105 protein-coding genes and 1 tRNA gene (1 of these 106 running past the window's edge) are annotated in these 115,343 nt (G+C 50.4%); 36 read left to right on the forward strand and 70 right to left on the reverse strand.

Features of this window, described 5'->3' with window-relative positions:
- The 16 genes from IOQ59_RS14220 to IOQ59_RS14295 all read right to left on the reverse strand — a co-directional run bounded on the left by IOQ59_RS14220 (window position 1) and on the right by IOQ59_RS14295 (window position 12,492).
- Window positions 1–76: transfer RNA gene (locus tag IOQ59_RS14220), tRNA-Lys, on the reverse strand.
- A gap of 92 nt (window positions 77–168) precedes the next feature.
- Complete coding sequence (queC, locus tag IOQ59_RS14225; RefSeq protein WP_193954053.1) at window positions 169–849, reverse strand: 7-cyano-7-deazaguanine synthase QueC; 681 nt, start codon at window positions 847–849, stop codon at window positions 169–171.
- A gap of 17 nt (window positions 850–866) precedes the next feature.
- A complete protein-coding gene (gene ybgF / locus IOQ59_RS14230) occupies window positions 867–1,730 on the reverse strand; it encodes a tol-pal system protein YbgF (RefSeq protein ID WP_193954054.1) in 864 nt (287 codons plus the stop codon).
- Window positions 1,730–2,272 (reverse strand): peptidoglycan-associated lipoprotein Pal, encoded by a 543-nt coding sequence (pal, locus tag IOQ59_RS14235; protein WP_193954055.1) that lies wholly within the window; start codon window positions 2,270–2,272, stop codon window positions 1,730–1,732. Before pal ends, ybgF begins: the two co-directional genes overlap by 1 nt.
- A 102-nt stretch (window positions 2,273–2,374) precedes the next feature.
- Window positions 2,375–3,676, reverse strand: coding sequence for a Tol-Pal system beta propeller repeat protein TolB (gene tolB, locus IOQ59_RS14240; protein WP_193954056.1), 1,302 nt, complete (start codon window positions 3,674–3,676; stop codon window positions 2,375–2,377).
- A 115-nt stretch (window positions 3,677–3,791) separates the two neighbouring features.
- Complete coding sequence (gene tolA / locus IOQ59_RS14245; RefSeq protein WP_193954057.1) at window positions 3,792–4,760, reverse strand: cell envelope integrity protein TolA; 969 nt, start codon at window positions 4,758–4,760, stop codon at window positions 3,792–3,794.
- Between the two features lie 10 nt (window positions 4,761–4,770).
- Window positions 4,771–5,187: a protein TolR gene (gene tolR, locus IOQ59_RS14250; protein ID WP_193954058.1), complete on the reverse strand. Its 417-nt coding sequence runs from the start codon at window positions 5,185–5,187 to the stop codon at window positions 4,771–4,773.
- 9 nt (window positions 5,188–5,196) lie between these two features.
- Entirely contained in the window at window positions 5,197–5,865 is a 669-nt protein-coding gene (tolQ, locus tag IOQ59_RS14255) for a protein TolQ (RefSeq protein WP_193954059.1), read from the reverse strand.
- 379 nt (window positions 5,866–6,244) lie between these two features.
- Window positions 6,245–6,628, reverse strand: coding sequence for a TraR/DksA family transcriptional regulator (locus IOQ59_RS14260; RefSeq protein WP_193954060.1), 384 nt, complete (start codon window positions 6,626–6,628; stop codon window positions 6,245–6,247).
- A gap of 111 nt (window positions 6,629–6,739) precedes the next feature.
- Window positions 6,740–7,753 (reverse strand): Holliday junction branch migration DNA helicase RuvB, encoded by a 1,014-nt coding sequence (ruvB, locus tag IOQ59_RS14265; protein ID WP_193954061.1) that lies wholly within the window; start codon window positions 7,751–7,753, stop codon window positions 6,740–6,742.
- Window positions 7,754–7,820: 67 nt separating this feature from the next.
- Window positions 7,821–8,456: a Holliday junction branch migration protein RuvA gene (gene ruvA, locus IOQ59_RS14270; RefSeq protein ID WP_193954062.1), complete on the reverse strand. Its 636-nt coding sequence runs from the start codon at window positions 8,454–8,456 to the stop codon at window positions 7,821–7,823.
- Between the two features lie 4 nt (window positions 8,457–8,460).
- Entirely contained in the window at window positions 8,461–9,126 is a 666-nt protein-coding gene (locus tag IOQ59_RS14275; protein ID WP_193954063.1) for a trimeric intracellular cation channel family protein, read from the reverse strand.
- Window positions 9,127–9,642, reverse strand: a complete 516-nt coding sequence (ruvC, locus tag IOQ59_RS14280; RefSeq protein ID WP_193954064.1) for a crossover junction endodeoxyribonuclease RuvC — start codon at window positions 9,640–9,642, stop codon at window positions 9,127–9,129.
- 178 nt (window positions 9,643–9,820) lie between these two features.
- Window positions 9,821–11,584, reverse strand: a complete 1,764-nt coding sequence (gene aspS / locus IOQ59_RS14285; protein WP_193954065.1) for an aspartate--tRNA ligase — start codon at window positions 11,582–11,584, stop codon at window positions 9,821–9,823.
- A gap of 84 nt (window positions 11,585–11,668) precedes the next feature.
- Complete coding sequence (locus IOQ59_RS14290) at window positions 11,669–11,893, reverse strand: FmdB family zinc ribbon protein (RefSeq protein WP_193954066.1); 225 nt, start codon at window positions 11,891–11,893, stop codon at window positions 11,669–11,671.
- 143 nt (window positions 11,894–12,036) lie between these two features.
- Window positions 12,037–12,492 (reverse strand): HIT domain-containing protein, encoded by a 456-nt coding sequence (locus tag IOQ59_RS14295; protein WP_193954067.1) that lies wholly within the window; start codon window positions 12,490–12,492, stop codon window positions 12,037–12,039.
- A gap of 72 nt (window positions 12,493–12,564) precedes the next feature.
- Here IOQ59_RS14295 and IOQ59_RS14300 point away from each other — a divergent pair, with 72 nt between their 5' ends.
- A complete protein-coding gene (locus IOQ59_RS14300) occupies window positions 12,565–13,695 on the forward strand; it encodes a GNAT family N-acetyltransferase (RefSeq protein ID WP_193954068.1) in 1,131 nt (376 codons plus the stop codon).
- Between the two features lie 129 nt (window positions 13,696–13,824).
- Here IOQ59_RS14300 and IOQ59_RS14305 read toward each other — a convergent pair whose 3' ends face one another.
- The 3 genes from IOQ59_RS14305 to IOQ59_RS14315 all read right to left on the reverse strand — a co-directional run bounded on the left by IOQ59_RS14305 (window position 13,825) and on the right by IOQ59_RS14315 (window position 16,499).
- Complete coding sequence (locus tag IOQ59_RS14305; RefSeq protein ID WP_193954069.1) at window positions 13,825–15,147, reverse strand: Na+/H+ antiporter family protein; 1,323 nt, start codon at window positions 15,145–15,147, stop codon at window positions 13,825–13,827.
- A 229-nt stretch (window positions 15,148–15,376) separates the two neighbouring features.
- Complete coding sequence (locus IOQ59_RS14310) at window positions 15,377–15,844, reverse strand: VOC family protein (protein ID WP_228050917.1); 468 nt, start codon at window positions 15,842–15,844, stop codon at window positions 15,377–15,379.
- A 40-nt stretch (window positions 15,845–15,884) separates the two neighbouring features.
- Window positions 15,885–16,499: a flavin reductase family protein gene (locus IOQ59_RS14315; RefSeq protein ID WP_193954070.1), complete on the reverse strand. Its 615-nt coding sequence runs from the start codon at window positions 16,497–16,499 to the stop codon at window positions 15,885–15,887.
- Window positions 16,500–16,759: 260 nt separating this feature from the next.
- Here IOQ59_RS14315 and IOQ59_RS14320 point away from each other — a divergent pair, with 260 nt between their 5' ends.
- The gene (locus tag IOQ59_RS14320) at window positions 16,760–17,041 is read left to right on the forward strand and encodes a hypothetical protein (protein ID WP_193954071.1); all 282 of its coding nucleotides are present in this window, start codon (window positions 16,760–16,762) and stop codon (window positions 17,039–17,041) included.
- A 104-nt stretch (window positions 17,042–17,145) separates the two neighbouring features.
- On the opposite strand, the gene IOQ59_RS14325 is transcribed toward IOQ59_RS14320, so the two are convergent.
- From IOQ59_RS14325 to IOQ59_RS14335, 3 genes are all read right to left on the reverse strand, one after another.
- A complete protein-coding gene (locus IOQ59_RS14325; RefSeq protein WP_193954072.1) occupies window positions 17,146–17,709 on the reverse strand; it encodes a hypothetical protein in 564 nt (187 codons plus the stop codon).
- Window positions 17,710–18,231: 522 nt separating this feature from the next.
- A complete protein-coding gene (locus tag IOQ59_RS14330) occupies window positions 18,232–19,161 on the reverse strand; it encodes an electron transfer flavoprotein subunit alpha/FixB family protein (protein ID WP_193954073.1) in 930 nt (309 codons plus the stop codon).
- Window positions 19,162–19,172: 11 nt separating this feature from the next.
- A complete protein-coding gene (locus IOQ59_RS14335; RefSeq protein ID WP_193954074.1) occupies window positions 19,173–19,922 on the reverse strand; it encodes an electron transfer flavoprotein subunit beta/FixA family protein in 750 nt (249 codons plus the stop codon).
- Between the two features lie 384 nt (window positions 19,923–20,306).
- Between IOQ59_RS14335 and IOQ59_RS14340 the strand changes: the two genes are divergently transcribed.
- A complete protein-coding gene (locus tag IOQ59_RS14340; protein WP_193954075.1) occupies window positions 20,307–21,956 on the forward strand; it encodes an electron transfer flavoprotein-ubiquinone oxidoreductase in 1,650 nt (549 codons plus the stop codon).
- Between the two features lie 52 nt (window positions 21,957–22,008).
- Here the strand turns inward: IOQ59_RS14340 and IOQ59_RS14345 are convergent, their stop codons facing one another.
- The 3 genes from IOQ59_RS14345 to IOQ59_RS14355 are packed head-to-tail and all read right to left on the reverse strand — an operon-like array spanning window position 22,009 to window position 27,121.
- Complete coding sequence (locus IOQ59_RS14345) at window positions 22,009–22,953, reverse strand: LysR family transcriptional regulator (protein ID WP_193954076.1); 945 nt, start codon at window positions 22,951–22,953, stop codon at window positions 22,009–22,011.
- Window positions 22,950–26,027 carry an efflux RND transporter permease subunit gene (locus tag IOQ59_RS14350; protein WP_193954077.1) on the reverse strand — a complete coding sequence of 1,026 codons (3,078 nt, stop codon included), beginning with the start codon at window positions 26,025–26,027 and terminating at the stop codon, window positions 22,950–22,952. Before IOQ59_RS14350 ends, IOQ59_RS14345 begins: the two co-directional genes overlap by 4 nt.
- Window positions 26,027–27,121: an efflux RND transporter periplasmic adaptor subunit gene (locus tag IOQ59_RS14355; RefSeq protein WP_193954078.1), complete on the reverse strand. Its 1,095-nt coding sequence runs from the start codon at window positions 27,119–27,121 to the stop codon at window positions 26,027–26,029. Before IOQ59_RS14355 ends, IOQ59_RS14350 begins: the two co-directional genes overlap by 1 nt.
- 451 nt (window positions 27,122–27,572) lie before the next feature.
- Between IOQ59_RS14355 and mnmL the strand changes: the two genes are divergently transcribed.
- The 3 genes from mnmL (at window position 27,573) to purU (ending at window position 30,095) form a co-directional block, all read left to right on the forward strand.
- Window positions 27,573–28,460, forward strand: a complete 888-nt coding sequence (gene mnmL / locus IOQ59_RS14360; RefSeq protein WP_193954079.1) for a tRNA modification radical SAM protein MnmL/YtqA — start codon at window positions 27,573–27,575, stop codon at window positions 28,458–28,460.
- Between the two features lie 45 nt (window positions 28,461–28,505).
- Complete coding sequence (locus IOQ59_RS14365) at window positions 28,506–29,150, forward strand: TatD family nuclease-associated radical SAM protein (protein ID WP_193954080.1); 645 nt, start codon at window positions 28,506–28,508, stop codon at window positions 29,148–29,150.
- An 81-nt stretch (window positions 29,151–29,231) separates the two neighbouring features.
- Window positions 29,232–30,095 carry a formyltetrahydrofolate deformylase gene (gene purU, locus IOQ59_RS14370; RefSeq protein ID WP_193954081.1) on the forward strand — a complete coding sequence of 288 codons (864 nt, stop codon included), beginning with the start codon at window positions 29,232–29,234 and terminating at the stop codon, window positions 30,093–30,095.
- Window positions 30,096–30,116: 21 nt separating this feature from the next.
- Here the strand turns inward: purU and IOQ59_RS14375 are convergent, their stop codons facing one another.
- Window positions 30,117–32,039 carry an alkaline phosphatase D family protein gene (locus tag IOQ59_RS14375; protein ID WP_228050918.1) on the reverse strand — a complete coding sequence of 641 codons (1,923 nt, stop codon included), beginning with the start codon at window positions 32,037–32,039 and terminating at the stop codon, window positions 30,117–30,119.
- Window positions 32,040–32,251: 212 nt separating this feature from the next.
- Between IOQ59_RS14375 and IOQ59_RS14380 the strand changes: the two genes are divergently transcribed.
- Window positions 32,252–32,902, forward strand: a complete 651-nt coding sequence (locus IOQ59_RS14380; protein ID WP_193954082.1) for a DUF5610 domain-containing protein — start codon at window positions 32,252–32,254, stop codon at window positions 32,900–32,902.
- 59 nt (window positions 32,903–32,961) lie between these two features.
- Here the strand turns inward: IOQ59_RS14380 and IOQ59_RS14385 are convergent, their stop codons facing one another.
- The 10 genes from IOQ59_RS14385 to IOQ59_RS14430 form a co-directional block, all read right to left on the reverse strand.
- A complete protein-coding gene (locus tag IOQ59_RS14385; RefSeq protein ID WP_193954083.1) occupies window positions 32,962–34,173 on the reverse strand; it encodes a GGDEF domain-containing protein in 1,212 nt (403 codons plus the stop codon).
- A 245-nt stretch (window positions 34,174–34,418) separates the two neighbouring features.
- Window positions 34,419–34,604, reverse strand: a complete 186-nt coding sequence (locus IOQ59_RS14390) for a hypothetical protein (protein ID WP_193954084.1) — start codon at window positions 34,602–34,604, stop codon at window positions 34,419–34,421.
- Window positions 34,605–34,702: 98 nt separating this feature from the next.
- Window positions 34,703–35,155: a MaoC family dehydratase gene (locus IOQ59_RS14395; RefSeq protein WP_193954085.1), complete on the reverse strand. Its 453-nt coding sequence runs from the start codon at window positions 35,153–35,155 to the stop codon at window positions 34,703–34,705.
- A gap of 366 nt (window positions 35,156–35,521) precedes the next feature.
- Window positions 35,522–36,283, reverse strand: a complete 762-nt coding sequence (locus tag IOQ59_RS14400) for an SDR family oxidoreductase (protein WP_193954086.1) — start codon at window positions 36,281–36,283, stop codon at window positions 35,522–35,524.
- Window positions 36,284–36,558: 275 nt separating this feature from the next.
- Complete coding sequence (locus tag IOQ59_RS14405; RefSeq protein WP_193954087.1) at window positions 36,559–38,451, reverse strand: AMP-binding protein; 1,893 nt, start codon at window positions 38,449–38,451, stop codon at window positions 36,559–36,561.
- 160 nt (window positions 38,452–38,611) lie between these two features.
- Window positions 38,612–39,502, reverse strand: coding sequence for a 3-hydroxyisobutyrate dehydrogenase (gene mmsB / locus IOQ59_RS14410; RefSeq protein ID WP_193954088.1), 891 nt, complete (start codon window positions 39,500–39,502; stop codon window positions 38,612–38,614).
- A gap of 93 nt (window positions 39,503–39,595) precedes the next feature.
- Entirely contained in the window at window positions 39,596–40,693 is a 1,098-nt protein-coding gene (locus tag IOQ59_RS14415; protein WP_193954089.1) for an enoyl-CoA hydratase/isomerase family protein, read from the reverse strand.
- Window positions 40,694–40,822: 129 nt separating this feature from the next.
- A complete protein-coding gene (locus IOQ59_RS14420) occupies window positions 40,823–41,599 on the reverse strand; it encodes an enoyl-CoA hydratase (protein WP_193954090.1) in 777 nt (258 codons plus the stop codon).
- 33 nt (window positions 41,600–41,632) lie between these two features.
- On the reverse strand, window positions 41,633–42,790 hold the full coding sequence (locus IOQ59_RS14425; RefSeq protein WP_193954091.1) for an acyl-CoA dehydrogenase family protein: 1,158 nt from the start codon (window positions 42,788–42,790) through the stop codon (window positions 41,633–41,635).
- A gap of 88 nt (window positions 42,791–42,878) precedes the next feature.
- On the reverse strand, window positions 42,879–44,372 hold the full coding sequence (locus IOQ59_RS14430) for a CoA-acylating methylmalonate-semialdehyde dehydrogenase (RefSeq protein WP_193954092.1): 1,494 nt from the start codon (window positions 44,370–44,372) through the stop codon (window positions 42,879–42,881).
- A gap of 184 nt (window positions 44,373–44,556) precedes the next feature.
- Here IOQ59_RS14430 and IOQ59_RS14435 point away from each other — a divergent pair, with 184 nt between their 5' ends.
- The gene (locus IOQ59_RS14435; protein WP_193954093.1) at window positions 44,557–45,471 is read left to right on the forward strand and encodes an AraC family transcriptional regulator; all 915 of its coding nucleotides are present in this window, start codon (window positions 44,557–44,559) and stop codon (window positions 45,469–45,471) included.
- A gap of 173 nt (window positions 45,472–45,644) precedes the next feature.
- On the opposite strand, the gene IOQ59_RS14440 is transcribed toward IOQ59_RS14435, so the two are convergent.
- The 6 genes from IOQ59_RS14440 to IOQ59_RS14465 all read right to left on the reverse strand — a co-directional run bounded on the left by IOQ59_RS14440 (window position 45,645) and on the right by IOQ59_RS14465 (window position 51,726).
- A complete protein-coding gene (locus IOQ59_RS14440) occupies window positions 45,645–46,826 on the reverse strand; it encodes a thiolase family protein (protein ID WP_193954094.1) in 1,182 nt (393 codons plus the stop codon).
- A 96-nt stretch (window positions 46,827–46,922) separates the two neighbouring features.
- On the reverse strand, window positions 46,923–47,849 hold the full coding sequence (locus tag IOQ59_RS14445; protein WP_193954095.1) for a branched-chain amino acid ABC transporter permease: 927 nt from the start codon (window positions 47,847–47,849) through the stop codon (window positions 46,923–46,925).
- 12 nt (window positions 47,850–47,861) lie between these two features.
- On the reverse strand, window positions 47,862–48,749 hold the full coding sequence (locus IOQ59_RS14450) for a branched-chain amino acid ABC transporter permease (protein WP_193954096.1): 888 nt from the start codon (window positions 48,747–48,749) through the stop codon (window positions 47,862–47,864).
- A gap of 132 nt (window positions 48,750–48,881) precedes the next feature.
- A complete protein-coding gene (locus IOQ59_RS14455; protein WP_193954097.1) occupies window positions 48,882–50,087 on the reverse strand; it encodes an ABC transporter substrate-binding protein in 1,206 nt (401 codons plus the stop codon).
- Between the two features lie 110 nt (window positions 50,088–50,197).
- Window positions 50,198–50,911, reverse strand: coding sequence for an ABC transporter ATP-binding protein (locus IOQ59_RS14460; RefSeq protein WP_193954098.1), 714 nt, complete (start codon window positions 50,909–50,911; stop codon window positions 50,198–50,200).
- The gene (locus tag IOQ59_RS14465) at window positions 50,908–51,726 is read right to left on the reverse strand and encodes an ABC transporter ATP-binding protein (protein ID WP_193954099.1); all 819 of its coding nucleotides are present in this window, start codon (window positions 51,724–51,726) and stop codon (window positions 50,908–50,910) included. Before IOQ59_RS14465 ends, IOQ59_RS14460 begins: the two co-directional genes overlap by 4 nt.
- Before the next feature lie 295 nt (window positions 51,727–52,021).
- Here IOQ59_RS14465 and IOQ59_RS14470 point away from each other — a divergent pair, with 295 nt between their 5' ends.
- From IOQ59_RS14470 to IOQ59_RS14530, 14 genes are all read left to right on the forward strand, one after another.
- Window positions 52,022–52,435 (forward strand): MerR family transcriptional regulator, encoded by a 414-nt coding sequence (locus IOQ59_RS14470; RefSeq protein ID WP_193954100.1) that lies wholly within the window; start codon window positions 52,022–52,024, stop codon window positions 52,433–52,435.
- Between the two features lie 63 nt (window positions 52,436–52,498).
- Window positions 52,499–53,665, forward strand: a complete 1,167-nt coding sequence (locus IOQ59_RS14475) for an isovaleryl-CoA dehydrogenase (RefSeq protein ID WP_193954101.1) — start codon at window positions 52,499–52,501, stop codon at window positions 53,663–53,665.
- 113 nt (window positions 53,666–53,778) lie between these two features.
- Window positions 53,779–55,386, forward strand: a complete 1,608-nt coding sequence (locus tag IOQ59_RS14480) for a carboxyl transferase domain-containing protein (RefSeq protein ID WP_193954102.1) — start codon at window positions 53,779–53,781, stop codon at window positions 55,384–55,386.
- 10 nt (window positions 55,387–55,396) lie between these two features.
- The gene (locus IOQ59_RS14485) at window positions 55,397–56,191 is read left to right on the forward strand and encodes an enoyl-CoA hydratase/isomerase family protein (protein ID WP_193954103.1); all 795 of its coding nucleotides are present in this window, start codon (window positions 55,397–55,399) and stop codon (window positions 56,189–56,191) included.
- A gap of 6 nt (window positions 56,192–56,197) precedes the next feature.
- Window positions 56,198–56,326 (forward strand): hypothetical protein, encoded by a 129-nt coding sequence (locus IOQ59_RS21390; RefSeq protein ID WP_255512553.1) that lies wholly within the window; start codon window positions 56,198–56,200, stop codon window positions 56,324–56,326.
- On the forward strand, window positions 56,319–58,313 hold the full coding sequence (locus tag IOQ59_RS14490; protein WP_193954104.1) for an acetyl-CoA carboxylase biotin carboxylase subunit: 1,995 nt from the start codon (window positions 56,319–56,321) through the stop codon (window positions 58,311–58,313). The genes IOQ59_RS21390 and IOQ59_RS14490 overlap by 8 nt, the downstream gene beginning before the upstream one ends.
- Entirely contained in the window at window positions 58,313–59,233 is a 921-nt protein-coding gene (locus tag IOQ59_RS14495) for a hydroxymethylglutaryl-CoA lyase (protein WP_193954105.1), read from the forward strand. The genes IOQ59_RS14490 and IOQ59_RS14495 overlap by 1 nt, the downstream gene beginning before the upstream one ends.
- A gap of 77 nt (window positions 59,234–59,310) precedes the next feature.
- Window positions 59,311–59,892, forward strand: coding sequence for a peroxidase-related enzyme (locus IOQ59_RS14500; RefSeq protein ID WP_193954106.1), 582 nt, complete (start codon window positions 59,311–59,313; stop codon window positions 59,890–59,892).
- Between the two features lie 92 nt (window positions 59,893–59,984).
- Window positions 59,985–61,670: an AMP-binding protein gene (locus IOQ59_RS14505; protein ID WP_193954107.1), complete on the forward strand. Its 1,686-nt coding sequence runs from the start codon at window positions 59,985–59,987 to the stop codon at window positions 61,668–61,670.
- Window positions 61,671–61,844: 174 nt separating this feature from the next.
- Window positions 61,845–62,474: a DUF502 domain-containing protein gene (locus IOQ59_RS14510; protein WP_193954108.1), complete on the forward strand. Its 630-nt coding sequence runs from the start codon at window positions 61,845–61,847 to the stop codon at window positions 62,472–62,474.
- Between the two features lie 86 nt (window positions 62,475–62,560).
- Window positions 62,561–62,893 carry a hypothetical protein gene (locus IOQ59_RS14515; protein ID WP_193954109.1) on the forward strand — a complete coding sequence of 111 codons (333 nt, stop codon included), beginning with the start codon at window positions 62,561–62,563 and terminating at the stop codon, window positions 62,891–62,893.
- Between the two features lie 90 nt (window positions 62,894–62,983).
- Window positions 62,984–63,178: a hypothetical protein gene (locus IOQ59_RS14520; protein WP_228050919.1), complete on the forward strand. Its 195-nt coding sequence runs from the start codon at window positions 62,984–62,986 to the stop codon at window positions 63,176–63,178.
- 85 nt (window positions 63,179–63,263) lie between these two features.
- Window positions 63,264–64,103, forward strand: coding sequence for a class I SAM-dependent methyltransferase (locus IOQ59_RS14525; RefSeq protein ID WP_193954111.1), 840 nt, complete (start codon window positions 63,264–63,266; stop codon window positions 64,101–64,103).
- A gap of 143 nt (window positions 64,104–64,246) precedes the next feature.
- Window positions 64,247–64,582 (forward strand): hypothetical protein, encoded by a 336-nt coding sequence (locus IOQ59_RS14530; protein ID WP_193954112.1) that lies wholly within the window; start codon window positions 64,247–64,249, stop codon window positions 64,580–64,582.
- Between the two features lie 159 nt (window positions 64,583–64,741).
- On the opposite strand, the gene IOQ59_RS21525 is transcribed toward IOQ59_RS14530, so the two are convergent.
- The 10 genes from IOQ59_RS21525 to IOQ59_RS14575 all read right to left on the reverse strand — a co-directional run bounded on the left by IOQ59_RS21525 (window position 64,742) and on the right by IOQ59_RS14575 (window position 75,586).
- Complete coding sequence (locus tag IOQ59_RS21525; protein WP_307727016.1) at window positions 64,742–65,059, reverse strand: DUF6678 family protein; 318 nt, start codon at window positions 65,057–65,059, stop codon at window positions 64,742–64,744.
- A 71-nt stretch (window positions 65,060–65,130) separates the two neighbouring features.
- Entirely contained in the window at window positions 65,131–65,673 is a 543-nt protein-coding gene (locus IOQ59_RS14535; protein ID WP_371871873.1) for a GNAT family N-acetyltransferase, read from the reverse strand.
- A gap of 108 nt (window positions 65,674–65,781) precedes the next feature.
- Window positions 65,782–66,339 carry a hypothetical protein gene (locus tag IOQ59_RS14540; protein WP_193954113.1) on the reverse strand — a complete coding sequence of 186 codons (558 nt, stop codon included), beginning with the start codon at window positions 66,337–66,339 and terminating at the stop codon, window positions 65,782–65,784.
- Window positions 66,340–66,486: 147 nt separating this feature from the next.
- Window positions 66,487–67,371: a hypothetical protein gene (locus IOQ59_RS14545; RefSeq protein ID WP_193954114.1), complete on the reverse strand. Its 885-nt coding sequence runs from the start codon at window positions 67,369–67,371 to the stop codon at window positions 66,487–66,489.
- 120 nt (window positions 67,372–67,491) lie between these two features.
- Window positions 67,492–68,307, reverse strand: coding sequence for a hypothetical protein (locus IOQ59_RS14550; protein ID WP_193954115.1), 816 nt, complete (start codon window positions 68,305–68,307; stop codon window positions 67,492–67,494).
- Between the two features lie 382 nt (window positions 68,308–68,689).
- The gene (locus IOQ59_RS14555) at window positions 68,690–69,058 is read right to left on the reverse strand and encodes a glutathione S-transferase N-terminal domain-containing protein (protein ID WP_193954116.1); all 369 of its coding nucleotides are present in this window, start codon (window positions 69,056–69,058) and stop codon (window positions 68,690–68,692) included.
- Between the two features lie 141 nt (window positions 69,059–69,199).
- On the reverse strand, window positions 69,200–71,539 hold the full coding sequence (locus tag IOQ59_RS14560; RefSeq protein ID WP_193954168.1) for a YgiQ family radical SAM protein: 2,340 nt from the start codon (window positions 71,537–71,539) through the stop codon (window positions 69,200–69,202).
- Between the two features lie 298 nt (window positions 71,540–71,837).
- The gene (locus IOQ59_RS14565) at window positions 71,838–72,359 is read right to left on the reverse strand and encodes an META domain-containing protein (protein ID WP_193954117.1); all 522 of its coding nucleotides are present in this window, start codon (window positions 72,357–72,359) and stop codon (window positions 71,838–71,840) included.
- Window positions 72,360–72,503: 144 nt separating this feature from the next.
- Window positions 72,504–73,694, reverse strand: a complete 1,191-nt coding sequence (gene fabV / locus IOQ59_RS14570) for an enoyl-ACP reductase FabV (protein WP_193954118.1) — start codon at window positions 73,692–73,694, stop codon at window positions 72,504–72,506.
- Between the two features lie 98 nt (window positions 73,695–73,792).
- A complete protein-coding gene (locus IOQ59_RS14575) occupies window positions 73,793–75,586 on the reverse strand; it encodes an acyl-CoA dehydrogenase C-terminal domain-containing protein (RefSeq protein ID WP_193954119.1) in 1,794 nt (597 codons plus the stop codon).
- Window positions 75,587–75,738: 152 nt separating this feature from the next.
- On the opposite strand from IOQ59_RS14575, the gene IOQ59_RS14580 reads away from it, so the two are divergent.
- On the forward strand, window positions 75,739–76,170 hold the full coding sequence (locus tag IOQ59_RS14580) for a MaoC family dehydratase (protein ID WP_193954120.1): 432 nt from the start codon (window positions 75,739–75,741) through the stop codon (window positions 76,168–76,170).
- A gap of 47 nt (window positions 76,171–76,217) precedes the next feature.
- On the opposite strand, the gene IOQ59_RS14585 is transcribed toward IOQ59_RS14580, so the two are convergent.
- A complete protein-coding gene (locus IOQ59_RS14585; RefSeq protein ID WP_193954121.1) occupies window positions 76,218–77,846 on the reverse strand; it encodes an acyl-CoA synthetase in 1,629 nt (542 codons plus the stop codon).
- 478 nt (window positions 77,847–78,324) lie between these two features.
- Between IOQ59_RS14585 and IOQ59_RS14590 the strand changes: the two genes are divergently transcribed.
- Complete coding sequence (locus tag IOQ59_RS14590) at window positions 78,325–79,848, forward strand: PAS domain-containing sensor histidine kinase (protein ID WP_193954122.1); 1,524 nt, start codon at window positions 78,325–78,327, stop codon at window positions 79,846–79,848.
- Window positions 79,848–80,465, forward strand: a complete 618-nt coding sequence (locus IOQ59_RS14595; RefSeq protein ID WP_193954123.1) for a response regulator transcription factor — start codon at window positions 79,848–79,850, stop codon at window positions 80,463–80,465. The genes IOQ59_RS14590 and IOQ59_RS14595 overlap by 1 nt, the downstream gene beginning before the upstream one ends.
- Window positions 80,466–80,493: 28 nt before the next feature.
- On the opposite strand, the gene IOQ59_RS14600 is transcribed toward IOQ59_RS14595, so the two are convergent.
- From IOQ59_RS14600 to IOQ59_RS14625, 6 genes are all read right to left on the reverse strand, one after another.
- Entirely contained in the window at window positions 80,494–81,291 is a 798-nt protein-coding gene (locus IOQ59_RS14600) for an alpha/beta fold hydrolase (RefSeq protein WP_193954124.1), read from the reverse strand.
- Window positions 81,291–81,707: a PaaI family thioesterase gene (locus IOQ59_RS14605; RefSeq protein ID WP_228050920.1), complete on the reverse strand. Its 417-nt coding sequence runs from the start codon at window positions 81,705–81,707 to the stop codon at window positions 81,291–81,293. Before IOQ59_RS14605 ends, IOQ59_RS14600 begins: the two co-directional genes overlap by 1 nt.
- A 10-nt stretch (window positions 81,708–81,717) precedes the next feature.
- Complete coding sequence (locus IOQ59_RS14610) at window positions 81,718–82,146, reverse strand: PaaI family thioesterase (protein ID WP_193954126.1); 429 nt, start codon at window positions 82,144–82,146, stop codon at window positions 81,718–81,720.
- Window positions 82,147–82,159: 13 nt separating this feature from the next.
- Window positions 82,160–83,815: an AMP-binding protein gene (locus tag IOQ59_RS14615; RefSeq protein ID WP_193954127.1), complete on the reverse strand. Its 1,656-nt coding sequence runs from the start codon at window positions 83,813–83,815 to the stop codon at window positions 82,160–82,162.
- Between the two features lie 73 nt (window positions 83,816–83,888).
- Complete coding sequence (locus tag IOQ59_RS14620) at window positions 83,889–85,034, reverse strand: CaiB/BaiF CoA transferase family protein (RefSeq protein ID WP_228050921.1); 1,146 nt, start codon at window positions 85,032–85,034, stop codon at window positions 83,889–83,891.
- A gap of 24 nt (window positions 85,035–85,058) precedes the next feature.
- The gene (locus tag IOQ59_RS14625) at window positions 85,059–86,216 is read right to left on the reverse strand and encodes an acyl-CoA dehydrogenase family protein (protein WP_193954129.1); all 1,158 of its coding nucleotides are present in this window, start codon (window positions 86,214–86,216) and stop codon (window positions 85,059–85,061) included.
- Between the two features lie 417 nt (window positions 86,217–86,633).
- Between IOQ59_RS14625 and IOQ59_RS14630 the strand changes: the two genes are divergently transcribed.
- From IOQ59_RS14630 to IOQ59_RS14675, 10 genes are all read left to right on the forward strand, one after another.
- A complete protein-coding gene (locus IOQ59_RS14630) occupies window positions 86,634–87,098 on the forward strand; it encodes a 2-thiouracil desulfurase family protein (protein WP_193954130.1) in 465 nt (154 codons plus the stop codon).
- Window positions 87,099–87,166: 68 nt separating this feature from the next.
- The gene (locus IOQ59_RS14635; protein ID WP_193954131.1) at window positions 87,167–87,991 is read left to right on the forward strand and encodes a mechanosensitive ion channel family protein; all 825 of its coding nucleotides are present in this window, start codon (window positions 87,167–87,169) and stop codon (window positions 87,989–87,991) included.
- A gap of 344 nt (window positions 87,992–88,335) precedes the next feature.
- Entirely contained in the window at window positions 88,336–90,057 is a 1,722-nt protein-coding gene (locus IOQ59_RS14640; RefSeq protein ID WP_193954132.1) for a proline--tRNA ligase, read from the forward strand.
- Window positions 90,058–90,528: 471 nt separating this feature from the next.
- Window positions 90,529–91,350 carry a response regulator gene (locus IOQ59_RS14645; RefSeq protein ID WP_193954133.1) on the forward strand — a complete coding sequence of 274 codons (822 nt, stop codon included), beginning with the start codon at window positions 90,529–90,531 and terminating at the stop codon, window positions 91,348–91,350.
- Between the two features lie 64 nt (window positions 91,351–91,414).
- Complete coding sequence (locus tag IOQ59_RS14650) at window positions 91,415–91,780, forward strand: response regulator (protein WP_193954134.1); 366 nt, start codon at window positions 91,415–91,417, stop codon at window positions 91,778–91,780.
- A 78-nt stretch (window positions 91,781–91,858) separates the two neighbouring features.
- Entirely contained in the window at window positions 91,859–92,335 is a 477-nt protein-coding gene (locus IOQ59_RS14655; protein WP_193954135.1) for a chemotaxis protein CheW, read from the forward strand.
- An 84-nt stretch (window positions 92,336–92,419) separates the two neighbouring features.
- A complete protein-coding gene (locus IOQ59_RS14660) occupies window positions 92,420–94,522 on the forward strand; it encodes a methyl-accepting chemotaxis protein (RefSeq protein WP_193954136.1) in 2,103 nt (700 codons plus the stop codon).
- A 32-nt stretch (window positions 94,523–94,554) separates the two neighbouring features.
- On the forward strand, window positions 94,555–98,487 hold the full coding sequence (locus IOQ59_RS14665; RefSeq protein WP_228050922.1) for a hybrid sensor histidine kinase/response regulator: 3,933 nt from the start codon (window positions 94,555–94,557) through the stop codon (window positions 98,485–98,487).
- A gap of 81 nt (window positions 98,488–98,568) precedes the next feature.
- Window positions 98,569–99,354, forward strand: coding sequence for a type IV pili methyl-accepting chemotaxis transducer N-terminal domain-containing protein (locus IOQ59_RS14670; protein WP_193954137.1), 786 nt, complete (start codon window positions 98,569–98,571; stop codon window positions 99,352–99,354).
- 538 nt (window positions 99,355–99,892) lie between these two features.
- Window positions 99,893–102,571: an EAL domain-containing protein gene (locus tag IOQ59_RS14675; RefSeq protein ID WP_193954138.1), complete on the forward strand. Its 2,679-nt coding sequence runs from the start codon at window positions 99,893–99,895 to the stop codon at window positions 102,569–102,571.
- Here IOQ59_RS14675 and IOQ59_RS14680 read toward each other — a convergent pair.
- The 5 genes from IOQ59_RS14680 to IOQ59_RS14700 all read right to left on the reverse strand — a co-directional run bounded on the left by IOQ59_RS14680 (window position 102,556) and on the right by IOQ59_RS14700 (window position 109,355).
- Complete coding sequence (locus tag IOQ59_RS14680; protein ID WP_193954139.1) at window positions 102,556–105,999, reverse strand: EAL domain-containing protein; 3,444 nt, start codon at window positions 105,997–105,999, stop codon at window positions 102,556–102,558. The genes IOQ59_RS14675 and IOQ59_RS14680 overlap by 16 nt on opposite strands.
- Before the next feature lie 205 nt (window positions 106,000–106,204).
- Window positions 106,205–107,362: a type III PLP-dependent enzyme gene (locus tag IOQ59_RS14685; RefSeq protein WP_193954140.1), complete on the reverse strand. Its 1,158-nt coding sequence runs from the start codon at window positions 107,360–107,362 to the stop codon at window positions 106,205–106,207.
- A 138-nt stretch (window positions 107,363–107,500) separates the two neighbouring features.
- The gene (locus IOQ59_RS14690; RefSeq protein ID WP_193954141.1) at window positions 107,501–108,103 is read right to left on the reverse strand and encodes a CBS domain-containing protein; all 603 of its coding nucleotides are present in this window, start codon (window positions 108,101–108,103) and stop codon (window positions 107,501–107,503) included.
- A gap of 185 nt (window positions 108,104–108,288) precedes the next feature.
- The gene (locus IOQ59_RS14695) at window positions 108,289–109,167 is read right to left on the reverse strand and encodes a PhzF family phenazine biosynthesis protein (protein ID WP_193954142.1); all 879 of its coding nucleotides are present in this window, start codon (window positions 109,165–109,167) and stop codon (window positions 108,289–108,291) included.
- 11 nt (window positions 109,168–109,178) lie between these two features.
- A complete protein-coding gene (locus IOQ59_RS14700; RefSeq protein ID WP_193954143.1) occupies window positions 109,179–109,355 on the reverse strand; it encodes a DUF1127 domain-containing protein in 177 nt (58 codons plus the stop codon).
- Window positions 109,356–109,530: 175 nt separating this feature from the next.
- On the opposite strand from IOQ59_RS14700, the gene IOQ59_RS14705 reads away from it, so the two are divergent.
- The gene (locus IOQ59_RS14705) at window positions 109,531–110,955 is read left to right on the forward strand and encodes an aminotransferase-like domain-containing protein (protein ID WP_193954144.1); all 1,425 of its coding nucleotides are present in this window, start codon (window positions 109,531–109,533) and stop codon (window positions 110,953–110,955) included.
- Window positions 110,956–110,997: 42 nt separating this feature from the next.
- Here IOQ59_RS14705 and IOQ59_RS14710 read toward each other — a convergent pair whose 3' ends face one another.
- The 6 genes from IOQ59_RS14710 to IOQ59_RS14735 form a co-directional block, all read right to left on the reverse strand.
- Window positions 110,998–111,603, reverse strand: coding sequence for a YceI family protein (locus IOQ59_RS14710; protein WP_193954145.1), 606 nt, complete (start codon window positions 111,601–111,603; stop codon window positions 110,998–111,000).
- 34 nt (window positions 111,604–111,637) lie between these two features.
- Window positions 111,638–112,003, reverse strand: coding sequence for a TraR/DksA family transcriptional regulator (locus IOQ59_RS14715; protein ID WP_193954146.1), 366 nt, complete (start codon window positions 112,001–112,003; stop codon window positions 111,638–111,640).
- Between the two features lie 60 nt (window positions 112,004–112,063).
- Window positions 112,064–112,360 carry a c-type cytochrome gene (locus IOQ59_RS14720; RefSeq protein WP_193954147.1) on the reverse strand — a complete coding sequence of 99 codons (297 nt, stop codon included), beginning with the start codon at window positions 112,358–112,360 and terminating at the stop codon, window positions 112,064–112,066.
- A 171-nt stretch (window positions 112,361–112,531) separates the two neighbouring features.
- Window positions 112,532–114,439 (reverse strand): molecular chaperone HtpG, encoded by a 1,908-nt coding sequence (gene htpG / locus IOQ59_RS14725; protein WP_193954148.1) that lies wholly within the window; start codon window positions 114,437–114,439, stop codon window positions 112,532–112,534.
- A gap of 135 nt (window positions 114,440–114,574) precedes the next feature.
- A complete protein-coding gene (locus IOQ59_RS14730; protein ID WP_193954149.1) occupies window positions 114,575–115,021 on the reverse strand; it encodes a PaaI family thioesterase in 447 nt (148 codons plus the stop codon).
- A protein-coding gene (locus IOQ59_RS14735; RefSeq protein WP_193954150.1) for a PaaI family thioesterase crosses the window boundary here: on the reverse strand, window positions 115,018–115,343 show its 3' portion. It continues 187 nt past the right edge of the window; only the last 326 of its 513 coding nucleotides appear in the window; its start codon lies off the right edge, out of view; it ends in the stop codon at window positions 115,018–115,020. The genes IOQ59_RS14730 and IOQ59_RS14735 overlap by 4 nt, the downstream gene beginning before the upstream one ends.

Consider the following 115,343-nt stretch of genomic DNA (forward strand, 5'->3'; position numbering starts at 1 on the left):
TGGTGGGTCGTATAGGATTCGAACCTATGACCAATTGGTTAAAAGCCAACTGCTCTACCAACTGAGCTAACGACCCGCCCGATGGAGTGCGTATATTACGCGCTAACCTAAAAAGTGCAAGCACTTATTATCGAAAATATTCAGTTAAACGATAATTTTTTCAATAAGTTAAGCGTAGCGGGTCGGATCCAACACACCAGCATCTTCAAATCCTTTTGCACGCAGTCGACAACTGTCACATTGACCACAAGCACGACCCTCATCATCCGCCTGATAACAGGACACTGTCAGCGAATAATCAACGCCCAACGCCATACCTTGCTGAATAATTTCGGCTTTAGTGAGATCAATCAGTGGGGTCTGCAATTTCAATGGCTGGCCACTGGTACCGGACTTCGTCGCCAAATTAGCCATCGCTTCAAACGCAGCAATATATTCGGGTCTGCAGTCAGGATAACCGGAGTAATCCACAGCATTCACACCGATAAAGATATTCTGTGCCTCCAACACCTCCGCCCATCCCAATGCAAGGGATAGAAACACCGTATTGCGGGCAGGAACATAAGTGACAGGAACACCATCAACCTCCTCTTCCGGCACATCAATACTATGATCGGTCAGCGCTGAGCCACCAAAATCTTCGAGATGAAGGCGAATAACACGATGCTCTTTAGCATCCATTTGTACAGCAATCTGGCGTGCAGCGTTTAGCTCAGTAAGAGAGCGCTGACCGTAATCAAAGCTAAGAACATAACATTCAAATCCCTGATCTTTAGCCATTGCCAGTGCAGTAGCAGAATCCAATCCACCAGACAGCAGAACAACTGCCTTCTTAACAGCGGTAGTCATTAACAATATTCCAGGAATTACTTACGCTTGAACTCTTCGACCAGAGGAGCAACATTGGATTTCGGATGGTTCTTAAGCACGTAATCGAGATATTCTTCCGAACGTACCTGATCACCCAATTCGCTATAGATCACACCCAGCTTAAAGGCGGCATGTGGTGCCTTGGGATGCTCTGGATACTGCCCCAAAACCAATGCAAAGGCTTCTCGCGCCTTTTCAAGCTTTTGCTCCGCATGATGGATTTCACCCATCCAGTAGTACGCGTTGGCAACACGTGCACTATTGGGATAGTCACGCACAAAAGCGCTAAACGCCACAACCGCGGCCGGGAAATCACGAGCACGAACCAAGCCAAAGGCTTCACGATAGGCTTTAGAGTCCGAAACACCATCTTTAACACTTACGGATGCTGGCTTAGCCTGAGGTTTTGAAGAATCCGATTGATCCGATGCCTGAGGGGCACTGGATGACTGTACCGTACGATCAGATTTCTGCGATTGAGCAGACTCTGTCGCACCAGACGACGCTGGATTAGATGCTTGCGCTTTATTCGTTGTAGCTGTCGGAGCTTCACGACTCATCAGCGAACTGATACGACGATCAAGATCGCGATAACGATCCAATTGCTGCCGTTCCATCTTTTTCAGACGAAACGCCTGCTGCTCCAGCTCACCACGTAACGAACGCACCTCATTCTGCAGCTGGTCAATAATCATCAACAACTCAGCATTATTGCGTGCGGCAGTTGACCGCCCAACACCTGAGGAGCTCTGATCAGCCTGGGATGTTTGAATCTCAATAACAGGAGGGGGTGCCGCCATTGCGCCAGCACTGAAAGTCAGCGCCAGCACAACAGAGGGTAGATAACGGGCTGTGTACATTAGTTGCTAACGTACTTCAGCTCTACGCGACGGTTCTGAGCCCAAGACTCTGAGCTATGACCCAGCACAGCAGGCTTCTCTTCACCGTAGCTAATAGTTTCGATCTGATCAGAGTTTACACCGTTAACCTGCAGGTAACGCGCTACTGACTGAGCACGACGCTCACCCAAAGCCATGTTGTACTCACGTGTACCACGCTCATCTGCATGACCTTCCAGACGCACAGATGCGCTTGGAGTGGCTACCAGATAAGCAGCATGCTTCTCTAGCGCATCCAGACCGTCCTGTTTTACGACAGACTTATCAAAGTCGAAGTAAAAAACAGTCTGCAGTGCAGCTACAGCGTCCGCTGCTTTCTGTGCAGCCATCTCAGCAGCAGAAACGCCACCGGATACAGCTGCACCCTTGCTATCGGCAAAAGAACCGGAAGTGTCTACCGCACCTGTAGTGCCGGTATCAGTACCACCAGTTGAACTACAACCCGCGACCCATGCCACGGAAAGAGCCAGTGCAACAGCTTTGGCTACATTGGAAGCTTTCATCGAATACTCCTGTAATATCCTTTAATGTCGGCCCTAACCAACACCCTGAATAGTAAAATTAGATTATTCCCAACTGACGCATACGTTAATGGCTGTGCGTACTTATTGCAAGTACGGTGACCACGCCGGTTCACGTACATGCCCCTGTGAATCCGGCAGCAGGAAGCGCACGTTCCCATCCAGTGTAACCCCGCCCAAAACACCACGGGTACCCTTCTGTGTCGCATACAAAATCATGCTGCCATTCGGTGCAATGGTTGGCGACTCATCAAGGAAGGTTTCAGTCAACACTTCAACACGAGAGGTTTTCAGATCCTGTACTGCAATACGGAACACACCATCGTCGCCTCGATGCACCATCGCCAGAAAACGACCATCCTGTGTCAAAGATGCACGTCCGTTGTAATTACCTTCATAAGTCAGCCGCTCAATGTTTCGACTTTTCAGATGCATCTGATAGATCTGAGGCTGACCTCCACGATCGGAGGTAAAAATCAGAGTGCGACCATCCGGTGACCAGTTTGGCTCGGTATCAATACCGTAGTGATGGGTCATACGCGTCAATTTACGCTGCAACAGATCCAGAATATAGATCTCCGGATTGCCATCTTTTGACAACACCAGCGCCATCTTACTACCATCAGGCGACCACGCCGGCGCACCATTCAAACCTTTAAAAGACTGTACTTTCTGGCGCTGACCGGTCCTGAGATCCTGAATATAAATAGCGGGACGACTGCTTTCGAACGAAACATAGGCCACACGACGCGCATCACGCGACCAGCTTGGAGACATGATCGGCTCTTTGGATTCAAGGATAGTTCTGGGACGCGCGCCGTCCGAATCAGCCATACGCAACTGATAGCGGAAGGTATCTGCATCCAGTTTATCCGCGGTCACATAAAGGATTCGGGTATAAAATGCGCCTTTTAAGCCGGTCAGGTACTCATAGATATTATCAGCAATGACATGAGCGACATCACGCAATCCATTGCGACTCCCTATACGCGCATCACGTAAGATCAACTCCTCTTTGATGACATCATAAACTTCATATTCCACCCGCACAGCGTTATCTTTGGCAGGACTCATTCGCCCAATCACCAGAAACTCCTGACCGGCGCTACGCCAGTCACGAAACGCCACTTCGTTCTGACGGGAAGGATTACTCAGCATATTGTCCTGATCCATCACAGCAAACAGACCACTGCGTGCGAAATCACTGCCAATGACGCCAGCAACATCTTCCGACAGACCATAGCCACCGCTCCACGAGAACGGGACAACCGCTACAGGGGTAGGCTTATCCACACCCTGGGTCACCTCAATTCTCAACTCCGCTTGCAGCGGCAGCGAAACCAACAAAACAGACAGCACAGCAACGATATATTTATATAGTCTCACTGTAAGATTCTCCGATCTCTGTACACCAATAACTTGGACTAGCCTTCCCGATTACGACACAGAGCCGAGAGCGGAGTTCCGCAAACAGCTCCAATACAACGAATACACCCAATATTTACCGACGTAAGTCTTCAGGCCGGAAGACCATGGTGAACTTTCTGTAGTAACGATCAAATACAACCGGATCCAGTTTCCGGAGCTCAGGAAAGCTGGAAGCTTTCATCACTGCCCGCACCGCATCCCGATCAAAACGATCATCGCCACTGGATTTACTCACGTACGCGTCATCAACCTCACCCGATGGCAAAAGATGGATAGACAATTCAACCACCATGCCATTGCGCGCACTCGGAGACCGCCTCCAGTAACGAGAGATTTGCTCACGCACATACGCTTCGTAGCTAATAGCCGTCTGACGCCCCTCTTCTGCCGCCAGCTCCGCCTCTTCCTCTTCGAGAGCTGATGCTAAGGCGCTTTGACGAGCCTTTTCTGCTTCAGCACGACGACGCTCTTCGGCTTCTGCTTTCTTTCGCTTTTCAGCCGCGAGCTTCTCTTGTGCTTTACGTTTGCGTTCCGCTTCAGCCTTCTGACGGGCTTTTTCTTCTGCCGCTTTTTTCTCTGCGAGTTTTTTCTCTGCAGCCTTCTTCGCCGCTAGCTCTTTCTTGCGCTTGGCATCCGCCTTGCGCTTTTCATCTTCCGCCTTTTTACGAGCAACTTCCTGCTTACGCTTCTTTTCAGCGGCCGCTTTTTTTGCGACCTCTTGCTTACGTTTCTTTTCAGCCGCCTTTTTACGCGCAACTTCCTTCTGGCGTTCTTTCTCTGCGGCTGCCTTCTTACGCTTTTGTTCTGCCTGGGCTTTCCGCTTTGCCTGATCGTCTGCCCGTTTTTTCGCAGCGGCAGCCTCGCGCTTTCGATCGGCGTTGGTTGTGATCGATTTCAGATCAACAACCTGGGCATTCACATGCCTGGGCACTCGCCTAGTTTCCTTATCTGACTCAAACCACACATCCGCCAAGATAAAAAACACCACGCCATGCAACAGCAAGGCTAACAGCGCAGGTAATAGATAACTATTGAGCTTCAACTGATCCGCCCTACTCGGTTACCAGACCAACAGTGCCTGCACCCGATTGCTGCAGCAACACCATTAGCTGAACGACAGCGTCGTAGTCTACGTTTTTGTCTCCGCGCACCAACAGCATCTTATCTTCGTTAGCCGCCAGAATTTTTCTCACACGCTCGGATACAGTTTCTGCATCCAACGGCTCTTCTGGATCACCACCAACATCGATAAAGTACTCTTGTTTAGCGTTCACCGTGATAATAACCGGCTCTTTGTCCTTATCATCCACGGGTTCCGCCGCCGCTTTTGGCAATTCTACCTGTACACCCTGCGTCAACATGGGCGCCGTAATCATAAAGATCACCAACAGCACCATCATGACATCGATATAAGGCACCACATTGATTTCCGCGTTTAGCTTACGCGTTTTACGATGGCGTCTGATCATAGCAACACCTTAAGATGCACCGTGAACGCGACGATGGAGTACAGCGGAGAACTCATCCGCAAACGTTTCATAGCTGCTCAATACGCTTTCAGATTTCGCAGAAAAGCGGTTATAGGCAATAACAGCAGGAATCGCGGCAAACAACCCAATGGCAGTTGCTACCAACGCCTCAGAGATACCTGGCGCTACCGATGCCAACGTTGCCTGGTGAACATTAGCCAAACCACGGAATGAGTTCATGATGCCCCATACAGTGCCAAACAACCCGACATAAGGACTGACTGAACCGACAGACGCGAGAAATGGCAGATGCTGTTCCAGCTTATCCTCTTCACGTGACATTGCCACACGCATGCCCCGCTGGACCCCTTCCATAACCGCATCAGGATCGGATGTCCGCTGCTGGGTCAGACGGGTATATTCTTTCAGACCCGCGCGAAAAATATTCTCTGCACCACAATCCGGATTAGGATGCTGATTAACCTCACGATACAAGGCGCTTAAGTCCACTCCAGACCAAAACCGTTCTTCAAACTGCAGCAGAGCTTTTTTCGTGCGGCGTAAAAAGAAGTGGCGCTGAAAAATCATGACCCAGGAAAGCAACGACGCCATGACCAACAGCACCATTACAAGTTGAACGACCACACTGGCGTTAACCACCAGACTCCAGATAGACATCTTTTCAACCACTTCGGCTGCCCTCAATTACTGTACAGATAGAACTCGACGCCAACGACGCCAGGAAAAAGAATTAGGTTATTGATTATACCGGCGGGATATATCAGAGATCACGTCCTGTGTCACAACGAACCTGGTTTTTTACATGCCCGTAACACCAAAACACATTCGCAGCGATTGAGAGCACAAACCACCCCAATCAGCCGTCTCGAATGGGACGCTTACAGCGCAAAAAAGTTCAGGCCTTCACAATAAACTGTAGCCCGACACGCTCAAATAAAACCCAAGCAAGCCTACAAAGAGACAATAACAGGAGAAGGTTACATAAATAAAGGAGGGAACCGAGAGCAAAGACGTAAGAGTGATGAAAAGGCGGCGCTTAGCTCACCGCCCTCAGCGTTTCTCCGGCAGACTGACAGCGCACACAACGGACAGCTATTGGGTTTGCATGCAGACGATTTAACTCAATATCATCGCCACACTCAAGACAGATACCGTACTCACCTTCTTCAATACGATGAAGAGCTTCAATACAGGCGCGAATTTCGTCCGTATGACGGGATAGATTCATCAAATTCAAAGCAACCGCAGCCGCCTGCTCAGCTTCTTCCGTACGATCATGAGCAGATCCAGAAAATGTACTTTCCCCCATCTGCTGAGTATCCCGCAGTTCCTCCCGCGCCTCTTCACGCAGGCAACGTAAATGTTCTTCGATCTCGGCCTTAAACGCCAGTACCTTGGATGCGGTGATAGTGGTAACCATTTGCAGCCCTTTTATCTGTGTTGATGTACTCACTCACATCTTAGTCAACGCACCGCCTCCAGAGCGTTGATCAATGTCAGACAGACAGGCATAGCCGCGTTTTGTTCTCTTCTATTGATCCATGTCCGGTTTATCGATTCCGAAGTGGCGATAGGCATGATCTGTTGCTACCCGCCCCCTTGGCGTGCGCATAATAAAGCCTTGCTGGATCAGGTATGGCTCCAATACATCTTCTATCGTATCGCGCTCTTCACTGATGGCCGCTGCAAGACTCTCAACGCCTACAGGACCACCGCCAAACTTCTCAATCATCGCCAACAACATTCGGCGATCCATATGATCGAAACCACTGTTATCAACATTCAGCATATTTAAGGCACGATCAGCCATCTCCGATGAGATATACCCATCGCCTTTAACCTCTGCATAATCACGCGCACGACGCAGCAAGCGATTGGCAATACGCGGCGTTCCGCGAGAGCGGCACGCAATTTCACGCGCACCGCGCTCATCGACACTCGTCCCTGACAACTCAGCCGAGCGACCGACAATACTGGACAGATCATCGACATTGTAAAATTCAAGGCGCTGCACGATACCAAAACGGTCTCTCAGCGGCGACGTAAGCAACCCTGCACGCGTGGTTGCCCCCACCAGTGTAAACGGCGGCAACTCCAGCTTAATGGAACGAGCAGCCGGACCTTCGCCGATCATAATATCCAGCTGATAGTCCTCCATCGCCGGATACAAAACCTCTTCCACATTAGGGCTGAGACGGTGAATTTCATCGATAAAAAGCACGTCACCCGGCTCAAGGTTTGTGAGCAATGCAGCCAGATCACCCGCCTTTTCCAGCACCGGGCCCGATGTGGTTTTAATCTCAGACCCCATCTCGTTGGCAATAATATTAGCCAACGTCGTCTTACCCAGACCCGGCGGCCCAAAGATTAACGTGTGATCCAATGCTTCACCACGCCCTTTCGCTGCATGGATAAAAATCTCCATCTGCTCACGCACAGTAGGCTGACCGACGTAATCCTCCAGCGTTTTAGGGCGTATTGCCCGATCCTGCGCTTCTTCAACAGGGTTGCTGGCAGGTGAGATAAAACGATCTGCTTCGATCATGGATGGAGCCTCAAATCACACGTAAATTGAATTGTTCTTACAAAAACCAATATAGCCAACTACACCGCTAACCCGTAACCATCGACTTTAGCGACTGCCGGATCAGGTCTTCGCTGCTACCCCCCGCGCCCAAGGCCTTTTCAGCCTGGGCAATCGCTTTAGTCGCCTGTACCGGCTTGTATCCCAGCGCCACTAATGCACTTTCTGCCTCGGCCCGGTGATCGGTTGCAGGCATCGAAACAGCCACGTCAGGATCACCACCACCGCTCAATTGGAACTCACCAAAATCGGCGACCTGCAGGTCCTTCAGCTTATCTTTCATTTCAACGATCAGTCGCTCGGCGGTCTTCTTTCCGACGCCAGGCAAACGCACCAACGCTGCGGTATCCTGATCGTGCACCGAACGTACAAAATCGTTGGCACTGATGCCCGACAAAATAGTTAACGCGAGTTTTGGCCCCACGCCATTCACTTTGATCAAGGTACGGAACAGCAACCGCTCCTCCCGATCAGCAAAGCCATAGAGCAGCTGCGCATCTTCACGCACTACAAAGTGCGTAAACAACGTGACCTGCCTGCCCAGCTCCGGCAAACGATAGAAGGTATTCATGGAGGCCTCAACCTCATAGCCAACGCCATTAACATCAATCAACAGTTGCGGCGGATGCTTTTCCAGCAGCTCACCTCTTAACCTTCCAATCACTGATTTACTTCTCCATATCCCGGGCAGTTTTGTCTGACTCCAGACGGTGTCCTGCAACAATAAATTCAGGCAAACGCAGATCTGCGAACACCGCTGCCATACGTGTGGCAAAGATCAAACCCATTGAGATCATCGCTAACAGGCGGTCCTCAATCAGACCTTCAAACGAGACAAAGAAAATCGCGCCAGCAATCGCACATGTTGCGTAGATCTCACCTCCACGGTGAAGAATCAACGGGATTTCTCGTGTCAGAATGTCGCGAATCATACCACCTGCGGTACCAGTGATCATGGCCATCATAACCACGACCACATCCGATTGGCCCATGGCCATCGCCTTCTGCGCACCCAGGATCGCAAATAACGCCAACCCCATCGCATCCAACACCAACAACGCACGACGTGGATACGCAACATATCGGCAGAGAATAAACGCCCCCACCGCCGATACGATTGCGGTCCAAAGGTAACTCGTATCAACGATCCAACCTATAGGGTGAGCATCCAGGGTAATATCGCGAATCGTACCACCACCCAACGACGTCACAATCGCCAGAACTACAACACCCAGGATATCCAGACGCTTGCCTTGCGCCGCCAATGCACCGGTCACCGCGAATACCGCAATACCCACAATCTCAGCAAAATAGATAAAAGTTTCGTAATCCATCTAACGCCAACGCCCCTTTCGGTTTGAACGTGCTCCAGCCATCTGCACCAAATTCGTACGGGTATGCGCATGACAAAGCGCAATAGCAAGCCCATCCGCAGCATCTACCTGAGGCAAGCCAGGCAGTTTCAGAATATGTGCGACCATATGCTGAACCTGCGCTTTATCCGCCGAACCATTACCAACAACAGATTGCTTTACCTTTCTCGCCGCGTACTCGTAAATCGGCAGTTCCTGATTGGTACCCGCCACAATGGCAACGCCACGTGCCTGACCCAATTTCAGTGCCGAGTCTGCATTGCGCGCCATAAACACCTGCTCAATTGCCATCTCCTGAGGGCAATAACGACTAATCACTTCAGTCACCCCTTCAAAGACCTGCTGCAGGCGCTCAGGCAACGCATCACCCTTGATGCGGATACAGCCACTGGCAACATATTCATTTTTTGAGCCCACGCTATTGATGACACCGTAACCGGTGATGCGTGACCCCGGATCAATTCCGAGTATTAACATAAAACCATCAGTTCAGATTATTGCCGACCATAATACGCGTTAGCACCACTGATGATGCAATAAATCGCACAACAAACCGTCTTTCTCCGTGAACAAAAAAGCCGAGACAACGGCCTCGGCTTTTCCAGAAGAGCTACACGGCGATCTTTCGCCCTAGCCCTGACTTAACCGCTCAGACTTAAGGCGTCTTACGCAGCTTGATGTTCAGTTCACGCAACTGAGCTGCACTCACTTCACCCGGCGCTTCAGTCATCATGCAAGATGCGCTCTGGGTTTTAGGGAACGCAATCACTTCACGGATAGACTCAGTACCCGTCATCAGCATGATCAGTCGATCAAGACCGAACGCCAGACCACCATGAGGAGGCGCACCGAACTGCAGAGCATTTAGCAGGAAGCCGAATTTCTCTTCCGCTTCTTCATCGCTAATGCCCAGCACGTCAAATACAGTCTTCTGCATCGCCTGATCATGAATACGAACAGAACCACCGCCCAGCTCGCAACCGTTCAATACCATGTCGTATGCACGGGACAGCGCAGTCAGAGGGTTCGCTTTCAGTTCTTCAGGAGAGCAGCTTGGCGCGGTGAATGGGTGGTGCAATGCAGTCACACCGCCCTTATCAGTCTCTTCGAACATTGGGAAGTCAACAACCCACAGCGGTGCCCACTCGCACTGCGCCATGTTCATGTCTTCACCTACTTTGATACGCAATGCACCCAGTGCTTCGCTTACAACCTTCTCTTTGTCTGCACCGAAGAAGACGATATCACCGTTCTGAACTTCCAGACGCTCCATGATCTTCATGGCAACATCTTCACCCAGGAACTTAACGATTGGAGACTGCAGGCCTTCAGCACCTTTCTCCAGCTCGTTCACCTTGATCCATGCCAGACCTTTCGCACCGTAGATACCCACGAACTTAGTGTATTCGTCGATAATCTTACGCGTCAGCTGAGCACCGCCTGGTACTTTCAACGCTGCAACGCGGCCTTTAGGATCTTTAGCTGGACCGGCAAAAACCTTGAACTCGATCTCAGCCATCAGATCAGCAACGTCGACCAGCTCCATTGGGAAACGCAGGTCCGGCTTATCAGAACCGTAACGCTGCATCGCTTCCGCGTATGGCATACGTGGGAAGTCACCCAGATCAATGTCCAGCATGTTCTGGAACAGTTCACGGATCATGTTTTCGGTCATACCCATGATCGCTTCCTCATCCATGAATGAGGTTTCGATATCAATCTGGGTAAATTCCGGCTGACGGTCAGCACGCAGGTCTTCGTCGCGGAAACATTTAGCAATCTGGTAGTAACGGTCAAAACCCGCCACCATCAACAGCTGTTTGAACAACTGTGGCGACTGCGGCAGTGCAAAGAAGCTACCTTCGTGAGTACGGCTCGGCACCAGATAGTCACGCGCGCCTTCAGGTGTTGCACGGTTCAGGATTGGCGTTTCGATATCCAGGAAACCGTTATCATCCAGGTAGTTGCGGATCGCATTAGTCACCTTAGAACGGAAACGCAGTTTATCCTGCATTTCTGGGCGACGCAGATCGATATAACGGTGACGCAGACGCACGTCTTCACCCACCTGCTGGTGTTCGTCCAGCTGGAAAGGAGGTGTTTCCGCTTTGTTCAGGATAACCAGCTCTTTGCCCAGTACTTCGATCTCACCCGTAGGCATATCCGGGTTCACAGTACCTTCCGGACGATCACGCACCAGACCACGCACTTCGATAACAAACTCGTTACGTACACTGTCTGCCAGTGCGAAGCTTTCTTCACGATCCGGATCAAATACAACCTGTGTCAGACCTTCGCGGTCACGCACATCCAGAAAGATGACACCACCGTGGTCACGACGACGGTGCACCCAACCGTTCAGGGTGATTTCTTCGCCAACGTGTTCTTTTCTCAGATCGCCGCAATAATGGCTGCGCATAGTTTCCTGTTCCTGTTAAGTTACCAACACATCCGAGTTCAACGGATGTAAGAGCTAAATTTAATTTGGCTTTCGGCCGCAGGCTTAACTGCTACTGCCGCTGTCACCCGCAAGATTTTTCTTCTTACCGGTTTTAAAATCTGTTTCGTACCAACCACTTCCTGACAATCGAAATCCCGGCGCAGAGACTTTTTTCTCTACCCGTTCACTGTCACAGGATTTGCAGTTTGGCGCTGGTGCATCGCTACGCATCACCAGCTTCTCAAACTCGTGGCCGCAGCTTTTGCATTCAAAATCGTAGATAGGCATCGTAAAACGCGTTCCAGATTCAGATCTATTCTATTGGAAAACGCGCGATTATAACCGATTTGGAAGGAGGTTACAGGCCCTAAGCGCGGTAAAGAAATCGACAGCGCCGACCCGGACAGATCGACGCAAAGGATTGCGTTGAGTTACGACTCTTCAGGAGAGATCGTCACCTCTCCGGTATTGGTTAATAACACTTCAACTTTATGCCGAATCTCATGAATTTGCTCATCCGTATAAGGCTTAGCAGGCACCTTGCCCCACACAGGCCCCGGCCATGCAGCATCATCTTCCTGCCGCACGATATGATGCAGATGCAGCTGCGGTACCATATTACCCAGCGACGCCACATTCATTTTTTTAGCGGCGAAAATATCAGCCAGATTCTCCGCCAGAAACGAAGACTCGTGAATCATCTGACACCGTTCTTCCTCTGGTAGGTGATAAATTTCGGTGGCTCCAGCACGACGGGGCACCAGAATAAACCACGGATAGTTTGCATCGTTTATCAGCAACAGGCGACACAGTGGGAAATCTCCCAGTACAATACAATCTGCGGCCAGCTGAGGATGCAGTTCAAATTCCAATTCCAGCTCGTCCATGGTTCCTCCGATGAAATTTACTTAAAATTCCAGACGTTAGTCATTCTCTAATAGGTAAGAGTATAGGCAAATATGCTTGATATCGTGCTCACTGACAACATTGAATCGATTGGCCCCGACATCTGGAATCACCTCTGCGGCACCGACTATCCTTTCCTACGATACGAATTCCTGCATGCACTGGAGCAATCTGGCAGCGTTGGAAAAGGCACTGGGTGGCTCCCCCTTCACTTGTCACTGAAGGACGGCGATGAAACTGTCGCCGTAATGCCGATCTATCTAAAGCAGCACTCATATGGCGAGTACGTATTTGATTGGGCATGGGCAGATGCCTACTCTCGCTATGATTTGGATTATTACCCCAAGCTGGTCACATCCATCCCTTTCACGCCTGCCCATGGCCCCCGGATTGGTACCCGCCAGCCGCTGGATACAATCATTCCAATAATACGTGACGCCATCCCACAAATTGCCGCCAAGCTAAACGCCTCATCCTGGCACGGCCTATTCGCCCCCCACGAGACGATCGAGCAATTTGCGACTCACGAAATCATGCCAAGACTGGGATGTCAGTACCATTGGTTCAACCATGACTACCGTGACTTCAGCCACTTTCTGGAACGTTTCAACTCTCGCAAACGCAAGAATTTACGCAAAGAACGTAAGAAAGTATCCGATCAAGGCGTCGAGTTACGCACCTATAGCGGCGGGGATATTAGCGATGCTCTGCTCCACCGGTTCTACCATTTTTATCAGGTCACCTATCTTAAACGCGGTCGTAAAGGCTATCTGACACCCGAATTCTTTACGCTACTGCGCGACACTATACCGGATCATCTGGTCCTCGTTGTCGCATACGTTAATGATCAAGCCGTCGCAGGCGCCCTTTCACTGCGCAGTGCAACCACCCTCTATGGACGCTACTGGGGATGCCTGGAAGAGTACGATAGCCTGCACTTCGAAACATGTTATTACCAAGGCATCGAATTTTGCATTCTGGAAGGCCTGGAACGCTTTGACCCCGGAGCTCAAGGTGAACACAAGATTCAGCGTGGCTTTGAACCGATTGAGACCTGGTCCGTACACTGGCTACAGGAACCCGGTTTCCGAGAGCCCATCGCACGTTTTCTGAATGAGGAAGAAGAGATGATGCGAGCGCAAATCGCAGAACTAACCACCTGGCTACCGTTTAAGAGCGACTAGATCATTTAAGCACTGGATTAAAAGCCACGCCCCAGACATAAAAAAGCCGCACAACACTGCCTGCTGTGCGGCTTCTCATCTCAGCAACCTACCCCTGTTATAGGTTAGATCACTGAACGCTCGCTTCGATTAAAGAATCGTCGCTGCAATCCAGCCCGCAATCAACAGCGGCAGATTAAAGTGAACAAAGGTTGGTACCACCGTATCCCAGATGTGACGGTGCTGACCATCTACGTTCAAACCCGCAGTCGGGCCCAATGTAGAATCAGACGCCGGAGATCCGGCATCACCCAGCGCACCGGCAGTACCCACCAGCGCAACGACGGCCAATGGCGAAAAGCCTAACTGCACCGCCAAAGGCACGTAGATAGCAGCAATAATCGGAATTGTAGAAAACGAAGAGCCGATACCCATGGTAATCAACAAACCCACCACCAGCATCAACAGGGCAGCCAGTGCTTTATTGCCATCAACAAAGCTCGCAGAGCTTTCAACCAGACTCGCAATTTCACCTGTTTCCCGCAGTACCTCGGCAAAACCAGCGGCGGCAATCATGATGAAACCGATGGTTGCCATCATCTTCATACCATCGACCAGCAGCCCATCCGATTCGTTCCAACGCACCACACCGGAAACCGAGAATACGATAAAGCCCAGCAGCGCCCCCAGAACCATGGAACCCGTATACAGCTGCACGCCAAATGCCACACCAATGGCAGCAATAGCGACCAAGGTACGCACACCCGACACTTCAGCCCCGCCATTCTCAACCGCTTCGATCTTGCTCAGATCATAACGACGCTTGCCTCGGTAACTGATAAATACTGCGATCAGCAGACCTGTCAGCATACCTAGCGCAGGAATACCCATCGCACTGACAACACTGATACCTTCTGTGGATAAACCGTTTGCAGCAATGTTTTTCAGCAGGATCTCATTCAGGAAGATGCCACCGAAACCTACCGGCAAAAACATGTAGGGCGTTACCAGACCAAAAGTCAGCACACAGGCAATCAAGCGACGGTCCAACTGCATCTTTGCCATCACCAACAACAGTGGCGGAATCAGCATTGGAATAAACGCGATATGGATCGGCATTATGTTCTGGGATGAGATCGCCACGAGCATAATCAGCATAATCAACCCGGTTCGCACCATACGAACCCGCTGGGCATCCTGATTGCTTCCCAGCATCACAACAACCCGATCAGCCAAAAGGTGCGGCAAACCGGACTTGGAGATCGCAACAGCAAAGCCACCCAGCAACGCATAGCTCAATGCCACACCCGCACCGCCGCCGATACCGCTGTTAAAGGCATCAACCGTACCTTGCAACCCTAAACCACCTGTCAGACCACCTGCCATTGCACCCAGCAAAAGAGCCATTACGACGTTTGTACGAAGCAAGCTCAGCACCAACATCGTTAGCACTGCAACAATTACCGCATTCATTAAAAATCCCAGAATAAGATTGGACGTAAAGCACCAGAACAGGCACTTCAGGAAAGGAGCGAACTCTGAACATTTATTCCAATAATGTCAATATTTCACAATAGGAAATAATCTACACCATCATACTCATTGACTGGTGTCGCCAATTCATCAGGAAGAATACAATCGAAAAGAGATTTGTATGCAGCACAACGGGCAACGACACCCGCGACACTGCGTCACAAATGGATTAGAAGTCGGACTTAAAACCAGGAGGAATTTTCGAAGGGTCGAAGTCAGCAACCTGTGTAGCAAAGGTCCAGCCATACCCATCCGGATCTCGTAAACATCCCGTACGATCACCCCAAAACTGAGTATCAACCTCACCTACCGCTTCGGCACCTGCCGCGACAGCACGTGCAACCAACGCATCGACATCTTCACAATACATATATAAGCCAATGGGAGAAGGCAACCCACTGCTTGCAGGTGATTGCTGTGTAGAACCAAACGCACCTTCCGTAGCAAACATGGCGATCAGCACACCATTACGACGCACTTCAGCATGCACAGCCTTCCCAGCAGGATCTCGCATCATGACGGCCCCTTCAAAGCCAAATGCACGCTGATAAAAATCCAGCGATGTATCCGCGTCTTTCACCATAATGTAAGGCGTGATCAAATGGGTTTGTTCTGGCATCCAACTTTGCTGTGACATATCAGTATCCTCGTCTTATATTCCACAGCTTAGCAGCGGACTAGGACTCGCGGGGAATATCCAAAATACTTCCAGCAGTCACATATTCATTACCACCCAGACGCGCCAATGGGCTGAGCTTATCCGCCATGACCTTCATACGGCCCTTATCATCTTCGGTAACCACTTCATCATCCAACCAGATGCGCAACAGCTTACCAAACACAAGATTTTGGTCGCTCTCTCCGATGGTATCCAACTTATACAGCTCACAGGCAAACGCGATACGCGCCTCCTTTAAACGCGGCAGCTCAAAACCTTCAAACGCCACCGTGTCCATATCAACCAGCTCAAGCTCAGATTCACCGTCTGGCAGTACTTTCGCAGATTTCGTCATTTGCGGCGCAAGCTCGGGGTGTGCGAGATGAATCACAAATTTTTTGCGTTCGACAATATTACGAAACGTATCTTTGTCACTGCCATCGGGTTTACGCCCGATCGACAACATGACAACCGGCGGATTACTGCACACCGCATTAAAGTATGAAAACGGTGCCAAATTAAACTTTCCGTTCTCGTGCTCAGACAACACCCACGCCACCGGTCTCGGAACAACCGTTTGTGTCATGGTGTGATAAACCTTGTTTGGTGACAGCTCAGACAAATTTATATTCATTTTTGCTTCCGCACGGTGAATTTAACGCCCTGAAATTATGACACTTTTCCATCATGAGTCCTATTCTCGGTGTGCGCACGCAACATGAAAAAGATTAATTTTGAACGAAATTCATATGAGAATTTGTCTAAAAAATTGGTTAGAGAATCACCAACCTCTCGCCTACACTGATATTCCCCAAGGCGAATTCCGCCGGGAAAAACGTCCAGAAAATAATAATAAATGCCCAGCTTACAAACCGAAGCTAAAGAGGAAAAACAATGCTTACATACGAAGAATGCCTGGATATGTGTGACCTGACCTCTGACGAAGTAGATGCCATTGCAGAGCACGAGCACGTAGACCCAATGATTGCACTCGCATTCGGACAATACATGATCACCCATCAAGGTGAGCAAAAGATTAAGCGCATTATTCTGGATGACATTGAAAAAGCACGCCGCGAAGGTAACCGCGGCCACGAAGCACTGTTGCAGAAAGTGCTGGAGCACTTCATCGCAACCCATCCCGAACACGACTCCCGTAAATCAGCAGCTGCCTGAGCTGCTGATCCCGAATACCCTTCCCCTTCTCACCGGTTGAGCGGTGGCGAAAGCCACCCTCACCGGCGATATTTTTTACATATCAACATTTCTAGCCCATCAATCTATTCCAGATCAACCACGAATAAACAATCAAACACAATAGGCGTTCCCTCACCATCAAAGTTAGTCAGGTCAACCATGCCAGATAAACGAGAGGTTCCTTGCAGCCCCTCAAACCTACCAGTCCCCCACAACACCGCATTTTCATCACTGGACGCACCGGTTATATGACTAATTGGCACGCCATCAGGAGTTACCGTTGGCCGATTGACCGGCTGCACCGAGGTCACACCTCGCGTAACCAAGCTCCCTTTCGGTAAATTAAAATACGTGGTGCCAACCAATTGAAGTCCACCTTCCGACCCAGACTCAATATTTGAAAGACAATCTGTCGCGGTGCCCACAACCTGACGGTTTTTTGCATTGATCAAATCAACATCAAAGCAAAACGCCTCATCTTCATAACCGTCTCCGTCGATATCAGGCACCATAGCCACATACATATCATCTGACCCAACCAGGTTAAGTACCCACCGATTACCGCCACCTTTATGATTATCTGCAAAAGACGATGAAGCGCCCAGGATAGTTGCCAGCGTAATCGCAACCACACTTCTCAGTTTCATAACGTATCTCCTTGAAAGAGTTTACGGGAAGCACGATGACCACCACATCAAGAGCCTTAGCCTAGGCGTCATCAAATACAGCTACGTAGAGACCTTTACGCAATTTTAGAGCCAAGATTCTAAGCTACTGATAACTAACCTATTAGTGCGATGTGTTTTCAATAGATGAGGGCGGCTGTGTATCAAGATGCTTACACTTTTTCCGGACAAGGCATGTACGGTTGAAAAAGCCACTGGCTGAAATCAGATAAGTCAGACCGACAATTTCAAAACAATCCATAATAAGCAGCGATCACCACAGCCTTATGACTGACAGTCATGAAGCGATAGGTTGATCTCGAGACCAGCATACGAGGTGAGAGAACTGATGACGGTAATAACAAAAAAACCCGATACGAAACCGTATCGGGTAAAGATAAAGGCATAGTACTAATCGGGATGCATCACGTATCCCTATGAAGCCCTGCCAAGGTAAAGGACGGACTGGCTACTTGCGAGAAACCAGCCCTGGTATTACATGTCTTACAGCTTCTGTTCCAATTCAGGAACAGCTTCGAACAGGTCCGCAACCAGACCGTAGTCAGCAACAGAGAAGATTGGAGCTTCTTCATCTTTGTTGATTGCAACGATGATCTTGGAGTCTTTCATACCTGCCAAGTGCTGAATCGCACCGGAGATACCCACAGCAATGTACAGTTCAGGTGCAACGATCTTACCCGTCTGACCCACCTGCATATCGTTCGGTACGAAGCCAGCATCAACTGCCGCACGGGATGCGCCAACTGCTGCACCCAGCTTGTCTGCGATAGCTTCCAGCATGGCGAAGTTTTCGCCGTTGCCCATACCGCGACCACCGGAGATAACGACTTTCGCAGCCGTCAGTTCAGGGCGGTCAGATACAGCAACTTCTTCACCAACAAAGCTGGAGATACCTGCATCGTGTACAGTACCCACCGCTTCAACAGCCGCAGATCCACCTTCTGCCGCAGCCGCATCAAATGCAGTACCACGTACAGTGATCACTTTGATCGGATCCAGAGACTCTACAGTCGCAATCGCGTTGCCCGCATAGATTGGACGCTGGAACGTGTTTTCAGATTCAACCGCAGTAATCTCAGAGATCTGCGCAACATCCAGCAGCGCAGATACGCGTGGCAGGAAGTTCTTACCGGTAGTGGTCGCTGGCGCTACGATGTGGCTGTAGTCTTTACCCAACTCAGCAACCAGCTTGGACATGTTTTCAGCCAGCTGATGTTCGTATGCAGCAGCATCTGCTACCAGCACCTTGCTTACGCCTGCAACTTTCGCCGCTTCTTCAGCAACTGCACCACAGCCTGCACCCGCAACCAGCACGTGCAGGTCGCCGCCCATCTGAGTCGCAGCAGTCACTGCGTTCAGTGTCGCACCTTTCAGGGTGCTATTGTCATGTTCTGCAATAACCAGAATAGCCATTAGATCACCCCTTAAATTACTTTGGCTTCGTTCTTCAGCTTTTCGACCAGCTCGTCGACGCTGCTTACTTTAATACCCGCCTGACGCTCAGCCGGTGGGGTTACCTTCAGCAATTTAGTGTGCGCTTTCAGCTCAACACCCAGATCTGCAGGGGTTTTAACATCCAGCGGCTTACGCTTCGCTTTCATGATGTTTGGCAGAGATGCGTAACGAGGCTCATTCAGACGCAGGTCAGTGGTCACGATTGCAGGCAGGTTCAGCGCTACAGTCTGCAGGCCACCGTCAACTTCACGAGTGACGTTCGCTTTACCGTCTTCAATTTTCACTTCAGAGGCAAAGGTACCTTGTGGCATATCCAACAACGCAGCCAGCATCTGGCCGGTCTGGTTGTTATCTGTATCGATAGCCTGTTTACCCATGATGATCAGCTCAGGCTTCTCTTCATCGATCACTTTCGCCAGCAATTTAGCAACGGACAGAGACTCAGGCGCCTCGTCAACGTCGATCTGAATACCGCGATCAGCACCCAGTGCCAGCGCAGTACGAATCTGCTCCTGACATGCTTTAGGGCCAATAGATACGACAATAACTTCAGAGGCCGTACCGGCTTCTTTCAGGCGTACCGCTTCTTCTACCGCAATTTCACAAAATGGGTTCAGGGCCATTTTTACGTTGGCCAGATCCACATCACTGTTGTCCGACTTCACACGTACTTTGACGTTGTAGTCGATCACTCGCTTAACTGTTACAAGCACCTTCATCAGCAAAGACCTTTTATCTGTAGTTCTTCTTAATATGCTTTTACTGTTGGATTAGATAACGCCTTGATTCGGCAGCTATACACTAAGAACCAACCGTTTTCTAAGTGGTTTCCCTAATCATACCCACCCATCCAAAATAAGCAATAACCCTAACTTAAAAATTAACCCTTACATGCCTTGATAATATCGACATTATTTAAAAACGTCGATATTATCAAGGCATGTAAGACATTTATCTACTATAAAACCGCCTCTATATAGTTAAAAATGTTCCAATATTAGGGAATTCACTTATAATTGTATCACGTGATAAAAGAGCGCCGGTTTGCTTGAAGCGCCTCTGCTAATAACAAAAGAAGAAACTGAGTTTGGGGAGATCTACCGATGACCCGTGAGTCGATGGAATTTGATGTTGTAATTGTAGGCGCTGGCCCTGCTGGATTGTCTACCGCCTGCCGCCTGATGCAGTTGGCGCAGGAAAAAGAACAGGAAGTTACTGTTTGTGTTGTGGAAAAAGGCTCTGAGGTCGGTGCACACATTTTATCTGGTGCTGTTATTGAAAGCCGTGCAATGGACGAGCTGTTCCCTGACTGGAAAGCGCAAGGTGCACCACTGACGGCAGCGGTCACCGAAGATGAAGTGTATCTGCTCAAGGATGCCGAAAACGGCACCAAGATCCCGAACGCTTTTGTACCTAAAACCATGCACAACGATGGCAACTACGTTGTCAGTCTGGGCAACGTCTGCCGCTGGTTGGCGGAACGCGCTGAAGAGCTGGGCGTAGAAATCTTCCCCGGCTTCGCCGCATCGGAAGTACTGTACAACGAAAATGGCAGCGTTAAAGGCATCGCCACCGGTGACATGGGCATCGGCATGGATGGCGAGCAGAAAGATAGCTACATGCCAGGCATGGAGTTGCACGCAAAATACACCATTTTCTCTGAAGGCTGCCGCGGTCATCTGGGCAAACAGCTGATCGAGAACTTCAACCTGGATACCAAAGCAGATGCCCAGCATTACGGCATCGGTATCAAAGAACTGTGGGACATTCCGGCTGACCAGCATAAACCAGGACTGGTTGTACACGGTTCTGGCTGGCCACTGGATAAAAACACCAGCGGTGGTTTCTTCCTGTATCACACGGATGATTGCCAGGTTGTTGTTGGCCTGATTATCGACCTGAACTACGCCAACCCTTACATCAGCCCGTTTGACGAGTTCCAGCGTCTGAAACATCATCCAGTACTGAAGCAACATTTGGACGGCGGCACCCGTGTCTCTTACGGTGCACGTGCTATCACCAAAGGCGGCTTCAACTCCTTGCCGAAAATGACGTTCCCAGGCGGCCTGATTGTCGGCTGTAATGCGGGTACGTTGAACTTCAGCAAAATCAAAGGCACCCACACCGCGATGAAATCCGGTATGGTCGCCGCTGAAGCGATGTTCGAAGCACTGGAAGGCGGCTGTGCCGGCGGTGAAGAACTGACCCGTTATGAAGAGATGTTTAAGGAATCCTGGTTACATGAAGAGCTGTTCAGCTCACGTAACTTTGGTCCTGCGATGCATAAGTTCGGCGCAATTCTGGGCGGTGCATTTAACTACGTCGATCAGAATATCTTTGGCGGTAAACTGCCGTTCACGCTGCACGATAATCATGAAGACTATGCTCAGTTGCAGCCAGCAAGCAACTTCCAGCCGATCGATTATCCGAAACCGGACGGCAAGCTGAGTTTTGACAAACTGTCGTCGGTATTCCTGTCGAATACTAACCACGAAGAAGACCAGCCATGTCATCTGAAGTTGAAGGATGTGGATATTCCTCTAACACAGAACCTGACCAAGTTTGCAGAACCTGCTCAGCGATACTGCCCTGCCGGTGTGTACGAGATAGTGGAGGACGACGACGGCAAGCGCTTCCAGATCAATTCGCAGAACTGCTTACACTGCAAAACATGTGATATCAAAGACCCTGCCCAAAACATCACGTGGGTAACGCCGGAAGGTATGGGTGGTCCGACCTACCCGAACATGTAACAGCATTTCGCAACGATAAATTCAAAGCGGCGGGCACACACCCGCCGCTTTTTTATTCTGATCGCTGACCCGCAGATTCATCTCCCAAGGGGCCAAACAAACTGGCCACCAAGTCCCGCATCCATTGATGCTCCACATTCGCATGATTACGCCGATGCCAGAGCAGTCGAATCGCCACAGGTTCCAGCTCGGCAAAAGGTAGCGGCAATGCCACCAGCTCATCCGCTCTTGGTAATACGCTGTAGATCCGTTTTCCGGCAATCATGGCCAGATCCGCGTCACAGAGCGCGTTCATCGCCGTCATTAGATTATTGGTTTCCAGCCACACATCCCGCGTAAGCGCCTTACCAAAGAGCAACTGGTCCAGCTGGCGGTGTTCGTTAAAACCCGGTATCCAGAAGTGTACGAAGGGCAGTGCAACAAACTGCTCTACTGTCAGAGGCATTACTGCCGCAGGGTGGTCCCGCCGCAAGAGGCATACGGGCTCCTCATAACAAAGCACCCGAGAGTGAATATTGGCTGGCGCTTCATCCCCCAGATTTAAGACAAAATCCAGTTGCCCGGACGCGAGCGACTCCATGCTATACGCCTCAAGATTGACCACTTTTAAGCGCACGTGGGGTGCGGCAGCCTGCAGCGTTTTGATCAGCGGAGCCACCACCATTTGGGAAAACAGATCCAATATGCCGATACGAAACGTACGCCGCAACTGGGAAGGATCAACGGTCACCGGTGCGACAAGCCGCAACATATCATCCAGTAACGGACGCAACATCTCATGCAACTGCTCCGCCCTGGGAGATGGTGAGAGTCCATGCGATTGTCGGATAAACAACTCATCACCGAATAGCTGACGTAAGCGCTGCAAACTCCGACTCATCGCAGGTTGCGACAAATCCAATCGCTCCGCCGCACGGGTCACACTGCGCTCTTCCATCAACGCATTAAATGCCACCAGCAAACGAAGATCGACTTGCCCCAGCCCATCCAGATTCATTCAGTCTCTATCTCCGCTAATTTCCGATAACCAATGCGATACATCATAACGTACAGCACCGGTACCACGATCAGTGTCAGCACGGTGGCCACACCCAGACCGAATGTTATCACCACGGCCATACTGGCAAAGAAGTCATCAAACAACAGCGGTATCATACCGAGAATGGTGGTTATTGCCGCCATGCATACCGGCCGCACACGGCTGACCGAGGACTCAAATACCGCCCGATACGGTTCCTGCCCAGACGCCAGCGCCAGATCGATCTGATCCAACAGCACAATGCCATTCTTAAGTAACATACCTGAGAGGCTGAGAAAGCCAAGCAGCGCCATAAAGCCAAACGGCAGATCCAGCACCAGCAAGCCGAGTGTCACGCCGGTGATCGCCAGCGGCACCGTCGCCCAGATGGCGAGTGATTTTCGCAGCGCATTGAACAGCAGCACGGTAATCACAAACATACTCAGGAAACCGATTGGCATAGCGGCCAGCAGTGGCGCCTGCGCATCCCGGGCACTTTCGTATTCGCCTCCCCACTCCAGACTGTAACCCGGCGGCAATTTTATCGCGTCAATGTGTGGCCTCACCCGACTCAGTAAGGCACTCGCAGGCTCCTGTGTCAGCGGATCAGGATCAGCCAGTACAGTAATCGTACGCTTACGATCCCGCCGCATGATCAACGAATCCTCCCATTGCACCTCAAAGCTGCCAACCACCTGCTCGACCGGGATATAGGACTGGTATACCGGGCTCCAGACTTTCAGGTCCGGTAGGTTATCAATATTCAGGCGCTCCGCATCCGGCGTGCGTGCGATAATCGGCATCAACTCAGCACCATCACGATAGAGGCCGATAGTCTTCCCGCTGAAGTTCATCTGCAGCATCGCATCCAGATCCTGCTTGCTCACCCCCACCCTACGGGCCTGAGCTTCCAGAAACTGCGGCCGAATGATTTTATTGCGCTCACGCCAGTCGTGGCGAATGTTCGCGGCCAGGGGATCATCCCGCAACACGGCCTGCACTTCAGAGGCCAGCACCCGTAACGTGTCAGGCTCCGGTCCGCTAACCCGGACTTCTATTTTGGCGTTCGTGGAAGGGCCGATCTCCAGCCGTTTCAATTTAAACTGTGCATGGCTGTATTGCTCGCGCAGATGTGCATCCAGATCTATCAGTAATGAGTCGATCGCCTCAGTGTCTTTCGTACGCACCAGCAACTGACCGTACGCGGCGTAGCTTTTCTCCGGGCCATAGGTCAGCATAAAACGCATCGCCCCTTTACCCGTCGTCGTTGCAGCGTACTCGACCCGTTCATCCGCCAGCAACCAGGCTTCGATCTCTCCGATATCGGCGGCCGTATTACGGATATCCGTCCCTTGTGCACGCCAGTAGTCCACCAGAAACATCGGCGTCGTGGAAGATGGGAAGAAGACCTGTTTCACCGAACCAAATCCAACCACGGCGACCACCAGCGCTATCAGAACAACACCCATGGTAGCCCAGCGAGCACGCATACACAGGTCCAATAACCATCGATAAGCCGTGAAGAGCCCGCCCTTGTAGGGATCTACCTCGCCATCATCTGGAGAGGTTTCAACTTCTTTGAAGAATACGCTGCAGAAAAAGGGGGTTAACGTAATCGCGGTAACCCAGGAGAGCAGCAGGGAGATCAACAACACATAAAACAGTGATCCGGCAAATTCACCGGTCGCATCCTGAGACAGACCAATCGGTGCAAATGCGATCACCGCAATCACTGTTGCGCCCAACAGGGGCAGCTGGGTATGCCGCACCGTCAGGCTCGCAGACTCCAGACGATCAAGTCCACGCTTCATATTGATGAGCACACCTTCAGTCACCACGATGGCATTGTCCACCAGCATCCCCAGCGCGATGATCAACGCCCCCAGTGAAATCCTCTGCAGATCAATGGCGAATAGCTTCATAAAGATAAAGGTACCCAGGATTGTTAACAGCAAGATCAGCCCGATCAGCAAACCACTGCGTAACCCCATAAAGACCAAGAGCACCAGAATAACGATGCCCACCGCTGCGGCGAGGTTATAAAGGAAGCTGTTGACTGACTTGGCGACTTCCTGCGGTTGATTATAGAGCTGCGAAACCTCCATACCGATCGGCCGCGCATACTCCAGCTCAATAAGCTTTTGCTCCACAGCCGCCCCGACATCAACAACATTAACACCCGATGCAAATGAGATACCCAGATGCAGCGCCGGCTGATTATCAAAGCTGACCAGATTACCTGGCACTTCAGCATAACCACGCTTGACCTTCGCCACATCTCCCAAGGAGATCAGTTCATTCCGCCCGGGCTCACTGATGATCAGATCTTCAAGTTCGCGAATATTGGTGAACTCCCCCGTGGGAGAGATCCGGATATACTCACTGCCAACACGCGCGTAACCCGCGTTTGACACAACATTCTGCGTCGCCAGCAAGCTATAGAGATTATCGAGTGAGATCCCAAGACTGTTCAGCTTGATTCGAGATATTTCGATCTGAACTTCTTCACGCTGTCGCCCGGCCTGCTCCACCTTACCCACACCAGGGACCAGCACTAATTCACGGCGCAGGAAATCGGCATAGTCGGCCAGCTCTTCATACTGGTACCCATCGCCGGTCACAGCCAGAAGAACACCGAACACATCACCAAAGTCATCTTTAATCATTGGCGAGGCCACACCCGGTGGCAGATTGGGCTGGTAATCGTTTACTTTGCGGCGCAATTCATCCCAGATCTGACGCAGAGCATCCCCACCATAGATACTCTTCATCTCTACGGTGATCTGAGATAACCCCGGCGAACTGATTGACCTGACGCTATCGACATAGGACAGCTGCTGCACGACATTTTCCAGCGGAAAGGTCACCTCCTCTTCCACCTGCATGGCTGAAGCGCCGGGATAGGCGGTAATGATCATCGCCTCCTTGATGGTAAACTCAGGGTCTTCCAGCTGCCCAAGCCCCAGAAAGGAGATACCGCCCCCTAACAGGAGCAGCAATGCCAGCATCCAGCTGGTCACTTTGTGGCGGATAAAGTACTCGGCGCTGTTCATCAGATGCCCCGCTCCCGTACCCAAGGACGCACTTTCATCCCCTCGGTCAGATGATGCACACCCGCAACGACAACAATATCACCGGCGCTCAGGCCGGATAGAATCTCAATACCGTTAGAGGTAATTTTGCCGACCTCCACATCCGCACGACTGACACGCATCGTATCGGGCGCTACTTTCCAGATCTGACGGAATTGACTGTCAGCTGGCCTATCTTCAGCCGAAAATACCGCCTCTACCGGCAGGACAAACCGTAGACTTTCCAGCTCAAATACACGTGTAAGATCAAACTGAACAGATGCCGTCATGCCCGGAAAGACCTCCAGCGCTTTTGGCTGCTTCATGCTAAGTGTCACAGAATAGGAACCGGTTTTGGGGTCCGCCTCAGCGGTCCGCTCGCGATACTCGGCTTTAAAGCTTTTGTCAGGCAAGGCATCAAAGAAAATATCAGCCCGCTGATCGCGGGCATCAGGTTTGGTCGGCAAGGCGACAATCCACTCAGGCACCTGAAACTCGATATCGATCTGGTCACCGGACTGGATGACGATGACCGGTTCTTTGGCCTGAATATTTTGGAAGTTTTCGACCAAACGGTGCGACACAGTTCCGTCGTAAGGCGCGCGCAGTTCAGTGTATTTCACATCCAGCTCAGCACGCTTGAGCGCAGCTCTAGCGACATCCAGCTCAGCCCGCTTTTCGTCGTACAGCGATGCCGACACCAACTTACGTTTTAACATTTTATCGAAACGATCATACTGGGCTTTGGCCAGGCGATACTGGGCACGACGCTGATCCAGCACTACCTTATAATCGGCCGGATCCAACCGCGCCAGCAATTGGCCTTTCTGTACGGGCTGTCCTTCCTGCGCAGCCAGTTCGGTCAACTCCCCAGAAATACGAAAAGCCAGCTCGGTTCGGGATGTCGCTTTTACTTCTGCGGGAAAGGTCCGGATCTGCTGCGCCAGAGGGTTTTCAATCGTCAGCAACTTTGCGGGCCGTACAATCTCGGTATCAGGACGCCCCTCGTCGGCCTGCGCCACCCCAAAGAACGTTACGCTGGATAACACCAGCAATAGTTTTTGCCAAAGCGCCACGGGTTCAACCTCACTAACAGAGTCTGTAATTCACCTTAGCTTACCGGTCGTTTTACCGTGTAAAAATATAGCCATCTCTATAGGTGATATGCACAAAACACATATCATAACTACGCACATTCAAATTAGTTGATAACATGCTATGGCTGGCGTGTTGGATTTTGCGGCTTACACTGGCATAAGGACCACAAAGCGGATCAGATCCCATTTAATGCCATTGATCCTAAGAATCGATATATACCGCTCAAGGTGCGTTGGTTCGTCGACTTTATTAAAGAGACGCTGGCTGAACAGCCGATGTTTAGGATCAAACGATAGGAACCAGCTTTCTTCTCCGGTTGGAGCCAAAACCAACTTAAGTCAGCGGGCTTGATAATCGTCAACGCTGCACCGAGCGGATAACGCTAGCCTGCCCTACTTCTGTTCATCACAACACTCACAAGGCATCGCTATGGATCTGACCCGTTACGTAAACACCTTCGGTAAGGCAATGCGTGCCAAGTACGGCCAGAAAGTACATAAGGTATCGATTAATGCCTCATTTACCTGCCCGAACCGGGATGCCAGTAAAGGTATCGGAGGCTGCACGTTCTGCAACAACGCATCGTTCAATATCAACGCACAACAAGCGCCGAGCATTGAACAACAACTATGCGAAGGCAAATCGGTTGTGGGTCAGAAAAAGAACGCGGCAAAATTCATCGCCTATTTTCAGGCATACACCAGCACCTATGCGGATGTGAATGTTCTCGAACAACGCTATCAAACCGCACTGAACACACCGGACGTGATTGGCTTATCGGTTGGTACCCGGCCCGACTGCGTACCGGATGCTGTATTGAGACTGCTCGCGGAGTATCAGCAACAAGGTCACGAAGTCTGGCTGGAGTTGGGTCTTCAGTCAGCAAACGATGATGTGCTGAGGCAGGTCAATCGAGGACATGATGTAGCATGTTATAAAGACGCTATCAGACGCGCCAAAGCCTACGACTTGCAAGTGTGTACGCACCTTATTGTCGGCCTGCCCGGCGAATCACTTGAAGCAAGTATCGATGCGGCATCAATGGTGACTGACCTGGGGACCGATGGGCTGAAGATACATCCACTGCATGTTGTAAAAGGCACGCAGATGGCACGGCAAATCAAGCAAGGCACAATCCCTAATCTGAGCCAAAGCCAGTACGTAGACATTGTTACACGGATCATAAGACAAGCTCCGAGCGAGCAGACCTTCCACCGTTTAACAGGCACCGCAAATAAAGACCTGCTGTTAGCGCCAGACTGGTGCGTACGTAAGTGGTCTGTGCTGAACGCGATCTATGATGAATTGGCCGCCTGATCTTTATATCGCTGTATTAACCTGACAGAGATCGACCCGGAAGTAATGAGCATTAAACGCCCCAACCCAAGCAGACGCCACGCGAATACAGAACCCGATACGCTGGTTTACCAGATTGATGATCGACTGTACGTCAACCTAACGGATCGCTGTACCCTAGCCTGCACATTCTGTCCCAAACACAACGGCTGCACAGAAGTAAAAGGTCATGAACTCTATCTGTCTGAGCGGCCTGATGTCGAAGAGATTATCCGTCTGATCGATGACCCTACCCGATATGCTGAGATTGTCTTTTGCGGTTACGGCGAACCCACCTTACGCCTGAAAGATCTCCTGAAGATTGCACACACGGTTAAAGCCAAAGGGGGACGCACCCGTATTAACACTGACGGACTCGCCAATCGGGTGCATAAACGCGATGTCACTGCCGAAATGGCGGAATGTATCGATGCATTGTCTATTTCACTCAATGCGCAGGACGAAGCCACGTACAATCTGCACTGCGAACCCAGCATGAAAGGCTCCCACGCCGAGGTGCTGGCATTTATTGCTGCCGCCGCTAAAGTCATCCCGGATGTATCGGCAACCGCCATCGACGGTCTTGAAGGGGTCGATGTGGAGCGTTGTGCACAACTGACAGAGGCACGCGGTGCGAAATTCCGCGCCCGTTATCTGGATCTGGTTGGTTAAAAACCCGCTTCAGCACCTACACTTATATGATCGCTTGAGTTCCATACTCTGTGAAAATAATCATAAACAGGAGTGCTGATGATGTCTGAGCAACATTGGATTTTAACGGCCCATTGCCCCAGTCAGTTGGGTACTGTCGACGCAGTAACGGGCTTACTCTATCAACAAGGTCAGTACATCACTGACCTGCAATCGTTCGATGACCGCTTGCATCAGCACTTTTTTATCCGCGCACAATTCCGACCGGAAAATGAATTTGATGAACAGGCGTTTCGTGATGCTTTTCAGGTACGGGCCGAGAAGTATGGTATGGAGTGGACGCTCAGCCCCAGTGATTTGAAATACAAAGTCGTAATCATGGTTTCAAAATTTGATCACTGCCTGAATGATCTGCTGTATCGCTATCGCACCGGCCAGCTCCCCATTGAGATCCCAGCCATTATCTCCAACCACCCTGATCTGAAAGCACTGGCAGACTGGCACAACATCCCCTATTACCACCTACCGATTACTGCAGAAACCAAGGCCCAGCAAGAAGCGGATGTATGGAAAATCATCTGTGACAGTCAGGCCGATCTGGTCGTACTCGCCCGCTACATGCAAGTTTTGTCTGAAGATATGTGTGCCAAGCTATCTGGACGCGCGATCAATATTCACCACTCCTTGCTCCCTGGATTCAAAGGCGCACGCCCTTACCATCAAGCCTATGAAAAAGGGGTTAAACTGGTCGGCGCGACAGCCCACTATGTGAATACTGATCTGGACGAAGGCCCGATTATCACCCAGGGCATAGAGCCCGTCGATCATACCTATTATCCGGAAGATCTGACCGCCAAAGGGCGTGATATCGAATGTGTCACCCTCGCCCGCGCCGTGCGTTATCACATAGAACGACGCCTGTTCCTGCATAGCAAACGCTGCATTGTATTTGCCGATTCACAGTGAAACACTGCGCCCAGAAAGCCTCTAGTCACTGACCAGAGGCTGCTCGCCTTTTGGATCGGGGAAGTGGGTGCGGCTGCCATTTGCACCCAACACACTGATGGAGATTGGTTGACCTTCCGGTCCTAAGCAAACCAACCCCAAACCGCTGCCGTTGTGCAGATGATTAGGTTCCTCTGTTGGACGCCGGGCTTTGATACGCATATGACGGCGCTTAGTAAACCAGTTCAGCGGTGAGCGGCTACCGTAGAGCATTCGGTTAATACGATCTAACCAGGGCAACAATTTAGGCGGAAACTCGTTCTTCATCCCACTACAGGTAATCTGCCAGATGCTCGGGCTGTTCTTCCGATGACGGACCACGACATCGTAGACAAACGAGTAATGTACATCCCCTGAGAGGATCACAAAGTTCTGCGGTGTTTTCGGATGACGGATAATATTCAGCAAAGTACTGGCTGAACCCGGATGCGCCATCCAGTTTTCCGCATCCACCGTCAACGCGTGACCAAAATAGGTAAATACACGCTGGATGGTTTCTATCAGTTTTACACCAAAAATCGGGGCAGGTGACACGATGACAACGGCCGACTCGTCAATCAACTCCTGCTGCAGTTCAGACATTGCCTCCCAATCCATCAATCCGGACGGTTTGGACAAGCTATTCTCCGACCACCAACGGTGGGTACGGGTGTCCAGCACCACCAACTTTGGCGATGTGGGCAACGTATAGTGCCAATGCCCGAAATCCAGCAAACAATCGATCAACGCATTGTGCTGTTTACTGTCCGGCGTATCGAAATAGTTACGCACAGACGGTAGCACCTCATCCGTGAAATGCTGCGGCGCATTACCCCAGCCCTGACATACCCAATAACCAATCAATGCATTACCGATGATCCGGCGAGAGAAGGGATGACCATAAGCTGCGTCCTCCCAACCACGTGTCAGATTCCAATCATCTGTCACATCATGATCATCAAAGATCATATATACCGGTAAGTGAGCCATCGCCCGCTGCACCCGCGGCAAACCTTCAGCAAAATGCGCGAGCTGCTTCTGCTCTTCCAGATAGCGGTCACGGTAATTTTCGTCGACATCACTCACATTCGTTTTTACATACGCCCACAATGAGGGTGACCATACCAGCAGGTACATCGCCAACACTTCACCTAGCGTAATCAAATGATTATGCGCCCCGTCTGCGGTGAATATCGGCTTTTTCGCGCCCCCAAAGAATTTATCCCGAAGCGTTTCGTTGGCTCGATTGTGAGGCAGCAGATTCTCGCGCTGATAGTAACAACAGGTATTACGATACAGCTCTTCACTGTCGTTAACCGTTGCACCGCTCAGGGTTTCACTCTGCAGCCCCAACAACTCAATAACCTGGTGAATGGCCGTCAACATGGGACCTGCCACATCGTCGGCGTAGATCTGATCGCCGCTCATCAATAGCAGCGCGGGACGTTCCTCGGCATTTTGCACCGACGACTGCAAAACCAGATCAGCCTGCAACAAGCCATCATCGCTGGGGTAGTGAGGCTTACGACAGGAACCGTGCAGGACCTTGTCCAATCGGGACTTAATCACCAGTGAAGGTCGAGCCTCTCCGGGATAAAGCAACGTCGGTTGTAACTGCGCTAATCCTTGGGTGCCCTCACCACCTGAAAACTTCAGATCATATTCAAAGCGCTCCCCTAACGGTAATCGGCTATTGGGTGTCACATTAACCAGATAGACATATGCTCGCTCACCAATGGGCAGTATCTCAGTGTTCGAACCGTTCAGCGGGTAACTTTCAACTGCATCATCGTCTCTATATAGCTCCAGCACCGCCTCGACCTGCCGGGAACATACAAACCAAAGCACCATCTGTTCCGGCTGCAACCGTCTTACCACGGGTCCTGCTATAAGTTCCGGTAACGCATCAACCATAATGACTTCCATACTGCCTGTTTTATCAGTGAGTTAGGGTAAGCATATCGAAGCTTACGACCAAACACATCGCCCTCAGTTCAATCTATGAATAGTAATCTAATTTCGTTAATCAAAACTGAATCAAGAGAGCTTTACTGATATTGAGTAATATTCAGTCAATGGTTTCGCACACCGGCCGATAACATGTGATACTGCCAAGAATCGCCAAAGAGAAGATAGGTATGAGCATCAATAATTTCGGCCAGTCCGTATCTGTACAAGCCAAACAATCCGACAAACCGCAGCCATTTGGACAACATGTGTCGCAACAGGCCCATGAAAAGAATGAAGCGAAGCGGGCTGAGCGAGCGGAAAGCACTGCATCAATGACACCTCAGCAGCAGGCTAAAACAGAACTTAACCGCTCAATCGTAGAAGCCGCATTGCAAGTAAAAATCAACGCTGGCAATGACTCTCTGGCACTTGTATTCAAAGCCGCAACAGAGAAAATCAACGAGATTCTGGAGCCTGATTTGGGACCCCGAGCGCTGGACAATGCGGTGGAGAGTGGACTCGATGTATCCCCTGAAGCCACTGCAGATCGCATTGTGTCACTCACTACGGGATTGTTTTCACGTTTTCAGGAAGCCAACCCGGAGCTACAAGGCAGTGAACTGGTAGATCACTTCACCGATGTCATCGGGGGCGGTATCTTGCAAGGCTTTGGCGAAGCACGTGAAATACTCGACGGCCTGGGTGCATTGACGGATGATGTTGCCGGAAATATTGACCAAACCTATGATCTGGTTGTCGAGAAACTGGAACAGTTCCGATTGGATAATGGTGGCTCTGAACGATCAGACACCAGTGCGGACTCAAACGTCACTGAATAATCTAACGATAAGGCCTGACAGAGGATAAGCCCTATTCTCTGTCAGCTGCATCTCACTATTTAGGAGACAACGACCTGATTTCTGCCTTGCGCCTTCGCCAGATACAACGCGCGATCTGCCCGATGCACGGTATCTTCAAACGTCTTGTCTTCATCATTGACGACTGATGTCCCTACGCTAATCGTAACTTGTGTCTCACAGACATCACATTTCAGAGAACGTTCGGCGATACCTTCGCAAATACGTTCAGCCACGGCATTCGCATCATCCGTCCCACCACCGGGAAGTACGACAATAAACTCCTCACCACCGTAACGTCCGACTAAACTGTAACTTCGCATCTCTTCGCTGAGATACTGTGCAACTAACCTTAATACCTGATCGCCAGCTACATGCCCATAGGTATCATTGATAGCTTTGAAGTTATCAATATCAATCATCATCACGCTGAACGGTGCATACTCCGCCCCAACAGACTGACGGCGATAACGATCAAACTCCTTGGCGCCCTGCAAAGCGATCTCACGTCGATTGAACAAGCCTGTCAGTGAATCCCTTATAGCTAGGTAGTGCAGGCGTTCCTGAGCTTGTAATAAGCGCCGCACGGCTGTCCGTAAAAAGCCATATGCGATTGAAAACACGACGGCCAATACCAATGCCAACACGCCAACAGACATGACGACGCCTTTTATCACTTCATCTCTAAAGGGCGTCGTATCCTGATAGATCTCAAAACAACCAACTATCTGCCCAGCGGGATTGATAATCGGCACATAGGTTTCCACCACATCCACATCAAATCGCGTTTCTGACGACATATCCTGAAATGATTCTTTAGTTTGCAGCTTAGAACTGGCATTGCCTGAAAGCGCCTGCATCAGGTCAGGGTTACCATGATTTGACTGGCCGATAATCGAGTGATCTGTACTGTACAAAACGATTCCGTTCAACGAAAACACCTTCACTTTCAACACCCCATGAGGCGAAAGGAATTGATTCATTCGTTGATCCAGTTCTGTCAGCGCGGCATCATCCAACAATAAAGTGGACTGCATCAGATTGTCAGCAGGCAACAGGAATCGATCTTCTACCGCAATGATTAGTTCACTAATGCGTATCGCATCCTCACGAGATACTTTTTCCACATAACCACGATACAACCAATGCGTACCAAGAATAGAAGCGCCCAGGATAAGGCAGGTAGAGATAATCGCTACGACTTGGAGTAGACGGATCAGTTTTTGGGGATTTTGATCGACAAGATCGTTCATACGGCACATCTGAAAACTCTTATGAATCCCAGGTAGCATGATTCAGGAGAGCGTTCCATGTCCCCCTGTTTTCAAAACAACTGCTGAAACGCCTATGCTATCGCCTGAACATCAAATGTATAGTCTTTCTTCGTGATACTTTGGCCTCAACCCAACCTTTAGCCAAAATTTGATTACTCACTGAACAACACCCACAAAAAAGCCGCTACATGAGCGGCTTTCAGTGTGAAAAGCGATTAGGGTATTCAGTGAAGCTCGTCGTATTTCTTACGAATAGCGACCAGCTGCGGCTGAATATCCAGCGGCGCGTAATTCATGGCCTGTTCAAACAGGTCCTTATTCTCCTCCGACAGGCGCTCTTCTTCTGACATTGCTGACAGCTTTTGCATCGCTTCAATAAATTTTGGATGCGCATTACCTAATTCTGACATAAACGAGCCCTCCTATCAGTGGCAACGTGATATGCACATTCTAGCCAAAAGCCGTACCAATGTAAGCCCCACCCCGCAAGAAAAAGGCAGGCTGTACGTCACTCAGAGGACTGCTCACGTCTACCCAGCATAATCACGATAAAGCTGATCACTTCGTCGCCATGCTGGTTAAAGCCTCGAAATTGAATCCGCAGAATCCCTCGATCGGGTTTGGAGCGAGAAGGTTTTACCGTGAGGATTTGTGCCGTTGTGCGGATCGTATCGCCCGGCCTGACAGGTGCCAGAAAGCGCAACTCGTCAATACCCGGGCCACCCATACTGACAGTCTGAAAGACGCCTGACTGCACAACCATACGAAAACACAGCGCAAGTGTCTGAAAACCGCTTGAGATCAAACCGCCGTATGGACTTTCCGATGCCGCCTGCGCATCGATATGGAATGGCTGAGGATCATAGGTTAACGCGAAATCCAATATTTGCCCTTCGCTTAAGGTAAAGCCGGGGGCTTTGAACAGGTCACCTTCGGAAAAGTCATCCAGATAACGATCCATATCCGTGCTCCTTTGTTATTTTTATAGGGGATGTTGTCGCGGGAAAGAGAGTTTTCAGTTGTCGTATTTTATACCGTCAACATAGGCAACGGTGAACAGAGAGTACTGGTTACCCATCTGGCTACAGACAATATCAATGCGCTGGAAACGAGTATAGAACGGTATCGTTACGTTCTAAACGTGGAAATAAAAAGGGGGAGCAAGCTCCCCAAGTGACGTACCAACAGAGTACTAGTGCAGTTAACGGCACTATAACAACGGTCGTCTTTCAGCTAACAAGCAAAGAACCTGTATAACCTGCAAAGTTCTTCAGGGTGAAACGGTGGAATCTACGCATCAGCCCAGATCGTAGATTCCAGAATATCTTCAGATACGCAGACCACCGTCCATCTCAACGATGCGGCCGGTGAAGAATTCATTTTCGATGATGTACTGCAACGTGTGAGACATCTCTTCCACTTCGCCTAAACGGCGCAGCGGTACCGCAGAAACCATGCGATCAATCGCATCCGGCTTCATCTGAGCCGTCATTTCAGTCGCAATAACACCCGGTGCAATACCGCCAACACGAATACCAAAGCGTGCCAGCTCACGGGACCAGCTCACCGCCATTGTTGCCACACCCGCTTTGGTTGCGGAATAGTTGGTTTGGCCCATATTGCCCGCACGAGAAACGGAAGAGATGTTGACGATCACCCCACCTTTACCCTGCTCAGCCATGATGCCAGCCGCCTCACGACCACACAGGAAGGTACCGGTCATGTTGACGGTCAGGACAGATTCCCACTTATCCAACGCCATTTTGCCAACCAGCTTGCCGTCTTTCATTTTGATCAGCATGCCATCGCGCATCAGACCCGCGTTATTCACCAGACCATTGATCTCACCGAACTCTTCTTTGATCTGAGCAAAAGTGCTTTCTACAGCAGGCTCATCAGTGATATTGCAGATGTAACCACGCGCTTCACCGCCCAGCTCCTGACACTGGCCGATAGCCTGATCCAACGCTTCCTGATCCAGATCGATCAGCGCCAGCTTGCCGCCCTGTTTTGCCAGATGCTCGGCCATCGCACGACCCAGACCACGACCACCACCGGTGATTACAAAAACACTGTCTTTAACCTGCATAGAAACTCTCCTGCTTATATGCCTGACAGATCTGCAACCTGCCGAGCAACTTATTCTTTACTCTTACGTTAACGTAAATTTATATCGTGTTTTAACGCGGATTGCGAGGAAAAATAAGTATTTTCCCTAATATTTTTGAATATCCAAATATTCAGCGTTAAAGCGATAGAGAAAGCGTCGGCACCGTCCTAGCAAACGAGCCAACGCAGGGGGACATCGGTACGGTTCAAGCCTCAGAGTTACCCCTCAGGCTTAAACCAAACGGGTATGATCAATTACTTGGTCATGCCCGCATCGGCCATCAGAGCGGTAATCTCTGGCAGGATAGTTTCGTCATCAATAGTCGATGGCATTTTGTACTCTTCCTGAGCCGCAATCTTACGCAGGATAGCGCGCAGAATCTTACCGGAACGGGTTTTCGGCAGACGCTGCACAACCAAAGCGCGTCGGAAGCAGGCCAAAGCACCTACTTGTTCACGCACCATCTGCACCAACTCAGCCTCGATCTGTGCATCTTCAATATCTTCACCGGCTTTCAGCACGATCAGACCCACCGGAAGCTGACCTTTCAGCTCGTCATTCATACCAATGACAGCACATTCGGCAACGGCTGGATGAGCAGATACCACCTCTTCCATTTCACCGGTAGAAAGACGGTGACCCGATACGTTGATCACATCATCGGTACGACCCGTAATGTAGATGTATCCATCATCGTCCTTATATCCGCCATCACCGGTGTGGTAGTAACCCGGGAACGCGTCCAGATAAGAGCTGACATAGCGATCATTGTTATTCCAGATACTCCAGGCAACACCCGGTGGCATTGGCAATTTCACACAGATATTACCTGCATCACCGTCCGCCATTTCAGTGCCTTCGCCATCCAACACACGAATGTCATAACCTGGGATTGGCTTATTGGTGGAGCCCAGACGTGCATCCGATGGATTATCCCAACCCATCATTGGCGCCGTCATTGGCCAGCCAGTTTCGGTCTGCCACCAGTGATCGATAACCGGTACTTTCAACAGATCGGACAACCAATGGAAGGTAGAGGAATCCAGCTTCTCTCCGGCCACAAAGACCCATTTCAGGCTGCTCAGATCATATTTCTTAGATAGCGCCCCTTCTGGGTCTTCTTTGCGGATAGCACGGAATGCCGTTGGCGCACAGAACATAGAGTTCACTTTGTACTCTTCCATCACCCGCCAGAACGTACCGGCATCCGGGTTACGGATCGGCTTACCTTCGAAGAAGATCGAGCTGCATCCGCCCATCAGCGGACCGTAGACGATAAAGGAGTGACCCACCACCCAACCGATATCGGATGCGCCCCACCACACATCACCGGCTTCCATACCGTATACATTGTTCAGCGCGTAACTCAGCGCAACAGCATGACCACCGTTGTCACGCACAATGCCTTTTGGCTGACCCGTGGTACCAGAGGTGTACAGGATATAAAGAGGATCAGAACCTTTCACGGCAACACATGCAGCAGGCTGAACACCTTCCTGAATCTGATACCAGTCCAGATCACGTGCGTTGTTCATCTCAGCTGTGATCATCTGACGCTGACAAACGACGGTGTTCTGTGGCTTGTGAGTGGCCAGTTCAATCGCCTGATCAACCAGTGGCTTGTAGGCAATTTTCTTTTCAAATTCGATACCGCAGGACGCGGTCAGGATCATCTTCGGGCTGGCATCATCAATACGAATCGCCATTTCTGCCGGCGCAAAACCGCCAAATACAACAGAGTGGATCGCACCCAGACGGGCACATGCTAGCATTGCTACAGCCGCTTCAGGGATCATCGGCATGTAAATGAGGATGGTGTCGCCTTTCTCCACACCTTGTGCTTTTAAAGCACCGGCGAAGTTAGCAACCTTATCCTGCAGCTGGCTATAAGTGATAGCGTCTTTGGTGCCTGACGCAGGTGAATCATAATAGAGTGCAACTTGCTCACCACGACCGTTTTCAACATGGTAGTCTACGGCCAAATAGCAGCTGTTCAACTCACCATCCGGGTACCAGCTGTAGGTTCCGAATTCCGTTTTTTCCAGTGTGGTTTCTGGTTTTTTGAACCAGGCGATGCGATCAGCCTGCCCAGCCCAATAGGCTTCCGTGTTATCTAACGCAGCCTGATATTCATCGTTGTATCCCATTGTTCAACCTCGTTTATTTTTTTTATAGAAGTTGGCACTACGGCGTGGATTCAGTCATTCATACATATCAATTGGACCGATTCCCACAGTGCCGCGAGGAACTGTCTGCCTGCCTCCGGTCTTCGAAAGCAGGCAAGTATTTATAATTATGTGAGCCGGATCACCGATCCTGATACAGGCGCAGTACGCTGGAGAAATCCAGTCCGCCGTTACCTTTCGCTTTGTGCATGCTGAACAGTGCACGCGCCTGAGAACCCATTGGGGTTGGCGAGCCACTCTGGTGGCTAACATCGCCCGCAAGACCCAAGTCTTTATACATCAGGTCAACCTGGAAGCCGCCCTGATAATCGTTAGAAGATGGTACACCTTCCATCACGCCCGGGAATGGGTTGTAAACCTGAAGCGCCCAGTTGCTACCGGAACTCTGCTTCATGATTTCAGACAGTACCGCTGGATCCAGACCGTTCTTAACACCCATGTTCAGCGCTTCTGCAGTACCCGTCATCAGGATAGCCAGCAGCATGTTGTTGCAGCATTTTGCTACCTGACCGGCACCGTTGTCACCGGCACGGAAGATATTCTTACCCATGCACTCAAGAATCGGCTTCGCTTTCTCAAACAGCGCTTCAGAACCACCCACCATAAATGCCAGGGTACCTGCAGTCGCAGCGCCAACACCGCCTGAAACCGGTGCATCGATGAAGCTGATACCACGCTCAGCGCCGGTTGCAGCAACACGTTTCGCTGTTTCTGCATCGATAGTCGAAGAATCGATGATCAGTGTGCCGTCAGCCACGACATCAAACAATGGCTGTTCGCCGGTCACAAAGATGCTTTCAACATGCTTGCCTGCTGGCAGCATGGATACTACAAACTCAACGTTCTGTGCTGCATCGACCGCAGACGTCGCTGCCTGACCACCTGCTGCAACCACTTTCTGGATCGCATCCTGGGACAGATCAAATGCTTTAACGCTGTGACCTGCTTTCGCCAGATTGATGGCCATTGGGCCACCCATGTTGCCCAGACCAATAAAACCGATAGTAGCCATAACTCTAGTCCTTCTTATCTTTATTAATTGAGAAGGCAGCCGTATCAATACGCGCTACCTTCCGGACTGAAACTGCGTCCTGAATATGCGCTCTTACAGACCTGCCAGCGGGTTGGTCTCCCAAGGAGCCACAAAGAATTCGCTGACTTTATCCTGATCCACATCCGCCAGTGTCTTGAATGTCCACTGCGGGCTGCCATCTTTATCAACCAGCAACGCGCGCACACCTTCCGGGAATTCACGATGGGTACAGCACTGAACAGACAGTGCCAACTCAGCACAGAAGACCTCTTTCAGAGACATCTGGCTGGTCACTTCCAGCTGACGCTGGATCAGATTAATCGCTAGCGGGCTGCCGTGACTGATCGCTTTCTGCGCTTTGCTCACCCACTTGTCTTCGGTTTCTTCCGCCAGCAAGCTTTCAACAATCTCTTCCAGACTGTCCTGATCTGTTACACGCTGAATCAGATCAAAGTTAGCCTGTACCGGAGAGTTGCTATCAAACTGCGGCTGAGATTCATCTTCCAGCTCACGCAACACACGGTTTACCGCAGCGGTCGCATCGCCGTCCCAGCTTTCAGCCTGTAGGCGCTCAATCATGCTGCTGCGCAGCTCACCCGCAACGAAGCGGTCTGCTAAGCCCAAAAACAGCGCATCCGCAGCATTCATGCGATTACCGGTCAAACCCAAAAACAAACCGGTGCGACCAGGCATATGATTCAGGAACCAGCTACCACCCACATCCGGGTATAGACCGATAGTGACTTCAGGCATGGCCATGTGAGTCGACTCAGTTACCACTCGGTGGCTACAACCATTCATCAGCCCCATACCACCGCCCATCACGATACCATTACCCCAGCAGATAATCGGCTTGTTGTAGGTGTGAATGGTGTAATCAAGTGTGTACTCACGGGTGAAGAACTCTTCCGGGAAGCCTTTATCCCCTTCACCGACCATTGATTTGTAGAGATTGACAACATCACCACCGGCACAAAATGCTTTTGTGCCCGCGCTATCGAGAATCACTGCGGTAACGCTATCGTCGTTTTTCCACGCATCCAGCTGAGGCTGGATCAGGTCAATCATTTCCAACGTCAGGGCGTTCAGGGAGCGCTCTGCATTCAGGCAGATCTCTACGATCTTTTTTCCGTCCTGAGTTGGGTGTTCGTTAAACAGTACTGCACTCATGATTGGATTTCCTGTTGAAGAAATTCCGACACCCGCTTCAGTGCCGGAGATTTCCTGATACGTCCGCCTTCGTTATATAAGTCTGTTGGATACGTCGAAGGGTGAACTGTGTTGAATACGAAAACCGAATTACTGGTTCTTCCAGCCTGGTGCACGCTTCTCAAGGAATGCGTTAACACCTTCTTTCTGATCTTCCGTGTGGAACAGGTCAACAAACAACTCACGCTCCAGAATGTAACCCGCATCCCAATGATGGGTACGGTTGTTCTGAATCAGCTGTTTGCAGGCCGCAACAGCGGTCGGGCTCTGCTGTTCAACGGCTTTTGCCATCTCCATTGCACGCTCAAAAGACTGCCCGGTTGGCACCAGCTCTTCGACCAGACCAATCTCTTTCGCCAGCGGCGCTTTAATGCGCTCACCACACAGGATCAGACGTTTAGTCCAACCTTCACCGACCAGCATGGTCAGGTTCTGTGTACCGCCTGCGCAAGGCAACAAGCCGACTTTAGCTTCTGGTAGCGCCATTTGAGCCTGCTCTTCCGCAACACGGATGTCGCACGCCAACGCCACTTCCAGACCGCCACCCATTGCAAAACCATTGATTGCTGCGATAGATACACCGCGGAAACGGGATAGCGTTTCAAATGCTTCACCAAAATAGCGCGCCATATCGCGCGCCACTGAACGATCACCATCAGCAAACAGGTTCAGATCTGCACCCGCAGAAAAGAACTTCTCGCTTGTAGAGCGAATCACCAGCGCATAAACATCTTTATCCTGATTCAGCTCTTCAACCACAACAGCCAACCCTTTCAGACTGTCTTCAGTCCAGGTGTTAGCCGGTGGATTGTTCATGGTGATAACAGCGGTATGACCCTGTTTCTCTACGATCAGCTTATCGGTCATCTTAAATCTCCAAATCTTGTCTGCAGGTGTGGATCAAATCAGATCCGCTGCGTCTTCCATCAACACACGACGTGCTACGATGACGCGCATAATTTCGTTGGTGCCTTCCAGGATACGGTGTACGCGGTTATCACGTACATAACGTTCCATTGGATACTCTTTGATGTAACCGTTACCACCAAAAATCTGTAACGCCTCATCAGCCACATTAAAGCCAACATCCGTCGCGAAACGTTTTGCCATCGCACAGTATGCGGCTTTGTCCGCGTGGCCCGCATCCAGTTTAGACGCTGCCAATCGAACCATCTGACGCGCTGCAACCAGTTCAGTCACCATGTCGGCCAGTTTGAACTGCAGGGCCTGGAAGTTCGCCAGCTCTTTACCAAACTGTTTGCGCTCATGCATATATTCGCGAGCACGATTCAGCGCAGCCTGTGCAGTACCAATGGAACAGGTTGCGATATTGATACGACCGCCATCGAGACCTTTCATGGCGATCTTGAAGCCGTCGCCTTCGTTACCCAGCAAAGCGGACGCAGGTACAACAACATCTTCAAACGTAATCATGCGGGTTGGCTGACTGTTCCAACCCATCTTTTCTTCTTTACGGCCGTAAACGATGCCTTCAGCCTTAGCGTCTACTGCAAATGCAGAGATACCTTTTGGTCCATCAACACCGGTACGAGCCATAACGACCAGTACATCGGTGCTACCAGCGCCGGAGATAAAGATCTTGCTGCCGTTCAGGATGTAGTTATCACCTTCACGACGCGCGGTGGTTTTCAGGGAGGCTGCATCGGAGCCTGCATTCGGCTCGGTCAGGCAGTAAGACGCCAGTTTTTGACCAGCGGTTAGCTCAGGGCACCACTGTTGACGGGTATCTTCGTTACCGAAGTCCGCAATCATCCAGGTTGCCATGTTGTGGATAGTGATGAACGCTGTGGTTGAGGTGCAACCCATCGCCAGCTGTTCAAAAATAATACTGGCATCCAGGCGACTCAGGCCTAACCCGCCTACGTCTTCCGGTGAATACAGGCCACAAAAGCCCATCTCACCTGCGGCACGCAGTACGTCTACCGGGAAAGTCTGTTCCTGATCCCATTCGGCGGCATGGGGTTCAAATTCGTTTTGTGCAAAGGCACGGGCCATGTCGGCGAATGCAATCTGGTCTTCATTCAGCTCGAAATCCATCGCTCTCTCCTACGTGGAAGGGAGTCGCGAAATGATTCGCGCTCCCTTCTCGGTTTTTCTTCTGTTGTTTTCTGGTACGTGCTGAAAATTACTTCAGCTGGATCGTGGTGTTTACACCGGTATCAATGTCGTCTTCGAACCAGCGAGCAGTCACAGTCTTAGTTTCTGTGTAGAAACGTACAGCCTGCTTACCGTAAGCGTGCTGGTCACCGTAGAAAGACTTTCTCCAGCCTGTGAAAGAGAACATTGGCAGAGGCACTGGTACAGGTACGTTGATACCAACCTGACCCACTTTGATCTCGTGCTGGTACTTACGTGCAGCTGCACCAGAAGAGGTGAACATGGACGTACCGTTACCGTATGGGTTGTTGTTGATCAGCTCGATCGCTTCGTCCAGCGTGTCAACTTCCAGAGCGATCAGCACAGGGCCAAAAATCTCTTCCTGGTAGATAGACATCTCAGTGGTCACACCACGGAACATGGTTGGACCCACCCAGTTACCGTCCGGATAGCCTTCAACCACAACATCAGAACCGTCGAGGATACACTCAGCGCCAGCATCTTTACCCTGCTGAATGAAGCCCAGAACTTTATCACGAGCCTGAGGGTTGATCTGAGGACCGTAACCTGCTTCTGGGTCATCCCATGCGCCCGGACGTACTTTCGCCAGCGCATCACGTACTTCTGGAATCCACTTACGGGATTCACCGACGAAGACAGCAACGGAGATCGCCATACAACGCTGACCCGCAGCACCCACAGATGCACCCGCGATGCTGTTAACAACCTGGTTCTTAGCCGCATCCGGCATGATAACCATGTGGTTTTTCGCACCGGCAAATGCCTGTACGCGTTTCATCTTATCGGTACCGGTACGGTAGATATGCTCACCAACAGCAACAGAACCTACGAAAGAGATCGCTGGTGTATCTTTGTGGGTCAGCAGCTGGTTAACAGCGTCTTTAGTACCGTGGACAACCTGCAGCAGACCTGCTGGTGCACCCGCTTCCTGGAACAACTCAGCCAGACGCATTGGCGTCAGCGGATCCTGCTCGGATGGCTTCAGTACAAATGTGTTACCGCAAGCAATCGCCATTGGGAACATCCACAGCGGAATCATTGCCGGGAAGTTGAAAGGAGTAATACCGACACATACACCCAGTGGCTGAGTGATGCTGTAGCAGTCGATCTTACGCGCTACGTTTTCGACTGTTTCGCCCATGCTCAGAGATGCAATGTTGCACGCGTGTTCTACAACTTCGATACCACGCCACACGTCGCCTTTTGCATCTTCAAACGTCTTGCCGGTTTCCTGCGCCAAGAGGGTTGCGATCTCGTCATGATTCTCTTTCAAAAGCGCCTGGTAGCGCAGCATCAGACGAGCGCGCTCACCAACTGGTGTCTCTTTCCAGGTTTCGAAAGCCGCTTTAGCCGCTTCAACTGCGCCTTCGACTTCCGCTTCAGTTGCACAAGGCACCTGCGCAATAACTTCCTGCGTCGCTGGATTAGTTACTGGGATAAAGTTCTGAGATTCGCTCTGAACGAATTCGCCGTTGATCAGGAGAGGTACTTGCTGAGTCATCGCTTTTACCTATGCCTCTGGTTAGTTGTTGTTATTCGTCTTTTGTTTGGAACGTTTCTTACGTTTGGAACGTGATGGTTAAGTTGTATCATGCGACCCTAAACTTCAGGATTGATAATCTTGTCTTATTGATGGACTATATTGCGATTCATTAGGTAATTTCCCTTATACATAGGTCGCATCTATGAGCACACCATCAAGCTGGCCGCTGCCTCCTGAAAGCATTCGCTTCGTTATTCCGCGCCGCGTCATTTCCGAGTTAGCTCAACATCCGCTCAGTAGCGGCCTGTACCCGCTAGGCATGGGATATTATCGACAAGCGACCGGACACCATATGGAACGGGACGTACACGACGATAACCTGCTGATCTATTGCCTTGATGGAGAAGGAGATTTAGAAGCCGGAGGCAAAAAACACCGTGTACGACCCGGTGATATATTGTTAATTCCTAAGGGCATCCCACATTCGTATAAAGCGCGCCGCAAGAATCCGTGGACGATTTACTGGGTCCATTTCCACGGCCACCATGCCAGTGATTTTGTACAACATCTTGCACTGCCGCGAAGCGACCTCCCCCATCTGGTGATGCCTATTGGTATCCACTCCCGACTGGTCAGTGATTTTGAAGCACTGCTGGAAGCCCGGGAATCCACCTACAACATCAATGCCTACATATGTGCTGCCAACCAGCTGCGCCAGATAATGGCGCATATCGCCCTGCTACAGCCTTTAGCACGTCATAAACAATCCGGGGAAGGCATTGATATCGAACGCGTTCACAGCCTGATGCAGGCACGCGCACACGAACAGCTGGATCTGGATACACTGGCTGAAACCGTTAACCTGTCGAAATACCACTTCGTAAAAAAATACAAAGAGATTACCGGCACAACACCTATCAACCACTTTATTCAGCTCAAAATCGAACGCGCCTGCCACCTGCTCGACACCACCAACAACAGCATCAACGAGATCGCTTTTGCGGTGGGATATGAAGATGCGTACTACTTTTCACGGATTTTCAAAAAACTGATGGGTGTATCACCGAGCCAATATCGAAAGATGCGTACGGGGGCGTTTCCATACAAAGGCGACTGAAGCACAGGCAGGTAGATCGGGATGAGTAACACAACGCCCAACCGAATTTAATACATCAAGAAACGAGAAAGCCGGGCAGTGTCAGACACGCCCGGCTGGAGAGAAAGCGGATTCGCCGCTGCCGCCCCTTCAAACAGCAACAGCCCGTTCCGTAGACGGGAACTTTGTAAGGCTTAGATCATCTCTACAGCAACGGCTGTGGCTTCACCACCACCGATACACAGGGACGCAACGCCTTTCTTAAGGCCTTTCTGCTTCAGAGCGTGCAGCAGGGTTACCATGATACGTGAGCCGCTGGAACCGATCGGATGACCCAGCGCACACGCACCACCGCGCACGTTGACTTTATCCGCGTCCAGGCCCATCTCGTTGATAGCCAGCATGGACACTACAGCAAAGGCTTCGTTGATCTCATACAGATCTACGTCGTCCTTGCCCCAGCCAGCTTTATCCAGCGCTTTCTGGATTGCACCAATCGGTGCAATGGTGAACTCTGCTGGCAGCTGGGCGTGGGTAGAGTGAGAAACGATACGTGCCAGCGGCTGCAGGCCACGCGCGTTTGCTTCAGACTCTTTCATCAGCAGAAGCGCGGAACCACCATCAGAGATGGAGCTGGAGTTCGCAGCAGTCACGGTGCCGTCTTTCTTGAACGCTGGACGCAGACCACGGATCTTATCAATACGCGCATTACCCGGCTGCTCATCGGTATCTACAACCACTTCACCCTTACGGGTTTTAATGGTTACAGGCGCGATCTCTTCTTTGAACTCACCGGCTTCAATTGCCGCCAGCGCTTTGTTCAGGGAACCGATGGCAAAATCGTCCATGCCTTCACGAGTGATGTTGTAATCATCCGCACTCTTCTGAGCGAAAGTACCCATCAGACCACCTTCGTAGGCATCTTCCAAACCATCCAGGAACATGTGGTCCATAACCTGACCGTGTCCCATACGCATACCCTGACGCGCTTTAGGCAGGATGTAAGGAGCCTGGCTCATGCTTTCCATACCACCGGCAACCATGATGCTGGCGGAGCCCGCCAGAATCTGATCGTGCGCCAGCATTACGGCTTTCATACCCGAACCACACATTTTGTTGACCGTGGTTGCACCGGCTGCATCAGGAATACCAGCAGCGCGAGAAGCCTGACGCGCCGGAGCCTGACCGAGACCCGCCGGCAATACGCAGCCCATCACAACCTCATCGACATCTTCAGCCTGCACACCAGCACGCTCAATGGCAGCTTTGATAGAAGTGGCACACAGATCCGGTGCACGCACATCGCTCAGTGAACCCGCCATGCCGCCCATCGGGGTGCGCGCTGCGCTCACAATCACTACTGCATCCTGACTCATATTTTTCACCTTAAAAACACATTAAATGTTTACGTTAACGTAAGCTTATAGACACAAAAAAAGGGTGCAAGGTTGCACCCTTTTTACATGTATCGCTTAGCTGAAGTTACGCTTAATCAGCTTCTGCACTTCACCAACAATACCATTACGGAATGCCAGTACACAGACAACAAAGATCAGACCCATGATGATGTGGATATAGTTACCCAATTCACCACCGGACAGGTAATTCTGGATCGCAACAACAGACGCAGCGCCTACGATTGGACCAAAGATCGTACCCATACCACCCAACAAGGTCATCAGAACGACTTCACCAGACATGTGCCAATGCGCATCAGTCAAGGATGCCAACTGGAAGACCAGAGTCTTCGTGGAGCCAGCAAGACCCGCCAGAGCTGCAGAAATTATAAACGCTGCCCACTTGTAGTCATTTACGTTATAGCCCAAGGACACCGCACGTGGTTCGTTTTCACGGATCGCCTTCAGAATCTGACCAAATGGAGAGTGGATCGTACGATTCACTACCCAGAAGCCGAACAAGAAGATCGCAAACACGAAGTAGTACATGTTCATGTTGTCGTTCAGGTCGATGAAGCCAAGCAAGTTACCACGTGGTACACCCTGCATGCCGTCCTCACCACCGGTAAACGGAGCCTGCAAATACAGGAAGAACACCAACTGAGCCAGTGCCAGAGTCACCATCGCAAAATAGATACCCTCTCGCTTAACGGCCAGCTTACCGTATACAGCCCCCAACAAACCCGCCGCAATTGTGCCGCAAACGACACCCAGTTCAGGCGTTAGACCCGCATTCGTCATCAGGTAACCTGTGACGTAACCACCCGTACCCAAAAACGCCGCGTGACCAAAAGACAACAGACCTACGAAACCCAGCAGCAGGTTAAATGCACACGCGAACAGCGCGAAACACAAAACCTTCATCAGAAATACTGGGTAAAGAACGAAAGGTGCAACCAGACCAAGACCTATCAGCGCAATTGCTGTTTTATTCATTTTCATCTCGGCATCCCCCTACGCTTCTTTACCGAACAGACCGGCTGGCTTAGTCAGCAGCACGATCACCATCACTGCAAAGATCACAGTGGTGGACGCTTCCGGATAGAAATACTTCGTCAGACCTTCTACAACACCCATCCCGAGACCGGTCAGTATGGCCCCACCAATTGAGCCCATGCCGCCAATTACGACGATGGCGAACACCACTATGAGCATGTTCGAGCCCATATCAGGTGATACGGAGTACACCGGAGCCGCCATAACACCTGCGAAACCAGCCAGACCTACACCAAAACCAAAGGTCAGCGTAACGATCAGTGGTACGTTGATACCAAACGCCTGCATCATCGACGGATTTTCTGTGCCTGCGCGCAAATATGCACCCAGTTTCGTTTTCTCAATCATGTACCAGGTACCGGCACAGACGATCAACGAAGCAACAATGATCCACGCACGATAGTTAGGCAGGTACATAAATGGCAGACGGTTACCGCCTTTCAACTCTTCTGGAATCGCATAAGACATACCAGATGAACCGAACATATGTGTAAATGCACCCTGCAGGATCAGAGCAATACCGAAAGTAAGGAGCAAGCTATAGAGGTGATCTTCATTGGCGATAGGACGCAAAAGATAGCGCTCCATCATGACACCGATAAAACCTACTGCCAGCGGCACAACAATCAGTGCAGCCCAGTAGTTAATTCCCATGTAGTGCAGAGCCATCCAAGCAAAGAATGCACCCAGCATATACATTGCGCCTTGCGCAAAGTTAATAATTTTTAGCAGACCAAAAATGATTGCGAGACCCAAACTGAGCAACGCATAAAATGAGCCATTGATCAGGCCCACAAGCAGCTGGCCGAAAAGGCCAAACAGGTTAATACCGAGAAATGTCGCCATAACTCTCCACCCCAAGCCGGATATAGAGCTGCACTGAATGCGCAGCCAGACCGGAAATTACCGTCCGTTAAAGATGAATAGGGCTGCCGCCAAACGGCAGCCCCGACCTCTTACCGGAACAACTTATTGTTGTTATTTAAAGTCACACTGAGCCATCATTGGCTGGAACGCTTCGTTACCCGGGATGACTTTCTCTACTTCGTAGATGTCATCCGCGCTCTTGCGCTCATCAGCTTTCTTGATACGTACCTGGTACATATCGTGAACCATACGACCGTCGTTACGCAGCTCTGCGTTACGTGCGAAGAAATCGTTTGGCTTGTTGGCCTTCATGACTTTCATAACTGCATCAGAATCATCAGTACCTGCTTCTTTGATAGAGTTCAGGTAATGCATGGTCATAGAGTATGCACCCGCCTGACCCATTGCAGGGATTGAACCGTGACGCTCTTTGAAGCGTGCGGACCACTGACGAGTCTGGTCATCCAGATCCCAGTAGAAACCAGTAGTCAGCTTCATGCCACCAGCGATGTTTGGATCCAGCGCCTGTGCGTTTGGCGTGAATACCAGCAGACCCGCAACATCCATCATTTCAGTCAGACCGAACTCAGCCGCTGTTTTCAGGGAGTTGATGAAGTCAGAACCCGCGTTTGCCAGAGCAACTACGTCAGCACCAGAAGACTGAGCCTGCAGGATGTAAGAAGAGAAATCAGTTGTGCCCAGTGGAGCACGAACCGCACCCACTACTTCACCGCCATTGCCATTGATAACGCCGGAAGCTACTTTTTCCAGTGCATGACCAAACGCGTAGTCAGCGGTGATGAAGAACCATTTTTTCTTACCAGCCTGTACCATTGGCTTAACAGTACCGTTAGCCAGAGATACTACGTTGTAAGTCCAGTGCGCGTTGTAAGGAGAGCATGCTTTAGTGGTGAACGCATGAGATGCAGACGTAGAGATCAGAGCGATCTTCTTGTTATCTGTCAGTACTTTAGTAACAGCACCAGTTACAGAAGATGCAACCAGACCGGTTACAGCATCAACTTCCTGGCTTTCTACCCACTCACGTACTTTCGCAGAACCAACGTCAGGCTTGTTCTGATCGTCCGCACTAACAACTTCGATCGGCTTACCCAATACAGTGCCGCCAAAGTCCTCAACCGCCATTTTCACAGCAGTAACACAACCTGGACCACATACGTCAGCGTAAACGCCGCCCATATCTGCCAGTACGCCAATTTTTACTTTGTCATCAGACACGCCTGCTGCGTGAGCACCAGATACGGCAAAAACGGACGCTACAGCTGCGGAAAGCAGTGATTTCTTCAGTGATTTCATCGTTATTCTCCTGGTAGAGCTTTTTATTGTTATTCAATATTTAGGTGCTATCGGTTCGACCCGTCCTTTAGGTACGCATCAGACCATATAGCTTCCTGGAATTTCCGGATTTAGACACCCAGATAGGTATTGAGCATTTCAGCTTTTGCTTCCAGCTCATGTGCATGCACTTCTTCTACAATGTGCCCATGCTCCATTACGTAGTGACGATCTGCGATTGGCGCAGCAAAACGGAAGTTCTGCTCAACCAGCAAGATGGTCAGACCACGCTCTTTCAACTTGAGCAACACTTCTCCAAGCGTCTTAACAATTACCGGGGCCAGACCTTCGGTAATTTCATCAAGCAGCAGGATATTTGCACCGGTGCGCAGAATGCGGGCTAAAGCCAACATCTGCTGTTCCCCACCCGACAAGCGCGTGCCCTGACTCATGCGACGCTCGTAAAGGTTAGGAAACATTTCGTAGATCTCTTCAACACTCATGCCGTCACTGCGAACCGCCGGTGGCAACATCAGGTTTTCTTCTACGTTAAGGCTGGAAAAAATTGCACGTTCTTCCGGGCAAAACCCCATTCCCAGATGCGCAATTTTGTGGGCAGGCATATCAATGGTTTCACGACCATTAATGTTGATGCTGCCAGTACGTTTGCCCACCATATTCATGATGGAACGCAGCGTGGTCGAACGACCAGCACCATTACGGCCCAGCAGGGTAACCAACTCGCCCTGCATAACCGTCATATCAATACCGTGCAGGATGTGCGACTCGCCATAAAATGCGTGCAGATCACTGATACGGAGTTTTTCATCACCGACCGTGCTCATGCTGTCACCTCCGATTTAGCCGCCTGCTGGGCTTTATCTGCTTCAGTACCGGGTACAACTTCATCTTCGGAAACACCCAGATACGCTTCACGTACTCGCGGATCAGCAGACACAGTCTCGTAGTTACCTTCTGTCAGAATCGCGCCACGCTGCAATACCGTAATTTGGTCTGCCAACTTCGATACAACATGCAGGTTATGCTCAACCATCAGAATGGTGCGGTCTTTAGATACACGTTTGATCAAGTCAGATACAACGTCTACATCTTCGTGACCCATGCCCTGTGTTGGCTCATCGAGCAACATCAGTTCAGGATCCAACGCCAATGTCGTTGCAATCTCGAGCGCTCGCTTACGACCGTAGGACAGGTCAACAGTGGTTGCATGGACAAAGTCCTGCAGACCAACTGCTTCCAGCAGCTCAATTGCACGATCATTCAGCTTATTGAGGACTTTATCTGACTTCCAGAAATGGAAACTATTACCCTCTTTTCGCTGAAGCGCGATGCGAACGTTTTCCAGAACAGTCAGGTGTGGAAAGACTGCGGAAATCTGGAATGAACGAATTACCCCTTTGCGTGCAATCGCGGCGGACTGCATCTGAGTAATGTCTTCTCCGTTGTAAAGGATCTGACCACGTGTAGGAATCAGAAACTTAGTTAGAAGGTTAAAAACGGTGGTTTTACCAGCACCATTGGGGCCGATAAGTGCGTGAATAGAGCCACGCTCAACGTTTAAATTTACATTATCTACTGCCGTGAAACCTTTGAATTCTTTAACCAAATCAGAGGTTTGCAGCACGTAATCGACACTCATGCGGAACCCAAGCCTCGCCGTTATTATTGTTATTGTTACCAGTTCAAATTCACTGGAAGATGCTTACTTTTGCGTAAGCCGTGACCCAAAATTAGCAATTTCCCCTACAGGAAGCCAAGTACTACTTTAGTCTAATCTGGGGTGTTTTACCCCCTAAAACCAGTAAAAACCCCTTACAAATCAAGCCGATAACCCAAATATACCCAATTGTGCTAAAATATGTGAATTCCCTTATTCATCTTTACGTTTACGTAAACTTCCTTTACGCTAACCTAAAACGTGGTAGTACGAAGTAATGAACTTTAAAAAGACCTATTCGATCAGTGAACTCTCGCAAGAGTTTGACGTAACAACGCGCAGCATTCGCTTCTATGAAGACCAGAGTTTGCTGACACCTGGCCGCCGGGGACAAACCCGCATCTACACCAGCCAGGATCGCGTGCGCTTGAAATTGATCCTACGGGGCAAGCGCTTAGGTTTCTCACTGGCCGAGATAAGAGAACTGTTTTCTCTATGGGACGAGACCACGAGTGGCAGCGAAAAACAGCTAAGTCTGCTGCTGATAAAGATTTCTGAAAAACGTGCGGAACTGGAACAGCAAATCAAAGACATTGCGATGGTACAGCTAGAGTTGGACAGCGCAGAGTCTCGCTGCAGAGACGCATTAAACGAACTGACAACTAAACAAAAACAACAACAGACCGAATAAAGCTGACTTCCAAGAGCCTGGTGCAATTAGGAAGCAGTTAATCGGCGAGCAATGGGTGAAATTATGATCTCACAATACTCTGGACTTAACTTTGGACTGGGCGAAACCATTGATATGCTGCGCGAGCAGATCAATAGCTTTGCAGCAAAGGAAATCGCACCACGTGCTGAAGAGATAGATCAGAAGAACGAATTCCCAAATGATCTGTGGCGCAAGTTTGGTGACATGGGCCTGCTCGGCATCACTGTTAAAGAAGAATACGGCGGTGTAGAGATGGGCTACTTGGCTCATGTCATTGCGATGGAAGAGATCAGTCGCGCATCCGCTTCTGTAGGTCTGTCCTACGGCGCACACTCCAACCTCTGTGTTAACCAGATTCACCGTAACGGTAACGAAGAGCAGAAACAGAAGTACCTGCCAAAACTGATCAGCGGTGAACATATCGGCGCGCTGGCGATGTCTGAGCCAAACGCCGGTTCCGACGTTGTTTCTATGAAGCTGCATGCACGCGACAACGGCGACCACTACCTGCTGAACGGCAACAAGATGTGGATCACCAACGGTCCTGATGCCAACACCTACGTTATCTACGCAAAAACGGATATTAAAGCAGGCCCTAAAGGCATCACTGCATTCATCGTAGAACGCGATTACCCTGGATTCTCCCGTCACCAGAAGCTGGATAAGCTGGGTATGCGCGGCTCCAACACCTGTGAGCTGGTGTTTGAAGACTGCCCGGTACCTAAAGAGAACATCCTGGGTGAACTGAACGGTGGTGTTAAGGTTCTGATGTCCGGTCTGGACTACGAGCGTCTGGTTCTGTCCGGTGGTCCTCTGGGTATCATGGAAGCAGCGATGGATATCGTCATTCCATACATCCGTGACCGTAAGCAGTTTGGCCAGTCTATCGGTGAATTCGAACTGGTCCAGGGCAAGGTCGCTGACATGTACTCCATCATGAACGCGTCTAAGTCTTACGTTTACATGGCAGCACAAGCAGCGGTACGCGGTGAAGCATCCCGTAAAGATGCGGCTGGCTGCATCCTCTACACTGCCGAAATGGCCACTAAGATCGCACTGGATGCTATCCAGCTGCTGGGTGGTAACGGTTACATCAACGAATTCCCTACAGGTCGTCTGCTGCGTGACGCGAAGCTGTACGAAATCGGTGCCGGCACGTCCGAAATCCGTCGTATGCTGATCGGCCGCGAGCTGTTCCTGAACAAGTAAGGCGCAACGCCCTACCCGGACCGCCTGCTGCTTCCTTATGACTACCTATATAAAAGGAAGCAGTAAGCCGTCCAGATCACTCTCTATTCAGGAATCAGTTTGAGGAGTCCGGTATGACCGTACTGCAAAGCAAAATCAATCCACGCGCAGAAGATTTTCTCAGCAACCATGAATCCATGGCAGAAGCTGTAAACGACCTGCGTGATAAAGTTGGCACCATTGAACAAGGCGGCGGCCCTAAGTACCAGGAACGCCACCTCTCCCGCGGCAAATTACTGCCACGCGAACGTATTAATGCTCTGGTTGACGAAGGTTCTCCATTCCTGGAGTTGTCCCAGATGGCTGCGTTCCAAGTGTATGATGATGTGATCCCGGCAGCGGGCATCATTGCAGGTATTGGCCGTGTTAGCGGCCAGGAATGCATGATCATCGCCAATGACGCTACCGTTAAAGGCGGCACCTACTTTCCGCTAACCGTTAAAAAGCACCTGCGTGCTCAGGAAATCGCTGAGCAAAACCACCTGCCATGTATCTATCTGGTCGATTCAGGCGGTGCGAACCTGCCACAGCAGGATGACGTGTTCCCGGATCGCGATCACTTCGGTCGTATCTTCTACAACCAAGCGCGCATGTCTTCTAAAGGCATCCCGCAGATCGCTGTCGTAATGGGCCTGTGTACTGCCGGTGGCGCCTATGTTCCTGCCATGGCGGATGAGTCTGTCATCGTGCGTAATCAGGGTACTATCTTCCTGGCGGGCCCTCCGCTGGTTAAAGCCGCAACCGGTGAAGTGGTCTCTGCAGAAGATCTGGGTGGTGCTGACGTTCACTGTAAAGTATCCGGTGTTGCCGATCACTACGCAGAAAACGATGCACACGCACTGCAGATCGCCCGTACAACCGTATCCAATCTGAACCGCAAGAAGAACCTGGATCTGGATATCCGCGAGCCAAAAGCACCGCTATACAGTGCTGATGAGATCTACGGCATCGTTGGCACCGATCTGAAGAAACCGTTCGACGTTCGTGAGATTATCGCGCGCATCGTGGACGGTTCTGAATTCGACGAATTCAAGAAAATGTACGGTACTACATTGGTGACCGGTTTCGCTCATATTCACGGTTATCCTGTGGGTATCGTGGCTAACAACGGCATTCTGTTCAGTGATTCCGCACAGAAAGGCGCACACTTCATAGAACTGTGCTGCCAGCGCAAAATTCCTCTGTTGTTCCTGCAGAACATCACCGGCTTCATGGTGGGTCAGAAATCTGAATCCGAAGGTATCGCTAAACACGGTGCCAAGCTGGTAACTGCAGTTGCATGTGCCAACGTGCCTAAGCTGACTGTACTGATCGGCGGCTCTTTCGGCGCAGGTAACTACGGCATGTGTGGTCGAGCTTACAGCCCGAACTTCCTGTGGATGTGGCCAAACGCACGTATCTCCGTGATGGGTGGCGAACAGGCAGCAGGCGTATTGGCTACCGTACGTCGCGACAACATGGATCGTCAGGGTCAGGAATGGTCCGCAGAAGACGAAGCAGAGTTCAAGAAACCGATCATCGACACCTACGAACATCAGGGTCACCCTTACTACGCCAGCGCGCGCCTGTGGGATGACGGTGTGATCGATCCGGCTCAGACTCGTGACGTTATTGGCATGGGCTTGTCTGCCGCTCTGAATAAACCGATCGCTGACACCAAGTTTGGTGTCTTCCGTATGTAAGGAGGCTGTTATGTCTAATAGCTTTGTATTACTGGAAAAAGGCAGCGACGGTGTTGCCCAGCTGATCATCAACCGCCCGGAAGTGCATAACGCTTTTGACGATGATGTGATCGAGCAGCTGATTACTCAGCTGGAAGCCTGTGACGAAGATCCTGAGATCCGCGTACTGGTGCTGCGCTCTAACGGCAAGAACTTCTCCGCCGGTGCTGATCTGGCATGGATGAAGCGCATGGCGCAGAACTCCCATGAGGAAAACGTACAGGACGCGGGTCGTCTGGCACGCCTGATGGAAGTACTGAACGATCTGTCCAAACCTACGATTGGTCTGGTACAAGGTGCTGCCTACGGTGGCGCGGTTGGGCTGGCAGCGTGCTGCGATATTGTTATCGCCGCTGAATCCAGCCAGTTCTGCCTGAGTGAAGTAAAAATCGGCCTGATCCCTGCCGTCATTAGCCCGTACGTGGTACGCGCCATTGGCGAGCGTCAGTCCCGCCGTTACTTTGTAACAGCAGAAGTCTTTACTGCCCGTCAGGCGCAGGAATTTGGTCTGGTTCACGAAGTCGTGGCCGATCCTGCACTGATGGACGATGCCTGTGCCCGCTTTGTGAAACAGCTGCGTCGTAACAGCCCGCAGGCGATGCATGCGGCCAAAGAGCTGATCTTTGCCGTTAGCAGCAAAGTCATCAATCAGGACGTGATCGATGACACCGCCCGCCGCATCGCCGACATTCGTGTCAGCGAAGAGGGTCAGGAAGGTCTGGGATCTTTCCTGCAGAAGCGCAAGCCAAACTGGATTCAGGAGTAAGCGACCATGTTCAACAAGATTTTGATTGCAAACCGTGGTGACCAGCAGGCTTGCCTGCTCGCGGCGAAGCCAAATCGCTTGCCCGCGCACGCAGTGCGTGCAGGAAATTTCGACACGGAGAACCGCTATGTTTAATAAAATTTTGATCGCTAACCGTGGCGAAATTGCCTGCCGCGTGATCCAGACAGCTCACCGTCTGGGTGTTAAGTGTGTCGCTGTCTACTCCGAAGCTGACGCAAATGCCCGCCACGTGGCGATGGCTGACGAAGCTTTCCTGCTGGGCCCTGCGCCAAGCACCGAAAGCTACCTGCGTGCCGATAAGATCATCGAGATCTGTAAACAGTCTGGCGCACAGGCCGTTCACCCGGGTTACGGCTTCCTGTCTGAGAACACAGAGTTCGCAGAAGCACTGGAAGCCAACGGCATCACCTTTATTGGCCCGCCTTCCTCTGCCATTGCAGCGATGGGTTCTAAGTCCGCGGCGAAAGAGATCATGTCTCACGCCAGCGTTCCACTGGTACCGGGTTATCACGGTGACGATCAGGACCCTGCCCTGCTGAAGCAGGAGTCTGAGAAGTGCGGTTTCCCACAGCTGCTGAAAGCGGTTGCCGGTGGTGGCGGTAAAGGGATGCGTGTTGTTGAATCCTTAGAGGAATTTGACGAAGCACTGGTATCTGCCTGCCGCGAAGCCAAAAAAGCATTTGGCAACCCGGACATGCTGATCGAGCGCTACCTGACTCAACCACGTCACGTTGAGATTCAGGTGTTCTGTGATAAGCACGGCAACGGCATCTATCTCGCCGAGCGTGACTGTTCAGTACAGCGTCGTCACCAGAAAGTCATTGAAGAAGCACCTGCACCGGGTCTGTCCGATGAAGTACGCGTAGCGATGGGTGAAGCGGCGGTACGTGCTGCACAAGCTATCGATTACGTCGGTGCCGGCACGGTTGAGTTCCTTTATGACGTCGATGGTTCATTCTACTTCATGGAGATGAACACCCGTCTGCAGGTTGAGCACCCGGTCACTGAGTTAATCACCGGACAGGATCTGGTGGAATGGCAGCTACGTATTGCCGACGGTTCCGAACTACCGATCACTCAGGATCAGGTCAAGGTACGCGGTCATGCACTGGAAGCCCGTATTTATGCGGAAGATCCGGACAACGACTTCTTGCCTGCCACCGGTAGCCTGAAATACCTGCGCACTCCGGCTGAAAACGCCCACGTGCGTGTTGATACCGGCGTTATCGAAGGTGATGAGGTCAGCGTTTTCTACGATCCAATGATCGCTAAACTGATCGTTTGGGATGAAAATCGCGAAGCGGCGATCAACCGCATGGTTCAGGCACTTGAGGAATACCGTATTGCGGGCCTTAAGACTAACACCCGCTTCCTGCGCAATCTGGCCGATGCCGGCCCATTCCGCGATCAGGATCTGGACACTGGCTTCATCGAGAAGCACCGCGAGCTCCTGTTCCCGGCCAGCCGTCTGGATCAGCAGTTCTGTCTGGCAATCGCTGCTGCTTATTTCCTTGAAACAGCAAAAGCCGGTAACACCATTAAGGTCGATACCTTCTCCCCATTCTCTTCACAGAACGGCTGGCGTCTGAACTCCGAATACGCCCGTCCAATGAAGCTGATGCTGGGCGAAGATCTGCACGAACTGAGCATTCTCGAACAGCAGTCTGAATATGAAGTCACTGTTGATGAAGCCAGCTACCGTGTATCCGCAACCCTGAATGACGATGCTCTGAACGTGATCATTAATGGTCATCGCCTGACGGTGCATTGTTTCCAGGATGGCGACAACCTGACCATCTTCCACGAAGGTGAGCAGTTCCAGTGCCGTCAGCATCGCGATACGTTCAGCGAAACTGAGCAGGCAGGTGACGCCTCTTTGGCTGCACCGATGAACGGTGCCGTGGTTGCCGTACTGGTCGAAAAAGGTCAGGAAGTGACCGCCGGTCAGACGCTGGTGATCATGGAAGCGATGAAGATGGAACACAGCATTTCGGCACCCACCGATGGTGTTGTGGCTGACATTTTCTTCGCTGAAGGTGATCTGGTGAATGAAGGTTCTGAACTGATCGCGCTGGATGCAGCGGATGAGGAGGCAGCGTAATGGCATTGCCATCCTCTCTGCCTTCTTCAGTCCGCATTGTGGAGGTCGGTCCTCGGGACGGCCTTCAGAATGAACCGGGCGACATCATCGCGACAGCGGTAAAAGTAGAGCTGATCAATCGGCTTGCTGATGCCGGTCTCAGTTACGTTGAAGCAGCCAGCTTTGTATCACCCAAGTGGGTTCCCCAGATGGGTGATGCGGCCGCTGTTCTGGCGGGTATCAATCGCAAACCGGGCGTCACCTATGCTGCCCTGACTCCGAACCTGCGTGGTCTGGAAGGTGCGATTGAAGCGAAAGCGGATGAGGTTGCCGTATTCAGCGCATCCTCTGAAGCCTTCACCCAGAAGAACATCAACTGCTCTATTAAGGAAAGTCTGGAACGTTTTCTGCCGGTAATCGAAACCGCTAAAGAACACGGTATCCGTGTGCGTGGTTACGTATCCACCGTTCTGGGCTGCCCTTACGATGGTGAGATTGCACCGGCACAAGTCGCAGCGGTCTGCCGCGACATGCTGGACATGGGTTGCTACGAGATCTCTTTGGGAGACACCGTTGGTGTGGGTACACCGCTAAAAGCGAAGAAAATGCTGGAAGCGGTCGCCAAAGAGGTGCCGGTTGAAAAGCTGGCAGCGCATTTCCACGACACCTACGGTCAGGCACTGGCGAATATCTACGCCGTGGTTGAAGAAGGTGTTGCGGTTATCGATACCTCAGTCGCAGGCCTTGGCGGTTGCCCATATGCACAAGGTGCATCAGGTAACGTCGCTACTGAAGATGTACTGTACATGCTCAACGGTCTGGGTATCGAAACCGGTATTGATCTTAATAAGCTGGTTCAGACCAGCCATTGGATCACCGGCCAGCTGGGACGCAGCAACGGTTCGAAAGTCGCACTTGCTATAGGCTGTGAAGACACGTAAAACCGATATAAAACAGCGCCTTCCACAATGGTAGGCGCTGCCTCGAAACAAAAAAAATAAAACCGAGGTAATAACAGATGAAGTCACAACCAGACTACATCACCGCACTGGATCTGCCGCTACCCGCACACGACCAGTTGCCAGAGGAATACCAGAAATACTTCTCTGTCTGCGAAGAGAAACTGGGCATGGTGCCCAACGTACTCAAAGCATACAGCCAGAATGCGACCCAACTGGACGTATTCTCCCGCTTCTATAACGAACTGATGTTCGGTGACAGCGGACTATCCGATCTGGAAAAAGAGATGATCGCCGTTGCCGTATCATCCTCTAACGCCTGCTACTACTGTCAGGTTGCCCATGGTGCCGCCGTCCGAGAATACTCCGGCGACCCGAAACTGGGTGAACTGATGGTGATGAATTATCGCGTTGCAGAGCTTTCCGAACGCCACCGGGCGATGCTTGATTTCTCCGTCAAGCTAACCGAATCCCCGAATGAAATGAGTGAAGATGACCGTCAGGCCCTGCGTGACGTTGGCTTCACCAATCGGGATATCTGGGATATCGCCAATATTGCTGGGTTTTATAACATGACCAACCGGGTCGCCAGCGCGGTGGATATGCAGCCGAATCCTGAATATCACAGCCACAGCCGATGATATTCAACGGTCTGAACTGTATGGGGCAGCACAGACCACACCAAACCCTTTTGAAATTTTAAAAAAATAACGAGCAAATGGGGTCAACAACGATGAGCAACATCCCTAGCTACACCAGCGGTCCTAGCACTAAGCCACTGATCGGTATGACCATCGGTGATAAGTTTGATGAAATCGCAACCACCTACCCCGATAACGACGCACTGATTGTTCGCCATCAGGGTATTCGCCTGACGTACGCCGAGCTGAAGCAGCGTGTAGATGAAGCTGCACGTGCATTCCTGGCAATTGGCGTAAAACGCGGCGACCGTGTTGGTATGTGGTCACCTAACTGCGCACAGTGGACCATCACCCAATTCGCCACAGCTAAAGTGGGCGCTATTCTGGTGAACGTTAACCCAGCTTACCGTCTGCACGAGCTGGAATACGCGATGAACCAGTCAGAAGCGAAATTCCTGGTCACCGCCGACAGCTTTAAGTCCTCCAATTACAGCCAGATGCTGTATGACCTGGCACCTGAGCTGAAAACCTGCGCTGAAGGTGAACTGCAGTCTGAAAAAATGCCCAACCTGAAAGGCATCATCAATCTGTCCGACGAAAAAATGGACGGCATGTGGCGCTGGGATGACTTCGTTGAAATGGCCGAGAAAATCGATGCCTCTCAGCTGGAGAAAATTCAGGCGGAGTTGCAGTTTGATGATCCAATCAATATTCAGTACACCTCTGGCACCACCGGTTTCCCGAAAGGCGCCGCACTGTCTCACCACAACATCCTGAACAACGGTTACTTCGTCGCTGAAAGCATGAACTTTACCGATCAGGATCGCCTGGTCATCCCTGTACCGCTGTACCACTGCTTCGGCATGGTGATGGGTAACCTGGGTTGTATGACGCACGGCGCGACGATGATCTACCCGGATGATGGTTTCGAACCAAAATCCGTACTGGAAGCCGTTGCAGAAGAACGCGCAACCGCACTGTACGGCGTGCCGACGATGTTCATCGCAGAGATGGAACATCCTGAGTTCGCTGAGTACGACGTATCCACGCTGCGCACCGGTATCATGGCCGGTTCCATCTGCCCTGCTGAAGTTATGAAAGCCGTAAACTCCAAGCTACACATGGAAGAAGTTCAGATCGCTTACGGCATGACTGAAACCAGCCCGGTATCCACTCAGACTGCGGCAGATGATCCATTCGAAAAACGTGTAACCACCGTTGGCCGTACCCAACCGCATCTGGAAACCAAACTGGTTGATCCAGCCACTGGCAACATTGTACCGCGCGGCGAAGTGGGCGAGCTGTGTACCCGTGGCTACAGCGTTATGCTGAAGTACTGGAACAACCCTGAAGCAACCGCTGGTTCAATTGATCCTGCGGGCTGGATGCACACTGAAGATCTGGCGACGATGGATGAAGAAGGTTACATCCAGATCGTAGGCCGTATCAAAGATATGGTCATCCGTGGTGGCGAAAACGTTTACCCGAAAGAGATCGAAGAGTTCCTGTACACCCACCCGTCCATCTCTGATGTGCAGGTAACCGGTGTACCCGATAAAAAATACGGTGAAGAACTGATCGCTTGGGTGAAACTGTCTCCAGGCGCAGAAAACGTGTCGGATGAAGATCTGCGCGCGTTCTGTAAAGGTAAGATCACCCACTTTAAGATCCCACGTTACTTCAAATTTGTGGACGAGTTCCCAATGACGGTAACCGGCAAGATCCAGAAGTTTAAGATGCGTGAAATCTCTATCGAAGAGCTGGGTCTGGACGACTAACAACAGCCCCTTCCTAGCCGTTTAACGCGAGTATCACAACGCCAGCCTTCGGGCTGGCGTTTTTGTTCCAGGTCCCTCCCCCAAATCTCTTTCCTTCGTCACGACTATGCTTAGTTCATAGGCGTGTCGTCATACGCTCGCCTGCTTCTGATAAGCGTGCCGGAGGGCCATATCATGCTGCGCTTTATAGGCCGAAATATTCTGACAGGACTGATCACCATCCTACCCGTGGTGCTCACCCTCTCTCTGATCTACTGGCTCGCTCATTCAGCCGAGCTAATCCTGGGTGGATCAATCCGCTCTCTATTTCCTAACACGCCTTACTGGCCCGGTCTGGGAGTGATCGCAGGGATCACCGTTGCCTTTCTGGTCGGACTCTTGATGCACGCTTACGTGTTCCAGCGTCTTTTTGAGCTGACCGAGAGCGTCCTCTATCACATGCCGCTGGTGAAGTCGGTATATGGCTCAATCCGCGACTTCTTTAACTACTTCTCCCCCACCGTGAAGAAAGAGTTTCAACAGGTGGTATCCATTACGCTCGCCGACAGCGGTATGGAGTTGATCGGATTTGTCACTCAGAACACCGCAGAACGGTTGCCAGAAGGGTTCAACAATAAAGACAGCGTTCTTGTGTACTTGCCGCTGAGCTACATGATCGGCGGGTATACCGTCCTGATACCGCGCAGTGCCGTTCGCCCGCTGGACATGAGCGTAGAGGACGCCATGCGCTTCACATTAACGGCCGGTATGACGGGGATAAACACACCGAGTCACCGTCCCGGACAATCGCTGCAGCAGAACTGAAAAACCTCGTCTAGACTGAGAATTCTGGAGATGTAAGTGGATGGAAAAAACACCTATATGATTGACCCAACTGGATACCCAATACAATGTTCAGCAATCGCCCAACCAAAAAACAGCTACGCAAGGACCACGAAGAAAAAATAGCCAGCTTTCTTGCCCATGGCGGCACAATCCAGAGCGTCCCTCCCGGCGCCAGCAGTCTGATTGACGGCAACTACAACAACCGCCATATCCGCCTCGAACGGCCTCATAAAACACGAACCGCCATACCCGAAGTGGTCGCAGCCATCGAAGCACGCCGTACGGCCAATAAAAAAGTAGCCAAGCCCACCAAGCAGGTCAGCCGTCACAAATCTTTGCGTAAGGTCGTGCTGGACGACTTTGGCGAACCGGTACGCGTCATCTGGACCAACCATTAGCGCCAGTTACAGTAAAGCCTGGCAGTGATAGCCTCTCAGTTGAGTGATCCTCAGCTAGACTAATATCAGAATCTTCACTGTCAGGAGTTTATGATGAAAATTATCATCCGCGTCACCTCCGAGCGAGACGGCACCGAGTGTTACATCAACACCGATAATATCGTCTACTTTACCCAGCAGGACGGCGAAGCAGGCACGCGCCTGTACTTTACCAGCGGTGAAATATCCCACCTGATCGTAAAAGAAACGCCGCAGCATATCCTGCAACAGATCAGGCAGCTCTAAAGGGCACCGATAAGACGGTAACGGCCTTGCAAAGCAGCACCAGACACGGCAAATTAGGGTTTATACCTATTCAAGGGAAAGCCCAATGCCTGCACTGGTTACCGATCATTACGAACAGAAATTAGACGCCGATACGATTATCCGCCAGTTGCAAGAGGCCTACCCCAACGGACCCAATCAGTTTCAGCTGGCCCCCGTCGATCAGCTGCACATTGGTGGCATCAAAGCCTCACTGAAACTGATCGAGCGCATTGGCGAACTCAAGCCAAATTCGGTGCTGGATATTGGCTCGGGTCTGGGTGGCCTGATGCGTTTGGTGGGAGATAAACTGGATCTGCAAATTATTGGTCTAGATATCACCCATCCACTCAATCATATCAATCAGCGTTTATCGGCTCTGAACGACGCGAATCCGATCCCGGCCTTAATCACCGGTGATGCGCATCATCTGCCTTTCCCAGACAACCAGTTTGACCTGATTGTATTTCAGCACAGCCTGCTGAATATGCCAGATGCCACTCTAGTGCTGAGCGAATGTAAACGCATACTCTCAGCGGAAGGCTCGATCCTCCTGCACGAAGTACTGGAAGGCCCGAACCATAGCAACATCAAATATCCCGTCCCTTGGGCACGCAGTGCCGACAGCTCCCACCTGCGCAGCCAGCAAGAACTGGAATCCCTCATTCAGTCGGCAGGGTTCAAGATCGATACATTCAGTGACTGGTCACAAGAAGCCTTGAGCTGGCGAAAACGTCAGTCGGAAAAAGAGCAGCAAGCGAAAGACAGCGGACAAGCCACCCAACCCCCCGTATCCCCTGCCCTTATCTTAGGTCCGGAGTTTGGTCAGATGGGGGCCAATGTGATGCGTAACCTTGGCAGCGAAGCCGCACGCGTGGTCGAGGTCTTAGCCCGGAGCATTGGCTAACGCCGAGCGAAAGATGGGATGAGTATGTTGCCCAGGATAACGGAATACTGAACAACATCAGCACGCTATAGAGACGTTTTTACGATTTGGGGTTATCCTTCCGTATAACGATAACTTGATAAGACGTCTAACGAGCAGCAAAAATGAATCTCAACGACCCTTTCGGACGAGTAAAGAAACAGCGTGAGAAAGAATATCACGCGTTGCGCACAACCTTGATGGATGCGGGGATTAACGACCGCCATGAAGCAGAAAAGCTACTTGAGACACTCGCCAAACGTGGCAAGTTCGGGCTGCTTATTATCATCCCCCTCACCCTGATTCTTGCCGCACTACTGCCACAATTTCAGATTGTGATTATTGCACTTGGCGGCCTGATCAGCGCATGGCTGTTCAAAACCACCACCCGCAGCAGACAACATATACGCCGGTATATCGAAGAAGAGCTCTCCCATGACGGAGACAGCCGGGAATTCTAGGGCTCACGCGTTGTTGAATAGCGGGGAGAAGCCTCAACGATCAGGTTTCCCCTCGCCCTTGCCTTATCAAATCAATTAAATTCAAGCGCCCACTAAACTGAGGGTACTACAAGTCTCGCCAGCGTAGCTGGACCAAGAGTTGAACGCCTTGTTGTAAGGCTACAGATACTCAACTGGACTACCTTCCTGCACATAGCCATATACCCTAAACCCGTGAGCTGTATGTTCGCCGGGAACATGAACTTTACGAAGCTCAGCAAGAACGAGATTCCTATGCTCTTCGTTTTCAGTTTGTATCTCGACCCACTCGATGTCTTTGTATCCACATTCTGAGAAATGGTAGAACCACTCTCCGTCCCAGTTTGATACGTGCCCGTTGGTGACACACTTCGTCCGCCACTTAGGACTATGACCGCCAAGGGCGTACATGGATTGCTGCAACTCGCGCCATTTGGTGTTGTTCATTATTGGGGACAAAGCTGAGCCCTCTATACCCTATAACTCCGGCTTAGGAGAGGATTTGGAGCTGCGAAACAGCGGAATAGCCGTCACAGCCCTGAAAGCCGCTTGTTATGCAATACCCAGTCCTCGCATATCATTCGATATAGCCGCACAGGCCGGCTATGAAATTCATGAACCGTGTAGTCTCCGAACCCCGCTTTCTCGGCCACCCTGACGGATGCTATATGTTCTGGCTCGATAATAACGACTACCGACTCATAGTGTTTTTGATCGAAGGCATACATCATTACACCGTTTACAGCCTCTGTCGCAAACCCCTGATTCCAAAACCTTCGCGCTAATCGATAACCTAGATTGATTTCCTCAACATCATCGACCAACTCAGGCCCGACACCACAGAAACCAATAAGATCACCTGATGCTTTCTCCAGCAATGCCCATGGGCCTACACCGTGAGATGAGTAACACTCAGCGCACCAGTCGATGAATTCTCTGGTAGCTTCCCCGTCACAAACTCCGCGAACGGAATATTTCATGACTTCAGGGTCGCTCAAAATCTCAGTGAGTGCAGGAAGATCTTGGAGAGATAGCGGCCTTGCGACTAACCTTTCCGTTTCAAATAACTGCACCGAATCCTCCCTGTGCATAACGCCGCCAACACTGGCGACCTTTATCGAGTCCAGCACAACTTGTTGCGCATTTGTGCTTGGTCTTGTTAGGGCTTATCCACTTTTGGACTATCCTAATTGATGTACAACTGCCTTAAAAATGAATACAAAGCTAATAAAGATCACTAACCATTTTAACCCCCGGCTATACTTATAAACACCATCACGCTTTTTAGCGTATATATTGCCAGTTAAGCAAATAAGAAATGAGGCTGGAGAAAACAGCAGTATTGCTAGCACAATAAACCACCATTTCCTATAGAACGGTACTTGATCATAGGTCAGGTCTGTTAATATAAGACTCGGCATACTTGACTTAGGTGCTTCTGAGGGAGCAAGCCCTGCTTGAACAATTCTATTAGTCTGATCAGATAAGGGCTTGTTTTCATCAGAAGTCGGCAACATCGGCCTTATTTCACAGCCAACACCGCACTTATCGAGCAACTTTCTATACTTTTCTGCAACATCTGACTCTACTCCTTTTTTAATTACTGTCTCTCGTCGAGTAATCAATTTTTTAACTGTAGCATCATCAGTCTTCAGGAATCTGGCTAAATTTCTCTCAACCTCTTCGTGATTAAATCCTTCAGCAATTGTGTTTTGCAGTACAACTTTAAATTGTGACATTCGAATAATCCTTTATTCCATCGCAAATACGGTTCTTGAGAGAGGATAGACTGTAGTATTTCGCCCTAACTCCTCAATAATGGGCCGGAGCACGCAGTGCGGAGGTCCAGCCCGGTAGGGCGACATTGATTGACTTGTTAGCTCTCTTTATATGCATGAATCACAAGTTTGTGGGTGAGGCGATACTTGATCGCAGATTTTACATTTAGATACATTTACAAACTCTCTACACGAACAGCATTTACCCCGAATGTATTCATTGAATCCAATATTTAAAGCATCAAAGACTACTTCCCCTTTCACTTCACATAGAGGGCAATCAGCAAAGCCAAATACATCTTGATTTCCACGGTAACCACAAACAAAACAAACGCGATCCAGATTGTTTGTTAAAGCCCATGATTCGTTAGCGCATTGTAGACAGTGCTTCATATCGTCTGGATACATCTCATAAGCACGGTCAACTGACTCACTTATATAGCAAGAGTTGTTTAACAGTTTTTGATAGAGGCCATCACCTAGTAGTGACTTAAGGCTATTCGCCAGATATTGATCATGCATTAGCAAAGTATCTTGCCAATCTAGTTGGTTAATAACTCTAACCATAAACCAAATAGATTCGTTAAGAATTTCATTAGGCGAAGAAGACATGCCTAAATGCATAACTTGATTTCTATGGTTCTGAAACTTGTCCAGTAATTCTATATCATCAACATTTAAGTATATTTCATTGGAAAAGAACTCTTTGTTCTTCCAATAAGGTGTTGTTTGTATTTCACCACTCTCAATTAGTAACAATAACTCAGCTTCAGTCTTATCGTGGAATTGGCCTTTAATGATCCCCTTCCAACCTTCTCGTTGTAGAACAAAAAATTTACCAATCAACTCAATAGCTGCCTGCATATTAATTATCGTTTGCAATACATTACTCTCAGAAGGAGTTTCTGAAAGTGCATTTTCTAGTGCAGACCTAATATATAACTTAAATGTTTTTTTTAGTCGGAAAGCTAATTGTTCGTCAACTTTATCCATGAGTACTCCTTGAGTGCTAACGCCCGGCTTTGGGGCTGACATGTAGCTGCGAAGCAGCGGAAAGGCAGTCCCAGCCACGTAGTGGCGACAACAGCCGCTTGTTAAGTACGCAGTCAGAACTCAAATTGTGTCCCATGTTTTTCTAGTACGAATATAGGAGTCTTGGTTATAAAATCCAGCAAAAATCTCACTAAAGTACGGGATATCCTCGTTATTAAGCGACATAGCCTCCCTTTGTAGTTTACCAAGCAGTTCAACCCAAAAGCGGATTATGTGGATAACATAAAGCTGTCTATATGGAGCAACTGCTTCCTGAACTCCTGTTCGGCTGCTTGCGTCTTCAACATCGCTAATTTCTTCGCCAGTTTCAGAGGTATGTCTCACCATCATTAGGTGACCGGCCATCTGATTAATTACGCGAGCATTATGAGCTATTTCTTTCTTTTTCCTGTCTGAAACGCGCAGATCATATAACGGCTTATCGACAGTAGTGTACCAAGACGACACTGGGTCACCCTGTTGCTTGCTGTTAACTAATATATTGATGTTTGAATATCTATCACCTTTAGCGAAATCTGATATGACATTGAGGATGTTTTGGTGAATCTCTCCATCAAGTTCATCTAAAAACCTGAAAGAATAGCCTCTCTGCTGCTTTACTGTAATAGACTTTTTATAGAGAACATCGATCTTATGCCCAATATCGTTCTTCAAATATTTAAAATCCGGAAATTCACCGTTATTATCGATGTAATAATCCAGCATTAAGCATAATTTACCGATCCGCTCCAACCCCGTAGACAGGCTAGTAAAGGACTGAAAGTAAACACCCTTCCTTGCATAGTTTGCGTTTCTAATTTGCGTTGCGCCAGCACCAAGGATTTCTTTGGTAAATTGCGCTTCCTTGATCAGAGCCTTGAATGTTTCGTTAAACATAAATGTTTCATCCGTGATGTAGAAATAGTACTTAACAGCCAAATAGACGTCGAAATGACGCGTTTAAACACATCAATTTGATATATATCCCCGGAGAGACATGAAAGGAAAGGATGGATAATACGATGATATGCATACGTTTTCCTTAACGTCTCTAAACTTCCCATCCGGGGAAATGCATCAGATTGATAGGCTATCCTTGCACATTACGTAAGCTGAGCACAAGGGCGTGGTGATGGATGCCCATCAGCGGAATAGTACGGGCCGAAATAGCCTTTGCAGAAGATCGTGAGCGGCCGTCAGGTCATATCCGCCGGACACAAAAAAGGCCGATCTCCTTGTGGATAGATCAGCCTTTAGAGTTAGCTTAACGCAGGGCTTATCAGGCCGCTGCGACCTCTTTTTCAAGGTAAGCAATAATATCGTTGGACTCGTACATCCACTGCACAGAACCATCATTCTGCTCGATACGCAGGCATGGCACTTTGACGCGACCGCCCTGCTGCTGCAGAGTATCGCGATGAGTGGCATCATTTTTAGCATCACGCAGTTCGATGTTCAGCGCGTTGCGCTTCATGGAACGGCGTACTTTGACGCAGAATGGGCAGGCTTCAAACTGATACAGAGACATATTCTCGGTACGCTGGTCGATTTTAGCCTGCTCGTCGCCCGGACGTTTTACACTGCGTGGGGTAAAGATGAAGTTAAGCAGCAGAATAATGCGGCCCAAAAACCAACGAACAAAACTCATTTAATCTCTCCAGTTATTGCTTAAGCCCGACGAATACGCGTCTCGCAGGGCGAAATTTTATCATTTCACTACAGTACAAAACAGCCACCACAGGCTGAATGACATAGGACGTTAGTGCCAATTGATGATTTGACTGACCACTCAACCGCGTTTGGCACTGCGCTGCGGCGCTTTCTTACCCGGGCGCTTGCCAGCAGAACCCGCTTTCTTAGCGTTCATGGCCGCCTTCTTACCACCCGCTGCGGCCTTCTTCACACTGCCTTTTGGCTTGGAACCTGGCCTTGAGCCAGCGGCCTTCTGACCATTGCGCTTGCGCTGAGGCTCACTATCGTCGGTTCGTGCCTTTGGCGTTGAACCAGACCATTGCCCGCCCCGTGCGGCTTTACCGGGCTTGGTGGGTTGCACCTGACGTCGTTTCTGCTGATCCTTCTCTTCGGCGGGCACCAACTGCTGCGGGCCGTCACCAATCAACTCAGGCCGTCCCATATCCTTAAAGGCATCACGCAGGGTCGCCCAGTTTTCTGGATCATGATAACGCATCAGTGCTTTGTGCAGTTTGCGCTGCTTATCGTTCTTCGGTGTGTACAGCTTCTCAGACTTGTACGTCACTTTTTTCAGGGGGTTGCGATCAGAGTGATACATCGCCGTTGCCAGTGACATTGGTGATGGATAGAACGTCTGCACCTGATCGACCTGAAATTCATTCTTCTTTAACCATTGCGCCAGGCTGACCATATCGTCATCTTCACAGCCAGGATGTGCGCCGATGAAATACGGGATCAGATACTGTTTCTTACCGGCTTCTTTGGAGAAGCGATCGAACATTTTCTTAAATGCTTCGTACGTCCCCATACCCGGCTTCATCATTTTAGAGAGCGTACCCTCTTCACTGTGTTCCGGTGCAATCTTCAGCAAGCCGCCCACGTGATGAGTTACCAGCTCACGCACGTATTCTGGGTCTTCGACGGCCAGATCGTAGCGCAGGCCGGATGAGATAGAGATCGTATGTACGCCGTCGAGCTTACGCGCTTTGCGATACAGCTCAGTGGTTGGACGATGATCGGTATTCAGGTTCTGACAGATGGTCGGATACACACAGGACAGCTTACGGCAGGACGCCTGAATTTCAGGGTCTTTGCAGTTCAGCGTATACATGTTGGAGGTTGGACCACCCAGATCGGAGATCGCACCGGTAAAGCCCGGTACTTTGTCTCGAATCTCTTCAATCTCATCCAGAATAGACTGATGAGAGCGGCTCTGAATGATGCGTCCTTCGTGCTCGGTAATCGAGCAGAACGTACAACCACCAAAACAGCCACGCATGATATTGATCGAGAAACGGATCATGTCATACGCAGGGATTTTTGCCTTGCCGTATTTGGGATGCGGTACACGCTGGTAAGGCAAACCAAAGACACCATCCATCTCCGGCGTTTCCAGCGGGATCGGCGCAGGGTTCACCCAAATCTCACGCTTACCGTGTTTTTGGATCAGTGCACGGGCATTGTGAGGATTCGACTCCAGATGCAATACGCGCGATGCATGGGCATACAGCACCGGATCTTTTTCAACTTTTTCGAACGATGGCAGACGGATATAGGTTTTTTCCGGCAGGCGCTCTTTCCCTTTGAGCGGCTCCGGAATAATGCGCAGCGGCTGAACGTCATCAGCAGCATTTTTCGCGCCCCCTTTACCATCCTCCTGGTCTTTATCCTTCTCCGGCAGATATTCGTAAGGGTTGGGTAGCTTATCGATATTGCCCGGCCAGTCGACACGGGTAGAGTCGACCTCCACATAACCCGCCGGTGGCGCGTTACGAATCACAACAGTGCCACGGATATCCGTCAGCGCTTCAAGCGGCTCACCGTCAGCCAGCTTATGGGTCAGATCGACAATCGCACGTTCGGCGTTACCGTAGAGCAGGATATCCGCCGTTGAATCGATGAGCACCGAACGGCGCACTTTATCGCTCCAATAGTCATACTGAGCAATACGGCGCAAACTGGCTTCGATGCCACCAATAACCACCGGCACATCGTTATAGGCTTCTTTACAGCGCTGACTGTATACGATGACAGCACGGTTCGGTCGCTTACCGCCTTCTCCACCCGCGGTATACACGTCATCGTGACGGATACGCAGATCAGCCGTATAGCGGTTGATCATGGAGTCCATGTTGCCCGCCGTCACGCCGAAATACAGATTGGGCTTACCCAACGCCATAAAGGGTTCGGCAGTTCGCCAGTCCGGCTGATCGATAATACCCACACGATAGCCCTGCGCTTCCAACAGGCGCCCCATCACGGCCATACCAAAACTTGGATGGTCGACATAGGCATCACCGGTCACCAGTACGATATCGCAGCTGTCCCACCCCAGAGCATCCATTTCAGCACGGCTGGTCGGTAAAAACTTCGCAGTTCCGTAGCATTCAGCCCAGTATTGCGGATAGGAAAAGATATCAGGAGCGGTATTGATCATGTCGCCTAGCACTGTCAGGTTCAGAAGAAGCAAAGGCAAAGCGGTCAGCTCGCGTTTTTAACAGCGCAGCGCATACATTTCAGCGAGATTTACCCGCCAAAATAATACTTGACCATTTTACACAGTATTTGAATGTCGCCATTCTCCCAGAAAAGCACTCGGGTTTCGAATGATTCTTTTGATGGCACACTAAACCCTGTGCTGAAGAGCAGACAAAAAAAACCGGCACACGGCCGGCTAATCACTGGATGGAAATGAAAATGTTGCTAAGGGAATGCTTTTAGATGCTGCGATATACTTAATGTCTCGCAGCCAAAACCGGCATTTCTGCGCGGGAGATCCGCTTGAGTACCAGCGGATGAGAGTCAGAGCGCGAATAGATAATCAAACTGCCATCGGCACCATGCTCAAAACGCTCGGCTTCCGCCAGCATCTTCAATAGCAGCTGTTCCTGATGCATCACACTGGAGAAGCAGATCTTTTTAGAGGTGGTGATACGGGCAATATCGAGCTGATCACCCTGCCCTGAATAGTCCGCGAAGAAGTAGTTACAGCCCGCTCGTCCACTGATCCGATGATCGACGAAAGCAACCGATGCATTAATCAAACCCGAAACATCACGACCCACCAGCGTTTTAACACGCCAGAATGTGCGGTTCAGAGGTGCAGATTGACCGATGTCAGATGTGGAGGAAACTGCAGATGATTCTGTAGATTCGGTTTGCTGCTTAGGCGCAACCGACTGGCACCCTACCAGACCGAAAAAAATAACAGGTGCGAGGTACGTCTTTAGACACGTAATGCCATCCATGAGCGACATATCTTCAAATCCTTATGAAGTTTTCTATTCCCAAAAGCATATCCCCATTTCGAATAGATGAAAAGGGCTATTTTTTGATCAAAAAAAGCCCGAAGCTGAATGTTCAGGCTTCGGGCTTTTCTGTGTTTGATAAACACTATCTGATTAGATATCGATCACATCAAATTCAACTTGTGGATCAACGTCTGCTTCGTAGTCTACAGATTCAATACCGAAGCCGAACAGCTTCAGGAATTCATCTTTGTAGTACGCGTAGTCAGTCATGTCGAACAGGTTTTCGGTGGTGATCTCAGGCCACATGTCGCGGCATGCTTTCTGCACGTCGTCACGCAATTCCCAGTCATCAATACGGAAACGGTTGCCGTCATCAATCTGCGCGCTATCGCCATACAGACCGGTCGCGAACAAACGCTGCACCTGCTCCATACAACCTTCGTGCAAGCCCTGCTCTTTCATGACCTTGAAGACCATAGACAGGTACAGTGGCATCACAGGAATAGCGGAGCTTGCCTGAGTCACAACAGACTTCAGTACTGCAACGTTGGCCTGACCACCGTTTGCCGCCAGTTTCGTGTTCAGCTCATCCGCCGCACGGTCCAGATCCTGTTTCGCTTTACCCAGAGCACCGTCCCAGTAAATCGGCCAGGTAATCTCAGTACCGATGTAGGAGTAAGCAACAGACTTCGCGCCTTCAGCCAGAACACCGGCATCGTTCAGTGCATTAACCCACAGTTCCCAATCTTCACCGCCCATCACGGTCACAGTTGCATCAACCTCTTCCTGCGTTGCAGGTTCGATTTCAGCTTCGATGATCACGTCTTTGTTGGTATCGATCGCCGTGGAGCGGTAAGTCTCACCAATTGGCTTCAGCGCAGAACGCACAACTTCGCCCGTTTCAGGCATTTTGCGCACTGGAGATGCCAGTGAGTAAACCACCAGATCAATCTGACCCAAGTCTTCTTTGATCAGATCGATAACTTTATTTTTTGCATCGTGGGAGAACGCATCGCCATTCAGGCTCTTTGCGTACAAACCCGCTTCGTGTGCAGCTTTGTCAAATTCGGCAGCGTTATACCAACCCGCCGTACCGGTTTTACGTTCAGTCGCCGGCTTTTCAAAGAACACACCGATGGTTGCAGCGCCGCAACCAAATGCGGAAGCGATGCGGGAAGAGAGACCGTAACCACTGGATGAACCGATTACCAGTACGCGCTTAGCGCCAGCGATCTCACCTTTCTGTTGAGTGTAAGCAATCTGCTCGCGAACGTTGGCCGCACAACCGGTTGGGTGAGTAGTTGTACAGATGAAGCCGCGAATCTTTGGTTTGATGATCATGGTTAACTAGAGTCTCAATCCGTTACATAAAAAATCAGCCCGATACGATAACCGATTTCGGGCTGATTTTACAGTTTAAGCGTGGAGCTCAGGCAGGATCAGAACCAGGCGGATGCCAGCTGCTCATCGCTCATCGCCATTACACTCTCGCTACCCGCTGCTACCATCTGTGCGTAAGACGCTGTACGTGGCAACACCTGTGTCACGTAGAAACGCGCGCTCAGAATTTTCGCATTCAGGAAAACTTCGTCACCGCCGCTTGCCAGTTCCTGCTGTGCCGCCAGTGCGCCACGCAGAATCTGCCAGCCACCACACAAGGTGCCCATCATCATCAGGTAATTGTACGCCACGGTAGCCGGCAACTGAGCGTCGTCTGCTGCGCCATTCAGCAACTGCGCCTGAGCTGTCTGTGCCTGTTCCAACGCAACTTTTAACTGAGCCGCTTCGGACGCAAAACCACCCTGAGCATCCAGTGCGCTGATCAGTTCAGCGATTTCAGCCTGTACGGCTGCACCGGCTTCACCTTTATCAAACAACGTTTTACGACCAACCAGATCCAGAGCCTGAATAGCATTGGTGCCTTCGTAGATCGGCAGGATACGTGCGTCACGGTAGTGCTGTGCTGCGCCGGTTTCTTCGATGAAGCCCATACCACCGTGTACCTGCACACCCAGCGAAGTCACTTCCTGAGCCACCTCTGTGCACCAGCCTTTCACGATCGGTGTCAGATAAGCAGCACGTGCAGATTCACGCGCACGGGTTTCAGCGTCTTCCGATTTATGCGCAAAGTCGAGACTTGCACAGGCATCATATGCCAGAGCACGACCCGCTTCAGTGATCGACTTCATGGTTTGCAGCATACGACGCACATCCGCATGGCGAATGATCGGGCCTGCTTCTTTATTACCTACCGATGGACTCTGTACACGGTCATGAGCGTATTCCAGCGCATGCTGATACGCACGCTCAGAGATCGCTACACCCTGCAGACCTACCGCCAGACGTGCGTTGTTCATCATGGTGAACATACACGCCAGACCTTTATTCTCTTCACCGACCAGGTAACCGATCGCACCGTCATCATCACCAAATGCCATAACGCAGGTCGGGCTCGCGTGGATACCCAGCTTGTGCTCCAGAGAGACACACTTCGCATCGTTGCGCTCACCCAGAGAGCCATCGGCATTCACCATGAATTTAGGCACAACAAACAGGCTGATACCACGCACACCTTCCGGCGCATCCGGCAGACGCGCCAACACCAAGTGAACGATGTTCTCCGCCATATCGTGCTCACCCCAGGTAATAAAGATCTTCTGACCTTTAATACGGTAGTGATCACCTTCGCGCTCAGCTTTACTGCGGATCGCCGCCAGATCAGAACCCGCCTGTGGTTCTGTCAGGTTCATCGTACCGGTCCATTCACCGCTGATCAGCTTCGGCAGATACTGGTTCTTAAGCTCATCCGTTGCGTTGTGGAAGATCGCTTCAACCGCACCCTGACTCAGCAATGGGCACAAGCCCCACGCCATGTTTGCCGACTGCCACATCTCCATCACAGGAATCGACAGTGCATACGGCAAACCCTGACCGCCATACTCAGGATCAAACTGCAAAGAACCCCAACCACCTTCAGAGAACTGCTGATACGCGTCTGCAAAGCCAGCCGGTGTTGGCACGTCGTGATCGACCAGTTTCACGCCTGTCTGATCACCCACTTCGTTCAGAGGAGACAGGACTTCATTCGCCACTTTGCCTGCTTCTTCCAGAATCGCGGTTACCATGTCATCGGACGCTTCTTCGTAACCCGGAAGCTGTGCCAGCTGCTCCATTCGTGCGTTATGACGAAGGGAGAAATTCATATCTTTCAGGGGAGCTCTATAGTCAGCCATCAAACACCTGCCTTGTAAGTGGTCAGTATCTGCCCGTATTTACGCTACAAAGAGATAAATAAGGGTTTTCACTTATTATAATCAATATTGGGATTCCGATAAGATACCGGAACACTTTTTTGCGATGCAGCAACCAGTTGAGGACGTCACCCATGCAAGACCTACATGGTTACTATCTGGAAGATCTTGAAGTTGGCATGAGCGCCAGCTACGCCAAAACCATTTCCGAAAGCGACGTATATATGTTCGCGGGCGTATCCGGGGACAACAACCCGGTGCACATCAATGAGGAATACGCACAAACCACACCGTTTAAGAAACGTATCGTGCATGGCATGTTCAGTGCGGCGCTGATCTCTACCGTTGCAGGTACCCGCCTTCCTGGACCGGGTGCCATCTATGTGGATCAGCAGATTAAATTCCGTCGTCCGGTCTATATCGGCGATACCGCAACCGCGACTCTGACCGTAACCGAGATCGATCAACGTCGTGGCCGTGTTAAGGCTCAGACGGATGTACACGTAGGTGATACTGTTGTCGCAACCGGTAGCGCAACCTTCATGGTTGATAAACGCGACGCCTGATTGCTATACGCCACCCTGCTCTTTAAAGCGGGGTGGCGTTCTTTCCGTTACGCTTCTGCCTGCTCGCGCAGCACAAACTTCTGGATCTTACCGGTCGACGTTTTCGGCAGATCACCAAAGATCACAACCTTCGGCGCTTTGAAGCGCGCCATGTTGTTGCGGCAGAAGGTGATAATCTCCTGCTCATCGACTTTGGCATTCGCTTTCAGCTTGATAAAGGCACAAGGCACTTCGCCCCACTTCTCATCAGACTTCGCCACGACTGCCGCTTCCATCACATCCGGATGACGGTAAAGCACATCTTCCACTTCGATACTGGAGATGTTTTCACCACCGGAGATGATGATGTCTTTGGAACGGTCTTTAATCTCGATGTAACCGTCTTCATGCCAAACCGCCAGGTCGCCGGAATGGAACCAACCACCCTCAAATGACTCATCGGTGGTGGATGGGTTCTTCAGATAACCTTTCATCACCAGGTTACCGCGCATGAAGATTTCACCCATGGTTTCGCCATCCTGCGGCACCGGTTCCAGTGTTTCCGGATTCGCAACCATCAAGCCTTCCAGCATTGGTGCTTTCACACCCTGACGGGATTTCAGACGGGCCTTGTCTTCGATGCTGCTGTCATTCCACTCATCTTTCCATGCACATACAACGGAAGGACCGTAGGTTTCAGTCAGACCATAAACATGGGTCACTTCCACACCCATCTCTTCCATGCCCTGAATGACCGCTGCCGGAGGCGCTGCCCCCGCAGTCATCACTTTGATCTTGTGATTGATCCCTTCTTTCATCTCAGCAGGCGCGTTGTTCAGCATGTTCAGAACAATCGGCGCACCACAGAAGTGATCCACTTTCTCTTCACGGATCAGGTCATAGATATCCTGATCACGGACATGACGCAGGGAAACAGAGGTACCTGCCGCCGCAGCGATCGCCCAAGGGAAACACCAGCCGTTGCAATGAAACATCGGCAGCGTCCACAGGTAGTTCGGATGACGCCCCATATCCCAGGATACGATGTTGCTCATCGCGTTCAGGTAAGCACCGCGGTGGTGATAGACAACCCCTTTCGGGTTTCCGGTGGTGCCGGAGGTGTAGTTCAGACTGATCGCTTCCCACTCATCAGCCGGTGGCTGCCAAGCGAACTCAGGATCACCTTCTGCAATAAACGCTTCGTAATCCGTGGTACCAATCAGCTCACCACCTTCATAGGTCGGATCATCGATGTCGATCACCAGCGGATTGTGCGCAATCATTTTCAGTGCTTTTGACACAACTTCAGAGAATTCACGCTCAACGATGACCACTTTGGCTTCAGCGTGTTGCAGGATGAACGCGATCGCTTCTGCGTCCAGACGAATGTTCACTGCATTCAGTACTGCGCCAGACATCGGTACAGCAAAGTGTGCTTCGAACACTTCCGGCAGGTTCGGTGCGATGACAGAAACCGTATCGCCTTTTTCGATCCCTTGCTTCTGCAGGGCACTCGCCATCTGACGGCAGCGTGTGTAAGTCTCTGCCCAGTTACGACGTACCTGTCCGTGAACCGTTGCGGTGTGCTCCGGGTAAACGAAAGCGGCACGCTCAATAAAACTAAGCGGAGTCAGTGCAGCGTAGTTTGCTACATTTTGCTCAAGCCCAAGCTCATAGGGATTATGCTTTGTGCTCATCGTTCTCATTCCTGTTGTAGTTATGTCTCACAGTCAGTCATGCCAACTGTTGATTGCTTCTTAGCTGATAGTGCGGGTTAGCCAATCAATCCGCCAACCAAATAAAGGTTTACCCTTACATAAGCAGTAATACTACGCAATTTCCCTTATTACTCAAGTTATTCTAAAGTCATATCATTGTGCTGTAGATAAGTTAACCGGGATTTCCCCTAGGCCAGGGCCTGATAACACTAAGCGAACCATGCCTGCTGCTTCCATTTTTTGCTCAGCAAGGCAGAGGGAGCGCAGTGTATTGAGCATACATAAGGGACCGATAACGCAGCTGAACACAAAATGGAAACAGCCCCTTGGGTTGCCCCTGCTTAAGCGCCACTCCGCGTTGCTCGTTTGGAATGACCAAACCACGCGCCTCACGCCTTGATTGGCGCTTAAGCAGGGACAACAGGCCCGATTCGAATAGTATTAGCAGGCCCTATATATGAATAAGAAAGCCTCAATGGACTTAGAACAGTGTCGGGAGGATGCCGACCGTTACCGCCTGCTGGCGGAACAATCCACTGATATGATCTCGCGGCACACGCCTGCGCCAGATTGGACGTATATTGATGTCAGCCCGGCCGTTGAGAGTGTATTGGGCTATACGCCCGATGAGATCATCGGCATGGCGGGTTATGACATGTTCCACCCCCAAGACGCCGATAACCTGCTGAAACGCGCGGAATCCGTGCGCTATCGAGAAGGCATGTACACCAATGTCTATCGCTATCGCCACAAAGCCGGGTATTACATCTGGCTGGAAACCACCAGCCGCACCATCCGCGACGACAGCGGCCAGCCGGTAGAAATTATCTGTGTATCGCGTGATGTCACTGAGCGCGAGGAAGCCCAGCGCGCTATGCGCCGACTGGCCCGCGTCGTTGAGTCTTCATCCGATATGATCATGTTCTGCAACCACGAAACCCGCAGACTGACCTACCTGAACGAATCGGCTTATCACACGCTGGGCACCGAAAAAGACACGCCGGTGATCTATTATCTCGACAAGTTGTTTACCGAAGAGGTCGTGGAATCACTGGTCAACGATGCGCTGGAACACGCCGCGATTCATGGCGTCTGGTATGGCAGCATTCCGATGAAGCTGCCAGAACAGCTAAACCGGGTCGCTGAAATCCGTGAGATCATTGCGCACCGAAACCGCCGCGAAAACAACAAGGTAGAGTATTACTCGATCATTGGCCGGGATATTACGCTACGCCGCAAAGCGGAAGAGGAAGCCAAACGCCACCAACTGGAACTGGCTCATATGTCACGCCTGCTATCCGTGGGTGAGATGGCAACCGGGCTGGCGCATGAAATCAATCAGCCACTGGCCGCTATCCTCAACTATTGCCGCGGTACCCAGCGCCGACTGGAAGACAATAACAATGATGCGGAAGCGATCACCACGGTAACCCGCTCCATGGAGCTGATCACCAAACAAGCGAAGCGCGCCGCTGAGATCATCAAACGGATGCGGGCATTTGTGCGTAAAACCGAATATCAGCGACTCGAATTTTCGATCAACGACGCCTGTAAAGAGGTCAGCCGCTTTCTGCATCAGGAAGCGATCGATCACAACATTACGTTCGACTTCCACCTTGATGAACAAGACCCGCCGTTACTGGCGGATAAAGTGCAGATCGAGCAGGTTTTGTTAAACCTGATGCGAAATGCGATTGAAGCGTACAGTGACTGTGAAAAGAGCTACAGACCCGTTATTATCAGCACCCGAAACGCCGGGGGCTATATTCACATCTCGGTAGAAGACGAAGCCAAAGGGATTTCAAGTGAAGGTTTGGCTAACCTGTTTGAACCGTTCTATACGTCGAAATCCACCGGACTGGGTATGGGACTCTCCATCTCCCGCACCATTATCGAAACCCATGGCGGACAGCTGTGGGCAGAGAGCGACGGCAAGACCGGGACCCATTTCCATCTGAAACTTCCGCTAAGGGATAAATAATGCAAGCAAACGTGACAGGCACCATCTATATCGTTGACGATGATGAAGATTTTCGTGACTCGATGCAGTGGCTCTTGGAGTCTGCCAGCCATGAAGTGATTACTTTCCCGTCTGCCCAAGCCTTTCTGGATAATTTCAACGGCGAGATCGGCTGCATGCTACTGGACGTACGTATGCCTGAAATCAACGGCCTGGCTCTGCAACAGATCATGCAGGATCGCGATATTCAGATGCCGATTATCGTACTCTCCGGCCACGGTGACATTCCGATGGCAGTTAGTGCCATGAAGCACGGCGCACTGGATTTTCTGGAAAAACCGTTCGACGACGAAGTGCTGCTGCGTCTGGTGGATAAAGCACTGAAACGCGCGGATGAAATGCGTCATGAACAGGGTGAACTGAACGAGATTCAGATCTGCCATGAAAGCCTGAGCCGTCGCGAGAAAGAAGTGATGAATCTGGTGGTGACCGGCAAAGCCAACCGTGAAATCGCCGAAGAGCTGGGCATCAGTCCGAAAACGGTGGAAGTACATCGCGCCCGCGTTATGAGCAAGATGCGTGCTAGCAGCTTACCTGTATTGGTACAACAGGCTGCCCGTCTGACCGAAACAGCCTGATACCTGTTATCTGTGACGTCCCAGGCAACTAATCCAATTGTTGCTGAATAAATGGCGCCATAGCCGCCAAAGCAGACGATTCTGCCTCCAAGTGAGGCACATGACCGCAGCCTTCGAGATAGAGGGCTGTGGCGTTCTCCCCGATCCCCGCACAAATGTCGGTAACCTGCTCCGGCACGCCGTATTGGTCATCTTTTCCCTGAATAATCAGGGCCGGACACTGAATATCGGGCAACCAACGACTGAAGTTCATGTTCTGATGACAACTTTCACGTAACCAGGTTTCAGACCAGGCTCGGAACAACAGATCCGTACGATCCCCGTGATACCGTGCCAGTCTCTCAGGCAAGTCAGATGTTTGATAACGCTCTGCTGCCTCACGAATACCTGCCAGAGTCAGATGATCCGCATACAGATGGGCTGCTTCGGTGACAATTGCCTTAACGCGATCACCCAGAACTGCTGCAGCAATCAGTGTTATGGTGCCGCCATCGCTATGGCCCACCAAAATAACATCTTCGATACCTGCAGCATCGAGCACTTCACCCACCCGCCGCTCGCCTTCTGGCACCAGATAATCATCGGCGCGCGGCAAGGTAATCGGAGAGGATTCACCGTAACCAAGACGCTCGTAAACCAATGCGTTACACCCGGTCATTTCAGCGAGCTTTTCGGGAAACTGCTTCCACATGCGGATATGACCCAAGGCTTCATGCAGAAACACCAGCGTGGGTTTGCCTTCACCGGCTGAATGGGTTCCATGCATCGCATGAATCTGCTGTCCATCGGGCAGCGTGAGCATTTTGTCGATCCATTGCAACGCCATTAACGCTTCTCCGGCACCGGAATTGAGTAGGTCATCGTGGCGTGAGCAACGGGTTCGTCATCGCCATCAGACAAGATATAGACTTCGCCAACCCCCAAACGCTTACCTACTTTCAGCATTTGAGCTTTTGCCAGAATATCGGCATCGGCTGAAGGTTTGCGCAGGAAATTGATATTGAGATTGGTAGTCACCGCCAAGGATACCGGACCAATGCGGCTCAGCAATGCGGCATACACAGCCACATCCGCCAACCCCATCATCGCAGGCCCTGACACTGTGCCGCCCGGACGCAAGTGCTGATCATCTACCGGCAATCGCATCGTTGATGTGCCATTACCGAGCTCTAACAATTCACCATACTGATCACCCTGAGGGAAGTGCTCCTTCAGGAAAATCTGCATCTGTTCGAAGTTCATTTCCACAGGATCACCCCACCGTAACTATGGCCAGCGTCACCGTCGCTTTTGCAACAAGCTTCCGCTCCTCTCCCACGGCGTAGACTTCACCTTCAGCCACCGTCAGGGTTTTGCCTTGCTTCAGTACTTTCGCTTCGCACTCAAGTGTGTGTCCCTGCGCAGGACGCAGCAGGTTCACTGTAAAATCGGCGGTTAAGACGCGCTGCCCTTCCGCAATTAACGTCGCCGCAGCCGTACCACAACTGTGATCTGCTAACGTCGCCTGTACACCGGCATGGACAAAGCCATCCTGTTGCTTATGGTTTTCGTTCAGGACAATCCGGGTTCGGCAAACGCCGGGGCTGAACTCAAGGAGTTCAGCCCCTAATTGGCGAATAAACGGTGCCTGATCGAAAACCCGGCGAGTTTCTATCTCGTAGTCCGGGTTATTCGTTTTCATTCAAGCTACTCCGTTAGGAAGACGCATCACTTTCATCACGCGCCTGATTACGCAGAATGAAACGCTGGATTTTGCCACTCGGTGTCTTCGGCAATTCCGGCATAAATTCAATCTCACGTGGGAAGGCGTGCGTAGACAAACGATTACGCACGTGTTGCTTCAGCGCTTCTGCCAGCTCTTCAGTTGGATCAAACTCTGGCTTGATCACAACATACGCCTTGATGATAGAACCTCGTTTTGGATCAGGTTTACCGATCACACCGGATTCTGCCACCGCATCATGCTCCAGCAAGGTACTCTCTACATCTGCAGGTCCAACACGGTAACCTGCTGTCGTGATGATATCGTCATCACGGCCGGTGAAGGAGTAGCTGCCATCACCATGGCTCATTACCACATCGCCCGTCAGGTAGTACTTGCCGTGGAACGGATTTTTTTCCTGCCACGTGTAGCCCTGGAAGAAGAACAGCGGAGAGTTATCCACATCCACGGCCAGCTGACCGGTTTCACCTTCTGGAATCTCGTTGTAGTCAGCATCCAGCGCAACAACACGATGACCCGGCATAGAGAAGCCCATAGAGCCCACACGCACCACATCCTGTTCCAGGTCATGATGGTTACATGCCGTCATACCGGTTTCAGTCTGACCGTAGTGGTCCATGACCGGGCAACCCAAACGCTTATCCACCCAACCGATAACTTCAGGGTTCAGTGGCTCACCCGCACTGCTGGCAACACGCAGATCAAATTTATCGTCCGGACCCAGAATATTGTCGTTTGCCATCAGCAAACGGTAAGCCGTTGGCGCCGCTGCCAGGTTGGTGATTTTGTACTTACGCAGCATGTCGTAGGTGGTTTCTGGTGTGAAACCGGACTCGCAGAAATGCGTGGTGTTACCCAGCAACAACGGACCGACTACCGCGTAATACAGACCATAAGCCCAACCCGGATCAGCCACGTTCCAGTACGTGTCTTCTGGACGCAGGCCAACAGCAAAACGCATGTAGATGTAGAAAGAAAGAATCGCACGCGCCGGTACGGCAACACCTTTGGACTTACCTACGGTGCCAGATGTAAACATCTGCAGGAAAGGATCGTCAGCACCAATACGTACCGGCGTAAACTCCGCAGACAAACCACCCACCTCAGCCATGAAGTCACGCTCATCAGCATACTTCGCATCCGCCTGAGCTTTGTTCACCAGCAATGTTGGAGGGCAACCACGCACATCATCCAGCTTGGAACGGTTAGCCGGATCAGTCACGATAAGCTTGGTATCGGCCTGCAGTACACGGTATTCAATTGCGCCCGGACCAAAAGCGGTAAACAGCGGCTGATAGACAGCACCTGCACGCAATGCGCCCATTACGACAATCAACAGCTCCGGAGTACGCGGCAGCAACGCAGCAACACGGTCACCTTTACCAATTCCCTGAGAGGCGAGGAAGTTTGCGAACTGAGCAGATTTTTCTTTCAGTTCTACAAACGTCAACTCAGAAGCAGGGCGTTCCGCACCCTCATATTTCAATGCAACGCGGTCGCCTTCAGCCCATTTGTCACAGATCTCTTCGCAAACATTGAAACCTTCTTCCAGGCTACCAATCATCTGCTCTTCGATCATGGCCGGAGTAAACTGATCGTAATATGTCTGATAGTTTTCCGTAGTCATTTTCTTACTCTCGTATTTATCGTTGTTATTCTTTCACCGGTTCACGGCAGACAAGACTGATCCATCGTGCGATTCAGCCAAACACCCCTGCCGCCCGGAGATTATTTATTTCATCGTTGTTCAGGCCGGCATCAGCCATCACTAAATCCGTATCTGCACCTCTGACGGGAGCTTCTGCGGGTAATTCATTTGCTTCGTTATCAAAGCGAATCGCGGGCGCGATCTGCACTTCACCGTCAGCAGTGGTCTGGATCAGATCCCGCGATACAAAGGCGGGATGCTGCGCAGCTTCAGTCATCGTCAACACCGGTTCAACACAGGCATCGACATCGCTAAAGCGCTGCTGCCAAACGGCAAGATCTTCTGTTGCGAAGATCTCTTTCAGCTGCACCTTCAAATCGGCATCACTCAAACTCGCCAGCTCAGTTGCCTTTAGCGTTTCCAGCAAGCGCTGCTTAAATTGCGGTTCAAGACTGCCCACGGAGATGTAGCGCTGGTCGCGCGTACGGTAGTAGTCATAGAAACCAGAACCATTAAGGAAGTGACTTTCGTACGAATCTTCAGTCGCACCGTTCAACGCACCCGGCGCCAACAACGCCTGCAAAGCAACACTGTTATCGGCCATGGAGATGTCGATCTGCGCACCTTTACCCAGACGATCTCGCTGAATCACCGCGGAAAGGATTGCGACCACCGCCGGATGCGAACCTGCAGCCTGATCGGCGACCTGCACACCTAACGGGCAAGGCCCTGCGTCAGCACGCCCCATATGACTGGCAACACCAGCCAACGACAGGAAGTTGATATCATGCCCCGCTTTGTCAGCGTATGCGCCGGTCTGACCATACCCAGAGATAGAGCAATAGATCAGATCGGGCTTCACTTCCGCTAAGGCTGTGTAATCCAAACCCAGGCGCTGCATAACCCCTGGACGAAACTGCTCTACAACAATGTCGTATTCGTCGATCAGCTGATGAATGACGGCTGCAGCATCAGCGTGCTTAAGGTCTAACGTGATAGAACGCTTACCGCGATTCAGGTAGCGAAACGCCGCAGACTGCCCTGCAATCTGCGGTCTCATATTGCGCACCAGATCATCTCGCGTCGGAGACTCGACCCGCACCACATCTGCGCCCAAGTCAGCCAGCAACATAGTGGCGTAAGGCCCCGGTAACAGCGTTGAAAAGTCGAGTACTTTAAGTCCTGCGAGTGGTTTCATCACAACTGCCTTTTATTGGATCGCTTAGCTATGCTCACGCATAATTTCTCGTGCGATGATCACACGCTGAATCTCACTGGTACCTTCATAAATCGAGGTGATACGCACGTCACGTGCATAACGCTCCAGTGGGTATTCCTGCATGTAGCCGTAACCACCCAGCATCTGAAGTGCGCTGTAACACGCCTGATTCGCCTTTTCACTAGCAAATACTTTCGCCATAGACGCTTCTTTTGCAAAAGGAAGGCCGCGCTCTTTACGATCGGCAGCGCTCATCAGCAGTAAACGTGCTGCTTCCAGCTCGGTGCAACGATCAGCAATCATCCACTGCAAGCCCTGGAAGTCAGAGATAGGACGGCCAAACTGTTTCCGTTCCTGCGTGTATTGAATGGCATAATCCATCGCGGCCAGACCCACACCCAGCGCCAGCGAACCAATACCAATACGGCCACCGGCCAATTCAGCGACAGCCAAACGGAAACCGTCATTCAATTTGCCCAGAATGGCAGACTCAGGCACTTCTACATTTTCGAAATGCACTTCGTTGGTCGCAGAACCGTGCTGTCCCATTTTCTTCTCAGCAGGACCTACTGTGATACCCGGCGCATCAGCTTCCACCAGAAAACAGGTAATACCTTTACCTTTTTTCGCTTCCGGATCAGTCACCGCCCACACCACAAAGACACCTGCAAATTCAGCACTGGTGATCCACTGTTTGGTACCGCTAATGGCAAAACCGTTTTCAGTTTTCACCGCCTGCGTACGCATCGAGGCCGGATCAGATCCTGCACCCGATTCGGTCAGGCAGAAGCTACCTGCACGGTATTCACCGCTACAGATCAGGGGCAAGTATTTGTTCTTTTGCTCTTCAGTACCCATCGCCTGAATCACTTCAGCAACCATGTTGGTAACTGACATGGTGACAGCGGTTGAAGCACACGCGCGGGCAATTTCGGTCATCGCCAAACTGAAGGCCACAACCCCAGCCTCAGTACCGCCATGATCTGCATTGATATTGAGACCCATGAAGCCCAATTCAGCGAGTTTCTTGCAGTTTTCCAGCAGGATGGATTTATCTTTTGTCTGATCCAGTTTTTCCGCCACCGGCGCGAGTTCGGTTTCCGCAAAACGCTTGGCAGTATCCTGAATGAGTTGTTGTTCTTCTGTCAGCGAGAGGTCCATCAGGGGCTCCATATAAGGGTTTACCCCAATCTATACCCCAAATTTACGTTTACGTAAACAGTAAATAACCTTTACCATTCTGTGATGCACACTTAAAAAACCAACCCAAATCGAGCTGAACCCAGCGTCATATAAGACTTTAAAACCGATTAGCGTTTACTTTTTGATCCAACAAATAATACAAAAGCGTAATAAGCAAAACCCCTTACCTTTACGTACACGTTAGAAACCAGGCGTGCTCACTTGACGGCAGCCACATCTCGCACTATCGCAAAAACACCCCGTATTGAAATATCTTCATATAACGCATATTCAGCCTGAGAAATGATGCGGATCAACATCTACCCCCTTGCTAACCCGCGGCTCCGCTATACAATGTCGCCCCCAAAACAACAATAAGAAGCACGACTTGTTACTATGGGAAAAATACTTGTAAGCGCATGCCTGATGGGTGACCGTGTACGTTATGACGGTCGCGACAATCTGCTCGACCACCCGGTGATCAAACGCTGGCGTGACGAAGGGCGGCTGGTGAAAATCTGTCCAGAATCTGTCGGCGGCTTACCCACTCCACGAGCACCTTCCGAAACACAATCCAAATTCCCGATTATGATCACCGATCGTACCGGTGAAGACGTGACCCCTGCGTTTTTGATGGGCGCAGAGAAAACACTGGAGCTGGCAAAGAAAGAACATGTCTGCTGTGCCTTGATGAAAGCCAAAAGCCCGTCTTGTGGTAACACACAAATTTATGATGGCAGCTTTTCAGGCCAATTGATCGAAGGGAGCGGCGTAGCAGCATCAGAACTTTTACGCAGCGGCATTCCGGTGTTTAATGAGCACCAACTGGAAGAGTTGTTCCAGTTCGTTGATCAACGCTAGGGAAGCTTCGGACACTTTTCACGCCCGCAGACTCTCTGGCTAATCCTTGCTGCCGGAGAGTCCAAGCGATGCTAGAGGAACTTCAATCCCTCACCCACTTCTACACCCTGATTGTAGATTTCTTCGTTAACTACAGTTTTCAAGTTATCGGCGCGATTATCATTTTTATAATCGGCCTGATCATTGCCCGTTGGTTTAGCAACATTACGCTTCGCATTTGCGAACGAAATGAAATAGACATCACCCTTCGCATGTTCATTGCTAACTGCGTAAGGCTGCTGTTTATTGCCATGATCGTTGTCATCTGTCTGGGCAAGTTTGGTATCAGCGTTGCCCCGTTTGTAGCCGCCATCGGTGCTATATCCCTCAGCGTCGGATTAGCTTTACAAGGCGTGTTTTCAAACTACGGTGCTGGATTCACCATTATCCTGACGCGTCCGTTTGTAGTGGGTAACACCATTAAAATTAATGACATTACCGGCATCGTTGAAGAGATTCGACTGGCATACACCCTTTTGTCCACCGAAGACGGGGAGCTAATCACCATTCCCAACAAACATATTGTTGGCGAAGTCATCACCAATTCTTTTGCCAATAAAGTTGTCGAAGCCAGCATAGGGATCAGTTACAGCGCAGACGCCAATCTTGCCATCAGCATCGTCCGAGAGGTTTTGTCAGGGTTCGAAGAGATCACACAGGAACCGGCCCCGCAGGTGGGAATTGAAGGCTTTGGCGATTCTTCGGTTGATATCGGCTATCGTTATTGGGTACCCACTCAGCGCTACTTTGAGCTGCAGTATCAGGTCAATCTGGCCGTCTACACCGCCTTCCAGCAAGCGTCTATTGAGATCCCATTCCCGCAACGGGAAGTGACGCTGAAAAACAGCGGATAAACACCATTGGCAAGATACGGGGTGGTTAACCAGCCACCCTATTTGCCGTCCACACCATACAGATGCCCTACTGGGGGAACTCAAGTCCTAATCACTTTCTCCAAAAGACAGCCGACTTTTTCGCGATAATGCGAAAGAGAAGATTCTGCTTTTACACTCCAACACTCCCTACTCCCGCAGAACACGCACGCCCTATTGCACGATTAATAACCGGAAACAGGGTATTTGCGAGGAGAATATGGGGAACAAGACCAATTGATTCAATACAAACCTTGGCAGGCCGCGGACGGAGCCCTAAAATGGTCGGCTTTCAACGACTGAATTCACTCATGGGTTAAGGATCTATGCGCGCAAGCCAATATCTGATTGCTACTCTTAAAGAGACACCATCCGACGCAGAAGTTATCAGCCATCAGCTGATGCTGCGTGCCGGTATGATTCGCAAACTGGCATCCGGCCTCTACACCTGGCTGCCGATGGGTCTTAAAACCCTGCGCAAGGTGGAAAAAATTGTCCGTGATGAAATGGACAAATCCGGCGCCCAAGAAGTACTGATGCCCGCGATCCAACCCGCTGAGCTTTGGGAAGAGTCTGGCCGCTGGGAGATGTACGGCCCAGAACTGCTGCGCGTACGTGACCGTCACAACCGTGAATTCTGCGTTGGCCCAACCCACGAAGAAGTCATCACTGACATGGTTCGCCGTGAACTGAAGAGCTATAAACAGCTGCCAGCGAACTTCTATCAGGTACAGACCAAATTCCGCGACGAAATTCGCCCACGCTTTGGCATCATGCGCTCCCGTGAATTTGTCATGAAGGATGCGTACTCATTCCACGTTGGCAAAGAATCGTTGCAGCAAACCTACGATGTTATGTACCAGGCGTACACCAATATATTTAACCGTCTGGGTCTGGATTTCCGCCCGGTACTGGCCGACACCGGATCTATCGGTGGCAATGCATCACACGAGTTCCATGTACTGGCAGACTCTGGTGAAGACGACATCGCATTCTCTGATACCAGCAGCTATGCCGCTAACGTTGAGCTGGCAGAAGCGTTGGCACCCGCAGGTGAGCGTGCAGCACCAACCGCGGAAATGACGCTGGTTGATACGCCAAACGCCAAAACCATTGCCGAACTGGTTGAGCAACATAACGTACCGATCGAAAAAACCGTCAAAACACTGGTGGTGATGGCATCCGAAGAGTGCGAAGCAGATTTCGTTGCCCTACTGGTGCGCGGCGACCATGATCTGAATGAGATCAAGGCGGAGAAGCTGGCACAGGTCGCTGAGCCACTGACCTTTGCAACTGAAGAACAGTTCCGTGATGTCATTGGTGCGGGTGCAGGTTCATTGGGACCGGTTAACCTGAATATTCCATGCATCATTGACCGCATGTTGGCAAACGCTTCAGATTTCGGCGCGGGTGCAAACATCGACGGTAAACACTACTTCGGCATCAACTGGGAGCGTGACCTTCCGATGCCGGAAGTTGCAGATCTCCGTAACGTGCTTGAAGGTGACCCAAGCCCCGACGGTCAGGGCAACCTGATTATTAAGCGTGGCATTGAAGTCGGTCATATCTTCCAGCTGGGACAGAAGTACTCAGAAGCGCTGAACGCGACCGTTCTGGATGAAAACGGTAAATCCGTCGTTATGGATATGGGTTGCTACGGTATCGGTGTAACGCGTGTTGTCGCAGCCGCTATTGAACAGAACTACGATGACCGTGGCATTATCTGGCCTGAGTCTATCGCACCGTTCACCATCTCCATTGTGGCACTGAAATACGAAAAATCCGAAGAAGTGCGCGCCGAATCAGAGCGTCTCTACAACGAACTGACAGCTGCGGGCTATGACGTTTTGCTGGATGACCGTGCGAAGGTCAGCCCAGGGGTTAAGTTTGCTGATATGGAACTGATCGGCATTCCTCACCGCGTTGTCATCTCCGACCGCGGTATTAAAGCTGGTACAGTGGAATATAAACATCGCCGTGACGAGGACAAGCAGGAAGTCGCGCTTGATCAGATCGTAGATCTGCTGAAGCAAAACGCAAAAAGCTAAGCACGTCCTCTGAGACCAAAAGCCACGGCCAACGCCGTGGCTTTTCACTTCAGATAAAGCCAACGCCGCAATATGTACTGATATCGTATGATATTGCCCACGCTTGGATTAATACCGAAATATCCAAATTCGGTGGGTATCACTTTTTTACCCATAGCATCACTGATGCCCAAGTTACAATGACAAGGATCTGATCACCCCGAATATCAATACGAGGCTTGCCACAAATCTAAACAAAGGTATAACAAACGACGATTTCCTTAGTTTTCTGGCCTCAGCGACTTGTCCTTATGAACCGACTTGGTGTACAAAATAGTTCGGTAGAGGAACTACCGGCAGAATAACAATAAATAATAGTGTTCTAGTTTAGTTTGCAACTTCGATGAAAATATTGAAATCACACGTAATTTTACATCTCGTTTCTGTAATTACGGTTCAGCAAACCCAATTAGCACTCTGACAGGATAAAAGATGAATATCGGATCGTTTGGTTTTCCTGCCGACCAGCTCGTTAAGCTCGAAAAAATGCTTAAGCTGTCAAAAAATAATCGTTATGCACTAACCGAGTTTAATCCTGAAAACCTCCCAGACCTCCTGCTCATATTTGGCATGGAAAATCTGCAAGCCGAACCCATTGCTGCACTACCGCGAGGATATCAATCTCGCCTTATCGTCGTATCGAAAGCAAAGCCATCAGATTCTACGTACTCCCATTTAGGCTATCCGCTGGTCTCCTCCAGGGTTGTCCGCACTCTCGATCAAATGACGTCTGAAAATGAAGAATATGGTGCTACAAATCCAGAGCCAGACGATGCAGACAACGAGAATCTGTTCAGCAAATATGAAGAACAGGCAGAAACCGCACACCGTTTAGCTGCCGAAGCCAAAAATGATCGCACAGGTTACTGCGTGCTCGTTGTAGACGATAGCGCGCCGATGCAACAGGCTCTGGCTGGTGAACTGGAAAAACTGCCACTGCCCGTCAGCATCGACTTTGCTGACGATGGCGAATCTGCTCTGAAGAAAGTCGCAGACAATCACTATGATTTTCTATTTTTGGATATTGTCATGCCGGGTATTGACGGGTTTGAGACCTGCACCCGTATGCGTGAACGCTCCGACATGAAAAAAACACCAATTATCATGCTTTCCTCTAAAAACTCACCCTTAGATGAGGTAAAAGGAATCATGGCAGGATGCTCGACCTATCTGACAAAACCGATTAATCCAGACGAATTTCAAAAGGTCATCAATCGTGTTTCGAATTGGGTAGACGAGTTTAAAAAAGAATAACGAAGCCGTTTTAAAACGGTCGTTCAGCTAATTTTGCAAGATAAAGGGAAAATGGGTACCCAGCATGCCATCACCTAAGATTTTAGTAGTCGAAGACGATACCGTTCAGCAACTGCACATCTGCCAACTTCTCAGCACTATTGATGCAGAGGTTATTGTTGCCTCCAATGGTAGTGAAGGGATGAAAAAAGCTCAGGAGGAAAAACCTGACCTGATCTTCATGGACGTAGTTATGCCTGAAGTTGATGGGTTTGCCGCGTGCCGTCAAATTACTCAGGATGCCGCCACTAAAGACATTCCAGTGGTTATTGTGTCGAGTAAGAATCAGGAAGCAGATAAAGTATGGGCACAACTTCAGGGGGCCAAAGCTGTCGTTGGCAAACCCTATGAAGACGAAGAAATTCTCAAACAGGTTAAAGAACTGTTATAAAGGGTCTTCGTATTTCAGGATCACCCAACAATTGGGTGATCCCACAAAATAATAATAAGATTTACCCGGAGCTGGTTCATGGAAGCAGATGCTTTTAATCTGACCGAAGCCCCTGAAGACTTTCAGGAGGTACGTCACGGCTTTAATGTGGCGGGTAACCATTTTTTGGTACCACGTGCGCTCTACTCAGAACTGGTCAATAAACCACGTATCTGCCCCATTCCTACCACACCAAACTGGTTCAAAGGGTTTATTAACCATCGCGGTGAAACCGTTCCCGTGTATGACCTGGCCCTTCTGTCAGACGACCATAAAAATCCGGATCAAGCCCAACGTTGGGTCCTATTGCTTGATGAACAGCCTTATATGGCAGGCATCCTACTCGATAGCCCTCCCGTCGCGCTGGTCGCCCCTAATGCTTTGGAAGACAGTTCTTCAGCCACTTTTAATGAAGACTTCCGCTCTTTCCTGAATGGCTACATAGAACACGACGGAACCGCATGGGCTGAACTGGATCACCGTCGATTTTTTTCAGCAATAAAAGAACGTTTTTAATATAAAGGGCAAAGCGTCGCTCGCTTTCCCTACTGCCTGACGCCAAACAGGCATACAGATAACTTCCTACGAGGTACCTGAGTAATGTGGTCGTTTTTGGAATTTCAGAATATAAAGCTGCCGATCAAGTTCTTGCTTGCTCTCGGCCTGCTGCTTATCGGGCTCTCATTCATGGGTGCAGCTTATTACCAGACCATCGTCATTGAGGAAGAAGCACAAGCCCGAGCAGATGATCTGGGGGAGTTCACCAAGCTGGTTAACGGCATTGAGATCAATATTGCTCGCGCACGATTTTTCGAGAAGAGCTTTCAGGTTGACCGAGATCTTGAGCAGTTGAACCAGTTCAACGCCGCCACATCGCAGGTCGACGACAACCTCAACAACCTGCAAAACTACTTGCGTACCGCTGAAGACAAACAGCAGATCCAGGAATTCCAGTCGATCATCGATGACTATCAGGATACGTTCTATGATGGTTCCGAAGCCCTGATGGAAGCAGGTCTAACCAGTGACGCCGGTTTGGCAAAAGAAATCGCAACCCTTTTGTGGGAAACCGATGCACTGATCATCTGGCTGGAACGTGACTGGTTGCGTGATCAGTTTGAGCGGACTCGTACATCGGTAGAGGAATATATCGCCAGTAACGGCAGTGACGTAACCTCCGAAGCCGTAAATACCAACCTGACGCGCCTTATCAATCAGTTAGAAGCCGCTAAGATCACTGAGTACAAGCAGAACAAGGTCGCCGTTCTGGAAAATATGCGTGCGGTACAAGAAGTATTTGAAGAACTTTCCGAAGCAATTGACCGCAGCTCCACTCAGTTTACCCAAGTCCACTACATCATCCAGAACCTCGTACCCGCGATCGAAGAGATCAATAAGCTGTCGGGTGTCTACAACATGCAAAACTCGGAGAAACAGGCGGCCGATACCCTCGACATGGTGACCTACTTCTTTATCTCCATGGGTCTGATGATCGTCGCGATGGCGATTGCACTGACCATTGCAAAATACGGTGTAATCGATACGGTCAACCAAATTCAGGCAACTGTCGATAAAGTACGTACAGGCGACGTAACCGCCCGCAGTAACCTCGATGTTAAAGATGAGCTTGGCCAGTTGGCAACCGTACTTGACTCTCTGCTGGATGAAAAAGAGCACGCACTGGCGGAGAAAGAGGAAGAGAACAAACGCCTGAACAGCTCTATTATCGAGTTGATCCAGAACGTATTCCGAATCAGTCAACGAGACCTGACCGTACGTGTACCTGTTGCGGAAGACGTAACCGGCGCGATTGCCGACTCGATTAACCAGCTGGCGTCCTCCATCGAATCCGTACTGCATGAGGTAAATGACGTATCGGGCCGCGTAAACACTGCATCGGTGCAGGTAAAGTCGCAGTCAGAAACGGTACTGAGCTATGCAAACCGAGAGCAGGAAGAGATCCTTGAAACCTTGCAGGGTCTGGATTCTGCAATCAAAGCAATGGAATTGATTTCCAAACTCGCATTGCTATCCAACAACGCTTCGCAAAAAGCGATCAAAACATCTGAAACCGCGATGGACTCGGTATCTCAAACCATCGACAGTATCAACAAAATCCGTCAGACCATCCACGAAGCGGAAAAACGTATTAAACGCCTGGGCGAACGTTCTCAGGAGATCGGCGGTATCGTAAACCTGATCAACAACATCTCCGAACGAACCCATGTACTGTCCCTGAACGCAAGTATGCACGCAGCCTCTGCCGGTGAAGCCGGTCGCGGCTTGATGGTGGTCGTAGATGAGGTACAGCGACTGGCAGAGAACTCCCGAGAGGCAACCGCCGAGATCGAAAGTTTGGTAAACAACATCCAGCTTGAGACCGCCGATACAATCAACGTAATGAACACCGTAATCACCGACGTTGTTGAAGGTACACGACTGGCAGAGGAAGCCGGTGAGCGTATGGATGAAACCCGTGCAACCACACAAACCCTGGTAGATTCCGTAATACGTATCGCACAAAACTCCGTGAAACAGGCCAAAGTGGCAGAACAGCTGCGTGAACGTGCGAGTAGCATCGGCGAAACATCGAACGCAACCAACGCGGAGATGCAGCAGCAGACCGAACTGTCTGATGAGCTGGTACAAGCGGCGGAAGAACTTCAGCGCTCCATCAGTGTATTTAAACTCGCTGCATCCTGATCTCCGGTCAGTTGCAGCCGTAGGTGGTAACTATGTCGTTTGATATACAAAATGAGGTCGCGCAGGTCTTTGATCACCAGCGTACATTCCTCTGCAGCACCGGAGATGAAACAGAGCCTGGCTTTCAGGCTCTGTCAGATTCCCTTTATGCATTAATTGATACCGCAAGCGAAGAGGATTTCGCCGGTGTCGCAGATGCACTGGCACTGTACGGAGAGCTGCTATCCCAGGTTTGCGAAGGCAATCAGTACCCAACTGACCAACGGATTCTGGACCTGATGGTACAGACAGCCGCAGGTTTTAAAGCACTTTTACAAGGTGATGAAGATGCGGTCCCCGCTCTAATTAACTTGTTGGAAAATAGCAGCTGGCCTGAACCCGTGCCGGAGGAAGATACAACCTTTCTGGCCGAGATCCTGACTGAAGATCAGCAACGTATTATGAGTCAGGCAGCAGCTAACGGAGATACTCACGCAGCCGAAATAGCGGAAACTCCACTGGCTGCGCCTACTGCGGATACGGCGTTAGAATTGGATGAGGTAGAACTGAATGAAGTCGTGTTGGTTGAAGAGGTTGTCGATTCGGGCATTCTTGAACTTCTAGAAACCACTCCCAAAGCAGCTCCCGATACACAGCAGGCCCCAACGGCTCCTCAATCGTCTACCTCTGTTGCCCAATCCGCCGCACAAACGCTGGCCTCTTTGTCTTCACCGACTGCGGCCGTAGAATATCTGCATGAACTGGTGGATCTCTTCAGCGATGAAGAGCTTGCCGGGATAGCCGATAGCTGCGCTCTGGCGGCTGAACTGCTGGACCAAGACGGCGCGGATGAAGGTTTAGCTCAGCAACTCATGACAGCACTAAGCACCCTGCTGAGTGACGCAAATGAGGTCTCTTTATCCGTATTGCTAGATACGATGGGGACAAGCAGCTGGCCAGACCCGGTCGCTGAAGACGATCTGTGCTTCCTGAAAGAGCTGCTGGAAGAGGAACTGCCCACGCTACACGGTAGTTCGCCCGATACGGAGATCCTCGGTGATCAGGATAATACATCATCCGACACGACGGATAGGTCACTCGTCACAGCCTCTGCTCTGCAGCCGTTTTGTGAGATAGACTCCGACTTACTAGAGGAAGCCGGTCCCAATATAGATCCTGCTGTTTTGCAGATGCTTACACACTCTATAGTGGAGTTAACTGCATCCTGGCAAAAAGATAACGTCATTTACGACAGCAGTCTGATTGCAGAATCCACCGATGCTTTGACGATGGTCTGTCGCGCATTAGAAACACTCAACTTGCGCGGGATTCATCTTTTGCTCGGCGGTTTGCAGGTTAACCTTCAACAGATGGCCGTTACTGAGCCAACTCAGGCCCGCCACTCGCAGCTAGTTCGATGCCTGCAGAGCGTTCAGGAACATCTGAGTGAAATCGAAAACAGTTCGGTCCAAACCACACTTATCGATCTGTGCCGAAGCCCAGTCCTTCCTTGTCCGCTATCGGAAAAGCAGGCGGAATTTTTAGGGCAACTGCTGGCACTGGCCTCGATACAGACAGCCAAAGATATCGCTAAGCAAACAGCAGTTTCAACGGATGTTTCCGTAGAAATTCAGGATGACCTCGATCCGAATCTACATGACATGCTGATTGTAGAACTGCCGTCCCTGACAGACGACTTCCTGAACAGCTTGCAGAAAGTGATTGAAACCGGCAGCTTGCAGGATCTGGATGCAGCACGTCGTACAGCCCACACCATCAAGGGGTTGGGCAATATGGCAGGCATCCAGGGACTGGCAAACCTGACCCATGAGCTTGAGAACATTCTCGATACGCTGGTTGATACCCAATCTTTACCAGGCCAAAAGCTCAAAGATGATCTTCAGGAAGCGGCCGACTGTCTGGCGGCGATGAGTGAATCTGTCACTGATAAAATGGCACCACCGGATAACGCCCTGCCAATACTGCAAGGCATCATGGATTGGTCCTATTTGCTTAAAACAGAAGGGGTATCCGCTGCTGCGGGTGAGCGTCCGGAAAGCGTCGCGTCAGATTCACCTGAGGATGAGACCCCGCAAAAGGCTCCCAAAGCCAACCCTGCACCTGCTGTAGCAGACTCTCAGGAACGAAAGGAAGAAAACTTCCTTCGGGTTCCTCAAACGCTGTTGGACAACCTTTTCCGTATTACAGGGGAATCCAACACCCTAACCTCTCAGCAAGATGAATCCATCACCCAATTACGTACGCTGACACGCACAAATCGTGAGCGTCAGCGTCATCTGCAACACCTTATCTTTGAGCTTGAGCAGCAGCTAAACGAATACTACACGTTACATCCTGAGCTTGATCCTGAATCAGAGGGCTTTGACCCACTGGAGATGGACAACTACAACGAGATGCACACAAGCCTGTCACGCCTTCATGAGTCCGCGGCAGACGTCCGTGAAGTTGAGCAAGAGATGGACGCGCAGATTCGTCATCTTACCGACCTGCATGTAGCGCAATCGGGCCTGCAGAAAGAAAACCTGTCCAACATCCTGAGTACACGTCTGGTTGCTGTTAAAACGATCAGCACCCGTGTTCAGCGCATCATGCGACAGGCATGTCGAGCGGCCGAGAAAAAAGCACAGCTTAAAATCGAGGGTGAAGACACACTGGTTGATAGCCAGATTCTGACTCAGCTGACGGATCCTTTGATGCATATCATCCGAAATGCGGTCGATCACGGCTTGGAAACACCTCAAGAACGTCTCGATGCCGGCAAACCGGAAGAAGGATTACTAAAACTCCGCTTCTATCAAGAAAACGATGAAATCCGCATCGCCTGTGAAGACGACGGTAGCGGTATCGATACTGATAAAGTTCGCTCAATTGCAGCCCAAAAAGGGTTGGTTGAAGAGCATGCCATTCTTAGTGACACGGAATTGCAACGTATCATCCTGCTACCCGGTTTTTCTACGCGTGACGAGGTGAGTCAGCTTTCTGGTCGGGGCATCGGCCTGGATGTGGTAAACCAGCAGATCATGAGAATGCAGGGAACACTCAGCATCGACTCAACGCGAGGCCAAGGCACACTCTTTGAATTGTCCATGCCTGCAAGCTCTCTGATGATCCGTGCCCTTCTGGTACGAGCTGGCCGACAACTGGTTGCTCTTTCCAGTCACGGTATAGAACAGAGCATACTGTCACTGGACGGACAGTTACATCAGGTAGGTGATGACTATCGCTTTACCGTTGGTGATGAAGACTACCGTGCTCTGGCACTGGAAACGCTGCTGGCAGAACCCCGCGCGCAATACGGGGGCGACAATATCCATCCGGTTTTGATCATCAACCTAGGTCAGGGAGAGAAAGTCGCACTGATGGTAAAAGAGATCATTGCGCATCGAGAGCTGGTATTTAAAGAGATGGGGGAATATTTACCGGATATTCCCGGCATTCCCGGCGTCACGATTCTCGCGAACGGTGAAGCGGCCCCCATTATCGATCTACCTGCGCGTGTACTGCACCATCAGACATCTCATATCGAATTCAGCGAATTGCTGGAATCGGAAACACTTCCCGATCTACCGAAGCTTATGGTTGTCGATGATTCGATCAGTGCGCGTAAAGCACTTGTCACATTGCTGAAAGATACTGGCTACGAAGTCAGCACGGCAATTGATGGACTGGACGCACTCAACCAGATCCGGAAAGAGCCGCCTGATCTCATCCTGACCGACCTCGAGATGCCCCGAATGTCAGGAATCGAGCTCTCTTCAGCCATTCGCAACAATGCAGCCACCAGCGATATTCCGGTCATTATGATCACCTCTCGCTCCTCGGACAGACACCGTAACGAAGCGAAAGCAGCGGGTATATCCAGTTACCTGTCGAAACCCTGGACTGAGAATAATCTGCTAGATCAGGTACAAACGCACCTTAAACGCGAAGTCCCTGAAGCCGCACCCGAAAAGGTCTTAATGTAAATCTATTGTTTCAAGCCCGAATCGGACAACGATGCGAATGTCATCCGGGCTTTACTGAAATCGAACAAATGGAATAACACAATGTATTTTGGGATCACTGTTAAAGCACTACTGTCATACTGTGTCGCCATACTGAGCATTGCATTGGCCCCGCTTGCGGTGGCGGATATCACATCCGAAGCAGATGCGATCAATATTGCAGGCAAACAACGGATGTACACACAACGCATGCTGAAAGACTACGTTCTTATCGGCTTAAATGTGCGTAAGCGTAAGGCACAAGATGAACTGGATGATGCGATCTCTAACTTTGAAGGGAATTTGTCTCAGTTAGAAGCGTATGTTCAAAAGTCCAACGCTCAACTTGACCTCTCCGGCGTTCAGCAGCTTTGGCAAAACCTAAAGCCTGTTTATCTGAAAGCACCTGACAAGAAAGCCGTAGAAACACTGCGTAAAGATACGGAGCAACTACTGAAAGCAAGCCATGAAGCTGTTTTATCCTTACAAGCCCACTCCAAAAGTGCACCCGGTCGTTTAGTAAACCTCTCTGGTCGTCAGCGTATGCTGAGCCAACGAATCGCCGCACTTTACGGTCTTGGTATCTGGCTGAACTCAGATCAGTATGTATCGCTCTATGAACAAGCATCAACCGAAATAGACACTAGCCTGAACCAGCTAAGCTCAGAAAAAACCAATACCTCGGAAATCAATTCAAAACTCAAAAAAGCGCGTCGTCAGTACAAGCGTTTGATCACCTCTGCTGGTGCAGACAAAGATGCAACAGCATTAGTCGCTCGCTCAGCTGAAAAGATGTTTGAAAGGATGAACGAGATTACCAGCCTGTATGCTACTCAGGCTTCACAATAGAAATACCCCCCGTTCAGGAAAGCTGTTAGGCGCTCAGCAACAGCTTTCCTGACATATCACTATCCACTGCATCAACAGCACACCAAAACTAAGGCTGCCCAACAAACTTTCTTGTCTCTTAGACAGGGTTTACTCCAAGAACCGTTTCACTTCGATCTCAGCAGAGGTCACCTCATCAGCACTGTCTCTTCCAAGCATCGGCAACCGGCATCTGTTGCATATATGTACAACCTCGACCCAGTCCGTTTTAATTGATCTGGATCAACTAAAAGCCACAGATATAAATCACCAGCAAAAAACAAATAATAACCATTAAATATCAACAAGATACAAATACACAAATATTCAATATTTATGTATTCACACTGATATCGCTTAAAAACACCAGATCTCACGTAGCTCATACCGTTTGAATCTACTAATATCAGTAGCTTCTTGAATGACTCATACAGGTTACTGTAGTTTTGATAACTACCGCCTGTGTATAGAAAGGAATTCGACAACAGGGCATGGCCGCATACAGAGGTAGATCGCAACAATGATGTACGAGTCACCTTATTTTGCTTTGGCAAACAATGCTGCCTTGCTACTCGCAATGGGAGCAATTTATGACGCTCTCGTTCTGTCCTCGCGCGCTCGCATTCCCTATAAGTCTCTTATTGGTGGTATCGCTCTTGGTCTGATCGCAATCGCGATCATGGCGACACCGATGATGGTAGATGAAGGCGTTATTATCGATAGCCGCTCAGTACTGCTATCAGCAACCGGACTCTTCTTTGGCTCTATTCCTACCGCTATCGCTGTATTGTTCAGCGTTCTATTCCGATTATACGAAGGTGGTCAGGGTACGCTTGCCGGCATTGTATTTATTTTAACGTCGGCTGGTTTGGGCCTGCTTTGGCGCCGTCTTCGCAAACAGTCAGATCAACCTCTGAAATGGCCTGAACTCTATCTCTTTGGTTTAGTCGTCCATTTCAGCATGCTGATGGTCATGGGTATTTTCCTACCAGATCCGATCGCCTACAAAGTAACAACCACCGTCGCCTACCCTGTGCTGCTAATCTACCCGGTCGTCACCGTTTTACTCTGCATGGGGTTGGGGCATCAGCAGCAACGTAAGAAAACAGAGAAAGCCCTGCGCGTCAGCGAATCGATAAACCGGCGTACCGTCGATCAGCTACAGACGACGTTACAAGCCATTCCCGACCAACTGTTCGAGATCGATATTGATGGGCACTATTACGATTGCCGCTCGATGGATTATCAGGATGACCTCAGTCGAGACGGACTCCTGCTCTCTCAGCATATTGAACAGATCATGCCCGCCGAGGCATGTTCAACACTGTTAAGCGCCTTGAAAGAGGCAGAACAAAACGGCCACGCACATGGGACTCAGATCACACTCTCAGGTAAGGATGGCCAGCGATGTTTTGAGCTTTCAATTGCCCGGCGCCATACTCTGGTTGGGCAATCTCCCCGCTTTGTTGTCTTATCGCGCGATATTTCTGATCGCAAAGAAGCCGAGCAAGAACTGCATATCGCCGCGACCGCCTTTAACTCTCAGGAAGGGATGATCATTACGGACACATCCCATCGCATTCTGCGCGTGAATAATGCCTTCACCCAGGTGACCGGTTACAGTGCCGCAGAAGTCATCGATAAGAAACCGTCCATTCTCAGCTCTGGGCGCCATGATGCCGACTTCTATACCAACATGATGGAAGAGTTGAATACCCACAAATATTGGCAAGGAGAGATTTGGAACAAGCGTAAAAACGGTGAGGTTTATCCTGAGTGGTTAACCATCACTGCTGTGACGGATGATCATGCGCAGGTCACTAACTATGTCGCTGCGTTCACCGATATTACACAGCGCAAACAAGCCGAAGCGGATATCCATACACTGGCCTTTTATGATTCGCTGACAGGTCTGCCAAACCGTCGACTGTTGCTCGATCGACTCGAACAGTCACTGCTGCTTCGCAAGCGCCGACATCAACTGGGCGCTTTGATGTTTATTGATCTGGATAACTTCAAAACGCTTAACGATACACAAGGCCATGATATCGGCGATTGTCTGTTGATCGAAGTCGCTCATCGATTACGACACTCTGTCCGGGAGGTCGATACCGTCGCCCGTTTAGGTGGTGACGAGTTTATTATCATCCTTGAAGATCTCAATGCAGACTACAACCAAGCGGCACTGGACGCGGAACAGATCGCTGAAAAGATTGTTCAAACGTTAAATCAGCCCTATCCCCTTAAAAATTCTGAATACCATGGCACCGCCAGCATCGGTCTGAGCCTGTTCGATCACCGCGATAAAAACGCCAAAGACCTTTTAAAGCGAGCAGATGTTGCGATGTACCAGGCGAAAGAATCAGGCCGCAACACACTTCGGTTCTTTGATCCAAAAATTCAGCAAGAACTCTACCTTCAAGCGGAAATGGAATCAGAGCTGCGCCGCGCAATCGCCGATGAACAGCTGGTACTCTACTATCAGGCACAAACGTATCTGGGAAAAATCACCGGTGCGGAAGTATTGCTTCGCTGGATCCATCCTGAAAAAGGACTCGTACCACCCGGAAAATTTATCCCGTTGGCCGAACAATGCGGGTTGATTATCCCGTTGGGCAACTGGGTATTGGAAACAGCGTGCCGCCAACTAGCTGCCTGGGCGGATCACCCCGAGTTAAGCAAAGTGACTCTGTCTGTGAATGTCAGTGCTCACCAGTTCAGCATGATCGATTTTGTCGCAAACGTTGAACGCGTATTGCGTGAAACCGGAGCAGAGGGAAAATTGCTGAAATTTGAACTCACGGAAAGCGCAGTACTCATCGACGTGGATTCGACCGCAGATAAAATGATGCAACTGAAAGACCTGGGGATCAACTTCTCAATCGACGATTTTGGTACCGGCTATTCGTCTCTGTTTCATCTGAAACACTTGCCCGTTGACCAGCTAAAAATAGATCGATCCTTTGTCCGCGATATTAACGAAGATCCAGACGATCTGGCGATTGTTCAGGCGATCATTGCGATGGCTCATAATCTGGGAATTAGTGTCATTGCGGAAGGTGTCGAGACCGAGGCACAGAAGCGTTGTCTGGAGAAACGCCAGTGCAGACACTTTCAGGGGTTTCTTTTCAGCCAGCCCCTGCCGTTAGATCAGTTTGAGAATTGTGACATCGATATTTTCAACTACGAAACAGCATAAACCGTACGACTTTTATCACGCATAAAGTCTTCCAGTGCATCTGCCGTCATAGGACGGGCAATAAAATAACCTTGCGCCAGATCACATCCTCGCTGCTTCAGAAACTGTAGCTGCTGCTGGGTTTCGACTCCTTCGGCAACCACCTTCAAACTGAGGTTATGGGCCATGGCGATAATTGCAGATGCGATTTTTTCATCATCGCTATCCTTTGGAATATCGCTGATAAAAGACCGATCAATCTTAAGCACATCCACTGGAAGCTGCTTCAGGTAGCTCAGCGAAGAATACCCAGTGCCAAAGTCATCAATAGAAAGGGTTACCCCCAGCTCTCTGACCCGTGTCAGTGTCTCTACTACGCCTTCTATGTGATTCATGACGTAACTTTCAGTCACTTCAAGCTCCAACAAGTATGGGGGCAATCCACTGGTTTCCAGAGCCTTTTCCACAACGTCGACAAAGCCACTGCGCATAATCTGGATACCAGAAATATTAACAGCGACACGAATTTTGAGCCCTTTTTTGTTCCACTGACGCGCCTGCGAACAAGCACTGTTGAGAATCCATTCCCCCATTGGAACAATCAGCCCGGTCTCTTCGGCAAGAGGAATAAAGCTATCAGGAGGGACCAGCTCGCCACTTTTAAGCTGCCAGCGCACCAGTGCTTCTACCGTGAAAATACCATCAGATCCCACTTCAAGCTGTGGCTGATAGTGCAGTAGGAATTGCTGTCGTTCGATTGCCGTACGCAACTCGTTTTCGAGGCGGAAATGCTCGTAGCTGCTTCGACTCAACTCAGGCGAATAGAATGCATAGGTATTGCGCCCATTTTCCTTGGCATAATACATGGCAGTGTCCGCATGCTTTAACAACTGCTCTGCTGAACCACCATCATCAGGATATACACTAAGGCCAATCGAACAGCCAACCACCGCCTGGTGACCATCAAGCTCGATCGATTCGCTAAGTGTACTCAGAATCTTATCGGCAATGCCTGCGAGCATATCCGGGCGCTCAACATCTTCGAGTAAGATTGTGAATTCATCTCCTCCTAAACGCGCTACAGTATCAGCCTGACGCACACATTCATTGAGACGCTCAGCAACCTTCTTCAGCAACATGTCGCCCTGCTGATGACCGAGGGTATCATTTACATATTTAAAACGATCAAGATCGATGAAAAGCACGGACAACCGACTACTCTGTCGACTGGCCCGCTCAATCGCGTGTTTCAGACGATCATTGAACAAAATCCGGTTTGGAAGATCGGTTAGCACATCATAATGGGCCAAGTACTGTATACGCTCTTCAGAACGTTTTTGCTCAGTAATATCGGTGAATACGCTAATATACTGCAGCACATTATCGTGATCATCGACGACCTGCTCGATACTCTGAATACAGGGGATCGCGTCTCCCTCTTTACGCAGATTCCAGACCTCTCCCTGCCATGACCCTGTGCGGTTCACTTCCCACCACAGCCCATCATAAAAACGCTCGTCGTGATGCTGTGGACAGAACAACTCTTCCGGCAACTTACCCAACGTTTCCTCTTCAGAAAAACCTGTTGCCGCACAAAATCCATGGTTCACAGCCACTATCCGCTGCTGAGCATCAGCAATCAAAATCCCTTCGCAGGTGTTTTCGAATACACTGGCCGTTAACTGCAATTGTTGCACCAACGACTGACGCTGCAGCTCCGCACTCACCCGACTGGCGGTAATCTGCAGCAATGAACGAATTGATTCAACCATCCGCAAAGGCTTGCTATCCAATAACACCACCAACCCTTTGCACCGCCCAGCTGTATCGTAAATTGGGATACCGGCATAGCCGACAATATCCATCTTCACCAACATCTCATCACCAGGAAACATCTCTTGAACATGATCCGGGTAGATACATACCCGCTCCTGAATAACGTTTTCACAAGGCGTATTACTTAGCGAATAACTAAAATTGGGTTTCTGCTGACCTTTCGCGCAAATTGACAGTGTTGTTACCGTCTGAGGCTTATTCTCATCAAGCATACCGATAAATGCGTACTCGACACTAAAGGAGCGACTCAGAAAGCATGTCATCGCTTCAAAGTACTTAGCTCCTGAGTTACGCGCGACATCTTCGGTCAATCCCCGAAAGAAAAGCTCAATGCGCTTACGTTCGGTAATATCCTGTACTGTGCCATCAAGGCGCCCCTTTTTGTTATCGAAGCAGCCCTGCAATTCGACATGACGTTCCTCACCATTCGACAGCTCAATGCGATGCTGAAGACGAATGCGTTCGCCACGGTCAATCGCCCTGTTAATCGCCTGCTGCACATTGGCGCGATCATCATCATGTACACGGTTCATATAACACGCATGTGACATCTGATTGGCGTTCTTCGCAACATCCAGAATACGGAAAACCTCATCGGTCCAATACAGTTCATCCTTTTCCGGATACCACTGCCAGGAACCGATACTCGCAATCCGTTGAGAGTCCAACAGTCGCGACTCACTATTACGCAACGCTCGCTCTGCTTGTAGTCGGCTCGCCACCTCTTTACGCAATCTTTTCACCCAGATCAGTGCTAAAAGCATAGCAATGACACATACCGCAACAAACGCGACCAGTACTCCCAAATAGTTTCGAACACGTTGCTCAAACACCGTTGGTAATTCAAACCAGCTACGTTGAATCGAGCGGTGCTGACGATCATTGATCGCCATTAGAGATTTATCCAGAATGGACACCAGCTCCGGCCAGTCAGAACGCACGGCCATTCCGAGCTGAAAAGAATAGGGGGTATGCGCAGCGATTTGCAGGTTGGTAAGACCCAATTTTCGAATCACATGGCTGGCGGAGGCCACATTGTCAATAAAGAAGTCAATTTCACCGACTGACAGCTTTTCGAGCCCCTGCGTCAGAGTGGACACTGGGATCAGCTTCAGATCAGGGTGATTTTTACGGAGCAGCTCATGTGAGATGTACTGACTAACGACACCGACTTTTTTCCCGCGCAACGCCGATAACGAGCGAACGGTATACGTATCCCGCTGACTGATGATGACCATAGGGAAATTAAGGTAAGAGGAGGTAAAGCTGAGATACTGTTCACGTTGAGCGGATTTCATCGCAGCCGGCAACAAATCCACCTCTTTTGCCTCAGCCTTGTTCAGCACTTGCGGCCAACTGAGGTTAGGCACCAACTGCATATCAACACCCAGCTGTGCGCTCACCAGGTCAATATAATCCGCAGCTAATCCTTTGTACTCACCGTTCTCAACATACTCGAACGGAGCCCATTGAGGATCTACACCCAGACGAATCACTGGATGTTGCTTTAACCACGTCCGTTCCGCATCCGTCAGTTCATTCCAGCCATCTGCGTAAGCTAAGCCGGTGCAGAACATCATTACCAGAAGCGTGACAAGCAGTCGTCTGACCATACCCTGTCTTCCTGAATGTGATGTCGCAACAACGATGTCTCAATGCGCACCTTAATGTGCTGTACGACCCATCCTTAGGAGCGCAGAAAGTATCAACGACTGTGTTAACAGTCTCCTAAGAATAGACAGAAACTAGGAAAATAGCAGGAAAACAAAAAAGCCGATGATACTTACGCGTCATCGGCTTTTTATCGGGAAGCAACGATTAGAGCACGTAATACTTCAGCGGTGGAAAGCCATTAAACTCAATTGAGCTGTAACTGGTGGTGTATGCCCCGGTGGATAACCAGTAGATCCTGTCACCTTCGGCTAACGTCAGTGGCAAGCTGTACTTGTGATCTTCATACATAATATCCAAGCTGTCGCAGGTCGGCCCCGCCAGAATGACCTCTTCTGCTTCACCCTCGCAATCCGTATGAATCTGGTACTTAATCGCTTCGCCCATGGTTTCAATCAGGCCGTTAAACAACCCCACATCGGTGTATACCCAACGTTCCAGCGCAGTCGCTGACTTACGGGAAATCAGCACAACTTCGGAGACCAGCACACCGGCATCGCCCACCAGCGACCGCCCCGGCTCAAGTATAATTTCAGGGACGCCGTCGCCAAAATCTTCCTGTAAGAAGCGCGTGATCTCAGCGACATAGGTATCAAACTCATTCGTTTTATGCAGATAGCTGGCAGGAAAACCACCACCCATATTAATCATGCGTAAGCTGATGCCATACTCTTCAAACAGGCGTTCAAAGATGACTTTAACCTTGGCAATCGCACCATCCCAAACATCGATATCTCGTTGCTGAGAACCGACATGGAAGGATACCCCATAAGGTTCTAATCCCAGCTCTCGCGCCAACACAGCCAATTCAACGGCCATCTCCGGGTTACAACCAAACTTACGCGACAACGGCCAGTCGGCACCTTCAGAGCCTTCAGTTAACACACGGATATATACCCGCGAACCCGGTGCATGTTTGGCAATATTACGCAGGTCTGGCTCAGAATCCGTCGCGAACAGATCAATCCCACGTTCGTGGAAGTACGCGATATCACGTGCTTTTTTGATGGTGTTGCCATAACTCATCCGTGTTGGCGACACACCAAACTGCAACACCTTATCCAGCTCGAAGGTCGACGCAATATCGAAGCTTGCGCCAGCATTGGCGAGCAGCTCAATAACCTCATCTGCAGGATTTGCTTTTACCGCATAAAAAATACGCGCGTAGTCAAACCCCTGCTGGAGTTCGTCATACTTCTCTTTAATGCTGTTGAGATCCAGCGCCAGAAAAGGCGTTTCATGGGTATCCGCAAGGGTTTTGATTTTTTGCCAGACTTGCGGGCACATCTGCTCAGCAACGTTCATGCATTCAGGTCCACTAACAGAGAATCGGGGGATCACCCCGCAACATAAAAAAAGCAGCGGTAGGTAAGATCGCTACAGCTGCTCAGTCAGATAATTTCGCGAAGTATAAGTGCAATATCTGCACCCAGTAAACAGTTTTCAGAACTCCTGCCCTCTGGAGACCAGCCGCTCGATTTCGGCAAACGATTTCGCCTGATACATCACATCAAAACTAATACACAGATACCTGGATATATCACTGGCAGAGATAATGCCTCGGATCTTTTTCCCGCCTTGTGGATTGGCAGAGGTCACGATGACATGCTGATCTCCCGAGCTTTTCAGCGTGAGCATCACATCACCGATTTTTGCACAGCGAACCTGATCATAGGTCAGCGCCTTGATGTGTAATACATCCAACATCAGATGCCGCACCTCAACCTGATCCCGCGTCCAGTTGTTTTGCCCCATGACACTCATCGGTTTATCACCCGCAATATCAGCCGCTGATACAATCCCACTGAATTGATCCTGACTATCCACTGCAAACAACATACGAACATGCTGTGCTTTCATATGCTCCAGAGCTTCATCTATCTGGGTGGTTTCGCAGATTTTAACAGGCCAGGAACGCTCAAAGTCAGTCATCACTTCGAGCGCAGGGCTGCGCAAGGTCCCCGGATGGCGATCATGATCAGGGGTGACTAATTCTCCCCTGCTATCGAGACTGCTCAGACGGATCGGGTAAAACTCTTGAAACATTATAACGACTCCCGATTTCAGGTTTATCCCTACAGCATAGTATGAAGCGGGCGCTGTAGCACCTATGTCCGCTGAGCAATCTCGTTGTTAATCAAACAACACTGGCGTGATAACAACCGCTCCGACAATCAGTAGGAAAATAGCAAGCGCCAGACGGGTCTCTTTCAGAAAATCGGACCCATTGCTCACAACAGATACCGCCCTTCACTTAAGATAACCGATTGTCCCTGAACGGCCAGCTCTACGACCTTTCTTTCAAGCAGGGTAACCGTACTTTCAATCAAACTTGGTCGTGCCATACGGACACCTTGAGTCACCACAAAGCTCAGTTCGACACGCCCATTACCCGCTGTATCTGCTTGTTCAGCCGCCAAGGCACCTGTTAGCGCCGCTGCCGCACTGCCCGTAGCGGGATCTTCCGGAATATTAAATGCCGGTGAAAACATGCGGGTATAGAGCTGCCCATCACCGTCATCGCTGAACAGATACAGATCGCTCAGCGTGAGATCAGGAAAGCAGTTTTTCCATACGCTAAGATTCAGATCAGCCTGATCAACAGCGGCAATATCTGCCAGCTCCAGCATCTGAAACGGCAAACCACAGCTGGAGATGAACGGCTTACGCACCACCTGATTGCGATCCAGTCCGAGCAACTCAGTTACATCACGTTCAGTTAGATGAGACTCCGAGACAGCAGGCAACATTGCCACTTTGAAACAGGCAGATTTGTGTTTAAGGGACACCGTTACCGGAATATCACCAACCCCTTCTTTCAGGGTGAGTTGATCACCTTGTGCCAGCCCCAGCTGCGCCAACAGATAAGAGGTCCCCACCGTTGGATGACCAGCAAAAGGGATCTCACACGCAGGGGTAAAAATCCGCACCGGAAAGTGGTTCTCCGCAATAGGCTCACCGACGAATACAGTTTCAGAAAGATTCAGCTCACGGGCGATCTTCTGCATCATGACGCCATCAATACCTTCGGCGTGAGGAAACACCGCCAGTGGGTTGCCACCAAATGCGGTATCCGTAAAAACATCCAACGTATAAAAACTGTAATTCATCTCTATCTCTCCTATTTGCGCCAAAAGGGTTTGGCTGCTTCTTCCTGTGCACAAGCTCGGCTTACACCAATATCCTTAAGCTGGTCCCGATTCAGCGTCAACAACTGACGCCGCGTACGATAACGCTGATACCAGCTAAAACAGGTACCCAGACCTGTATTCACTTTTTGTCTGATCACCCTCTTCATCACTCAACCTCCCTCTTTGGTAATCGAGTAGAAAACAGTTTATGCTCAGTTCAAAAAGCACTACAGATTCAAATACAGACAAATAAATACAGTACAGATCAAACCAAATCTGGTCTGTACGGGTCTTTTTAGTCAGATCTGTACCGGTACGTTTATTCAGGGGAATCAGAACGTTATGGCTACCAAACTCTATGAGCAAGTTGCAGACGAGATAATCGCCCGAATTGAGGGGGGGTATTACACCGCAGGGCAGAAACTGCCATCGATTAGGGTTCTAGCTCAAGAATACGGCGTCAGCATCTCCACCGTTCAGGAAGCGTATCGCATTATAGAAGAACGCGGTTATACCGAAGTACGCCCCAAGTCAGGCCACTTTGTTAAAGCCCGCAACAGCGCGCCCGTGCTACCGGACGTGAGCCCCCTCCCCCAACGTCCGGTTAAGGTTTCAGCCTGGAGTAACATTCTCAATATGCTCAATGCCGATGAAGCGGAAAATATGCTGAACTTGGGCTGGGCGATTCCGGACCTGAAAAGCCCCACGCTGAAACCGCTGACCCGGGATCTGAACGATATTAATCGACGCTTGGGTATGCGCAGCCTGTCGTATGACTACGTACGGGGGAACAAGGCACTACGACGTCAGATTGCACGTCTGGGGGTCGACTCAGGGCTGCAACTGCATCCCGATGATATTCTGGTCACCAGTGGTTGTCAGGAAGCGCTATCATCCAGCTTAAGAGCGATCACACAACCCGGTGATATTGTCGCCGTCGATTCCCCTTTTTACTTTGGCGCAGTCCAAACGATCGAAGCCAGCGGCCTGAAAGCGATAGAGATTCCCAGCCACCCGGAAACCGGTACCAGTCTGGAAGCACTGGAACTTGCCTTCGCACAGTGGCCAATCAAAGTGCTGGTATTGACCCCCACCTGCAACAATCCGATGGGGTACTCAATCCCGGAAGCACACCGGCCGAAAATCATCGAACTGTGCAACCAGCACGATATCATCCTGATAGAAGATGATATTTACGGTGATCTCTCGTTTCAGTACCCGCGCCCACGCAGCCTGAAATCCTATGATACGGAAGGTCGGGTCATTCTGTGTTCGTCGTTTTCTAAAACACTGGCGCCGGGACTGCGGGTTGGCTGGGTTGCTCCGGGACGTTATCTGGATGAGGTACTGCACATGAAATACGTATCCAGCATCAGCACACCCACGGTGTCACAGATGGCCGTAGCGGAATATGTTTCGCAAGGAGCTTACGAACGCCACCTACGGAAGATGCGGGAAAATTACCAACGGGGGCGGGACATCATGATCGAACTGATACAACGTTACTTTCCTGAAGGCACACGTATGACCTACCCACAGGGAGGCTTCGTAATTTGGGTGGTCATGCCTAAGGCAATCAACACGACGGAGCTAAACAACCGCGTGAAGCAGTTCGGAATCAGCTTTGCACCGGGCGAGCTCTTTACCACCACCAAGAAGTATAAAAATCAGATGCGCCTTAACTATACGAATTGTCCTTGTCTGGAAGTAGAAGAAGCCATTCGTACGATCGGCCAGATAAGCAAAGAGATGCTATTGGAAGCTTGATTCTTAAATCCATAAATCCTTAAAAACGGGAATAAGCTTGCTTCAACGACGTTTGGGCGCAAGCTTTTTCTTTTTGATACCTTCGATACCCAGAAACAGTTCAATCACATTCCCACCCGGTCCCACGTCATACTGCATCCCGTAATCGAATGCATCCAATGTCACTTTGCCCTCAAAGCCCACACGATAACCACCCCAGGGATCATGCCCTTCCCCTATGCGACTCACAGGAATCTGAAGCTCACGGGATACACCCCGTAAGGTGAGGGTGCCGTAAACCACACCACTGTCAGCATCACCTTCATATCGGCTACTGACAAACTCCACATCTGGATACTTCCGGGCATCCAGATACTCATCTCCACGCAAATGTTTATCCCGCTCGGCGTGATTACTGTCGAGACTGGTCAGATCTACCTTTACTTTTATCTTGCTCGCGTGAGGACGGGACTGATCCCAGATAAGGCTGCCTTCAATCCGGTTAAAGCGACCATATAACCAGCTGTAGCCAAGGTGTTTGGTGCGAAATTCAATAAAACTATGGGAGGGGTCTAGATTGTAACTCGCAGCTGCTGCCTGAGGCGCACAAAAAGCGCCGAGTATCAGGGTAACAGGCGCTGCAATAAAGTAACGACTTAAAACACGCATCACGGGCCTCCACACTACTCGCCCGTAAGAAGCGCTAATTCTGTTCGAACGTTTCCTGACACTTCAAGCAGAGTCGGCTTTCCGGATAAGCTTTCAAGCGAGCAATACTGATCGGTTCATCACAGTTTTCACAATAGCCATAGTCCTCTGGTGATGCAATCCGGTGCAGTGCGTGGTTCACCTGCTCCAATCGTTGCTCACAGCGTTCCAGATTGGCCTGAGCCATACTCTGCTGTTGCATCGCATCACCTCGGGACACCCGACCTACTGCTTGCTGATCAAGCATCACCGGGCGAGAGGATTCCTGCAGACTTTCAATTTCAGTCCGCAACTCCTGCTCCAGATCTTCCAATCGTTCCAGCAGGGACTGAACCATATCCGTATTCTGTGCATCATACATAACGACTCAATACTCCCTTATTCAACCGATCCTTATGCAGCACAGGCATACTTCAACCGTCTATTTGGCCTGATCGAGAAAAATTTGAATCGCGTCGGTCAGAGCTACATCGTCACAACCGGAACAGGTCCCTTTAGGTGGCATCGCACCTTTACCGCTTTTCACCGTTGTGAGCAGAGCGTCCATCCCTTTGTCCATTCGAGACTGCCAGGCGGCACTGTCACCCGGTTTTGGTGCACCCGCTAAACCGATATCGTGACAGGCTTTACAGTGCTTATCATAAACGGCCTGACCGTCAGCCATGGCTGCACCGGACATAAGTACTGCAGCAAAAAGGGTCGCAACTGTTTTCTTCATTCGATGATTCTCCGATCGCTCTAAACTTTCCCTTATTGAAAGCCAATCCCAAACTTGGAACCTTGATCTGGCTCACACAGCAGACAAACAACTATAACTATTTACAGGCATAAAAAAAGCGGCCTTCAGGCCGCTTTTCAAACAAATAGCGTTTCCGCTTAAGCAAATCGCTTAACTGGACAGTTCCAGCAACAATTTGTTTAGGCGAGCAACGTAAGCCGCTGGGTCTTCCAGCTGACCACCCGCTGCAAGGTCAGCTTGTTCAAACAGAACCAGAGACAACTCAGCAAAACGATCTTCGTCCACTTCCTGATCCAGCTTACCAATCAGTGGGTGTTCAGGGTTGATCTCGAAAATCGGCTTCACATCAGGCACAGCCTGACCCGCCGCTTCCATGATCTTGCGCATCTGCGCACCCATATCGTGGTCACCGATGACCAGACAAGCAGGAGAATCAGTCAGACGATGCGTTACGCGTACTTCAGATACTTTCTCAGTCAGCTTTTCGGTCAGACGCTCAACCAGTGCTTCTTTGGACTTAGCCGCTTCATCCTGAGCCTGTTTCTCTTCTTCAGACTCAGTTTCGCCCAGATCCAATTCACCTTTGGTGACATCCTGGAAAGACTTGCCGTCGAAGTCGAACAAGTGGCTCATCATCCACTCATCGATCCGATCCGTCATCAGCAGTACTTCGATACCTTTCTTACGGAAGATCTCGAGATGTGGGCTGTTCTTCGCAGTCGCGTAATTGTCAGCCACAACATAGAAGATTTTTTCCTGACCTTCCTGCATGCGGGACACGTAATCTTCCAGCGATACGTTCTGATCAGCAGATTCACCGTGGGTTGATGCAAAACGCATCAGCTTAGCGATCTTCTCTTTGTTAGCGTTGTCTTCCGCCGGACCTTCTTTAATCACCTGACCAAATTCGTTCCAGAAAGTCTGGTACTTCTCAGGCTTGTTTTTGCCCAGTTTGATCAGAGTATCCAGTGCACGTTTAGTCAGTGCGCTGCGCAGCTTATCGACATTTGGATCTTTCTGCAGAATCTCACGGGATACGTTCAGGGACAGATCTTTCGTGTCCACTACACCCTTCAGGAAGCGCAGATACAACGGCAGGAACTCTTCCGCCTGATCCATGATGAAAACACGCTGTACATACAATTTCAGGCCACGTGGCGCTTCACGGTTCCACAGATCAAATGGCGCACGTTCTGGCACATACAACAGGCTGGTGTATTCCAGATTACCTTCAACAGCATTGTGCGCCCATGTCAGTGGATCGGAGAAATCATGGGAGATGTGCTTGTAGAATTCGTTGTAATCTTCAGCATTCAGCTCAGACTTATTACGGGTCCACAGCGCGGTTGCACTGTTAACGGTTTCATCTTCAGGTGCTTTTTCTTCTTCACCTTCAGCCGCTGGAACCGGCTCAGACTGCATAACAACCGGCAGCGCAATATGGTCGGAGTATTTACGCACCAACGTGCGCAGACGCCAGCCATCCGCAAACTCTTCTTCCCCTTCTTTCAGGTGCAGTACGATGCTTGTACCACGGCCTGCTTTCTCAACGTTCGAAATTGTGAACTCACCTTCGCCGGTAGAGCTCCAGTGCACGCCATCAGCAACCGCAGCGCCCGCTTTACGGGTGATAACATCTACTTTGTCTGCAACGATGAAAGAGGAGTAGAAACCGACACCAAACTGACCAATCAGTGCGCTATCTTTCGCCTGATCACCGGTCAGCTGGGAAAAGAACTGGGAAGTACCCGACTTGGCGATGGTGCCCAGATGCTCCACCACTTCGTCACGGGTCATACCGATACCGTTGTCATCGATCGTGATGGTCTTTGCATCTTTATCAAAGGCGATGCGAATTTTTAGATCACCATCGTCTTCATACAATTTGCCATCGGACAGCGCTTCAAAACGCAGTTTTTCTGCCGCGTCGGATGCGTTGGAGATCAACTCACGCAGGAAAATTTCCTTGTTGGAGTACAAGGAGTGAATCATCAGATGCAGGAGTTGTTTAACTTCTGTCTGAAAGCCGTGGGTTTCGGAATGTGTTTCTGTGCTCATAGGTAACTCGCCCAAACTCTCGGTTGAAACATAATCATGACCGGCTCACACGAACCGGCCCTTCTGGTTTCAATACTAGATTGGGGCTGTGTTACCTAATTCAAGGGGTTATTTAAAACCTGACCTAAATCCGGTTTAAGAATCAGTAGGTTTCACCAGGAAGTGCGCCCGTGCGGTCGCAATCGGTTCCGTACGCTTTTCCTGCCACGCTATCACCGAACAGTTGGTCACACGGCGTCCACGTCGCTCCAGCTGACACATCGCAAACGTATCGCGATCTAATCCGGCACGCATATAATCCACAGAAAAATCGATAATCTTTGGCAACTCTGGCGTCGTAGTTTGCAGTAACACCTGAAACGCTGCTGATAACTCCATAAATGCCGCAATTACACCGCCATGTATGGCGGGCAGTGTTGGATTACCCAAGTTGTCCGGGTTACGGGGCAAACGAAACACCATCTCTTCACCAAAACGCTCGCAATTCACTCCAATCACCTGCGCATAAGGGATCAGTTCAATCAACGGCATGTAGTCACCCGTTGCATGTGCTTCCGCAACCATCTCCGTAATACTGATCATGCCTGCGCTCCCTTTTCCGTGCTAACACCGGTATCACCGTCGATATCACCTTCCACCAGCGCCTTCATCTGGGGGTCAACCACATCGGCACCTAAACGCATAAAGGTGCCAATACCAAACGCAATGGGATCATCCACTGACGTTTGATACACCGTCGCGCGGGTGAACATCACACTGCGTGTTGTCCGGTAGCATTCTGCCTGAATATACAGAGGCTGGCTGTGGGTCGGCGCTTTCATATGATCGATCCGTAGATCCAGCGTCGGTGCGATCTCAAATTCCGGCAACACGCACAATGTCGAGACGGCCGATGCGGTATCGA

This window comes from Pontibacterium sinense (assembly GCF_015209595.1).
Classification (GTDB): domain Bacteria; phylum Pseudomonadota; class Gammaproteobacteria; order Pseudomonadales; family Balneatricaceae; genus Pontibacterium; species Pontibacterium sinense.

Bases quoted from the DNA above. Each gene is read 5' to 3' on its own strand.
- ybgF (WP_193954054.1), bottom strand. From the start codon at position 1,730: ATGTACACAGCCCGTTATCTACCCTCTGTTGTGCTGGCGCTGACTTTC.
- IOQ59_RS14305 (WP_193954069.1), bottom strand. From the start codon at position 15,147: ATGAATGCGGTAATTGTTGCAGTGCTAACGATGTTGGTGCTGAGCTTG.
- IOQ59_RS14695 (WP_193954142.1), bottom strand. From the start codon at position 109,167: ATGAATTACAGTTTTTATACGTTGGATGTTTTTACGGATACCGCATTT.
- queC (WP_193954053.1), bottom strand. From the start codon at position 849: ATGACTACCGCTGTTAAGAAGGCAGTTGTTCTGCTGTCTGGTGGATTG.
- IOQ59_RS14365 (WP_193954080.1), top strand. From the start codon at position 28,506: ATGAGCATTAAACGCCCCAACCCAAGCAGACGCCACGCGAATACAGAA.
- IOQ59_RS14540 (WP_193954113.1), bottom strand. From the start codon at position 66,339: ATGTCACAATTTAAAGTTGTACTGCAAAACACAATTGCTGAAGGATTT.
- IOQ59_RS14440 (WP_193954094.1), bottom strand. From the start codon at position 46,826: ATGAGTCAGGATGCAGTAGTGATTGTGAGCGCAGCGCGCACCCCGATG.
- IOQ59_RS14470 (WP_193954100.1), top strand. From the start codon at position 52,022: ATGAACTTTAAAAAGACCTATTCGATCAGTGAACTCTCGCAAGAGTTT.
- IOQ59_RS14445 (WP_193954095.1), bottom strand. From the start codon at position 47,849: ATGAAAATGAATAAAACAGCAATTGCGCTGATAGGTCTTGGTCTGGTT.
- IOQ59_RS14495 (WP_193954105.1), top strand. From the start codon at position 58,313: ATGGCATTGCCATCCTCTCTGCCTTCTTCAGTCCGCATTGTGGAGGTC.
- IOQ59_RS14510 (WP_193954108.1), top strand. From the start codon at position 61,845: ATGCTGCGCTTTATAGGCCGAAATATTCTGACAGGACTGATCACCATC.
- IOQ59_RS14705 (WP_193954144.1), top strand. From the start codon at position 109,531: ATGGCTACCAAACTCTATGAGCAAGTTGCAGACGAGATAATCGCCCGA.
- IOQ59_RS14310 (WP_228050917.1), bottom strand. From the start codon at position 15,844: ATGTCACAGCAAAGTTGGATGCCAGAACAAACCCATTTGATCACGCCT.
- IOQ59_RS14645 (WP_193954133.1), top strand. From the start codon at position 90,529: ATGAATATCGGATCGTTTGGTTTTCCTGCCGACCAGCTCGTTAAGCTC.
- IOQ59_RS14715 (WP_193954146.1), bottom strand. From the start codon at position 112,003: ATGTATGATGCACAGAATACGGATATGGTTCAGTCCCTGCTGGAACGA.
- IOQ59_RS14490 (WP_193954104.1), top strand. From the start codon at position 56,319: ATGTTTAATAAAATTTTGATCGCTAACCGTGGCGAAATTGCCTGCCGC.
- IOQ59_RS14660 (WP_193954136.1), top strand. From the start codon at position 92,420: ATGTGGTCGTTTTTGGAATTTCAGAATATAAAGCTGCCGATCAAGTTC.
- IOQ59_RS14520 (WP_228050919.1), top strand. From the start codon at position 62,984: ATGATGAAAATTATCATCCGCGTCACCTCCGAGCGAGACGGCACCGAG.
- ruvC (WP_193954064.1), bottom strand. From the start codon at position 9,642: ATGTTAATACTCGGAATTGATCCGGGGTCACGCATCACCGGTTACGGT.
- IOQ59_RS14690 (WP_193954141.1), bottom strand. From the start codon at position 108,103: ATGTTTCAAGAGTTTTACCCGATCCGTCTGAGCAGTCTCGATAGCAGG.
- IOQ59_RS14320 (WP_193954071.1), top strand. From the start codon at position 16,760: ATGCTTACATACGAAGAATGCCTGGATATGTGTGACCTGACCTCTGAC.
- IOQ59_RS14555 (WP_193954116.1), bottom strand. From the start codon at position 69,058: ATGAGTTTTGTTCGTTGGTTTTTGGGCCGCATTATTCTGCTGCTTAAC.
- IOQ59_RS14335 (WP_193954074.1), bottom strand. From the start codon at position 19,922: ATGAAGGTGCTTGTAACAGTTAAGCGAGTGATCGACTACAACGTCAAA.
- IOQ59_RS14590 (WP_193954122.1), top strand. From the start codon at position 78,325: ATGAATAAGAAAGCCTCAATGGACTTAGAACAGTGTCGGGAGGATGCC.
- IOQ59_RS14460 (WP_193954098.1), bottom strand. From the start codon at position 50,911: ATGAGCACGGTCGGTGATGAAAAACTCCGTATCAGTGATCTGCACGCA.
- IOQ59_RS14650 (WP_193954134.1), top strand. From the start codon at position 91,415: ATGCCATCACCTAAGATTTTAGTAGTCGAAGACGATACCGTTCAGCAA.
- IOQ59_RS14605 (WP_228050920.1), bottom strand. From the start codon at position 81,707: ATGAACTTCGAACAGATGCAGATTTTCCTGAAGGAGCACTTCCCTCAG.
- tolQ (WP_193954059.1), bottom strand. From the start codon at position 5,865: ATGTCTATCTGGAGTCTGGTGGTTAACGCCAGTGTGGTCGTTCAACTT.
- IOQ59_RS14560 (WP_193954168.1), bottom strand. From the start codon at position 71,539: ATGATCAATACCGCTCCTGATATCTTTTCCTATCCGCAATACTGGGCT.
- IOQ59_RS14325 (WP_193954072.1), bottom strand. From the start codon at position 17,709: ATGAAACTGAGAAGTGTGGTTGCGATTACGCTGGCAACTATCCTGGGC.
- IOQ59_RS14315 (WP_193954070.1), bottom strand. From the start codon at position 16,499: ATGAATATAAATTTGTCTGAGCTGTCACCAAACAAGGTTTATCACACC.
- IOQ59_RS14665 (WP_228050922.1), top strand. From the start codon at position 94,555: ATGTCGTTTGATATACAAAATGAGGTCGCGCAGGTCTTTGATCACCAG.
- IOQ59_RS14620 (WP_228050921.1), bottom strand. From the start codon at position 85,034: ATGAAACCACTCGCAGGACTTAAAGTACTCGACTTTTCAACGCTGTTA.
- ruvB (WP_193954061.1), bottom strand. From the start codon at position 7,753: ATGATCGAAGCAGATCGTTTTATCTCACCTGCCAGCAACCCTGTTGAA.
- IOQ59_RS14260 (WP_193954060.1), bottom strand. From the start codon at position 6,628: ATGGTTACCACTATCACCGCATCCAAGGTACTGGCGTTTAAGGCCGAG.
- IOQ59_RS14385 (WP_193954083.1), bottom strand. From the start codon at position 34,173: ATGAACGATCTTGTCGATCAAAATCCCCAAAAACTGATCCGTCTACTC.
- IOQ59_RS14625 (WP_193954129.1), bottom strand. From the start codon at position 86,216: ATGGACCTCTCGCTGACAGAAGAACAACAACTCATTCAGGATACTGCC.
- IOQ59_RS14615 (WP_193954127.1), bottom strand. From the start codon at position 83,815: ATGACTACGGAAAACTATCAGACATATTACGATCAGTTTACTCCGGCC.
- IOQ59_RS14610 (WP_193954126.1), bottom strand. From the start codon at position 82,146: ATGAAAACGAATAACCCGGACTACGAGATAGAAACTCGCCGGGTTTTC.
- IOQ59_RS14290 (WP_193954066.1), bottom strand. From the start codon at position 11,893: ATGCCTATCTACGATTTTGAATGCAAAAGCTGCGGCCACGAGTTTGAG.
- IOQ59_RS14545 (WP_193954114.1), bottom strand. From the start codon at position 67,371: ATGGATAAAGTTGACGAACAATTAGCTTTCCGACTAAAAAAAACATTT.
- IOQ59_RS14630 (WP_193954130.1), top strand. From the start codon at position 86,634: ATGGGAAAAATACTTGTAAGCGCATGCCTGATGGGTGACCGTGTACGT.
- IOQ59_RS14655 (WP_193954135.1), top strand. From the start codon at position 91,859: ATGGAAGCAGATGCTTTTAATCTGACCGAAGCCCCTGAAGACTTTCAG.
- IOQ59_RS14485 (WP_193954103.1), top strand. From the start codon at position 55,397: ATGTCTAATAGCTTTGTATTACTGGAAAAAGGCAGCGACGGTGTTGCC.
- IOQ59_RS14600 (WP_193954124.1), bottom strand. From the start codon at position 81,291: ATGGCGTTGCAATGGATCGACAAAATGCTCACGCTGCCCGATGGACAG.
- IOQ59_RS14350 (WP_193954077.1), bottom strand. From the start codon at position 26,027: ATGAACAGCGCCGAGTACTTTATCCGCCACAAAGTGACCAGCTGGATG.
- aspS (WP_193954065.1), bottom strand. From the start codon at position 11,584: ATGCGCAGCCATTATTGCGGCGATCTGAGAAAAGAACACGTTGGCGAA.
- mmsB (WP_193954088.1), bottom strand. From the start codon at position 39,502: ATGGCTACTATCGGTTTTATTGGTCTGGGCAACATGGGTGGCCCAATG.
- IOQ59_RS14515 (WP_193954109.1), top strand. From the start codon at position 62,561: ATGTTCAGCAATCGCCCAACCAAAAAACAGCTACGCAAGGACCACGAA.
- IOQ59_RS14420 (WP_193954090.1), bottom strand. From the start codon at position 41,599: ATGACCGATAAGCTGATCGTAGAGAAACAGGGTCATACCGCTGTTATC.
- purU (WP_193954081.1), top strand. From the start codon at position 29,232: ATGTCTGAGCAACATTGGATTTTAACGGCCCATTGCCCCAGTCAGTTG.
- IOQ59_RS14375 (WP_228050918.1), bottom strand. From the start codon at position 32,039: ATGGAAGTCATTATGGTTGATGCGTTACCGGAACTTATAGCAGGACCC.
- IOQ59_RS14575 (WP_193954119.1), bottom strand. From the start codon at position 75,586: ATGGCTGACTATAGAGCTCCCCTGAAAGATATGAATTTCTCCCTTCGT.
- IOQ59_RS14330 (WP_193954073.1), bottom strand. From the start codon at position 19,161: ATGGCTATTCTGGTTATTGCAGAACATGACAATAGCACCCTGAAAGGT.
- IOQ59_RS21390 (WP_255512553.1), top strand. From the start codon at position 56,198: ATGTTCAACAAGATTTTGATTGCAAACCGTGGTGACCAGCAGGCTTGC.
- IOQ59_RS14390 (WP_193954084.1), bottom strand. From the start codon at position 34,604: ATGTCAGAATTAGGTAATGCGCATCCAAAATTTATTGAAGCGATGCAA.
- IOQ59_RS14720 (WP_193954147.1), bottom strand. From the start codon at position 112,360: ATGAAGAAAACAGTTGCGACCCTTTTTGCTGCAGTACTTATGTCCGGT.
- IOQ59_RS14595 (WP_193954123.1), top strand. From the start codon at position 79,848: ATGCAAGCAAACGTGACAGGCACCATCTATATCGTTGACGATGATGAA.
- IOQ59_RS14585 (WP_193954121.1), bottom strand. From the start codon at position 77,846: ATGAGCACAAAGCATAATCCCTATGAGCTTGGGCTTGAGCAAAATGTA.
- IOQ59_RS14530 (WP_193954112.1), top strand. From the start codon at position 64,247: ATGAATCTCAACGACCCTTTCGGACGAGTAAAGAAACAGCGTGAGAAA.
- IOQ59_RS14425 (WP_193954091.1), bottom strand. From the start codon at position 42,790: ATGGATTTCGAGCTGAATGAAGACCAGATTGCATTCGCCGACATGGCC.
- IOQ59_RS14455 (WP_193954097.1), bottom strand. From the start codon at position 50,087: ATGAAATCACTGAAGAAATCACTGCTTTCCGCAGCTGTAGCGTCCGTT.
- mnmL (WP_193954079.1), top strand. From the start codon at position 27,573: ATGGATCTGACCCGTTACGTAAACACCTTCGGTAAGGCAATGCGTGCC.
- IOQ59_RS14380 (WP_193954082.1), top strand. From the start codon at position 32,252: ATGAGCATCAATAATTTCGGCCAGTCCGTATCTGTACAAGCCAAACAA.
- IOQ59_RS14475 (WP_193954101.1), top strand. From the start codon at position 52,499: ATGATCTCACAATACTCTGGACTTAACTTTGGACTGGGCGAAACCATT.
- IOQ59_RS14400 (WP_193954086.1), bottom strand. From the start codon at position 36,283: ATGCAGGTTAAAGACAGTGTTTTTGTAATCACCGGTGGTGGTCGTGGT.
- IOQ59_RS14685 (WP_193954140.1), bottom strand. From the start codon at position 107,362: ATGAACGTTGCTGAGCAGATGTGCCCGCAAGTCTGGCAAAAAATCAAA.
- pal (WP_193954055.1), bottom strand. From the start codon at position 2,272: ATGAAAGCTTCCAATGTAGCCAAAGCTGTTGCACTGGCTCTTTCCGTG.
- IOQ59_RS14635 (WP_193954131.1), top strand. From the start codon at position 87,167: ATGCTAGAGGAACTTCAATCCCTCACCCACTTCTACACCCTGATTGTA.
- IOQ59_RS14435 (WP_193954093.1), top strand. From the start codon at position 44,557: ATGAGCACACCATCAAGCTGGCCGCTGCCTCCTGAAAGCATTCGCTTC.
- IOQ59_RS14405 (WP_193954087.1), bottom strand. From the start codon at position 38,451: ATGGGATACAACGATGAATATCAGGCTGCGTTAGATAACACGGAAGCC.
- IOQ59_RS14275 (WP_193954063.1), bottom strand. From the start codon at position 9,126: ATGGATTACGAAACTTTTATCTATTTTGCTGAGATTGTGGGTATTGCG.
- IOQ59_RS14465 (WP_193954099.1), bottom strand. From the start codon at position 51,726: ATGAGTGTCGATTACGTGCTGCAAACCTCTGATTTGGTTAAAGAATTC.
- IOQ59_RS14395 (WP_193954085.1), bottom strand. From the start codon at position 35,155: ATGGATCGTTATCTGGATGACTTTTCCGAAGGTGACCTGTTCAAAGCC.
- IOQ59_RS14730 (WP_193954149.1), bottom strand. From the start codon at position 115,021: ATGATCAGTATTACGGAGATGGTTGCGGAAGCACATGCAACGGGTGAC.
- IOQ59_RS14670 (WP_193954137.1), top strand. From the start codon at position 98,569: ATGTATTTTGGGATCACTGTTAAAGCACTACTGTCATACTGTGTCGCC.
- IOQ59_RS14415 (WP_193954089.1), bottom strand. From the start codon at position 40,693: ATGAGTGCAGTACTGTTTAACGAACACCCAACTCAGGACGGAAAAAAG.
- IOQ59_RS14500 (WP_193954106.1), top strand. From the start codon at position 59,311: ATGAAGTCACAACCAGACTACATCACCGCACTGGATCTGCCGCTACCC.
- IOQ59_RS14505 (WP_193954107.1), top strand. From the start codon at position 59,985: ATGAGCAACATCCCTAGCTACACCAGCGGTCCTAGCACTAAGCCACTG.
- IOQ59_RS14525 (WP_193954111.1), top strand. From the start codon at position 63,264: ATGCCTGCACTGGTTACCGATCATTACGAACAGAAATTAGACGCCGAT.
- IOQ59_RS14675 (WP_193954138.1), top strand. From the start codon at position 99,893: ATGATGTACGAGTCACCTTATTTTGCTTTGGCAAACAATGCTGCCTTG.
- IOQ59_RS14450 (WP_193954096.1), bottom strand. From the start codon at position 48,749: ATGGCGACATTTCTCGGTATTAACCTGTTTGGCCTTTTCGGCCAGCTG.
- fabV (WP_193954118.1), bottom strand. From the start codon at position 73,694: ATGATCATCAAACCAAAGATTCGCGGCTTCATCTGTACAACTACTCAC.
- htpG (WP_193954148.1), bottom strand. From the start codon at position 114,439: ATGAGCACAGAAACACATTCCGAAACCCACGGCTTTCAGACAGAAGTT.
- IOQ59_RS14700 (WP_193954143.1), bottom strand. From the start codon at position 109,355: ATGAAGAGGGTGATCAGACAAAAAGTGAATACAGGTCTGGGTACCTGT.
- IOQ59_RS14480 (WP_193954102.1), top strand. From the start codon at position 53,779: ATGACCGTACTGCAAAGCAAAATCAATCCACGCGCAGAAGATTTTCTC.
- IOQ59_RS14580 (WP_193954120.1), top strand. From the start codon at position 75,739: ATGCAAGACCTACATGGTTACTATCTGGAAGATCTTGAAGTTGGCATG.
- IOQ59_RS14565 (WP_193954117.1), bottom strand. From the start codon at position 72,359: ATGTCGCTCATGGATGGCATTACGTGTCTAAAGACGTACCTCGCACCT.
- IOQ59_RS14710 (WP_193954145.1), bottom strand. From the start codon at position 111,603: ATGCGTGTTTTAAGTCGTTACTTTATTGCAGCGCCTGTTACCCTGATA.
- IOQ59_RS14300 (WP_193954068.1), top strand. From the start codon at position 12,565: ATGCTTGATATCGTGCTCACTGACAACATTGAATCGATTGGCCCCGAC.
- IOQ59_RS14680 (WP_193954139.1), bottom strand. From the start codon at position 105,999: ATGGTCAGACGACTGCTTGTCACGCTTCTGGTAATGATGTTCTGCACC.
- IOQ59_RS14550 (WP_193954115.1), bottom strand. From the start codon at position 68,307: ATGTTTAACGAAACATTCAAGGCTCTGATCAAGGAAGCGCAATTTACC.
- IOQ59_RS14640 (WP_193954132.1), top strand. From the start codon at position 88,336: ATGCGCGCAAGCCAATATCTGATTGCTACTCTTAAAGAGACACCATCC.
- IOQ59_RS14340 (WP_193954075.1), top strand. From the start codon at position 20,307: ATGACCCGTGAGTCGATGGAATTTGATGTTGTAATTGTAGGCGCTGGC.
- tolR (WP_193954058.1), bottom strand. From the start codon at position 5,187: ATGATCAGACGCCATCGTAAAACGCGTAAGCTAAACGCGGAAATCAAT.
- IOQ59_RS14295 (WP_193954067.1), bottom strand. From the start codon at position 12,492: ATGGACGAGCTGGAATTGGAATTTGAACTGCATCCTCAGCTGGCCGCA.
- IOQ59_RS14430 (WP_193954092.1), bottom strand. From the start codon at position 44,372: ATGACTCAGCAAGTACCTCTCCTGATCAACGGCGAATTCGTTCAGAGC.
- IOQ59_RS14345 (WP_193954076.1), bottom strand. From the start codon at position 22,953: ATGAATCTGGATGGGCTGGGGCAAGTCGATCTTCGTTTGCTGGTGGCA.